Source organism: Agrobacterium sp. 22-221-1 (genome assembly GCF_053522445.1).
This window is the reverse complement of the sequence record NZ_JBNWCL010000010.1, coordinates 57,672-172,474: the sequence shown is the minus strand read 5'-3', so window position 1 is coordinate 172,474 and position 114,803 is coordinate 57,672. Positions and strand designations below refer to the sequence as shown.

Here is a 114,803-nt window from a genome sequence, read left to right as displayed (position 1 = left end):
ACCTTTCCGGCGCCACCCGCTGGCTGGAACGGCGTGCTGCGGCGGTTCCGCACGTCAAGGCATTCTTCGATCCGAGGACATGGAGTGTGCAATATGTCGTGTCCGATCCCTCGACCGGGCGCTGCGCCATTATCGACCCGGTCTATGATTTCGATGAGAAATCCGGCGCAACCGGAACGATGAATGCCGACGCCATTCTGGACTATGTGGAGAGCCAGGGCCTGTCGGTGGAATGGATTCTCGATACCCATCCGCATGCCGACCATTTTTCCGCCGCCCACTATCTGAAGCAGAAGACCGGCGCGCAGACGGCGATCGGCGCGAAAGTCACCGGCGTACAGAAGCTCTGGCAGGAAAAATACAACTGGCCGGATCTCAAAACCGACGGCTCGCAATGGGACCGACTGTTCGAGGCGAGCGACAGGTTCAATATCGGCTCCCTTGAAGCGCGCGTGCTGTTTTCGCCCGGCCACACGCTCGCCTCCGTGACCTATGTGGTAGGTGATGCCGCCTTTGTGCACGATACGCTTTTCATGCCCGATTCCGGCACCGCGCGCGCCGATTTCCCCGGCGGCAGCGCCACAGAACTCTGGGCGTCGATCCAGGACATTCTCGCCCTTCCCGACGAAACACGGCTTTTCACCGGTCATGACTATCAGCCCGGCGGCCGCGCGCCTAAATGGGAAAGCACGGTCGGCGAACAGAAACGCAGCAATCCGCATCTTGCCGGCATGACGGAGGAGGGCTTCATCCGCCTCAGAGAAGCGCGCGATCGCACATTGCCAATGCCGAAGCTCATTCTTCACGCCTTGCAGGTCAATATTCGCGGCGGCCGCCTGCCGGAGCCGGAAGCGAATGGCAAACGTTACCTGAAATTCCCGCTCGACGTGCTGGAGGGCAGCATATGGTAAAGGAAAACGCGCTGGAAAAGCCCCGGCATATTGCAGAAATCCCTCTCCCCGCCATGGAAGAGCGGGCTGTCGAGGTCGCGCTGCTTCTTAAAACGCTTGCCCATCCCGCGCGGCTGATGCTCGCCTGCACGCTGGCGCAGGGGGAGTTTTCCGTTGGTGAGCTGGAGGTGAAGCTGGATATTCGCCAGCCGACGCTTTCCCAGCAGCTGGGCGTCCTGCGGGAAGCCGGTGTGGTCGAAACCCGGCGCGACGCCAAGCAAATCTTCTACCAACTGAGCGAAGCGAAAGCGGCGCAACTGATCGCGGCCCTTTACACCATATTCTGCGCGCCGGAGGAGGAGATCCCGTGAGCCCCTATTGGCCCTCTCTTTTTGGCGGCATGCTGCTCGGTCTTGCCAGCATTCTGCTGTTTCTTTTCAACGGCCGCATTGCCGGCATCAGCGGGATAATGGGCAAAATGCTCGGCAGGGAGCGGCGTCTTGCCGATCTCGCCTTCGTCGCCGGCTTGCTGGCCGGGCCATATATCCATGCCGCCGCATTCGGCCGGCTGCCTGCCGTCACCATAGTTTCACCATGGCCGCTCATCCTCATTGCCGGCCTGCTGGTGGGTTTTGGCACGCGCATGGGCTCCGGCTGCACATCCGGCCATGGCATCATGGGTCTGGCGCGATTTTCCCGGCGCTCCATCGCCGCGACCGCCACCTTCCTGATCACCGGTATTTGCGCCGCGACGATAGTGGGAGCCCTGTCATGAAAAATCCAGCCGTGGCGCGTATTGTCCTGGCATTGGCCACAGGAGCGCTGTTCGGCTTCGGCCTCTCGCTCTCCGGCATGGTCGATCCGGCCCGTGTTTCCGGCTTTCTCGATGTGGCGAGCGGCCATTGGGACCCGAGCCTGATGTTCGTTCTCGGCGGCGCGGTGATGGTCGCCGTGCCGGGTGTGCTGCTCAGCCGACGTCTCGCCAAACCGGTCCTCGCAGAGGATTTCAGCCTTACGGCAAAAACCCGTATCGACCGGCCGCTCATAACAGGCTCGGCCATTTTCGGCGTCGGTTGGGGGCTTGCCGGTTTCTGCCCCGGCCCGGCACTATCGGCTCTCGCCCTCGGGCTGATGCCGGTCGTTCTTTTCGTCAGCGCCATGATTGCCGGCATGCTGGTCCACGACCGCCTCTACGCAAAGCAGCCATAACGCAAACGCTCGTTCAGCGCGCGGGGAACGGGCCGTCGCGCGGGGCTGGAACGCTCCCGCGCGACGGCGTGTGATTAGAGGTCGATCAGGCTTTTGCCCGTCATTTCCGGCGGCAGCGGCACATTCATCAGTTGCAGCAGCGTGGGCGCGACATCGGCGAGAATGCCGTCATGCAGCTTCCCACCTTCCGGGCCACCGAAAAGGATCACCGGCACCGGATTGGTGGTGTGCGCCGTGTGCGGGCCACCGGTCACCGGGTCGACCATGGTTTCGCAATTGCCATGATCGGCAATGACAAGCATCGCGCCACCCACTTTTTCGAGGGCGGCAACGACCGCACCAAGCCCACGATCCACGGCTTCACAGGCCTTGATTGCGGCCTGCAGATCGCCGGTATGACCGACCATATCGGGGTTGGCGTAATTGGTGACGATCAGATCGTAACCTTTGCCTATCGCCTCGACGAATTTTTCCGTCACTTCGGGCGCGCTCATCTCCGGCTGCAGATCGTAGGTCGCAACCTTCGGGGATTTCGGCATGAAGCGGTCTTCGCCGACTTCCGGCTCTTCCTTGCCGCCATTCAGGAAGAAGGTGACATGCGGATATTTTTCCGTCTCGGCAAGGCGGAACTGCGTAAGCCCCTGCTTCGCCACCCATTCGCCCAGCGTATTGACGATATCGCGCTTGGGATAGGCCGTGGTCATGAAATCATTGTGCCGGGTGGAATATTCCACCATGCCGAGCAGCGCCGAAAGGACGGGCTTTTCGCGCGAAAAACCGTCGAAATCATCCGCCCCTATGGCGAGCAGGATTTCACGGGCACGGTCGGCGCGAAAATTCAGGCAGAACAGGCCGTCGCCGGCCTTGAAACCCTCATAACCATCGATCACCGTCGGCAGGATGAATTCGTCGGTGACATTGTTTTTGTAGCTCTGGGCAACGGCGCTCACCGCATCCCGCGCATGTTCGCCTTTCGCCAGAACCATGGCGTCATAGGCTTTCTCGACGCGCTCCCAGCGATTGTCGCGATCCATCGCATAATAGCGGCCGATCACCGTGCCGATGCTTGCCCCCTGCGGCAGGCTTGCCACCAGCGCCGCCACGAATTCTTCAGCCGATTGCGGCGCGACATCGCGGCCGTCGGTGATGGCATGTACCACCACCTTCAGGCCGTGGCTGATCATCAGCCTCACCGCCGCCTGGCCGTGGAGGATATGACCATGGACGCCGCCATCGGAAACGACGCACATCAGATGCGCCACACCGCCCGCGGCCTTCACCGTGGCGGCGAAATCAAGCATCGCCGCATTGCGGAAAAAGCTGCCATCCTCGATCGCCAGATCGATCTGGCCGAGATCCATGGCGACGATGCGGCCGGCGCCGATATTGGTGTGGCCGACTTCCGAATTGCCCATCTGCCCGGTGGGCAGGCCGACATTCGGGCCGAAGGTGGTGAGCCTCGCATTCGGGCAGGTGGCGAAAAGCCGGTCCATGGTGGGCGTATTCGCCAGCACCGGCGCATTGCTGGATGTGTCCTCGTTCAGCCCCCAGCCATCGAGAATAGTCAGGACAACGGGTTTGGGAGTGCGCATGGGAGGACCTTCTTCATTCGGTTGCCGGCGGAGGGCGGACCGCCGGGCACCGGAGCGCCCTCTTCCGCCACTATGATCATGATGAGAAAACATGCTTCTCGTTCTTCTCTTCTATACCCGAAGATGACGAACGCAAGCCTATACCGACAGCGAAACAGTTCCGTGAAGGTTGAAAACGCGGGCTACGAAATGCGGTCATGACACGCATACGCCCTCATTCCTGTGCTCGTCACAGGAATCCAGCCGACGCGCGTCTGCGCGGTGGAGAGAGTCCTTTCAGCCCAAAGACTTGGGCTGGCTGGATCCCTGCGACGAGCACAGGGATGAGGGAGCACGGATCGCCTTCACTCGATGAAAATAAGCGCGGGCTTCTCCAGCAATGCCTTGACGGCCTGGATGAAGACCGCCGCATCCCACCCATCGACAACCCGGTGATCGAAGCTGGAGGAAAGATTCATCATCTTGCGCGGCACAAACCGCGTCCCATCCCACACCGGACGCGTCACGATCTTGTTGACGCCGATGATCGCCACCTCCGGATGATTGATGATGGGTGTCGAGACCACACCGCCCAAGGCTCCCAGCGAACTGATGGTGATGGTGGAGCCCATCAGTTCTTCACGATGCGCCGTGCCGGTGCGGGCGGCTTCGGCGACGCGAGCGACTTCGTCCGCGCATTCCCAAAGACCGAGCGTTTCCGTGTGGCGCACGACCGGAACGGTGAGGCCCGACGGCGTCTGCGTGGCGATGCCGATATGAACCGCTTCATAGTGGCTGACGACCCCTTTGTCGTCGTCAAAGGTGGCATTCATGCCGGGATGATCGGCAACGGCTTTCACCAGCGCGCGCATCAAGAACGGCAGGATCGTCAACTTCGGTTGCCCGGAACGGCGGTTGCCGTTCATGGTCGCGCGCAAATCCTCCAGATCGGTCACGTCGACTTCCTCGACATAGGTGATGTGGGGAATGCGGGAGGCGGAAAGCACCATCTTCTCGGCAATCTTGCGCCTGAGCCCGGTCACCTTCACTTCCTCGACAGCGCTATCGTGGGGCGCTATCGGCTCGGGGCGTTCCGGCCGTGCCCGCACGGTTAAAAACCCGTCGAGATCGGCATGGGTGATATGCCCGTCCGGCCCCGTTCCCTTGACCTTGGTGAGATCGATATCGAGATCGTCGGCGCGCTGGCGAACGGCGGGAGACGCCAGCGGTTTATGATGCGGTTCGGCGGCGGGCGCCGGCGGCGCCTCCTCGGCTTCTCGCGCCGTCGGCTGGGCTTCAACGGGTGGCGGCGTGTCCGTCATGTCGGCAGGCGCTTCCGTCATCTGGGTCGGTGCTTCCGCTTCCGGCACGCTGCCATTGGGAGCGGCGGCCGCGACATCGGTTTCGATGCGCAGGAGCGGCGCCTTCACCGGCACGGTATTTCCGACCGTCACGGCGAGCCATGTGACGACGCCCGCCACCGGGGATGGGATTTCCACCGTCGCCTTGTCGGTCATCACCGCGGCCAGCACCATGTCCTCATGGACGAAATCGCCCGGTTTGACGTTCCATTCCACCAGCTCGGCTTCCGCCACACCTTCACCGACATCGGGCATCGTGAGAACAAATTCCGCCATAATCAGGCCTCCATGACTTCGACAAGGGCGCGCCCGACACGGGCCGGACCCGGAAAATAGTCCCACTCCTGCGCATGGGGATAAGGCGTATCCCAGCCCGCAACGCGGACGACGGGGGCCTCAAGGTGATAAAAACAATGTTCCTGCACCAGCGACACGACTTCGGCCCCGAAGCCGGAGGTCAACGTCGCCTCATGCACCATGACGCAGCGGCCGGTCTTGGAGACGGACTTCACAATGGTATCTAGATCGAGCGGCAGCAGGCTGCGTAGATCGATGATCTCGGCATCCACACCCGTCTCTTCCGCCGCCGCCAGCGCCACATGCACCATGGTGCCATAAGCGATGACGGTGACAGCGTTTCCGGGCCGGCGTATCTCCGCCTTGCCGATGGGAATGGTGTAGTGCCCTTCCGGCACTTCCCCCATCTCGTGCTTGGACCAGGGCGTTACCGGCCGGTCATGGTGCCCGTCGAAAGGGCCGTTATAAAGCCGCTTCGGCTCCAGAAACATCACCGGGTCGGGGTCTTCGATGGATGCGATCAGCAGACCCTTGGCGTCATAGGGATTGGAAGGGACGACCACCTTCAGCCCGCAGACATGGGTGAAAAGCGCTTCCGGGCTCTGGCTGTGCGTCTGCCCGCCAAAAATGCCCCCGCCGGTCGGCATTCTGAGAACGATGGGGCAGGTGAAATCGCCATTGGAGCGATAGCGGATACGCGCCGCCTCCTGGGTGATCTGGTCATAGGCGGGATACATGTAATCGGCGAACTGGATTTCGACGCAGGGGCGAAGGCCATAAGCCGCCATGCCGATGGCCGTGCCGACAATGCCGGACTCGCTGATCGGCGCATCGAAACAGCGGGTCTTGCCGTATTTTCCCTGCAGCCCCTGCGTGGCGCGGAAGACGCCGCCGAAATAGCCCACATCCTCACCGAACACCACCACGTCGTCGCTGCGCTCCATGGACACATCCATGGCGCTGCGGACGGCTTCGATCATCGTCATTCTTGCCATGGTCACCACCCTGCCTTCTGGCGCTGGCGGGCGAGATGCGGCGGCATCTCGGCGTAGACGCCTTCGAAAATATCCTTTTTCGGCGGTTTGCCGCCCTCATGCAGCGTGCCGTGGCTTTCCGCCTCACGCTGCGCCTCAAGCACCTCATCGGCAATTTCCGCCTCCGTCTGCCGGTGCCGTTCCTCCGACCAGACGCCGCGCAGGATGAGGTGTTTTTTGAGCCTCAGAACCGGATCGCCCAGCGGCCATGCCTCGGACTCCGTCTTGGGGCGGTAAGCGCTCGGATCGTCGGAGGTGGAATGGGCGCCGACACGATAGGTCACATATTCGATCAGCGTCGGGCCGAGATTACGGCGCGCCCGTTCCACCGCCCAGCGCGCCACGGCATAAACGGCGAGATAATCATTGCCGTCGACCCGCAGTGCGGGAATGCCGAAGCCCAGCCCGCGCGCCGCAAAGGTGCCGGAGCCGCCGCGCGCAATGCCCTGAAAGGTGGAAATCGCCCATTGGTTATTGACGATATTGAGAACCACCGGAGCCTTGTAGGTGGAGGCAAAGACCATCGCCGAGTGAAAATCCGACTCCGCCGTCGAGCCGTCGCCGATCCATGCTGCGGCTATCTTCGTATCGCCCTTGATGGCCGACGCCATCGCCCAGCCGACCGCCTGCACATATTGCGTGGCGAGATTGCCGGAGACGGTGAAGAAACCATGCTCCTTCGAGGAATAAAGCACCGGCAACTGCCGCCCATGCAGCGGATCCAGTTCGTTGGAATAGATCTGGTTCATCATGGTGACGAGCGGATAATCATCGGCGATCAGCAGCCCGGCCTGCCGATAGGTCGGGAAATTCATGTCGCCTTTGGAAAGCGCTTTGCGGAAGGCGCAGCTCACCGCCTCTTCGCCCAGATGCTGCATGTAGAAGGAGGTCTTGCCCTGCCGCTGCGCCATCAGCATGCGTGCATCGAAAGCCCGAAGCCGCATCATGTTTTTGAGGCCTACCAGTAAGTCTTCATCCGAAAGCAGCCCGGCCCAGGGTCCGACGGCCTCGCCCTGGTGGTTGAGGACGCGGATGATCGAATAGGCGAGATCGCGCATGCTTTCCGGCGCGGCGTCAACCTCCGGGCGCGGCACGGAACCGGCCTTGGGTATTTTCACATTGGAGAAATCCGGCTCCCCGCCGGGCCGCACCGCAGGTTCGGGAACATGCAGGCTGAGACGTGGCGTTTCGGTTATATCCATTCTACTCCTCCCGTCGCGGTCTCCTCCAGACCGCGAAACAACTCTCAAAGGTTCCGCGCGATCACCATCCGCTGGACATCGCTGGTCCCCTCGTAAATCTGGCAGATGCGCACATCGCGATAGATCCGCTCCACCGGATAATCCGCCATGTAGCCGTAACCGCCGTGAATCTGGATGGCGTCCGAGCAGACACGCTCGGCCATTTCGGACGCGAAGAGTTTTGCCATCGAGGCCTCCGAAAGACAGGGCTCGCCCGCTTCCTTCAGCGCCGCCGCATGCAGCACCAGCTGCCGCGCCGCCTCAATGCGCGTCGCCATGTCCGCGAGGCGAAACGCCACCGCCTGATGCTCCACGATTGCCTGCCCGAAGGCCTTGCGCTCGCGGGCATAATCCCGCGCCGCCTCGAAAGCCGCCTGCGCCATGCCGACGGCCTGCGCGGCGATGCCGATGCGTCCGCCTTCCAGATTGGCGAGCGCGATGCGATAACCCTGCCCCTCTTCGCCCAGCCGCATTTCTGCCGGGACCGCCATGTCGGTGAAAGCGATCTGGCAGGTATCGGACGAATGCAGGCCGAGTTTTTCCTCGACCCTTATGACCTCGTAACCCGGCGTATCGGTCGGCACGATGAACGCGCTGATGCCCTTCTTGCCCGCCGCCGCATCGGTAACGGCAAAAACGATGACGACATCACCATTTTTGCCTGATGTGATGAATTGCTTTGCGCCGTCGAGAATGTATCGGTCGCCATCGCGCCGGGCGCGGGTCTTGAGGTTGGAGGCATCGGAACCTGCCTGCGGTTCGGTCAGCGCAAAACCACCGATCCATTCGCCGGAGGCCAGTTTCGGCAGGAAACGCTGCTTCTGGTCTTCGGTCCCGAATTTCAGGATCGGCACGCAGCCGACCGAATTATGCACGCTCATGATGGTGGAACAGGCGCCGTCACCGGCAGCGATTTCCTCCAGCGCAAGGGCATAGGCCACGGCACCGGTTTCCGACCCACCATAGTCCTCGGAGACAAGCATACCGAGGAAGCCGAGCGCGCCCATTTCTTTCAGCTCGTCTTTCGGGAAACGGCTTTCCCGGTCACGTGAAGCAGCCCCAGGGGCAAGCCGCTCGCGGGCGAAATCGCGGGCCATGTCCCTGATCTGCTGCTGGGCTTCGTTCAGGATCATCGCCGCCTCCCCTTAATATCGCTCTATGCCGAGCGCGGTTGCTTCACCGCCACCGATGCAGACGGCGGCCACGCCGCGTTTCAGCCCGTGGCGCTGCAGGGCCGCCAGCAAGGTGACGACGATCCTCGCGCCGGAAGCGCCGATCGGATGGCCGAGCGCACAGGCGCCGCCATGCACATTCACCTTGTCATGCGGCAGATCGAGATCGCGCATCGCCGCCATCGCCACCACGGCAAAGGCCTCGTTGATTTCGAAGAGATCGACATCCTTCGCCGCCCAGCCGGTTTTTCCGAACAGCTTTTTCATCGCGCCGATGGGAGCCGTTGGATATCCGGCGGGCGCATCCGCATGGGAGGCCTGACCGATAATGGTCGCCAGCGGTGAAAGGCCCCGCCTTTCCGCTTCGGAGCGACGCATGAGAACGAGAGCGGCAGCACCATCGGAAATCGAACTGGAATTTGCCGCCGTCACCGTTCCGCCATCGCGGAAGGCGGGTTTCAGCTGCGGGATTTTTTCCGGCTTCGCCTTGCCCGGCTGCTCGTCCACGGCAACATCACCGAGAGGCGCGATCTCCGCTTCGAAAGCCCCCTCAGCGATGGCACGACGGGCGCGCTCCAACGAGGTCAGCGCATAATCATCCTGCATGGCGCGGGTGAACTGGTAGGCTTCAGCACAATCTTCCGCGAAAGTGCCCATCAGCCGCCCCTTGTCATAAGCGTCTTCGAGACCATCCAGAAACATGTGGTCGGTGAGTTTGCCGTGGCCGAGACGATAGCCGTTGCGGGCGCGGTCCAGGAGATAGGGCGCATTGCTCATGCTTTCCATGCCGCCCGCAAGCACGATGGAAGAGCTTCCCGCCGCAATCTGGTCATGCCCCAGCATGATCGCTTTCATGCCCGAGCCGCACATCTTGTTGATGGTCGTCGCGCCAATCGAATTGGGAATGCCGGCGGCAATGGCCGCCTGTCGGGCCGGGGCCTGCCCCTGCCCGGCCGTAAGCACGCAGCCCATCAGCACATCGTCAATATCAGAAGGTGGTACCGCAGCCCGTTCGACGGCCGCGCGGATCGCCGCCGCACCGAGATCGGGCGCGGCCACCGATTTGAATTCGCCCTGGAACCCACCCATAGCAGTACGGGCGGCCCCGACGATCACGACAGGGTCATGCACAGCCAAATTCACCTCCCTTGGCCATTCTCCCGCTTGAGAAAACAACCGTCATCGCGATCTCCTCCAGATCTCGACTGACATGAACGCTATCACCAACTCGAATTCATTTCAAAGCTATTTTGATTGACAGTTTTTTGATTGGCGATATCTTTGATCCAATAAATAGTCATATCATAGAGCAAATGATCCATGATTGAGCTCGACAGTTTCGACCGGAAGATTCTGCATGTGCTCGGCGATGACGGGCGGGTGAGCTGGCGTGATCTGGCAGCGCGGATAGGTCTTTCCTTCACGCCGACGCTGCGGCGCGTGCGCAAGCTGGAAGAGGAAGGCATCATTCGTGGTTATACCGCCGTGTTCGATGAGAACCGGCTGCTCGGCAATATGGGTGTCTTCATCTCGGTCACGCTGGAGCGGCAGATCAAGGAAGCACTGACGACCTTCGAACACCATGTCGCTTCCATTCCGGAAGTCGTCGGCGGTTATCAGACCAGCGGCAGCTCGGATTATCTGATCCACGCCATGGTGCGGGATTTGCCGCATTATCAGGAACTTCTGGATTTCCTGACCACGGTTCCCGGCGTGTCGCGCATCCAGTCCAATTTCGCCATCAAGACATTCGTGCGCCGTTCGGCCGCCTTCACCGGGGGTGACGCGCCGTAAATCAAGGGTTGCCGGCGCGGAGGAGGTGCCGGCTGCTGACAAAAGGGACGGTGGCAAAGGCCGTCCGGAGGAGGAGACGCGATGAGTTTGAACCTCGCCGCCATTTTCGATGCCGATCTCGGCCCGGAAATCGCAGCATTACGCGACAGCGCAAGCGCATTCGCAGACGATAAAATCGCGCCGCTGGCGGCGGAGATCGACCGCGACGACCGTTTTCCACGCAAGCTCTGGCCAGAAATGGGCCAGCTCGGTCTGCACGGCATCACGGTTTCGGAGGAGTTCGGCGGTGCCGACATGGGCTATCTTGCCCATTGCGTCGCGATGGAAGAGATAAGCCGGGCTTCCGCTTCTATCGGCCTTTCCTATGGCGCCCATTCCAACCTCTGCATCAACCAGATTCACCGCTGGGGAACGCAAGAGCAGAAGCACAGATATCTGCCGAAACTCGTCTCCGGCGAACATGTCGGCTCGCTCGCCATGAGCGAAACGGAGGCCGGTTCGGATGTCGTGTCGATGCGGCTGAAGGCGGAGCGCAGGGGCGACCGCTACGTGCTGAACGGCGCGAAAATGTGGATCACCAATGGCCATGAGGCCGATACGCTGGTGGTCTACGCCAAGACGGATATGTCGGCCGGCCCGCGCGGCATCACCGCCTTCCTGATCGAAAAAGGCTTCAAGGGGTTTCGCCCGGCCCAGAAACTCGACAAGCTCGGCATGCGCGGCTCCCCCACCTCGGAACTGGTGTTCGAGGATTGCAAGGTGCCGGAAGAGAACATTCTCGGACGCCTCAATGACGGCGTGACGGTGCTGATGAGCGGGCTGGATTACGAGCGCGCCGTGCTGGCTGCCGGCCCGGTCGGCATCATGCAGGCAGCCATCGACCTGGTACTGCCCTATGCCCGCGAGCGCAAGCAATTCGGCAAGCCGATCGGCGAATTCCAGCTGGTGCAGGGCAAGCTTGCCGATATCTATTCGGCCATGAATGCATCGCGCGCCTATGTCTATGCCGTTGCCCGCGCCTGTGACAACGGCCGCATCACGAGGCAAGATGCGGCGGGCGCGATCCTCTTCGCCGCCGAACGGGCGACGCAGGTGGCGCTGGATGCAATCCAGCTTCTCGGCGGCTCCGGTTATGTCAATGAAAGCCCGGCCGGACGGCTGCTGCGCGACGCCAAGCTTTATGAGATCGGCGCGGGCACCAGCGAAATCCGCCGGATGCTGATCGGCCGCGAACTGGTCAAGGGCAACGGGTGAGGACACGCGATGAAGCTAGCATCCAGTCTGAACCGCGACCCCACCTTCGCTGCCAATGTCGACTTCATGTCCGGTCTGGTGGATGACCTGCGGCAGCACGTCGAAAAAATCTCGAAAGGCGGCGGCGACAAGGCCCGTGAACGACATCTTTCCCGCGGCAAATTGCTGGCGCGCGACCGGATCGAAGCCCTTCTCGATCCCGGCAGCCCGTTCCTGGAGTTTTCGCAATTTGCAGCCTACGAGGTCTATGACGAACCCGTTCCCGCTGCCGGCATCGTCACCGGCATCGGCCGCGTCTCGGGCCGCGAATGTGTGATCGTCGCCAATGATGCGACGGTGAAAGGCGGCACCTATTATCCGCTGACGGTGAAGAAACATCTGCGCGCGCAGGAAATCGCCACGGAGAACCGCCTGCCCTGCATCTATCTGGTGGATTCCGGCGGCGCGAACCTGCCCAATCAGGACGAGGTGTTTCCCGACCGCGATCATTTCGGCCGCATCTTCTATAATCAGGCCAATATGTCGGCGGAAGGCATCGCCCAGATCGCCGTGGTGATGGGCAGTTGTACGGCAGGCGGGGCCTATGTGCCCGCCATGAGCGACCAGACCGTCATCGTCAAAAATCAGGGCACGATCTTTCTCGGCGGCCCGCCGCTGGTGAAGGCCGCGACCGGCGAAGTGGTGAGTGCGGAAGAGCTGGGCGGCGCGGATGTGCATTCGCGACAATCCGGCGTCACCGATCATTATGCCCGCGACGACCGCCACGCGCTGGCGCTGACCCGGCGGATCGTTTCCACCCTCAACCGCCGCAAACAGGTGGAACTGGATATTCGCGAGCCGACGGAGCCGTTTTATCCGGCTGAAGAGCTTTATGGCATCATTCCCGCCGATACGCGAAAACCTTTCGAGGTGCGGGAGATCATCGCGCGTCTGGTGGATGGCTCGGAATTCGATGAGTTCAAGGCGCTTTACGGCACCACGCTGGTCTGCGGTTTTGCCCATATCCATGGCTATCCAGTTGGCATCGTCGCTAATAACGGCATTCTGTTTTCGGAATCGGCGCTGAAGGGCGCGCATTTCATCGAACTCTGCTGCCAGCGCGGCATTCCGCTGGTCTTTCTCCAGAACATCACCGGCTTCATGGTCGGCAAGGCCTATGAGGCGGGGGGCATCGCCAAGGACGGCGCCAAGCTCGTTACCGCCGTCGCATCGGCTAAAGTGCCGAAATTCACCGTCATCATCGGTGGCTCCTTCGGGGCCGGCAATTACGGCATGTGCGGCCGCGCCTATTCGCCGCGCTTTTTGTGGATGTGGCCCAATGCCCGCATTTCCGTGATGGGCGGAGAACAGGCGGCGTCCGTCTTGGCGCAAATCCGCCGCGACGGCATCGAGGCCGATGGCCGCCACTGGTCGAAGGAAGGCGAAGAGGCGTTCAAGCAGCCGATCCGGGAAAAATACGAGCGGGAGGGACATCCCTATTATGCCAGCGCCCGACTTTGGGACGATGGTATCATCGACCCGAAGGATACCCGTTTTGTGCTCGGTCTCGGCTTGTCCGCCGCGCTCAATGCACCGATTGAACCCACCCGTTTCGGCATATTCAGGATGTGAGGCGACCATGTTCTCGAAAATACTGATCGCCAACAGGGGCGAAATCGCCTGCCGCATCATCCGCACCGCCGCCAAGATGGGTATCCGCACCGTCGCCGCTTATTCGCACGCCGACCGTGACGCCATGCATGTGGCGCTTGCCGACGAGGCCATCGCCATTGGCGCAGCACCCGCACGGGCCTCCTATCTCGACGGCGAAAAAATCATCGCCGCCGCAAAATCCTGCGGCGCGCAAGCCATTCATCCGGGTTACGGTTTCCTTTCGGAAAACGCCGGTTTCGCCGAAGCCTGCGCCGCCGCCGGGCTCGTTTTCATTGGCCCGCCTGCAGCGGCAATCCGCGCCATGGGTGGGAAAAGCGAGGCGAAGGCGCTGATGGCAAAAGCCGGCGTTCCGGTCGTTCCCGGCTATCACGGTGACGAACAATCGGAAAAACGACTGGCAAGCGAGGCGGACAAGATCGGTTATCCGGTGCTGCTCAAGGCCTCAGCCGGCGGCGGCGGCAAGGGCATGCGTATCGTCCGGCAAAAGCGCGACTTCGCAGCGGAGCTTGCGGGCGCAAAACGCGAAGCGCTGGCCGCTTTCGGCAACGACCGCATGCTGATCGAAAAATATCTCGAGCGGCCGCGCCATGTGGAAGTGCAGGTCTTTGCCGATGGCCACGGCAATTGTGTTTCGCTTTTCGAGCGCGATTGCTCGATTCAGCGCCGGCACCAGAAGGTCATAGAGGAAGCCCCTGCCCCCGGCCTGCCCGATGCGCTTCGGCAGCGCATGTATGAAGCGGCGGTCGCCGCCGCCCGCGCCATCGATTATCGCGGCGCGGGAACGGTGGAATTCCTGCTCGACCCTTCCGGCGACTTCTATTTCATGGAAATGAATACGAGGCTTCAGGTCGAACATCCGGTGACGGAATATATTACCGGCCTCGATCTGGTCGAGTGGCAGATCCGCGTCGCAAACGGAGAGGCCCTGCCGGAAGACTGGGCCAATCTCAGCATAAACGGCCACGCCATCGAGGCGCGGATTTATGCCGAAGACCCGGCGCATGATTTCCTGCCGTCGATCGGCACGGTCAGCCATCTGGTTTTTCCCGATCAGGGCCCTCATGTCAGGATCGACAGCGGCATCCGCGCCGGCGACGCCATCACCGTGCATTACGATCCGATGATCGCCAAGCTGATCGTCTGGGACCGTGATCGCCCCTCGGCGGTGCGGCGTCTGCGGTTGGCACTCGAAAATCTGGCGATCTGCGGCGTCACCAGCAATGCCGCCTTTCTGACGCGGCTTGCGGGACTGGCGGCCTTTGCGAACGCCGATCTCGACACCGGTTTCATCGCCCGTAACGAAGCGGCGCTGTTTGCTCCGCCAGCAACGGACGGGAACGAGATAGCAATGGCCGCGCTTGGCCTGCTGCTTGCGCGGCAGAAAAACGGAAAGCCAGGTTCACAGGCCGATCCCCATAGCCCATGGAACACGACGGCCGCCTTTCGCCTCAACGCGCCGGCAAGGGAAACGCTGTATTTCGTGTTTGACAACCAGCCGCTTGGCGTCGGCGTCATGCATGAGGCGGATGGTTTTTCGCTGGAGATCGACGGACGGGCGATCAGCGCCCATGGCATCCTCTCGGATGACGGTAAATTCCGTGCGACCGTGGAAGGCAGGAAAAGGCAGGGTTATTTCTTTGCTGAGGATGGCCGGTACGCGCTTTTTCTGGATGGCGAACATTATCGCGTCAGCCAGCCGGATCCCGTCGATATCGCGGATTCCGCTACCCATACCGGCGGTCTGGAAGCACCCATGCCCGGCGTCATCCGCGCCTTGCTGAGCAGCAACGGTGCTGCGGTTGAGGCCGGCGAAGCGCTTGTGGTGATGGAGGCGATGAAAATGGAGCACACGATCCGCGCGCCGGCGAAAGGCACCGTCACGGCCATCAATTGCATTGAGGGCGATATGGTCGCGGCCGGTGCGGTTCTGGTGGATTTCGAGCCGGAGGGCGGCTGAGATGAGCTGGCCCCGAACCGTCAAAATCGTCGAAGTGGGCGCGCGTGACGGCTTGCAGAACGAAAGCACCGAGGTTCCAGCCGCTATCAAGATCGAGCTGATCGAACGGCTGGCCGCAGCCGGCTTGGCGGCGGTGGAAGCGGGCGCTTTCGTCTCACCCAAAAAAGTACCGCAAATGGCGGGTTCGAAAGAGGTGTTCCAGGGCCTCGAACGGCGACCCGGCACCGCCTATCCGGCGCTCGTTCCCAATATGAAAGGTTTCGAGGCCGCCCTTGAAGCCGGCGTGACGGAAATCGCCGTTTTCGTCTCCGCATCCGAAGGTTTCAGCCAGCACAATATTGGCTGCTCGCGCGCCGAAAGCCTTGAGCGCCTGCGCGATGTCGCATCAGCCGCGGCCGGCCGGAACACCCTCATGCGCGGCTACGTCTCCTGCATAGCCGGCTGCCCCTATGACGGTACGGTTGCACCCGATGACGTGGCGGCGATGGCCGAAGCGCTCATCGCTCTGGGCTGTTACGAAATCTCGCTCGGCGATACGATCGGCGTCGGCACGGCGGACCAGATTCGCAATATCATCAAGCGGGTGTCTGCCCGCATCCCGCGTGAAAAACTCGCCATGCATTTCCATGATACCTATGGGCAGGGCGTCGCCAATGTTCTGGCCTCGCTGGATGAAGGTATTTCCGTCTTCGACAGTTCGGTGGCCGGGCTGGGCGGCTGCCCCTTTGCGCCGGGCGCCAGCGGCAACGTCGCCACCGAAGACGTCGTTTATCTGCTGCAAGGGCTTGGCATTAAAACCGGTATCGACCTGATGGCGGTGGCGAAAACCGGAGACTGGATCAGCCGGTATCTCGGCAGACCGAATGCGGCCCGCGCCGGCAAGGCGCTGCTTGCGGCAAGACAGGAGGGTGACGCGCATGGCAGATGAGTTGCTGAGCGAAAGACGCAAGGACGTTCTCTGGCTGACGCTTAACCGGCCGGAGGTGCACAATGCCCTGAATGCCGCGATGACGGACGCCCTGACGACAGCCATCCGCGCGGCATCTGGCAACCACGCCCTGCGCGCCGTGGTGATAACGGCCGCGGGAGACCGCAGCTTCTGCTCCGGGGCCGATCTGAAGGAAAGCGCCGGCGGCATGTTCCTCTCGCGGGATGGAACCAACCCTATTGCCGATGTGATGCGCGCCATCGAGGGCTGCGACAGGCCCGTCATCGCCCGCATCAACGGCCGGGTTCTGGCCGGCGGGCTTGGCCTCGTCGCCGCCTGCGATCTCGCCTATGCCGCCGACCATGCCGAATTCGGCCTGCCGGAAGTCCGTGTCGGGCTTTTCCCGGCCATGGTGGCGGCGAAGCTTCTGGCGAAGATACCCCTGAGCCAGCTTCAGGAAATGGCCTATCTTGGGGCCGCGATCAACGCCGCTGATGCGGAGCGCCGTGGCCTCGTCAATCGGGCTGTCCCGTCGGACGAACTCGATGGCGTGGTGGAAGATGTTCTCGCCCGGTTGCGGCAGAATGCGCCGGGCGCCATCGCGGCCGGAAAAGCGGCGTTGCTGAAGATGCGCGATATGCCCTCCAGCGAGCGGCTCGCCTTTGCCGAAAACGTCATCGCCACGATCAGCGGCAGCAACGAGGCGCGGGAGGGGCGATTGGCCTTTGCCGAAAAAAGGAAACCGCTCTGGGTAGAGTGATTACCGCCATCTGTCCGAGCACCGGTTTTCTTAAAAGTCGTCATAGGGTTAATCGATATAATCCCGATGCGTCCGTTGACCCCGTTCGGCAAATCGAGTTCTATCCAGCACCTTTCGCCGGGCGGCGAATGGGGAAGCCGGAGGAGACCCATGCAGCTTGTAAAAACCGTCGCCGAATTGCGGGATGCCACCGCTGCTTTTCGCCGTGCGGGTAAAACCATCGGCTTCGTGCCGACCATGGGCTTTCTCCATATCGGCCATCTGACTCTCGTTGCCCAATCCAAGGCGGAAAACGACGTGACGGTGGTTTCGATCTTCGTCAACCCGCTGCAATTCGGCGCGAATGAGGATCTGGCCCGTTACCCCCGCGATCTCGCCCGCGACAGCACATTGCTGGAAGAGGCGGGCATCGACATTCTTTTCGCACCGGAAGTCTCCGAGATGTATCCGCGCCCGATGCAGACCGTGGTGGATGTGCCCGAACTGGGCAGCCAGTTGGAAGGCGCGGTGCGGCCGGGGCATTTCGCCGGTGTTGCGACTGTCGTGACCAAGCTTTTTAACCTCGTCCAGCCGGGCGCCGCCTATTTCGGCGAGAAGGATTATCAGCAGGTGACGCTGATACGCCGCATGGTCGAGGATCTTGCCCAGCCGGTCAGGGTTGTTCCCGTCGCCACCGTGCGCGAGGCGGATGGGCTGGCCTGCTCCTCGCGGAATGTCTATCTAAACCCCGCAGAGCGCGCCGCCGCGGTGATCGTGCCGCAGGCACTCGATGAGGCGGAACGGCTTTATGGCGAGGGCTTCGACGACCCCGCTGCATTCGAAGCCGCGATAGAAAAATTCATCGCCGCCGAGCCGCTGGCTTCACCGGAAGTCGTCGCGGTACGCGATCCCGATACGCTCGCTCCCGTTGCTTCATTGCAGGCGGGACCGGTGCTGGTGGCGCTGTTCGTCAGGCTCGGCAGCACGAGGCTCCTCGACAACCGCGTCATCGGGCGCGACAGGATCAATCAACGGGAGGCTGCCGAATGAGCGCCCATGGAAAACACAAGCGGCTGACGACGGCCTCCATCCGGCAGATGAAAGGCGAGGCGCGCATCGTCTGCCTGACCGCCTATACCACGCAGATTGCCCGCCTGCTCGATCCGCATTGCGATCTGCTCCTGGTCGGAGATTCCCTCGGTATGGTGCTTTACGGCATGGACACGACGGTCGGCGTCACGCTGGATATGATGATCGCCCATGGCCGCGCCGTCATGCGCGGCGTCGAACATGCCTGCGTCATCGTCGATCTTCCCTTCGGAACCTATCAGGAATCCAAGGAACAGGCGTTCCGCAATGCCGTGCGGCTGATGCAGGAAACCGGCTGCGACGGCGTGAAGCTGGAAGGCGGCGAGGAAATGGCGGAGACCATCGCCTTTCTGGCGGCGCGCGGCATTCCGGTGTTCGGCCATGTCGGGCTGATGCCGCAGCTGGTGCACACCGCCGGCGGCTTTCGCTCGCTCGGACATTCGGATGCGGAAACGCAGAAGATCTGGCGCGATGCGATTGCGGTGGATCAGGCGGGCGCCTTCGCCATCGTCGTGGAAGGCACCGTTGAGCCGCTTGCCCGCGAACTGACCGAAAAACTCGCCGCACCCACGGTTGGCATCGGCGCATCGCCGGCCTGCGACGGGCAGGTGCTCGTTTCCGACGACATGCTCGGCCTTTTCACCGATTTCAAACCGAAATTCGTCAAACGTTTCGCCGATCTGGGCCCAGCGGTCTCGGAAGCAGCGGCCGCCTATGCCGATGAAGTTCGCTCGGGAGCGTTTCCCGGGCCGGAACATACTTTTCAGGTGCGCCGGCAATCGCCTTCGGGGAAGTAACACTATTTCCGTCATGCCGGACTCGATCCGGCATCCAGCCACGGCGCGTCTGCGCCGTGAAAGACTCTTGCGCGATCAAGGACTTGATCGCACTGGACCCCGGATCAAGTCCGGGGTGACGGGTGTGGGGGACGTCCCCCAAAAAAAACGACGCCCCTATACAATCCCGCCGCTGCCGCCAACCGAAGCCGGGCGCTTCGCCGCGACCTGCTTGCGATAGCCGCTCGCACGATAAGTCGCGACCGGATCGATAGCGCCGCCCGCCAATTGCCGCGCCTGGGCAAGAATCGGTTCGACATCGGTGCGATAGGCCCGCTTCAGCATATCGGAAGCCATCAGCGCATCATTGTCCTGCTGGTAGCCGTCGAGAGCCGCGCGATCCACCAGCAGCGCCTGCGCATAGGCGCGGCGGATTTCGTTGGCGCTGGAGATCAGGCTTTCGATCGGGTCCGTCACATTGTGCGACTGGTCGATCATATGGGCGGGATGGAAACCCTTCACGCCGCGATGTTCGGCATCCACCAGCTCGTTGAAAACGAGGAACAGGCGGTAAGGCTCGATCGAGCCGGCATCCAGATCGTCATCGCCATATTTGCTGTCGTTGAAGTGGAAACCGCCGAGCTTGCCGAACTGGATGAGCCGGGCGACGATCATCTCGATATTGGTGTTCGGCGCATGGTGGCCGAGATCGACGAGGCAGAAGGCCTTTTCGCCGAGCGTATTGGCGATGAGATAATTGGTGCCCCAGTCCTGCACGACGGTCGAATAGAAGGCCGGCTCATACATCTTGTGTTCGGAGAAGATGCGCCAGTCATCCGGCAACGCCTTGTAGATATCGGCCATGGCGGCAAGATAACGCTCGAAACTTCTGGTGAAATTGCTCTGGCCGGGAAAGTTCGAACCATCGCCCACCCACACCGTCAGCGCCTTCGAGCCGATGGCATTGCCGATCTCGATACATTCGATGTTGTGCTCGACCGCCTGCCGGCGCGTGGCGGCGTCCGTGTGGCTGAGCGAACCGTATTTGTAGGAATGGCTCTGGCCCGGCGCATCCGAAAACGTGTTGGAATTCATGGCGTCGAAGCCGAGACCCAACCCGTCAGCATGGGCCTTCAGTCGCTTCGGGTCTTCCTTGTCCCACGGAATATGCAGCGAGACATTCGGTGTGGCGCGCGTCAGCTGGTTGATGACGGCGCAATCATCCAGCTTGTCGAAAATGCCGCGCGGCTCGCCCGTGCCGGGAAAGCGGGCAAAGCGGGTGCCGCCGGTGCCTACGCCCCAGGAGGGCACGGCAACGAAAAATTCCGCGACCTTGGCCGTAACGGCCTCGATATCGATATTGCGGCGCGCAAGCTGGTTGCCCAGCGCCTGATAATCGTCCTTCAGCGCAGTAGCACGCTTGTCGTTTTCCGCCGCGATGACATCGGCAGCGATTTTCGTCTCGGTCATCTCTTCCTCCCGGGCAATGAACATAACAGGTGCTTCGACCCGCGACGCCACCACCCCGTCATTCCGGCCTTGAGCCGGAATCCAGCCAGCCCAAGTCTTTGGGCTGAGAAGACTCTCTCGCCGCGCAGACGCGCGGCTGCTGGATTCCGGCTCAAGGCCGGAATGACGGAGGTGGGACTTTCGCCGCTTCTCAAAGCATCGTGTCTTTTTATATGTCGGTATCCACCGACACCCTACCGTGTAAAACTCTGCGCATTGCCGGCATCGACATTGATGATGTTGCCGGTCGACTTGGCGGAGGCGTCGGACGCCAGGAAGTAGATCGCCTCGGCGATATCTTCCGGGAAGACATTGAGCTTCAACATCGAGCGCTTGCGGTAATGTTCCTCGAGATCGGTCACTTCGATCTTGGATGAGGCCGCGCGCTGCTCGCGCCACTCGCCGCTCCAGATTTTCGAACCGCGCAGCACGGCATCGGGATTGACGGTATTGACGCGAATGCCCGCTTCCGCCCCTTCGAGGGCGAGGCAACGGGCCAGATGAATTTCCGCAGCCTTCGCCGTGCAATAGGCGGAGGCATTGGGCGAGGAAGCGAGACCGTTTTTCGAGGCGACGAACACCACGTTGCCGCCGAGATTCTGACGCCGCAGCAGCCGGAAAGCCTCCCGCGAAACGAGGAAATAGCCGGTGGCGAGAATGTCGATATTCTTGTTCCACATGGCAAGCGTCGTGTCTTCCACCGGCGCGGAGGAAGCGATGCCGGCATTGGAGACGAGGATATCCACACCGCCGAATTCCACGCTCGCTTCCGCGAAGGCCGCAATGACGGCATCCTCTTTCGTCACATCCAATTTCACGCTGCGCACCGCGTCAGCGCTGTAACGCTTGACGAAATCGCTCTTGGCGGCTTCCAGCGCCGCCTCGTCAATATCCGCCAGAACCACGCAGGCGCCCTCACCCGCCAGCCTTTCCGCCGTCGCCCGGCCGATACCGCCAGCACCGCCGGTGACGAATGCCACCCGACCGGCAAGGCTCTTCGGCTTCGGCATGCGCTGAAGCTTTGCTTCTTCCAGCAGCCAATATTCGATATCGAAGGCTTCCTGTTCGGGAAGGCCCTGATATTCGGACACGGTGGAAGCACCGCGCATGACGTTGATGGCGTTGACGTAAAATTCGCCGGCGATGCGGGCAGTGGCCTTGTCCTTGGCGAAGGACAACATGCCAACGCCGGGGATCAGGAAAATCACCGGATTCGGATCGCGCATCTTCGGTGAATTGTCGTGGCGGCACGCCTCATAATAGCGGGTGTAGTCGGCCCGATAAACCTCCAGCGCCTTGTCGAGGCCGGCCGTCAGCGCATCCACATCGGGATTGGCCGTATCGAGATCGAGGATCAGCGGACGGATTTTCGTGCGCAGGAAGTGATCCGGGCAGGATGTGCCGAGCGCGCCGAGCGGCTTCAGGTCTTTCGAGTTGACGAATTCGAGCACCGCGTCCTGATCGTCGAAATGGCCGAGCTTGCGTTCCTCACGGCCGATGCGGCCACGGATTTCCGGCATCAACCGGGCGGCGATGGCGCGGCGTTCGGCAAGGGGCAGGCTCTTCGCCACCGCGCCGCCAAAAATCGTCTTGCCTTCGGTCTTGGCCGCAAACCATTCGATGGCCTTGTTGATGATGGCAAGCGTCAGCTCGTAACACGCCTTGGCGTCATTATCCCATGTGAAAAGACCATGGCTTTCCAGCACGACGCCCTTGGCCTTGGGGTTGGCCTTGACGAAAGCTTCGAGATCGAGACCGAGCTGGAAACCGGGGCGACGCCAGGGCAGCCAGCCAATATCGTCACCGAATATCTGCTGCGTCAGCTCTTTCGAATTCTTCGAAGCGGCAATGGCGATGATCGCGTCCGGATGCATATGGTCGACATGATCGTAAGGCACGAAACCGTGCAGCGGCGTATCGATGGAAGCCGCGCGCGGATTGAGGTTGAAGGTGCAATACGGCAGGAAGCCGACCATGCGGTCCTCATCCGCAACGCCCTTGTAAATGCCCTTCAGCGCTTCCAGCTTGTCGAGATAGAGCGTTGCAAAACCATCGAGCTTGATGGTGCCGACATCGCCGCCAGAGCCTTTCACCCACATGACTCGGACCTTCTCGCCCGTCAGCGGATCGGTCTCAAGCACCTTTGCGGATGTATTGCCGCCGCCATAGTTGGTGATGCGCTTATCGGCACCGAGCAGATTGGAGCGATAAAGCAGCTTGCCCGGCTCATCGAGCGTTTCGGCATAGGCATCGTCCCAACGGCTTTCGAGAAGGCGGGGTTTTCCCGTCATGTCTTCCTCCCAATATCTGTCTGCATTCGCGGAGCCGATACCGGCCCGCCTCCTTTGATGGCAGATATCGCGCATCCAAAAGCACAATGTCAATCAAAAACGATCATAAATTTTCATGTTGCAGCGCGATATTGATTAATTTGATCGTTCTTGATTGACAACGCAAAGAGATTGCGAATAATCACAATCAGGAGGACCCCATGCACGAACGCGAACGCCATCGCATCATCTTGAGCGCCACGCAGGAAAAAGCTGTCGTGACGGTGCAGGATATTGCGGAACTGACTGATGCGTCGGAAGCGACGATCCGCCGGGATATCGCGTCCCTGCACGTTCAGGGCAAATTGCGCCGCGTACGCGGCGGGGCGGAAGCGGTGCATCCGCCGCAGCTCGGCAATCTGGCCGCCCGGCCGTTCCGGGTGTCCGAATCGGTCAACATCGACAAGAAACGCGCAATTGCACGCAAGGCGGTCGATCTCTGCAACGATGGCGACGCAATCATCCTGAATGGTGGCACGACGACATTCCAGATGGTGCATTACATGGCGGCGCGACGTCTGCAGGTCATGACCAATTCTTTCGCCATCGCCGAGCATCTGGTCAAGCATTCCAAATGCAATGTCAGCGTGCCGGGCGGCGCGATCTATCGCGACCAGAGCCTTATCCTGTCGCCTTTCGAGAACGATGCGATCCGCAATTTTTATGCGCGGCGGATTTTTCTCGGTGCGCAGGGCGTGGGCGCGCTCGGCATCATGGAATCCGACGCGCTGGTTATCCAGAGCGAGCAGAAGCTGATGCGGCAGGCGGAAGAGCTGATCGTGATGGTCGATTCTTCGAAATTCAGAAAGCGATCCAGTCTCATTTTATGCCCGCTCGAAAATGTCTCGACCATCATCACCGATGACGGGATTTCCGATGAGGCGGCGAGGATGGTGGAAGACGCCGGCGTGGAATTGCTGGTCGTCGGCGCGGTGAGGGATGGCAAGACAGCCGCCCCACCGGATGAAGAGGATTCTTCTTCGGTCGCCTGAGGAGCACCGGAGAGAGGAAAAAGGTTCAAAACGGGAGGAAAAGGGACATGAAACTTACACGCAGAACATTGACGAGCGTTCTGGCGCTCAGCGCAGCGCTCTCCGTCGCGGGACTGGGCAGCGTTGCCCAGGCCGCCGATGTGAAGATCGCACTTGTGGTCAAATCGCTCGGCAACGGCTTTTTCGAAGCCGCCAACAAGGGCGCGCAGGAGGCCGCAAAGGACCTCGGCGGCGTCGAGATCATCTATACCGGCCCGACCAGCACCACGGCGGAAGGCCAGATCGAAGTCATCAATTCGCTGATCGCGCAGGGCGTCGATGCCATCGCCATTTCCGCCAATGACCCGGATGCCGTGGTTCCGGCGCTGAAAAAGGCGGCCCAGCGCGGCATCAAGGTCATCTCCTGGGATTCCGGTGTTGCGCCGGAAGGCCGCATACTCCAGCTCAACCCTTCGTCCAACGCGCTGATCGGCAAGATGTGCCTGCAGCTCGCCGCATCGCATCTGGAAGGCGGCAAGGGCGATTTCGCCATTCTTTCGGCCACCACCACCTCCACGAACCAGAATATCTGGATCGACGAGATGAAAAAGCAGCTGAAGGATTTCCCCGGCCTCAACCTTGTCACCACGGTTTACGGTGACGATCTGGCCGACAAGAGCTACCGCGAAGCGCAGGGCCTGCTTTCCTCGCAGCCGAATGTGAAGGTTATCGTCGCGCCGACAACGGTTGGCGTTCTCGCCGCCTCGCAGGCGGTGAAGGATGCGGGCAAGATCGGTCAGGTCTATGTGACCGGCCTTGGCCTGCCGTCTGAAATGGCCGGCGCCATCAAGTCGGGCGCCACCAAGGAATTCGCCATCTGGAACCCGATCGACCTCGGTTACTCCGCCACCCAGATCGCCTATCGCCTGGTGAAGGGCGAAACCGATGGCAAGCCGGGCTCGGAAATCGAAGCCGGCCGCATGGGCAAGATCATGGTTGGCGAAAACAGCGAAGCGGCGATGGCCGATCCGTTCATCTATGACGCGAAGAATATCGATCAGTTCTCGAAGATTTTCTGATCTTGAGAAGTGACGGCAGTGTGCGGAGGGCACCCCCCTCTGCCCTGCCGGGCATCTCCCCCTCAAGGGGGAGATCAGCCAGATTATAACACTCGCTCACTCTCAACTTTAGTGATGGCCTCAACGGTGCCGCATATCGATCTCCCCCCTTGAGGGGGAGATGCCCGGCAGGGCAGAGGGGGGTGCCCTTCACCGCTTCAATCAAACTGACCGGTAAGACGGATGATGCGTATCGAAACGAAAATTTTAGATGTCGTCGAGGCTTCAAATTCAACGCCCATTCTGGAAATGCGCGGCATCAGCCAGATATTCCCCGGCGTCAAAGCGCTGGATGGCGTCGATATCGCGCTTTATCCCGGCAAGGTCACCGCGCTGATCGGCGAGAACGGTGCTGGTAAATCCACGCTCGTCAAAATCCTCACCGGCATTTACCGCCCCAACGAGGGCGAAATCCTTCTCGATGGTCAGCCCGTCCATTTTCACAGCGCACAGGACGCCATCGACGCCGGCGTGACCGCCATTCATCAGGAAACCGTGCTGTTCGACGAGCTTTCCGTCGGTGAAAACATCTTCCTCGGCCATGCGCCGAAGGGTCGTTTCGGTCTGATCGACTGGAAGACCATCAACACGCGCGCCAGAACACTGCTGGAACAGCTCGAAAGCACCATTGATCCGACGATCCGGCTGAAGGACCTGTCCATCGCCCAGCGCCATCTCGTCGCCATCGCCCGCGCGCTTTCGGTCGAGGCGCGCATCGTCATCATGGACGAACCGACGGCCGCCCTTTCCCGCAAGGAAATCGATGATCTCTTTCGCATCGTCGAAAACCTCAAGCGGCAGGGCAAGGCGATCCTCTTCATCAGCCACAAGTTCGACGAGGTCTATGAGATCGCCGAGAACTATGCCGTGTTCCGCGACGGCAGGATGGTTGGAGCGGGCAATCTTGCCGCCACGCCGCAGGACGAAATCGTGCGGCTTATGGTCGGCCGTGACGTGACGAACGCCTTTCCCAAGCAGGCCGTGACCCTTGGTGCGACGGTTCTTTCGGTGCGCAATTATTCTCATCAGACGGAATTCCGCGATATTTCGCTCGAACTGCGCAAGGGCGAGATTCTCGGCCTTTACGGGCTGATCGGCGCCGGCCGCTCCGAACTCTGCCAGTCGCTGTTCGGCATTACCCGGCCGGCTTCAGGGCAGGTATCGCTGGAAGGCCAGCCGCTTTCCATCCGCTCGCCGGAAGACGCGATCCGCGCCGGCATCGTTTATGTGCCGGAGGAGCGCGGCCGCCACGGGCTAGCGCTCGACATGCCGATCTACCAGAACATGTCGCTGCCATCGCTCACGCGCACCTCACGCAAGGGCTTTCTGGCCGCCGCCAATGAATTCGCGCTGGCGCGCAAATATGCCTCGCGGCTCGATCTGCGCGCGGCCGCCCTTTCGGTGCCGGTCGGCACGCTTTCAGGCGGCAACCAGCAGAAGGTGGTGATCGGCAAGTGGCTCGCCACCCAGCCCAAGGTCATCATTCTCGATGAACCCACCAAGGGCATCGATATCGGCTCCAAGGCCGCCGTGCATGGCTTCATCAGCGAGCTTGCCGCCGAAGGGCTTTCCATCATCATGATTTCATCCGAACTTCCCGAAATCCTCGGCATGTCCGACCGCGCCATCGTCATGCGCGAAGGCCTGATGGCGGGCCAGTTCGAACGCGCCGATTTTTCTCCGGAAAAGCTGGTGCGCGCCGCCACCGGCAATGCCTGAGAGGGGCAACCACATGCAACGTCTACTTAAAAATCGCGAATGGCTGCTGGCGGGCATCATCATCGTCATGATCGCCGGTTTTGCGCTGCGCGCGCCCGGTTTCAGCCGGCCCGCAAATCTCGTCAATATCTTCAACGATACCTCCATCCTCATCATTCTGGCGTTAGGCCAGATGGCGGTCATTCTCACCAAATCCATCGATCTGTCGGTCGCGGCCAATCTCGCCTTCACCGGCATGGCGGTGGCGATGACCAATGCCGCCTTTCCGGGAATTCCCCTGCCGCTTCTCATCGCCATGGCGGTCGGCATCGGCGCATTTCTCGGCTCGCTCAACGGCGTGCTGGTCTGGTGGCTCGGCATTCCGCCCATCGTCGTCACGCTCGGCACGCTCACCATCTATCGCGGCATGGCCTTCGTGCTGTCCGGCGGCGGCTGGGTGAATGCGCACCAGCTTTCCCCCACCTTCCTCAACGTGCCGCGCACCATGATCCTCGGCATGCCCGTACTTTCATGGGTGGGGATTCTCATCATCGCCGGTGCGTGGCTGGTGCTCAGCCGCACCTCCTTCGGGCGCTCCGCCTATGCGTCGGGCGGTAATCCGAGTGCCGCCGTCTATGCGGGCATCGATGTCGGCCGCACGCGCTTCTTCGCCTTCGTGCTGTCAGGCGCGCTCGCCGGTCTCGCCAGCTATCTCTGGGTATCGCGTTATGCGGTTGCGTATGTCGATATCGCCGCCGGTTTCGAACTGGACAGCGTGGCGGCGAATGTGATCGGTGGCATCTCGATTGCCGGCGGCATCGGCTCGGTGGCGGGTGCGGTGCTCGGCGCGTTGTTCCTCGGCGTCATCAAGAACGCCCTGCCCGTCATCGGCATTTCGCCCTTCGCGCAGATGGCAATTTCCGGCGTGGTGATCGTGCTCGCCGTCGTCTTCAACGCCCGCGCCGAAGCGCGAAAAGGCCGTATCATCCTGCGTGACCGCGCAGCAAGCGATCAGGCCAGGGAGGCCGCAGCATGAGCACGACGCCTCAACCAGCGCAGAATCCGCGCATCATTCCAGACAAGCTCGGCACGCCGATACGCCGCATCATGGCCAGTTGGGAAGTGCTGCTGCTTGGCGTTGCGATCCTCATCTTCATCGCCAATTCGCTGGCCTCGCCCTATTTCCTCAATGCCTGGAACCTGTCGGACGCGACCTTCAACTTCACGGAAAAGGCGATCATCGCCTTCGCCATGGCGCTGCTGATCATCGCCGGTGAAATCGATCTTTCCGTCGCCGCCATCATCGCGCTCGCCTCCACCGCCATGGGTGCGGCAGTGCAGATGGGCGTCGGCACACCCGGCCTCGTCGCCATCGGCATCGGCACCGGGCTTTTGTGCGGAGCTTTCAACGGCTTTCTGGTCGCGGGGCTGAAGCTGCCGTCCATCGTCGTCACCATCGGAACGATGAGCCTGTTTCGCGGCATTTCCTACATGGTGCTGGGTGATCAGGCCTATGGCAAATATCCCGCCGATTTTGCCTATTTCGGTCAGGGTTACGTTTTCTGGGTGATTTCTTTCGAATTCGTGCTGTTCATCGCCATGGCGATCCTCTTCGCCATTCTGCTGCACGCCACCAATTTCGGCCGGCAGGTCTATGTGATCGGCAACAACCCCTTCGCCGCCCGTTTCTCCGGCATACCCGTCGAGCGGGTGAAGTTCATCCTGTTCCTGCTCACCGGCCTGATGAGCGGCATCGCCGCCGTCTGCCTCACATCGCGGCTCGGCTCCACCCGCCCGTCTATCGCTCAAGGGTGGGAGCTTGAGGTGGTGACAATGGTGGTGCTGGGCGGCGTCTCCATTCTCGGCGGCTCCGGCACCATCGCAGGCGTCGTCATTGCCGCTTTCGTCATGGGCCTCGTCACCTTCGGGCTCGGTCTTCTGAATGTGCCGGGCATCGTCATGTCGATCTTTGTCGGTCTGCTGCTCATCGTAACCATCGCCATCCCCATCGTTGTCCGTCGCCTTCGCGCCATGAGAAGTTAAGCCATGCCGGAACTTGAAAAACACGCCTTCAAGATGAAACTCTTTGCCGGAAAAGAGGCCGAATATAAAAAGCGACATGACGAGATATGGCCCGAACTGGTGGCGCTGCTGCGCGACGCGGGTGTGAGCGATTACTCCATCCATCTCGACCCGGAAACTAACATCCTGTTCGGCGTGTTGACGCGCCCGAAGAACCACGGCATGGCGGCTTTGCCCGAACATCCCGTGATGAAGAAATGGTGGGCGCATATGGCTGATATCATGGAGAGCAATCCCGATAATTCACCCGTTGTAAAAGACCTGGTGACGGTGTTCCATCTGCCATGAGCGACATCATCAGACCGAGCCGGGTCGCGGTTATCGATATCGGCAAGACCAATGCCAAAGTAGTCGTCATCGACACCGGCAGCGGAGAGGAAATTGCCGGCGAGAAGCGGACGAACCCCGTTCTCCGCGATGGCCCCTACCCACATTACGATGTGGAGATGCTTTGGCGCTTCATTCTTGCCGCTCTTCAGCGTTTCGGCCAGAAGCCCGGTTTCGATGCGATTTCGATCACCACCCATGGCGCTTCTGCAGCGCTTCTAGATGCGAACGGCGATCTCGCCATGCCGGTGCTCGATTATGAACACGGCTATCCCGCCGCCATTGAAGAAGCCTATCGCGGCATCAGGCCCGATTTTGCCGAGACCGGCTCGCCACAGCTTCCCGTCGGGCTGAACCTTGGCGCGCAAATCCATTTCCAGAAAGCGGCCTTTCCGGACGATTTCTCCAGAGTGCGCAGCATCGTCACCTATGCGCAATATTGGGCGGGACGGCTGACGGGTATTCAGGCCACGGAAACGACCTCGCTCGGCTGCCATACGGATCTCTGGAATCCACGCCGGAGAAGTTTCTCCTCGCTCGTCGCGCGTCTCGGTATCGAACATTTGATGGCACCGGTCCGCTCCGCTTTCGATGTGCTGGGAACAATTCGCCCGTCGCTGGTGCTGGAAACCGGTCTTTCGCCGCATATGCCGGTCTATTGTGGCATCCACGATTCCAACGCATCGCTCCTGCCGCATCTTCTGCGCCGCGACGGAGATTTTTCGGTCGTCTCCACCGGCACCTGGGTGGTGAATTTCGCCATCGGCGGCGCGGCGGGCGCGCTCGACCCCACCCGGGACACACTCCTGAATGTCGATGCTTTCGGCCGTCCCGTTCCCTCGTCCCGCTTCATGGGCGGCAGGGAGTACGAAATGCTGGCGCAGCAATTCGGGACAGTGGAAGACGAAGCGATAGACGCGGCTCTCGGCAGCGTGGTTGCCAGGGGCACGATGCTGCTGCCGAGCGTCGTCAGCGGCTCCGGCCCATTTCCGGACAAGGCGGCGCGCTGGATCGGCGAAGCCACGGCCACGGCCGCGGAACGGCACGCAGCGGCGTCGCTTTATCTCGCCCTGATGACGGAATGCAGCCTCTCGCTCATCGGGCGGAAAGGTCCGATCCTTGTGGAAGGCCCCTTCGCCAGCAACACCCTTTATCTGAAGGCGCTGGCCGGCTTTGCAGAGACCGAAGTAACGGCGGTCGAAGGGTCGACGGGCACCAGCGCCGGTGCGGCCCTGCTCACCGGCATCAAGCCGCTTGCCGGTCGCGAGCGCCATTTCACGCCGCACGATATTCCCGGCCTCGCCTCTTACCGCAATGCCTGGCGAGGCCACATGGCCTGATGCGAAAAGCAAAATGCGGCCGAACGCTCGGCCGCATTGCGATTTTGCAGAAGAATCAGCCCTTGATGAAGGCCAGAAGATCGGCGTTCAGCACATCGGCGTTGACGGTGAGCATACCGTGCGAGAAGCCGGGATAGGTCTTCAGCGTGCCGTTTTTCAACAGCTTCACCGATTTCAGCGCGGAGTCGGCAATCGGCACGATCTGGTCGTCTTCGCCGTGCAGCACCAGTGTAGGAACGCTGATATTCTTCAGGTCTTCGGTCTGGTCGGTTTCCGAGAAGGCCTTGATACCGTCATAATGGGCCTTTGCGCCGCCCATCATGCCCTGACGCCACCAGTTCTGGATAACGCCTTCATGAACGGTCGCGCCATCGCGGTTGAAGCCATAGAACGGGCCGGCCGGCACATCGCGGAAGAACTGTGCGCGGTTTGCGGCGAGCGACGAGCGGAAGCCGTCAAAAACCTCCATCGGCAGGCCTTCCGGATTGGCCTCGGTCTTGAGCATCAGCGGCGGCACGGCGGAAACAAGAACCGCCTTGGCGACACGGCCGGCGGGTTCGCCATGTTTTGCGACATAACGGGCGACTTCGCCGCCACCGGTGGAGTGGCCGATATGGACGGCGTTCTTCAGATCGAGGGCCTCAACGACGGCAAAGGCGTCGGCGGCGTAGTGATCCATGTCATGACCGTCGGCGACCTGGGCGGAACGGCCGTGGCCACGGCGGTCATGGGCGACGACGCGAAAACCCTTGGAAACGAAGAACAGCATCTGCGCATCCCAGTCATCGGACGAGAGCGGCCAGCCATGGTGGAACATGATAGGCTGGGCATCCTTCGGGCCCCAGTCCTTGTAGAATATTTCGGTTCCGTCTGTCGTCTTAACAAAGCCCATGATCGTTACTCCTTCGGTTGCGTTGGCATCTGCGGCACAGCCTGTTGTGCGCCGGTTTGATGGAGGGATGATGACGCAGGATAACGGTTGCAACAATTGCAACAATAATTGGGAATGAATTGCTGTTTATGAAATTATCTTCTCGACCCGCATACCATTCCGGCACACGTGTCGACCCGCTCCGCGCCCTCATGCAAGGGTGAGAACGGGGATCACCGGCGGAGGGTTCCGTGAATTCGGTGCGGCCTCAGTCTACCTCGGGATCGTATTCCCTCGGGCTCTCGTCCTTGGAGAACAGGACACATGGCCCGCGTGAACCGCGCGGATCATAGGCATATCCCTTGGCGGTCAGCGCCTGCATGATATCGCGAACCCCGGCGAGACCGTAAAGATGGTCGTGCAGTTCCACGAATATCCGCTCCACGCCGGTCAGATCGGCCCTGCCGAGCAGATCGCGTTCCGCACCCTCGATATCCATCACGAGCGCGGTAATGCCCCGGCTGGCGATAAATTCATCGATATTGGCGGAAGAAATTTCGATGCGTTTTTCATAAGGCCCCTGATTTTCGTCCATGGACGACATCCAGAGATCCCTGCGGACGTAAAAAGGATAGGAGCTCGGCTCATCGGCGGTGAGAAGCCCCTGCGAAAACACGACATTGCCGCGGCAATTGGCCTTGATCACCCGCTCTGCCAGCGCGGCGGTGGAGGGGTTGGCCTCGAAAGCCCAGACGGAAACATCCTCGATGCCGGCAATGATCGAGGTGATGATCCCGATACCGGAGCCAAGCTCCAGTACGCGATCGCCGGGCTTGATGGCTTTCAGGACGCTGCGGGCCTCTTTCGCCTCATAGCTGCCGTCGGTCAGCGCCTGCCAGATGACCGGCGACACCTCATCGGAAGAGAGGGGAAGGGCAACTCCATGCACGTCCAGTATTTCCATGTCTCAAGCCTTTTCGCAAAACCCGGCCGCTTTGTCGCAATGATCCCATATCGACCGGGAATGCTCTACAGCATCGTTGCGGCAACCGGTATCGGTTTTCGCAAGCAACGCCATGACGTGGTAAAAATTCAAGATACGGTCGGCGCCAAAACAGGCGCGTCTCAGACGGAACTCCAGGCCACAAGCTCCTTGGCCGGCAACGGTCTGCTGATCAGATATCCCTGAACCTGATCGCAGCCCAGACGCCTGACGCATTCATATTGCTCTTCCGTCTCGATACCTTCCGCAATCGTCGTCATCCGCAGACTGCGGCCGACGCCGACCACGAATTCAACGATCGCCAGCGCGTCGCGGTCGCTGGTGATATCGCGCAGGAACGAGCGGTCGATCTTGATCTTGTCGAAGGGCACGCCGCGCAAATTGGCGAGCGATGAATAACCTGTCCCGAAATCATCCATGGCGATCTGGATGCCGACGGCCTTCAGCCGCGACAACGTGTTGATCGTCTGGTCGCTCTTGTTGAGCAGGATCGATTCGGTGATTTCAAGCTCGAGCCGGCTGGGTTCCAGCCCGCTTTTCTCAAGCGCGCCCATGACGTTCTGGATGAGACTGGTGCTGTGGAACTGAACCGGCGACAGATTGACCGCCACCTTCATGTCCTCGTCCCAGCCCATCGCCTCGCGGCAAGCGGTCTCCATCACCCATTTTCCGAGCGAATGGATGAGGCCGGTTCTTTCCGCCACGGGAATGAACACGCTGGGCGGCACATCGCCCCGCACCGGATGTTTCCAGCGCAGCAACGCCTCGAAGCCGCAAAGCTTGCGTGTCTGCGTCGCCACCTGCGGCTGGTAATAGACTTCCATCTCGTCGTTCTGCAACGCGGTCTGCAGGTCGGCCTCGAAGGACTTTTTCTCGGTCAGCTGCTTCTGCATGCGGACCTTGAAAACGCTCGCCCGGCCGGGGCCGATGGCTTTCGCCTCATAAAGCGCCAGATCCGCGCGCTTGAACAATTCATCCGCATCGACGGCGCCATGCGATATGGCGATGCCGATGCAGGTGCCGATTTTGACCTCCTGCTCGCCCAGCTGGTAGGTGCGGCTGATCTGGTCGATGAGCTTGGTGGCAAGGCGGCGAGCGGCATCCTCGTTCAGATCGTCGGAGACGACGGCAAATTCGTCGCCGCCCAGACGGCAGACCATGTCGTAATCGCCGCCGATGCCAGAAAGGCGCTGCGCCACGGCCTGAAGCAGCGCATCGCCGGCATCGTGGCCGAGCGTGTCGTTGACGTCCTTGAACCCGTCGAGATCGAGCAGGAGGATGGCTGTCGTTCCCGTCCCGCCGAAGGATCGGCGCAACCTCTCGATCAGTTCCTGCCGAAACAGCGCGCGGTTCGGCAGTCCCGTCAGCGCGTCATGATAGGCGTCGTGTTCGAGCCGAACATTCTTCGCCTGCAATTCCAGCGTTGCGGCACGCAGATCGTCCGTCAGGCCGCGCATGCTTTTCTGCGCACGGTTCAGGAGATCGTTCTGGCGAAGCAGCAATATGACAAGCGCGATACCGCACAGGATCAGGCCGCCCGCCAGCGCGGTATAAACGATATGCAGCTTGCGCACATCCTCATGGGCCGTATCGATCAGATTGACGTCATAAGCGACGGAAGACGAGGCAAGCGTCGTCATCGGCGCGTCGAGGGCGCTCATCGTCGCCAGCAAATCCGGAACCTCGGCCGGATTGAGGTTGTTCACCTGCTGCTCGAGACGGGCCAGAACGGCATCGAGGCGGGTTACGAGATCCCGCCACTGCTGTTTTTCATTGATGAAGGCCCCGAGATTGCCCTGCTTCAAAAGCTCAAGGCGGCTCAGCATGATGTCCAGGCGCAGTTGCAGCTCATCCCGGTCGATCTTGCCGGGATTGAGCGCGAACACGGCCAGCTTGTTCTGGAGGCGCAGATATTCGGCTACGGTCTGGCTGACGGCCCAGGAGTCATTGTAGCGGGCGAATTTCTGCAGAGCGGTCTGCCGCTCGGCAATGACGAAAGCGATATAGCCCGTTGCCAGGACGAAGCAACAGATGATCACCGCCACAAGTTTTCGCAAACGGCACCTTTATTCCACTATCAGTTTGGCAACTTGCCATGCGGACCGCGAATAATAGGTCTGCTTCTGCAGCTCCGGATCGCTGTCATAGGGATAGATGACGAACAACGGGCCTTTTTCGCGAACTGTCATGTAATTGCCATCCAGCTTGATCGCCAGAATAACGTTAAATTTCTTAAAATCTTCAATCGGTATCGTGCTGACATAATCGTTGAGAGCGACTGCCGTGACGCTGGTGCCCTTTGCGCCGACGACATCCATCAATTTTGCCAGCGAAACACCATCGAAACGGACGCGGCCATCATGCCAGGGCGTCGTCGTCTCCACCGTCACCATGCCGAGCGCTTCCAGCATGTCACGATCAAATACCGCGGCACCCTCGCCATTCGTATTGGCGATGTTTCCGGATATGGTTAATATCGGTTTTCCTTGCGGTTTGGCAATTTCGCCGGCTTCGGCACAGGAAAGCCACGCGAGCGACAAGAACGCACTGAGAAGTACCCGGGCGAAACTCATACTTTTTCTCCATCGATAACGTTCAGGTCGAGGGTTTTCACCAACCTTTGAAGGTCAAGGGAACCGACGCTAGCAATATATATCAGGAATGGATGTTATATCCTCAGTGAGATTTTATCCGTATTTTCTCTAGGTTTTGAGTAAACCCTTTGGATAAGTTTTCCGTCTTATTGTATTTTTTCAGGCCACGCGTCCCATTATGACACAAGCGACAAGCTCCGGAGACCCCTCCCGATAATTCGTCAGGTGCGACAAAGGCCGAATTGTGGCGAGAGCCTTTCCGTCGTCGCGCAGCTTCATCTGATTCGCCTGAGGCAGCCGGATAAGCAACGCCCCGTCCGCGTGCCAGATTGAAATGACGAATGGCAAATTCTGCGTCACGGAAAAATCATGGCGATTGCCGGAGCGCACGGTTGAAACATACCGCCCGGGCCTTAATATAAAGGCTGTCGTTTCCGTTTCCGACAATTCCAGAAGCCCCCGTCGGAAATATCCAGACACATGTTCCGCGCAGCGAAAGCCGCGATGCCGGATATCGTCCGGCCAGGAAAATTCTGTTCACGTCTCCGGGCCGGACGGCATTTCGCCGTATCGGCCGCATCATGAAGGTAGCCCCTATGCACACCTATCCCGACATCAAACTTCTCATTGATGGCGAATGGCGAGACGCCGTTTCCGGCAAGACGATCGCCGTGTCCGATCCGGCAACCGACGAGATCATCGGCGCGATTGCGCATGCCGAGAAGGAAGACCTCGATCTGGCGCTTGCCGCCGCCGAGCGCGGTTTCAAGGTGTGGCGCGACACCTCGCCCTTCGAGCGCTCGAAGATCATGCGCAGGGCGGCCGATCTCCTGCGCGAGCGCAAGGACAAGATCGCCTACATCATGACCCGCGAACAGGGCAAGCCGCTGGCGCAATCGGGCACCGAGGTCATGGGCGCCGCCGACACCATCGACTGGTTCGCGGAAGAAGCACGCCGCACCTATGGGCAGGTCATTCCGGCGCGCGCAACCGGCGTTTCGCAGCTTGCCATCAAGCTGCCGGTCGGTCCCGTCGCGGCGTTTACACCGTGGAACTTCCCGATCAACCAGATCGTCCGCAAGCTTTCCGCAGCGCTTGCCACCGGCTGCTCCATCATCGTCAAGGCGCCGGAGGAAACACCCGCATCGCCGGCCGAACTGATCCGCGCCTTCGTGGATGCGGGCGTGCCGGCGGGCGTCATCGGCCTCGTTTACGGCGTTCCATCCGAGATTTCGGAATATCTGATCCCGCATCCGGTTATCCGCAAGATTTCCTTCACCGGCTCCACTCCCATCGGCAAACATCTGGCCGCACTTGCCGGCAAGCACATGAAGCGCGCCACGATGGAGCTCGGCGGCCATGCGCCGGTGATGATCTTTAACGACGCCGATATCGACAAGGCAATCGAAGTCACCTCGCTTGCCAAGTTCCGCAATGCCGGCCAGGTCTGTGTCGCCCCCACCCGCTTCCTCGTGCAGGACGGCGTGGCCGACCGTTTCCTTGAAGGGTTCGTGGAAGCGACGAAGGCCATCAAGGTCGGCAACGGGCTGGAAGACGGCGTCATCATGGGGCCGCTCGCCAATGAGCGCCGCATTCCGGCGCTGGAAGGCCTCATCAACGACGCCGTTTCCCATGGCGCGGAATTGAAGACCGGCGGCCGCCGCATCGGCAACAAGGGCAATTTCTTCGAGCCGACGGTTCTCGCCAATGTGCCGACCACCGCCAAAATCATGAATGACGAACCCTTCGGCCCGGTCGCCATCATCAACCGCTTCTCGAGTTTCGATGACGCCATCACCGAGGCGAACCGCCTGCCCTTCGGCCTTGCATCCTATGCCTTCACCGGCTCGGTCAAAACCGCCCACGCGCTCGGCCAACAGGTCGAGGCCGGCATGCTGACCATCAACCACAACGGCCTTGCGCTTCCGGAAGTCCCCTTCGGCGGCATCAAGGATTCCGGTTATGGCACGGAAGGCGGCTCGGAAGCGGTTCAGGCCTATCTGGAGACCAAATTCGTCAGCCAGATGAGCTGAGTGTTCCGAAATTTCTTCTCCCCGCCGGGGAGAAGATGCCCGAAGGGCAGATGAGGGGGCGAGCTCTCCGCATATCGCTACGCTCGCCCCTCATCCCGCTGCCGCGACCTTCTCCCCCTCGGGGAGAAGGCGAAAGTCGCGCTCGCTCGATCCATTCTCACCTCCGATCGTTGCTCAGCCTTCTTGCGTATAGCCTCCTTCTGTCCTAAAAGAACAAAAAGTGAACCTTGAGGGGCGACATGAGCGACGCGGCGGCACCGGCACTGAAGGAAATCTTCAACCGCGAGAAACTGCGGCATATCGCCGATGAGACCAAGGCCGTTCATCCGCCATTTGACGTTTCCGCCTTCATGGCGCTCGCCACCGAAAACCTTGAAGCGCTGGGCATTATGCAGCGCATGCGGCAGGTGGCGACGAGCCTGCATGCGACACTTCCCGGCGACTATACCCGCAACATCGAAATCCTGACCGCCGCAGCGCCGGGCATCGGCAACGGTTTCGCCTCCATTTCGCTTCCGGAATATGTGGCGCTCTACGGCCTCGATGATTTCGATCTTTCCATGGAAGCGCTGCATTATTTCACCCGCTTCGGCTCCTCTGAATTTGCCATCCGTCATTTTTTGCAAAAGGACTTAGGCGCCACCCTCGCCGTGATGGAAACATGGTCGCGACACGAGAACGAACATGTGCGGCGGCTGGCGAGCGAAGGCTGCCGGCCCCGCCTGCCATGGTCGTTCCAGCTCAAACCTCTCATCGACGATCCCTCACCGGTGACAGCAATCCTCGACACGATGAAAGCCGACGAGGCGCTTTATGTGCGCAAATCCGTCGCCAATCATCTGAACGACATCACCAAGGACAATCCCGCTTTCGTGCTGGCGCTGATCGATACATGGCCGAAGGACAATCCGCACACACGCTGGATCACGCGGCAGGCCCTGCGCACATTGATCAAGAAGGGCGATGCCGCGGCACTTGCCCATCTTGGCGCACATGAGGAAGCGGAAATTTCCCTTGCGGCATTTCAGGTTACGCCGGACAAAGTCGCACTCGGCAATCCGGTGCGGATTTCAGCCTCCTTCACCTCGACGGCGAAACGGCCGCAGAAACTGGTGATCGACTACGCCGTGCATTACGTGAAGAAGAGCGGCGACGCCTCCGCGAAAGTCTTCAAGTGGAGAGAGATCGAACTTCAGCCCGGCGAGACATGCGCGCTGTCGATCAGCCGCGCCATACGTGATTTCACGACCCGCAAACACTATCCCGGCCTTCACAGGGTCGACCTGACGATCAACGGCAAGCTTGTGGCAGAAAGCGCCTTCGAGCTTCTGGGCTGATAGCGGCTCACGCCGCCGGGAAAATCTTCGCCCGGCGGATGATGACGGAACCGCGGTCTCCGGCGGCGACATCGTTTTCCGGCGGCACGTCGAATTCCAGAAGGTCGCCGCCATCGGTGCTGGCGATCACCCGGCGCTCGCCCGCGCGGTCGAGAACCCGCGCCACCGAGGCCGGAATGCCCTCATGCAGATCTTCCCACTCCAGATCGCCGGGGCGGGCATAGATGTCCACCGCGCCATCGCCTTGAGCGTAGGAGAAAGGCAGCTCGTTGTCGCCGACATAGACCTTGCCGCCGCGCGCCACGCCGGACACCCGGTTGGCATCGCCCAGAAAGCGCATGACGAAGGCGCTGTTCGGCTGGCGGCAGACCTCCTTCGGTGTGCCCTGCTGTACGATCTCGCCCTGATTGAGAATGACCACGCGGTCGGCAAGATCAAGCGCCTCTTCCTGGTCATGCGTCACGAAAATCGTGGTGATGCCGAGCGAATCGTGAATCTCGCGCAGCCAGCGGCGCAGGTCGCGGCGCACATTGGCGTCCAGCGCCCCGAAGGGCTCATCGAGCAGAAGCACCTTTGGATCGACCGAAAGCGCACGCGCCAGCGCCACGCGCTGCCGTTGGCCACCGGAGATCTGCGCCGGAAAACGGTCGCCCAGGCCATCGAGCTTCACCAGCCGCAGAAGCTCTTCGACGCGGGCATCGATTGCCGCCTTGTCCCGCTTCACCTTCGAAACCTTCATGCCGAAAGCGATGTTTTGATGCAGGGTCATATGCGGAAAGAGCGCGTAATGCTGGAACACGAAACCGACGCCGCGGTCCCGCACCGGAATATTGGTAGCATCCTCTTCGCCGAAAAAGATACGGCCGCCATCGCTATATTCGAGACCGGCAACCATGCGCAAAATCGTGGTCTTGCCGGAACCTGAGGGACCGAGCAGCGCCAGCAGCTCGCCGCTTTCGATATCCAGCGAAACATCGCGCACGGCGCGGAAGGTATCGAAGGTCTTCACCACATTTTCGAGGCGGATTTTCATGGGAATCAGGTCTCCGTGGCGATGGCAGCATCGCCGTTGGTCTTCTTGGCCCCGCGTCCGGCGCCGCGCCGTTCCAGCGCCACCTTGGCGATGATGGTGACGACGGCGAGGGTGGCGAGGATCGAGGCCGAGGCAAAAGCGCCGGCCGTCTGGTAATCGTGGTAAAGCAGCTCGATATGCAGCGGCAGCGTATTGGTCTGGCCGCGAATATTGCCCGATACGACCGATACCGCGCCGAATTCACCCATCACGCGGGCGTTGCACAGCACGACGCCGTAAAGCAGCGCCCATTTGATATTCGGCAAGGTGACCGAAAAGAAGGTGCGCCAGCCGGAGGCGCCAAGCGAGGTCGCCGCCTCCTCCAGATCGCAGCCCTGCGCCTGCATCAGCGGGATAAGTTCCCTCGCCACGAAAGGCGCGGTGACGAACATCGAGGCGATGACGATGCCGGGCAGCGCAAAAAGTATCTTGATGTCATGCGCATCGAGGAACGGGCCGAAAAGCCCCTGCAGGCCGTAAACGAAGAGATAGGCGACACCGGCGACGATGGGCGAGATGGAGAAGGGTATCTCGATCAGCACCAGCAGGAAGCGCCGGCCCGGGAAATCGAACTTGGTGATCGCCCATGCGGCCGCAACACCGAAGGCCGTATTGACCGGCACGGCGATCAGCGCCGTCAGCACCGTCAGCATGATGGCGTGGCGGGTATCGGGATGGGTGATGGTGGCCGTATAGGCCTTCCAGCCTTGCGAAAAGGCCTCGACGCCGATGATGATAAGCGGCGCGAGGACCAACAGGGCGCCGATGACCAGCACGAAAGAAATCAGGCAGCGGCGAACGAGAGGCGCGTCGCCGACGCGTGGCGGTTTGCGATGTGACGAAACGGCGCTCATCTCTCAGCCCCTCACCGTATAACGAAGCGCACGCGCCTGCAGATAATTGGTCACCGCCAGCATCACGAAGGCGGTGATGAGCAGCACGGAGGCGATGGCGGCCGCCGCCTGATAATCATATTCCTCCAGCCGGATGAAGATCAGCAGCGCCGTGATTTCCGTCGAAAACGGCTGGTTACCGGCGATGAAGATGATCGCCCCGAATTCGCCGAGGCTGCGGGCGAAGGACAGCGACAGACCGGCGAGCAACGCTGGCGTCAACAGCGGCAGGATGATCTTGCGGAAAATTTCGAGATCGGAACCGCCGAGCGATTGTGCCGCTTCCTCAAGTGCCGGATCGAGGTCTTCCAGCACCGGCTGCACCGTGCGCACGATGAAGGGCAGGCTGGTAAAGGCCATCGCCACCATGATGCCGAGCGGCGTGTAAGCCACCTTGATGCCGAATTGCGAAAGCACCGAGCCGAACCAGCCATTGCCCGCAAACAGTGTCGTCAGCGCAATGCCGGCAACGGCGGTCGGAAGCGCAAAAGGCAGATCGACGATGGCGTCGACGATGCGCCAGCCGGGAAAACGGTAACGCGTCAGCACCCAGGCGAGCGCCAGCCCGAAGATGACGTTGAACAGCGTGGCGGCGAGCGCGCAGAGCACGGTAACACGATAACTGGCCACGGCGCGCGGCGAGGAGATGATCGACCAATATTCGGCAGGGCCGAGGCTTGCCGCCTTGAACACCAGCGCCGAGAGCGGCAGAAGCACGATGATGGCAACGTAAGTCAGGGTAACGCCAAGGGACAATTTCAGCCCCGGCAGAACATTCCGCTTCAAACCCCGCCCCCCATTCATCAAAAAGCGACCCGGCGGTTTCCCGCCGGGTCTTTTACCTATTGCGTATCGCTGTGATTAACGGCTGCCGTAAAGCGTATCAAGCGTCGCGCCGGATGCAAAATGCTCTTTCTGGATTTTGTCCCAGCCGCCGAAGACATCATCGACGTTGACGAGGCGAATGGCCGGGAACTTGTCCTTGAATTCGCCGACGACCTTTTCATTGTGGACGCGGTGGCCGAATTCGGCGGCGATGCGCTGGCCTTCCTCGGTATAGAGGAAGTCGAGATAGCTCTTCGCCAGATCGCGCGAGCCGCGCTTGTCGACGACCTTGTCCACCACGGCCACCGGGAATTCGGCCAGCAGGCTGACGGAGGGCACGACGCCTTCCACCTTGTCTGCGCCATATTGCTTGGCGATGCCGCGCGTCTCGGCTTCGAAGGTGATCAGCACGTCGCCGATTTCACGCTCAACGAAGGTGGTGGTGGCGGCGCGGCCTCCGGTGTCGAACACCGGCGTATTGTCGAAGATTTTCTTGACGAATGCCTGAACCTTCGCGTCGTCGCCGTTGAACTTCTCCTTGGCGTAAGCCGTGGCGGCGAGATAGGTGTAACGGGCGTTACCCGAGGTCTTCGGATTTGGGAAAACGATCTTCACATCGTCGCGGGCAAGATCGTCCCAGTCCTTGATACCCTTGGGATTGCCGGCGCGCACGAGGAAGGACGGGAAGGAATAGAAGGGCGATGCGTCGTTCGCAAAATCCTTCTTCCAGTCGGCGGAAACGAAGCCCTGCTTCACCAGAAAATCGACATCGGTGACCTGATTGAAGGTGACGACATCGGCTTCCAGACCCTCGACGATGGCGCGCGCCTGCTTGGAAGTGCCGGCATGCGACTGGTCGACGGTGACGCCCGGATGCAGCTTGATGAACGCCTCGTTCTCGGCCGCGAAAACTTCGCGGGCGACATCGTAGGATGCGTTGAGAATGGTAGTCGGAGACTGCGCCTGCGCCGCACCTGCAAAAAGAGCGGCAATGGCAGTACCGATAATGAGAAGACGTTTCATGAATACCCCCGGCAATTCGAATGGTGCTCAACATAGCGGGCGGCGGCAACGCCCGCGAGAAACAGCCATGCTTTCCGGGCGCGCGGATTGGAAATTTCACCCAAAGAATATCGGCTCCAAAGGCGATGATTTCATATACGACAAGAAGCCGGATTTCTTTTGCGCCGACCTAAAGACGATGATCGGGAAACAGATTGCCGGAATGCGCGGCAAAATAAGGCGCAATGTCCTCCTCCCTCACCTCCTCCAGCCGTGCCGGTTGCCAGCGGGGATTGCGGTCCTTGTCGACCAGCGCCGCACGCACGCCTTCGTAAAAATCATGCTGCCGCAATATTTCCCTACCGGCGGCAAATTCCCGCTCCAGGCATTCGATGAGGCTCGCGCTTTCCCGGCCGAGGCGTAGCAGCTTCAGGGTCAGTTTCAGACTGGTGGGAGAGCGTTTTTGCAGAACCTCGAGGGTCTCGCGCGAAAACGCATCCTGGCGCGCCGAAAGCGCGGCGAAAATCTCCTCGACCGTGTCGAAACGGAATGTCGCGTCGATGATATCCCGATTTATGGATAAAACGTCTTCACCGGCCTCGACGGCGTGTGCCGCAATCACCATCTCGATGCTGTCTATATCCGCAGCTTGCGACAGGTCTTGGACCAACCCGTCGAGACGGTCCGAAGGAACAAGATAATCGGCAAAACCGGCATAAATGGCATTGGCAGCGGTAACGGCGTTGCCCGTCAACCCCAGCCAGATGCCGCATTCGCCCGGCGCCCGTGGCAAAAGCCAGGAGCCGCCGACATCCGGGAAGTAACCGATGCCGGTTTCCGGCATGGCGAGTTTTGTGCGTTCCGTGACGATGCGGTGGCTGCCATGGGCTGAAATGCCGACACCGCCGCCCATGACGATGCCGTCCATCAGCGCGATGTAGGGTTTGCCGAAGCGGGCAATGCGATAGTTGAGCGGAAATTCTTCCCGCCAGAAATCAAGCACCTGCGGGTCGCCCGCCTTGCCGAGATCGTGAATGATGCGGACATCGCCCCCGGCGCAAAGCCCCCTGTCGCCTTCTCCGGTCAGCACCACACAGGAAATATCGGCATCCTCTTCGAAACGCTGAAGCGCCTGAAACAGGTCGCGCACCATCGGCAAGGTCAGGCTGTTGATGGCCTTCGGGCGGTTGAGGCGAATGATGCCTGCCCCTCCCCGTTTTTCGACGATGACCTGCGCATCCGCTTCCGTTCTCTGTTCCAAGACCGCCTCCTCCGCTGCCCATTCATCCGGCCATCTTGGCGGCCCTGGCGCGATCACGCAACGTTGATCTTGTTCTGCGGGAACGTCTTTCGCTCAAACCGCTTTAACGGGCAGAAAATGCCAGAAATCCGTTTTCGCAATGCAGCATGTTTGCTTGACGCCCGGAAAATCATGGCATGTAATGGGTTCTGGAAATGCCGGCATTGATTCCTGTCGAGCGTGTGCCGGACCAAAGCGGAATGTCGCCTTCTCATAGGCGCTGTAAACAGCAACGGGAGACGAGCATGCAGGTTTCGGAACACGAATGGATCAGTAAACGGGCATATACACTCTGGGAAAAGGAAGGCCACCCCCATGGGCGCGACGCGCACCATTGGGAACAGGCTAAGCATGAATTTTCGCTGCTGAAGACATCGGAAGCGACGAAACCCGCAACGCGCAAGAAGGCCGCTCCCAAGGCCGCTGCTGCAGAAGCCGCACCGGATGCGCAAGCCCCGGCAAAACCCAAAGCCCGTGCCCGCAAGGCTGCCGCCGCGAAATAACGGCTCGTAAAGCCAAGCTGAAGCCATAAATGAAAAAGCCCGACAATCATGCCGGGCTTTGTCTGTTTAGCGCGGGTCACAACCCGGATCGCCGATCCGGCAGCCATCGCGGAAATTTTCCGAAGCAGGCGCACGGCGCGGGTCATCCCATTGGCGACGCTCTGGGCGACGCTGGCCTTCATCCTGGTTCTGCTGGCCATCGCGATTGCGGTCGCGGTTTTCATCTTCGAAGCGGCGGCGGTCGTCGTCGCGACGCGGCCTGTCCTGATTTCTGTCACCCTGGTTCCAGTCGCCGTAACGACGTTCCCAGCGCCCGTCATTCGGGCCACCACCCTGGCGGGGGTCACGCCACTCGTCACGCGGACGCGGGCGATCCCAGTCAGCGCGGGGCGGCGGAGGCGCGGCGTTCCAGTAACCGCCGGACGGCGGCGGACGGCGCCAGCGGTCGCGCTCGCGGTAAAAGTCGCGGTCGCGATAATAGCGGTCCCAATAACGGCCGACTTCGAAGGTGATCACCGGCACGCCGAGATCGCGGTAATAACGCGGTTCGACATAGACCCGGTTCTGCCGGTAGGTCGTGGCGATATAACGCCCGGCCACCCAGCCGCGACCGCCCACGAAGGAAACATCGCACCACGGCGTATCGGAAAGGCAGCCGTGCACGGTGAGCGGCGCGCCATTCGGGATAACCACGACGGCCGGATAAGCCGTGCTCGGGCCGGAGCGCATATTCACATTCGCGGTGGCGAAACCCCGCGTCGCAGCTTCGGCAAGTGCCGGTGCGGCGAGCATGGCCACCAGCGCAATTGCGCCAAACAGTTTTTTCTTCACTTCTTTCTCCTCAAGCAAAGGCCCGCTTTGCCCTTGTCGGCATCCACCATGTTCGATGGACGAGTATGCGTTCCACATACTGCCACGACCGGAAAATACGCGGTTCTGCATGAACGCAGCATGAAACAAATGAGGCATCCAATCAGTTCCACCTGCGGCAATCAGCGCCCGATAAATCGCCGCCGGAATGGACCGCCGGTCTTGACTTCGGGGGGCAATCATCCGACTTCAATGCAACAGCAATATGGAGCAGAACCATGAGCGAAACCGCACAGACGACCGTCGACCAGAGCGAAGTGGATCGCTTCTCCGCGATGGCTGCGGAGTGGTGGAGCCCGACCGGCAAGTTCCGCCCGCTGCACAAGTTCAATCCGGTGCGGCTCGAATATATCCGCAACCGCATCTGCGAAAATTTCGGCCGCGACCCGAAGGCGCACCGCCCGCTGGAAGGGCTGCGCATATTGGATATCGGCTGCGGCGGCGGCCTTCTCTCCGAACCCGTTGCACGCATGGGTGCGGATGTGGTGGGCGCCGATCCCTCGGAAAAGAATATCGGCATCGCCTCCACCCATGCCCGCGAAAGCGGGGTCAGCATCGACTACCGCGCCGTGACTGCCGAGCAGTTGCAGGAAGCCGGCGAAACCTTCGACGTCATCCTTAACATGGAGGTGGTCGAGCATGTGGCCAATGTCGATCTCTTCGTCACCACCTGCGCGAAAATGGTGCGCCCCGGCGGCCTGATGTTCGCCGCCACCATCAACCGCACGCTCAAAGCCCGGGCACTGGCGATTTTCGCCGCCGAAAACGTGCTGCGCTGGCTGCCGCGCGGCACGCACCAATATGAAAAGCTCGTTCGCCCGGAAGAGCTCGAGCGGCCGCTGGTGGCGAGCGGCATGGATATCATCCACCGCACCGGCGTCTTCTACAACGTGTTGCAGGATCGCTGGAATCTTTCGCCGGATATGGACGTCAACTACATGATGCTGGCGAAGCGGCCGGCGCAGGGCTAAACCCCGGACGCTATTTGCGTGAGGTCGTCCTAAAGAAGTTCAGTTGACGTCGTCGGGCAGCACCGGCAGCGGCGCGATCTCGATACCCTCGTCCAGCAATGCCTTGGCGTCCTGCGCCGAGGCATTGCCGATGATGCCGCGCTCATCCGCTTCGCCATAGTGGATCTTGCGGGCTTCTTCCGGAAATTTATCGCCGACATCTTCCGCATTGGCGCGGATATTGGCAACGGCCTCGCGGATTTTCGCAAGCGCCTCTTTTCGGGCGGTATCCATGGCCAGCGTCTGGCGTTCGTCTTTCTTGCGGGCGGTGGAAACGGAAGGAGCCATCAACAGCTTGGAGACCTGCACGGAATTGCAGACCGGACAGGACAGGAAACCGCGCTGCAACTGACCGTCGAAATCGTCGCTGCCGGCAAACCAGCCTTCGAACTCATGGCCCTTTTCACAGGCCAGCGCATAACGGATCACGCCGCTTCACCTCCGGCAGGTTTCAGGGGAGTAACCGTGTCCAGACCGAACTCGCGGGCATTGCGCAGATTGGGAATCTTGCCACGCGCAGCGGCAACGAGTGACGTGTCGATGTCGGCGAAGATGATTTCCTCTCCGGCGCCGCCGGCAACGGCCAGAACCTTGCCCCATGGGTCGATGATGATGGAATGGCCAAAGGTCTCCCGCCCGTCCTCATGCACGCCGGCCTGCGCGGCGGCGATGACGAAAGCGCCGTTTTCGATGGCGCGGGCACGCAGCAGGATTTCCCAATGCGCCTCCCCCGTCTGTCGGGTGAAAGCCGCCGGAACGGTCAGAACCTCCGCACCTGCCAGCGCTTCCGCGCGGAAAAGCTGCGGAAAACGGACGTCGTAGCAGATTGCGAAGCCGAATTTCCCCAACGGAAGTTCGGCGATACGCGCCACTTCGCCGGGTTGATAGGCAGCGCTTTCGCGCCAGCTTTCACCATTGTCGAGATCGACATCGAACATATGGATTTTGTCGTAGCTGCAGATGCGCGAACCATCCGGCGCGAAGAGAAAACCGCGATTGGCGATCTTGCCATCCGGGCGGGCAATGGCCGTGGAGCCGACATGGACATGAATGCCGAGTTCGCGAGCAAGACGCGCGGCCGTCGCAACGATGATATCGCCATCGTCATCACGCAGTTGCGCACGCAGCGCCTGCCTGTCCTTCTGGATTGCGCCCGTCATTTCCGGGGTCTGCACATAAACGGCGCCCTCGGCCGCAGCCGCACGCACCAGCCGTTCCATATCGGCGGCGTTTCTTGCCGGATCGACGCCGGAGCGCATCTGAATGGCGGCAGCCTTGAAACTCATCACATCCTCCATACCCGCAAGATCGCGGCCGATCAGGCGGCCAGCAGCGCGTCCAGTTTACCGGCGCGCTCCAGCGCGTGCAGATCGTCGCAGCCGCCCACATGCTGGCCGTTGATGAAGATCTGCGGGAACGTCGTTCCGCCGGATTTCTCGATCATTTCCTGCCGGTATTCCGGTGTCGTCGTGGCGTTATATTCGGCATAATCCACGCCCTTGCTGTCCAGCAGCGCCTTGGCGCGCGCGCAATAACCACAAAAATCCCGCGTATAGATCGTCACCGGTGCCATGTTTTCAAAGCCCTCGCAAACGTGCGGTAAAACGCACGATAAAGTCATGTCATTCAGGTTTCATATAGGCCCGGAAATGGCCATTGCAAAGGTCAAAACCGTCACATCCGCGGCACCGGCCCTGCGCAGGGCGCGGCTCGCCGCACCCACCGTCGCGCCGGTGGTATAGACGTCGTCCACCAGCACCACGCGCCTGCCATGGACATCGGTTTCCCGGCCGGGTGCGAGCGCGAAAGCACCGCGCACATTGTCCCGCCGGGCAAGCGCGGAAAGCCCCACCTGCCGCTCTGTCGGCTTCACGCGCAGTAGCGTGCCGGCAAGCAAGGGCTTGCCGGACGCCCTGGCCAGATGCCGCGCCAGCTCGGCGGATTGATTGAAGCGGCGCCGCAGGAAGCGGTTGCGATGCAATGGAACGGGCACGATGCAATCGCAGGCATCCACAGTTCCGTCACTTGCCCTCAGCATCCACAGCGCCATCAGGCGGGCGAGATCGGTCCGATCCTGATATTTCAGCCGGTGCACCAGCTTGCGGGCGGTTCCCTCATGGCTTGCGACGGCGCGCAGCCGGTCAAAAGGCGGCGGTTCGGCAATCGCCTGCGCGCTCACGAACCCGTCTCCGTGATCCCGCGCGAAGGGAATGCCCAGAACCTCGCAAAAAGGGCGGTCGATAAAGGCCACATCCCGCCAGCAATCCGCGCATAAGGCGCCCTCGCCGCCGGTCATGCGGGTGCAGCCCGCGCAGGTTGGCGGGTAGACCATACGGAAGACCGCACGCCACATGTCTCCCGCCGCCGCCGGCACGGCCGCAGACTTTGACAGCAAACCCGAAAACAGACTTTCACCAGCACCCATGAGGTTGACTTTACCGCCGAACGGGTGCCTTTGCGAGAGCGATAGTTCCCTCCCGACACCGGGAAAACGATGCCCCAGGCGGCATGAGACCAACGATACGGCCCGCCGATCCCGAAGGCGTTTGAGGCCGAGCAGGCAAGACGATGGATATTCTCTTTGACCAGGCCCTGATCGAACAAAACCGTCGCCGGGCGTGGAACCGGCGCGACGACAAGGCCCTGTTTCTTCTCGATATGGCGGCCGAAGAGCTGGCCGACAGGCTTGCCATCGTCGAGCGCCAGTTCGAGACCGCAATCGAACTTCACGGCGGCACCGGCGTCACCGCCCGGCGCCTGGCGGAAACCGGCAAGGTGGATACCATTCGCCGTATCGAAACCGAGAGCTGTTTTGCGACGGATGCGAATATTCCCGAAGCCGCTTCCATGGAGCATCTGCCGCTCGAGGAGGCCTCCGCCAACCTCATCGTTTCACCGCTTGCCCTGCATCTGACCAACGATACGCCCGGCGCGCTGATCCAGATCCGCCGGGCATTGAAACCGGACGGCCTGTTTCTCGGCGCCATTCCCGGCAACGGCACCCTGCAGGAACTGCGCGACGTGCTGCTGACCGCCGAGGCGGAGCTGACCGGAGGCGCCAGCCCGCGTGTCATTCCCTTCGCCGATGTACGCGATGTCGGTGCGCTTTTGCAGCGCGCCGGCTTTGCGCTCCCCGTGACCGATGCGGAAAGCTACACCGTGCGTTACGATTCGATTTTCCCGCTGATGCGCGACCTGCGCGCCATGGGCATGGCCAATCCGCTGGCAAGCCGCAGCAGAAAACCGCTCAACCGCGCCTTTTTCCTGCGCGCGGCGGAGCTTTACGCCGAGCGATACTCCGACCCTGACGGGCGGATAAGGGCGACATTTTCCATCATCTATGTATCAGGCTGGGCGCCGCATGAAAGCCAGCAGAAGCCGCTGAAACCCGGCTCCGCCAAGGTGCGGCTTGCCGACGCCTTAAAGACAACCGAGGTGAAGCTGTCCTGAGCGATCAGCCAAAAGGCTTCAACTCGACCAAAGTGTCTACGATGAACTGAAACACGGCATTGATATTGCTGCTGATGCTGCCTGCGCCAGCGATGAGGGCGGCGGAAATCAGCCCGACAATCAAGCCGTATTCAACCGCTGTGGCACCGTCTTCGCTTTTGCAAAAATTGATAAAAAAATGCAGCACAGGATATTCCCCATCCGCCATCCGGTGCGTTGCGACAACCGGCATCTGCCCTGTTGAAATCAACTCTATCCTAGGTCGGCGATGTGAGGAATCCGTTACCTTTGATGGTAAACGATCAGCAACCGCTCTCGTTGCTATAACCCGTGACCACGCAGGGCATTTCCGGCATCGGCTGGGTGATGCTGCGACGGATGGAATAGGTCTTGCCCACATCGGTCTTCTTGATGGAGCCGGTGCTGATCATGTCGTAATTATCGGGAAACTGCGCCACCCGCGTGGAGGATTTTCCGGCAAGCATGGGAGTGACGATGAGCGTGAGCGCGATAACCGCCGTGCCGAAAAGCAGCGCCACATTGAGCACGCCGGTGCGACGGGATTTGTCGGAATACAAGTGACGACCTTCCACCGTCTTCCAGAAATCCTCGTTCATGACCAACCTCGTCTCGCGCAGTTTACCGCTTCTTTAGCTTAACAATCTGCCAGAGGGTGCTGAACGATCTCTTAACACAGCCCCGTTTTGGCACGGCAAAGCGCTGCAAACGGGGCATTTTCACGAAGCTGTGACGGGATAATACGCGAGGACCTCGGGGGGGCTTCCCGATTTTATAGCAGATCCTGCAGGAAGGGGATGAGCGGCTCATCGGCCGGCGGCATGGGGTAATCGCGCAGGGCCTGCGGCTTCACCCATTTAATCGCCTGCCCTTCCCGGCCATGCGCAATGCCCTCATAACGGCGGCACACGTAAAGCGGCATCAGGAGGTGAAAGGTCTCATAGGTGTGGCTGGCAAATGTCAGCGGTGCGAGGCAGGCGACCTTGGTTTTGATGCCCAGCTCCTCGTCCAGTTCGCGGACAAGGGTTTCCTCCGGCGTCTCGCCATGCTCCACCTTGCCGCCGGGAAATTCCCACAGGCCCGCAAGCGACTTGCCTTCGGGACGCTGCGCCAGAAGGATGCGGCCATCCTGATCGAGAAGGGCGCAGGCGGCGACCAGCAGGATTTTTTTGCCTGCCTCACTCATTCGCCGGTTCCCTTGCGCCAGTAGCGATAACGATAGGCCTCGGAGAAGCCGAATTTTTGATAAAGGGCGATCGCCGGCGCATTGGTGGAAACCACCTGCAGCCAGGCGGTTTTTGCGCCGCTGATTCTCGCCCAGCGCAGTGCCGACGACAAAATCTGCGTGCCGAGGCCCTTTTTACGCTGTGACTTTTCGACATCGAGGGAGATGATGCCGGCAAGGTCGTTATCCTGCACGCAAATCACGGTCGCGAGCGGGTTGCCTTCCACTTCCTCATTGATGAAGAGGCCGAGCGCCGGCTTGATGGAGCTGACGATTTCCGCAATCGCCGGACGGAGCGCCGGGTCGCTATCGCTGACCTTGATACTCGCCTCGACAAAACGGCCGATATCGTGGCTCGGCAGGCTGACCAGCGTTTCGGGCAGCTCCATGCCGGAGAGATCGGCCGTCATGACCATCACCTCTTCGAACACGGACCAGCCGTCATTCGCCAGAAAATCCCTGAGCTGCGGCGGCATCAGCGTCGTTTCGCGCACCACCAGCGGTCGGCCGAAATCTTCGAAACGCTTGCGCGCCTTTTCCAGCCGCACCGCGCTGTTTCCGTAATCGGACGGATCGAGCGGCACCACGCAATTGATGCGCTTGGAGGGGTGCGAGCCCGTCAGGCGGATTTGCCAGCTGCCGTCATAAATCACCGACGAGGCAGGCCATGCCCGGAAGCTGACGGCTTCCAGACGGCGAACCAGCGGCAGATTGACGGCTTTATTGTCCTGCATTCTCTTCGGCTCCAACGGTCAGCTCCGATAGTCGCCGTTGATCGCAACATATTCTTTCGTCAGGTCACAGGTCCAGACGGTGGCAGTGCCCTGACCGAGACCGATATCCACCTTCACCGGAATGTCTTCGAGACGCATCACCGCGCTGGTTTCCGCCTCCGAATAATCCGGGTCGCGCTCGCCGTTGACGGCCACGCGCACGCCGCCGAACCAGATGGCGAGGCGGTCGCGGTCGGCCATTTCGCCGGACTTGCCGACAGCCATGACGACGCGACCCCAATTGGCGTCTTCGCCGGCAACCGCGGTCTTCACCAGCGGCGAATTGGCGATCGAAAGGGCAATCTTCTTGGCGGCGGCATCGTTTTCCGCGCCCGTTACGGTGACTTCCACCATCTTGCGCGCGCCTTCGCCGTCACGAACCACCTGCAGGGCGAGGTCCTTGAGGAGATCGTTCAGCGCGGTGCGGAAGCCGGCAAGGCGCTCGTCATCGGCGCTCGTTACCTTCACCTGGCCGTCTTCAGCGGCAGCACCTGTCGCAAACAGCATCAACGTATCGGAGGTGGAAGTGTCGCTATCGACCGTCACGGAATTGAATGTCGGGCCAACACCGGCAGACAGCAGCGACTGCAAGGCGGCGGGCTCGATATCCGCATCCGTCACCACGAAAGAGAGCATCGTTGCCATGTCGGGCGCAATCATGCCAGCACCCTTGGAAATGCCGTTGATCGTCACGATCACGCCGCCGATCTCGGCGGTGCGGGTCGAAACCTTGGGATAGGTGTCGGTCGTCATGATCGCCTTGGCGGCTTCCTGCCAGAAATCGGCTTCCGCCCTGACATTCATGTCGCCGAGAACGCCGGCAAATTTCGAGGCATCCAGCGGCTCACCGATCACACCTGTCGATGCCAGGAACACCTCGCCCTCGGAGCAGCCAACGGCAGCGGCGGCGGATTTCGCCGTCAGTTCGGTCGCCACCTTGCCCTTGACACCGGTAAAGGCGTTGGCGTTGCCGGAATTGACCACCACGGCACGCGCTGCGCCGCCGCCGAGATTGGCGCGGCAGAAATCGACCGGGGCGGAAGGGCATTTCGATTTGGTGAAGACACCGGCGACGCTTGCCGGCTTGTCGAACACCATCAGCAGAACGTCGGTGCGGTTCTTGTACTTGATGCCGGCGGCGGCCGTCGCCATGCGAACACCGCGGAGCGCAGGCATGTCGGGATAGGATTTCGGAGCGAGCGGGGAAACGGCAACGGACATGGGAAGCGCCTGAAATTCTGGAAAAGGGGTCTGGAATGCCTGAGATGAAACGGGGCGGCCCATAGCCGCCCCGTAACATTTGTTTTTACTGCTGCGGCTGAGCCTGCTGTTCCTTCGTGGCTTCGTCGTAGCCCTTCTTCAGCGTCTCATCCATGATTTCGATCTTCTGGTCGGCCTTTGCCTTCTCGATGAGGGCAACGTACTTGTCACGCATGACAAGCTGACGAACCTGCGGCTCGACCTGCTCGAAAGCCGGCGGCGGCGCGATGCGCTTGTCTTCCAGCTTGATGACGTGGAAGCCGAACTGGGTCTTCACCGGAGCCTTGGTATAGGCGCCCTTTTCGAGGCCGAAAGCGGCTTCTTCGAATTCCGGCACCATGCGGCCCTTGCCGAACCAGCCGAGATCGCCGCCGTCATCCTTGTTGGAATCGGTCGACTTTTCCTTGGCGAGCGCGGCGAAATCCTTGCCCGAATCAAGCTGCTTGATGATGTCCTTGGCTTCGTCCTCGCTGGCGACGAGAATATGCGCGGCCTTGATTTCCTCTTCCTGCGGCAGGGCTGCGACTTCCTTGTCGTAGCGGGCCTTTACTTCGTCAGCGGTAACGGCATCGACCACGTGCTTGCGGAAATAGGCGTTGTGCAGCTCACGGTCCTGGATGAATTCCATGCGCTTCTTGAAATCTTCAGTCTTTTCCAGACCTTCGGCGCTGGCGTTCTTCACCAGAAGCTTGACGTCGATCGCGCCGGAAAGGGCTGCAACCTTCTTCTGCTCATCGGGAAGCTGCGCGAGCTGCGGGTCGAGGTTGCTCATGGCGAGGTCGAGTTCGGACTGGTGGATTTCCAGATCGCCGACCTTGGCGACAACCTTGTCTTCCTGTGCGAAAGCCGGAAGCTGGAGGCCGAGCGTGGCCACAATCACCGCAGCCGCAATTTTATTATAGCGCAACATTTTGAACCTTTCGGGGACAATGCCGGCTCCAGACATGGTTTCCGGCTCTGAAAAAACTTCCAAACACCGGATTGTGGCCATTCTGTAACGGGCAGAACCGTTGACATCATTTGCCCCCCCTCTTATCTGTCACGCAACCTCGCGTCCAGATACGTTGAAGGGCGAAGTCCGTCATTTATGCTGAAATCGGCGTGACGGAGAAAAGCGCCCGGCAAAACGGAATTTCAGAAAGGGCCAGTAAGATGGTCAGTCTCGGCGGAATAGCCCGCAAGTTGTTCGGTTCGGCAAATGACCGCCGCGTCCGCTCCTATAAAAGCAAGATCGCAGCCATCAATGCGCTGGAAGAAGCCACCAAGGCGCTCTCCAATGAGGCGCTGGCGGCCAAGACCGCCGAGTTCCGCCAGCAGCTTGCCGATGGCAAGACGCTGGACGACCTGCTGATCCCGGCTTTCGCCGTCGCCCGTGAAGCGTCGCGCCGCGTTCTCCATATGCGCCCCTTCGACGTGCAGCTGACCGGCGGCATGATTCTGCATGGCGGCGCCATCGCCGAAATGAAGACCGGTGAAGGCAAGACCCTGGTGGCGACGCTTGCGGTCTACCTCAACGCCCTTGCCGGCAAGGGCGTGCATGTCGTCACCGTCAACGACTATCTCGCCAAGCGCGACGCGGCTACGATGAGCAGGCTCTATGGCTTCCTCGGCCTGACGACCGGCGTGATCGTTCACGGGCTGGACGACGACCAGCGCCGCGAGGCCTATGCCTGCGACATCACCTACGCGACGAATAACGAACTTGGCTTCGACTATCTGCGCGACAACATGAAATATGACCGCGCCCAGATGGTTCAGCGCGGCCACAACTACGCGATCGTCGACGAAGTCGACTCGATCCTGGTCGACGAGGCGCGCACGCCGCTCATCATTTCCGGCCCGCTGGACGACCGTTCCGACCTTTACAACACCATCGACGCCTTCATTCCGCTGTTGACGCCGGAAGATTACGAAATCGATGAAAAGCAGCGCTCGGCCAACTTCTCCGAAGACGGCACCGAAAAGCTCGAGAACCTGCTGCGGCAGGCGGGCCTCCTGAAGGGCGAATCGCTTTACGACGTCGAAAACGTCGCCATCGTCCATCACATCAACAATGCGCTGAAGGCCCACAAGCTCTTCACCCGCGACAAGGACTATATCGTCCGTAACGACGAAATCGTCATCATCGACGAGTTCACCGGCCGCATGATGCCGGGCCGCCGTTATTCCGAAGGTCAGCATCAGGCTCTCGAAGCCAAGGAAAAGGTGCAGATCCAGCCGGAAAACCAGACGCTTTCCTCCGTCACCTTCCAGAATTATTTCCGCATGTACGAAAAGCTGGCCGGCATGACCGGTACGGCTGCGACGGAAGCGGAAGAATTCGGCAACATCTACGGCCTCGACGTCATCGAAGTGCCGACCAACCTGCCGATCCAGCGTATCGACGAGGACGACGAGGTTTACCGCACCGGCGAGGAGAAGTTCCAGGCGATCATCACCGAGATCAAGGCGGCACATGAACGCGGCCAGCCGGTTCTGGTAGGCACGACCTCCATCGAAAAATCCGAGCTTCTGGCGCATCTCCTGCGTCAGTCCGGCTTCTCCGATTTCCAGGTCCTGAACGCCCGTTACCACGAGCAGGAAGCCTATATCGTTTCGCAGGCCGGCGTTCCGGGTGCGGTTACCATCGCCACCAACATGGCCGGCCGCGGCACCGACATCCAGCTCGGCGGCAACATCGACATGCGGCTTGAGCGCGAGCTCGAAGGCATGGAGCCGGGTCCCGAGCTTGATGCGAAGGAAGAGGCAATCCGCGCCGAGATCAAGGTTCTGAAGGAAAAGGCGCTCGCCGCCGGCGGTCTTTACGTCATCGCTACCGAACGCCACGAAAGCCGACGCATCGACAACCAGCTGCGCGGCCGTTCCGGTCGTCAGGGCGACCCGGGCCGTTCGAAATTCTACCTCTCGCTTCAGGATGACCTGATGCGCATCTTCGGTTCCGAGCGCATGGACTCGATGCTGCAGAAGCTCGGCCTGAAGGAAGGCGAGGCAATCGTCCATCCGTGGATCAACAAGGCGCTGGAACGCGCCCAGAAGAAGGTCGAAGCCCGCAACTTCGAGACCCGCAAGAACCTTCTGAAATATGACGACGTGCTGAACGATCAGCGCAAGGTGATCTTCGAGCAGCGTCTCGAGCTGATGGAAGCCGACAATATCGGCGAAACCGCAGCCGATATGCGCCATGAAGTGATCGAAACGCTCGTCACCAAGCATATTCCGGAAAATGCCTATGCCGAACAGTGGGATATTGCAGGCCTGAAGGCCGGCATCGCCCAGTTCCTCAACCTCGACCTGCCGGTGGAGGAATGGGCCAAGGAAGAAGGCATCGCCGAGGACGATATTCTTCAGCGCGTCACCGAGGCCGCCGACAAATACGCCGCCGAGCGCGCGGAACGTTTCGGCCCCGAGATCATGACCTATGTGGAACGCTCGGTCATTCTCCAGACGATCGACCATCTGTGGCGCGAACATATCGTCAACCTCGACCATCTCCGCTCGGTCGTCGGTTTCCGCGGTTATGCCCAGCGCGACCCGCTGCAGGAATACAAGGCGGAAGCCTTCGAACTGTTCCAGGCGCTGCTCGCCAATCTGCGCGAGGCCGTTACCGCCCAGCTGATGCGCGTGGAACTGGTGCAGCAGGAACCGCAGCAGCCGGAACTGCCGGAAATGACGGCGCATCATCTCGACCCCAATACGGGCGAAGACGAAATGGCGCAGGGCCAGCAGGCCGCACCCGCCGCCTTCGTGCCGGCCGAGGATCGCGATCCGGAAAACCCCGCCACCTGGGGTCGCATCGGCCGCAACGAAATGTGCCCCTGCGGCTCCGGCAAGAAATACAAGCACTGCCACGGCGTTTACGAACAGGCCTGAGGCAGTTCCTGACAGACAAACGAAATCGCCCGCACCTTCGGTTGCGGGCGATTTTCGTTACACCTCTCGATCGCTGTTGACGGATATCGGCAATTTCCAATATGGGAGCCGGATCGTCTTCCGGAAAACGCTTTCATGTCCCCTCGCGACTTTGCCGCCTATGTTTTTCTCGCACTCGCGTGGGGAATGTCCTTCCTGCTGCTTTTGCACGTCGTCGAGGCCTTCGGCTGGATCGGTGCGGTCACGCTCCGCTCGCTGGTCACCGCCATTACCCTGTTTCTGATCGCGATTGCGGCGCGCCGAAAGCTTGCATTTTCCGCGAGCTGGCGCGCCTTCGCAGTCGTCGGCGCAACAACGGTCGCGGGACAGTTGATCGGCCTCTCCTATGCGACGCCGCTGGTCGGCACCGCCATGGCCGCCATTCTGGTGGCCACCATCCCGCTTTTTTCCATGCTCATCGCGCAGGTCTGGGGTATCGAGCGCCTGACGCGTCAGGGCATTGCCGGTCTCGTCATCGGTCTTGCCGGCATCGTCCTGCTTGTCGGCTTTCCCGCCGTTCCCGTTACAACCGGTTTCATCATCGGCTGCGCCGCCGCTGTCGCCGCGTGCATCTGCGCGGCCTATGGCAGCAATTTTGCCAGCCGCCACCTGAAGGGCGTGGGTTCCTGGGAAATCACCATAGGCTCATTCCTGACAGGCGGCCTGATGACCCTGCCGCTTCTCTTCGCGGTCCCATTGCCGAGAACACCGAATCTCATCGATTACGGTTATCTTCTGGTACAGGCGGTTGTCATGAGCGGCCTCACCTACATCACCTATTTCAAGCTTGTCTCCTCGATCGGCGCAACCAGGGCGATCAGCGTGGAATTCGCCGTGACCGTCGTGGCGGTCCTCGTCGGCGCGCTGGTGCTGGATGAGCCGCTTTCGCTTCCCCAGCTTTTCGGCGCCGGCATCATCATTCTGGGCTGTGCGCTGGTCCTCGATCTCATGCCCGGAAAAAAGGCTCCGCCCACACCGTCCGGAGCGTGAAGGGTTTATTAGCGTTTTCCACCAATAGTCGTGCTGGTCATTGCTGATCACACGGGATCGCGCTTGCGGCGCGAGGGAAAAATGCAACCGGGCAAATCTGACTACGAGCATTACTGGGACCCGCTAAGGGCGCTCCTCATGCTGCTTGGCATTCCCTATCACGCCTCCCTCCTCTACAGCCATGCCCTGCCATGGGACATCAAGGATTTCGACACCAGCACGCTTCTGAGCGCGCTGGGTGCTGCGCTCTCCACCTTCCGCATGCCGGCATTCTTTCTGGTGGCCGGCTATTTCTCCACCATGGTCATCGGCAAGAAGGGCAAGATGCGCTGGCTGAGGCAGCGTTTCCTGCGCCTCGTCGTGCCCTTCATCGTCGCCATTCTTCTGCTCGGGCCGTTGCAGCTTTTCCTGCTGCAACTGGCCGGCGTCGCCAAAGGCACTATCCCGGCCGACCGGCTGCTTGAGAGCCCGCCCGGCCTGCTGCGCCCGAGCGAACAGTGGATCATGCATCTATGGTTCCTGCCGGCCCTTGTCTTCTATTCGATCCTGCTTGCCGGCCTGCTGTTTCTCGCGGAACGTCCGCCAGTGGCATATATCAGAGACTGGTTAGGCAGCCTGCGGCAGCGGCATACCACCCTGTTTTTCGCGGCACTCTGCACCCTGCCTGTTTTGTGGGAATTGATGATCTACGGATCCGGCCTGCTTGCGGCAAAAAGCGGAAGCGGCCTCTTTCTTCTCTATGAACGCGCTTCCGATCCCTATGCGCGTTACCTGCCATTCTTCCTCATCGGCGCGCTGCTGCACCGTGACCGCGCCCTCTTTCACCGCTTTCGCCAGACGGGCCTTCTCACAGGCGTCATCGCGGCGGGCACCATCGCGACGGCGGTGACCCTGCGCCTGCAATATCCCTTTTCGAATTCGGCCCTGCTGGTGCTGGTGTCGGCAATTGCGGCGGTGGCGGCAAGCCGTCTGTTGATAGACCTCGCCTGCCGTTATTTCGACAGGCCGAACCGGCTTGCCAGACGCATGACGGATGCGTCCTTCACCATCTACCTGTTTCACCATCCGCTGATCTACGCCTTCGGAACGCTGTTCATCCTCATTGCGCTGCCGCCGATCGTGGAATTTACCATCATCGTTGCGGCCACCACGGCGGCGGCCTATATGCTGCATCAGGCGATACGCCTCAGCCCGCTCGCCCTTTTCCTGTTCAACGGCATTCGCAAGCCACGCGTGGCGGACGATATTGGCACACAGGCCGGCGCGTCCCAAACCCTTCGTTAAGGATGAAGCGCGTATGATCGGCTCGCCTATTCAACTGGAAATGATGGCGTGTGGATCATGGCTATCCTCAACACGGCGGAAAAAGCCTTACCCGCAGGCCTGCGCGCGAAGCTTTCGCCGCTGGTAGCGAAAGTTGCCGTTGTTCTTTCCGGCGGGGATGAGGTCTCCCGCGCGCAGCGCATGGCGCTGGTTGCGTTTGCGGTGCGTATCGTCAGCGCCGGTATCGCCTTCATTTCCCAGATCATTCTTGCCCGCCTGATGGGCGAATTCGAATATGGTCTGTTCGCCTTTGTCTGGGTTCTGGTGATCCTGTTCGGCAATCTTTCCTGTCTCGGTTTTCACACCACCGTCATCCGCTTTTTACCCGGCTATCGTCTGGAAGATGCCCATGACAAGATCATGGGGCTGACCTCGACGGCGCGGGTCTTCGCCATGCTTTCGGCCAGCGCGCTTGCGATTTTCGGTTTCGTTTTCCTGTATTTCTTCGGCGAGAGCATCGCCTCCTATTATCTCATTCCCGTTTCGCTGGCGCTTTTCACCCTGCCGATGGTGGCGCTGGGCGATGTGCTGAACGGCACCGCGCGCGCCAATGGCTGGGCGGTCTCCGCACTCAGCCCCACCTATATCGTTCGCCCGGTGCTGATCCTGCTGTTCATGCTGGTGGCAATCGGTCTCGGCGCGGAAAAAACCGCAACGACGGCCATGCTGACGGCCCTTCTTGCCACCTATGTCACCACGCTTTTCCATTTCGCCTTCATGGATCGCCGGCTCAATCGGCATTTCCGCAGCACGGCCCGCAGGGTGCATTTCCGCCACTGGATAAGGTTCGCCTTCCCGATGTTCCTGATCGACGGCATCGGTTTTTTGATGACCAATTCCGATGTGGTGATCGTCGGGCTTTATCTGCCGCCGGATCAGGTGGGCATCTATTTTGCCGCGGCAAAGACCATCGTGCTGATGCAATTCGTGTTTTTCTCGGTGCAGGCGGCCGCCGCCCCGCGCCTGGCCGCCCTCATGTCGGCCAATGACCGGCAGGGGCTCGCCGGTTTCGCCAGCCAGGCCGCGCGCTGGGCCTTCTGGCCGTCGCTCGCCGTCGGCAGCGTGGTGCTTCTGGCCGGCCCGTTCCTGCTGTCGCTGTTCGGTCCCGGCTTCGTTCAGGGTTATGAGCTGATGTTCTTCCTTTTTGCCGGTTTCCTCGCCAAGGCGCTGATCGGCCCGGGGGAAACATTGCTGAACATGGCCGGCAAACAAAAATTGTGCGTCGTCCTTTATATTATTATCTTCGGTTGCAACATTGCACTCAACATGGCGCTCATTCCGGTCTATGGTCTGGCAGGGGCCGCGGCAGCGGTGGCGATAGCCATGTGCATAGAAGCTGTGCTATTGCATATTGCCATTCGCCGCACACTCGGGATCGTCCTTTTTGCCTTCAACGATCCCCGGGCGGGTCAAAACACTGGGAAGGCGGTGTAACGATAAGCATGTCCAGCGATCCAAAGAATCCGGATTTTCAGGACCCGCGCATCGCGGCACTGATGGCGTCTGCGGAGCGTGACCGCCCCGTGGCCGACAGCAGCCGACGCGTGGGCCGCGATGGCCGGGAATTCTGCATCTATCCGGGTCAGCTCGGTTATGACATGCAGGAAGAACTCGACTTTCTGTCCAACCGCGTCATGGAGGCGAATGTCTTCTTCACCGGAAGGCTTCTCGCGCCCGCCATGCCGCGCATCGAGGACAAGTCCGTGCGCTTCGCCCTCATTCGCGATGAGAATGGCGCCAGAAGCCGCATGCGCTTCCTGATGCCCTTCACCGTGGAAAAGCCGGGCTTTTCCATCGGTCCCTCCATCATTCGCGTCTGGGCCAATCCATTCGGGCCGCTCGGCACGCCGCTGGTCGACACCGAAGGCGCTGCCGAAACCCTCGACAATCTTTTCGATGCGCTTTCCGACAGCAACATGCGTCTGCCGAATGTTCTGGTTCTGCCGGATGTTCGGCTGGAAGGGCCGTTTGCCCGCATGTTCAAAGCCATCGCGCTCAGCCGCAACCTGCCGGTGACGACGACGGGCAATTATTACCGGCCGATGCTGGAAAGCCTTCTGGATGGCAAGGCCTATCTGCGAAACGCCCTTGCGCCGCACCATTTGCGCGAAATGAACAGGCAGTGGCGTCAGCTCGAAAAACTTGGGCCCCTCTCCTATACCGTTACCCGCCAGCCAGCGGACGTACGTTACCGCATGGAGGAGTTTCTGGCGCTGGAGGCGAGCGGCTGGAAAGGCCGCAAGCGCACCGCGCTGGTCAACGACCGTTATCGCGCCGCCTTCGCCCGCGAGGCGATCACCAATCTGGCCGAAGCGGATGCGGTGCGTATCCATACCATCGATCTCAATGGCAGCGCCATCGCCTCCATGGTCGTTTTCATCACGGCGGGCGAGGCCTATACGTGGAAGACCGCTTTCGACGAGAGCTATGCGCAATTTTCTCCCGGCAAGCTGCTGGTGCAGAAATTGACCGACTGGCATCTGGATGACGCCAATATTCTGCGCAGCGACAGCTGCGCCGTGCCCGATCATCCGATCATGAGCCGCTTCTGGCAGGAGCGTCAGGAAATGGGCACGCTGGTCGTCGGGCTTGCCCAGAACAGCGACCGGGACGTGCGGCAGGTTTCCACGCAGGTGGACATGTACCGCAACACCCGCAACCTCGCCCGCAGCCTGCGGCAGAAGATCCTGTCCTTCGGACGCAAGGGCAATTGATCCGAAGGGCGCCGGTGGCGCCCTTCGAAGTTTCCGACACGGACAAAGCCTGCTTCAGCGCGAGGCCGTCCGGATCATCTTGCACAATTGCGTCAGCGCCGCATCGTATCCGCCGCCCAGAATATCGACACAACGGCGGGCGAGCTTGATCTGCTCGGTCCGCGACATATCGTTATAGGCTTGCAGGGCATTGCGCATCGCGCCGGGAGATACCGTGCCCGACCCGCCAGGATTGGTGGTGCTGCCGCCGGGATTTCCGGGCGTGCCGGTCGAACCGGAGCCGCCGATACCGACGCCGACGCCGAGACCGACACCGCTCGAGCCGCCCACATTGGCTCCGACATTGGCATTGATGCCGTCCGAACCGCCAACGGAAGCGTTCACGCCCGCATTGACGCCACTGGAACCGCCGACGGATGCATTGACATCCGCATTGACCCCATTGCTGCCGCCAACCGATGCGTTGACATCCGCACCCAGCCCGCCGCCGCTCCGACCGCCGACATCCGCACTGGCGTTAACGCCACTGCTGCCGCCAACGGAGGCATCGACCCCGAGCCCGCCGCTGCCATTGTCGCCAACACTGGCGTTAACCCCATTCTCGCCACCGATCCCGATATCCAGCGCATGGGCGTTGATCGGCAGGATCAGGCAGGCGGACAGTAATAAATTGCGAGAAAAAGCCCTCATAATTTCCTCCCTATGAGTTTGGCCATTCCCGCCCCGCGTGGAAACTCCACGTTGACATCATAATTCAATTAGTAATTGCGTATATTCTAATTTATTAGAGGTGCCTAATATTACCCTAATGCCGCAACTGCAGGTGTCGCGATCCGGCACAGCCGCACTCCGCAATATTTTGATCGGTGGACCGGCAAAGACGGAAAACCGCGCGCGCAAACACGCGCAATTCAAAAGGATTAGTCAGCTTTGGGGTTGCACGCATGGCCTTGACCATGATAGACGCCGTGGCATTACCACCGTTGCCCCAATGGCGGAATTGGTAGACGCGCCGCACTCAAAAAGAGGTTTGCCTACCCTATCCACAGAAATTTCTCCGCCAATTTACGTCATATTTTCAGTGGCTTACTAATAAGGCCCGAAATCGCCTGATGAACGCGAAATGCGGCTAGGTGTAGGATAGGAGCGGAACGGGAGCGGAAAGACGGCGTTGTTTGACGGCAGGCGGCAACGTAACTTGAACTGGTGCGACCCTTCACGATCAGCAAAGCTCTTGCCGCCTAGAAAGTCGCTATTGACCCTACCTTCGCCTGCCTCCCTTGAATGCCGTCAGAGCCTTTGTCGCAAATGTCTCGGGGGGACGATATTCTATCCTGATGTCAAATTCGTTGGCGGCACATTTCAGTTCCGCGAACTACTGGAATCGGAAGGTCTTCGCCGGCTTGCCGAAGGCCTTTCTCCGGCCTGGATCAACGATATGCTGCAGGCGCATGCCGATATCATCGAGCTTGTCAGAGGGTTCGGGCAGTCCTCGGATTTCGTTGCGCCGGTTCGCGAACTCGAGGAACGCTTTCATGGCAGCTTCGTGGCCGCTCTCGACAACGAGCAAATCACCGCCAATTATCAACGTGTTAGTCAGAAGATGTATCTTCTCAGACTCCTCAACCCCGACGCCGTCAACACCGTCAACACGATACGGACAACGGAAGAACATGTGGACGTCGTCGTGGCGCTGAAAGATAGGAACGTGGATCGCGCCATCGAGGCGCTGCACCGCCATTTGAAGAATGTCCCCCACCGTCCTCTTACCCGCTGACCTAACAGAACTGATGTAGGCATTTGAAAAGCCGGATTATCCTCCTGCGGGCGAAAACAAACTGTTGAGGCACTCCAACAGGCGCGCTGCTTTCTCGAAGCGAATGCTGCTGTTGCCGCGGCGACAGCTCATTGTCGCGTGTTTTTTCCGTTACCTGACGCGCCGGCCCTTGTCGTCGAAGACGAAGCTACGCCCGGGGGGATAGGCAATCCTTATCCGGTCACCGTTGGTGGGCTGCAGGTCGCCCTGGCTTTCAATGGTAATGCTCTGCCCTCCCGCCAATCGACAGTAGATGTAGCAGGTGCCGCCAAGATACTCGGTGAACTCCACCACGGCTGGAATCCCGTTTTCCGCATCTTCCGAGATCATTATGTGTTCGGGCCGGATGCCGACAGTGACAGGGGCCTGTTCCGCGAGACCGGCATGAAGTGACGGCAACGGCAGAAATGCCTCGCCGATGCGAATGCCGCCTTGCCCACATTGCCCTTCCAGCAGGTTCATGCGGGGCGAGCCGATGAATCCGGCCACGAACGTATTGGCCGGGTCCTCGTACACCTGCCGCGGCGTACCGACCTGCTCGATCCGGCCGTCCCGCAGGATGACGATGCGGTCGGCAAGCGTCATGGCTTCCGTCTGGTCATGCGTCACATAGATCATCGTGTTGCCCAGGCTCCGGTGTAGCCGGGCAACCTCGATCCGCATCGAGACGCGCAGTTCCGCGTCCAGATTGGAGAGGGGTTCGTCGAATAGAAAGACGTCAGGCTTGCGCACAATGGCCCTGCCGATCGCCACGCGCTGCCGCTGTCCCCCCGAAAGCTGGCCTGGCCGCCGGTCCAGAAGATGCTCGATCTTGAGAATTGCGGAAGCGTGAGCGACGCGAGCCTGTATTTCCGCTGCATCCGTTCGCGACATCTTCAAACCGAACGCGAGGTTGTCGCGAACGGTCATGTGCGGATAGAGCGCATAGGACTGGAAAACCATGGCGATGCCGCGGTCCGAAGGATCGAGATCCGTGACGTCCCGCCCCTTGATGGAGATTTCACCGTCGGTGACCTCCTCCAGTCCCGCGATCATGCGTAGCAGCGTAGACTTCCCGCATCCGGACGGACCGACAAAGACGACGAACTCGCCCTCTTCGATCGTCAGGTCGACGCCGTGAATGACAGCAAGGCTGCCGTAGCTCTTGCGCACATCTGCCAGCCTCAGGCTTTTGCTGCATGCTTGGTTCGTCATTGTAGGAGTCCTATTTCGCCGTCTGCAGCCAGACGAGCATGCTGCCTGGAGCGCGGTTGTCCCAGAGATGGTAAGGTACGAGGCGTAGCGAGGCCGGTTTGCGCCCGGCCGCGGCCGTACGATAGAGTGCATCGCCCCATGCAGAAGCATCTTCCTGCTCGACGGCGAGATCGATAGCGACCGCCCCGTCGAGGTTCGTCAGCACCTCGGTATTCTCCCCCGGCAGGCTGGACGGCACGACGAAGGTGTTCAGGTCGCCGCCATTGTCGACTTCCTCCGCGCAATAGACCAACGGCCCGCGCATCAGCGCAACGCGGCCGGCATCCTGCCTGACCTTGGGATTGGCGTATTGCGGCCTCAGCAAAAGCGGCAGGAATAGCGCCACCCTGTCGCCCTCGACCCATTCGCGCTCTATGCGGGCATAGCCATCGACGGTGACGGTCGGAAGATCCAGCATGTGCCCATTGATGCTGAGTGTCGCCCCATCGGCCCATGCCGGGATGCGCAGTGAGAGCGCAAAGCGCGCGGGCGCGGCGAGCGCGACGTTGAAGGCGATGCTTCCCTCCCAGGGATAATTGGTGGCCTGCTTCAGCGTAAGATCTGCGCCGTTGGCGAGCGTGCAGTGCAAGGTGCTTTCGCCATAGAGATGCACGGCGACCTCATCATCGGCTACCGCGTACATATAGGAGCCGACCGAGGCCAGGAGGCGCGCGATATTCGGGGGGCAGCAGGGGCAATGATGCCACTTCCAGCGATGATGCCCGCCAAGAGACTCCAACGGATTCTCGTAGAAGAATGTCTTGCCGTCGATGGACAAACCCGACATGGCGCCGTTGTAGAGCGCCTGCTCCATGATATCCGCATAACGCCGGTTCGGGCCGCGTCCAAGCATCCGGCTCGCCCAGAAAATAAGCCCGACCGAGGCGCAGGTCTCCGCATAGGCCGTGTCATTCGGCAAGTCGTAGTAGTCGGTGAAACCTTCGTTGGCCGCGGCCGGACCGATCCCGCCCGTGATGTACATCTGCTTGGCGGTGAGGTCGTCCCAAAGCGCGTCTAGCGCCGTGCTCAGCGTGTCGTCGTTATATTCGGTGGCGATGTCAGCCATACCGGAATAGAGATACATGGCGCGCACCGCGTGCCCAACGACTTTCCGCTGCTCGCGCACCGGCACATGGGATTGGTTGTATTCATAGGTTCCAAAGATGAAGTTCTTCGGATCGCGTTCGTCTCTGCGCGCCTCGATGTCAAAGTAATGCGGCCGGGTGCCGCGCTCGTCGATGAAGAACTTCGAGAGGTCGAGATATTTGCTTTCTCCCGTGACGCGGGCAAGCTTGACCAGGGCGAGTTCGATTTCCTCGTGGCCGCAATAGCCGGCGATCTGGCCCTCGCCGCGACCGAACACAGCAATCATGTGGTCGGCATAACGGCACATGATGTCGAGCAGCTTTCGCTTTCCCGTCGCTTGGAAATAGGCGACAGCCGCCTCCATCAGATGGCCCGCGCAATACAGTTCATGCGTATCGCGTAGGTTCGTCCATTCCCGGCCGGGAACTATACGCTGATACCACGAATTGAGATAGCCGTCCGGCCGTTGAAGCTTTTCGTAAAGATCGATGATGGCATCGACCCGTGCCTCAAGCTCGGGATTGGGCTTGCGATAAAGCGAATAGGCGGCGGTCTCGATCGACTTGCCGAAATCGCTGTCCCAGAACATCTGTGTCGATACCCGAGCCTTGCTCTCGGTGGCCGGCATGGTTGGGCTCATGCTGTGATAGGGAATGACGACACCGGGGCTCGGCTGGTTGATATCGATCTGACGAAGCGTGCCGGCCGCGATGCAGCGATCCAGAAGCGTGGCGGCGGTGGATTGACATATTGCGTCCTGTTTCTGGCCAAACAGGCCTCCCACCTCGACATCCGGGACGGCGACAGGGCGGAACTGGCGAGTTTTGGGGGTATTGCTCATGGGCTTACTCTCTTTCATTTCACAGCCCCGGCCATCAGGCCGCGCATGTAGTAGCGTTGCAGGAGGAGGAAGACGAAAAGGCAGGGCACGACCATGACGGTGACGCCAGCCTGAACCGCTCCCCAGTTGATCGCGCCGAGCCGCCCGGCACGGACTGCCGTCATCAGGACCGGCAGCGTATAGTTCTCGTTGCTCGAGAGCAGTACGAGCGCTGCCAGGAACTCGTTCCATGCATTGAGGAAGGCAAAGATGGACACCGTCGCGATGCCGGGCATGACCAGCGGCATCAGAACGCGCAACAGCAGCTTCAAATCCCGTGCTCCATCAATACGTGCAGCCTCTTCGATTTCCTTGGGCACTGCATCGAAGGCGTTGCGCATCATGAAGACAGAAAAGGGCAGTTGCAGCGTCACGTAGATCAGCATCAGACCGAACAGCGAATTGGTGAGGCCGAGCTTCGCCAGAATGATGAAGAGCGGAGTGAGGATCGACTGGAACGGGATCATCAGCGTGGCGATGATCAGCACGAAGAGCGCGTTCTTCAACGGGAAGCGGTAGCGCGAGAAGCCGTAGCCGGCAAGTACGCTGACCACCACAGTCAGGACGACAGTGCCCAGCGACACGACAAGCGAATTGACTGTATGCTGCCAAACGCCGGAGCCAAACCCGTCAAGCGTCCGGTACGCATCGATGCTGATGCCGTTGATCGGCCACGGCGGTAGCGGCGGCTGTCCGTTTTCGCTGTTCGATCGGAACGAGGCGAGGAAGCTGACAAGGAACGGCGCAAGGAAGAAGAACGCCGTTCCGATACCGACGCCGTGATAGGCGATGCGGCTCAAGAACACCTTGCGGGCGCGGATATTCCGACGGGTCTTCATGGCCGGTCGTCTCCCACTTTGAGCAGCCGGAGTTGTGCGACGCTGATGGCGACAAGAATGGCCAGAAGCGCGATGGATAGCGCTGCGCCATAGCCGAGATTGAAGGATACGAAGGACTGGTTGAAGATGTAGTAGACCACTGAAATCATCCGGTTCTGCGGCCCGCCAGACGTCATGATGTAGAACTGGTCGAAGGCGAGGATCGAGCCGGTGATCGACAGGATCAGGGCTAGCGCCAGTGTGCGGCGCATCAGCGGAAGCGTCAGGTGGCGGAAGCGCTGCCAGCGGCGCGCACCGTCGATGCGCGCGGCCTCCGTCAGTTCGGCCGGGATCGCCTGAAGTCCGGTCAGAAGAATGATCATGGTGAAGCCCGCAACCTTCCAGACCACCATGACGATGATGGTAAGGAAGGCCATGTCAAAAGTCGCAAGCAGGTTCACCTGGCTAGACGTTAGGCCGAGCGCTTGGAGCAACGGCGCAAAAAGCCCGCTGTCGACATTGGCGAGCCACACCCATAGCAGCGACGCCGAGGCAAGACCGACGACGACAGGCAGGAAAATGATGGTGCGATAGATTGAAACGAACCGTCTCTGCTTCTCCACGAAGAAGGCGAGAGGAAAGGCGATTGCGAAAATGGCGATCGTGACCACCACCGTATAGTGGGCCGTGAAGCCGAGGGCGGTGAAGAAACGCGCATCCGTCAACATGCGGGCGTAGTTTCCGAGCCCGATCCAGCGGGGTGCGCCGAGCAGCGGCCAGCGGTGCAAGCTCATCCAGAGCGTGAACAGCACGGGGATCACAAAGAACACCGTGACCAGGGCCATAGCCGGCGCGATGTAGATGAGGCCCGACAGACCTGATCTGCTTCGTTTGCGCAGCGCACGAGGCGGCCGGGATGGGACGTGGGGCGTCGTCATGGTACGTTCGCTTTCGATTGGCTGGAGCAAGGAGGAGCCTTTCGGCTCCTCCCGCGGTTTGGGCGGGAGAGTGGTCCGTTCCGCTCGGCGCCGCTTATTGTGCCGCGTCGATGATCGATTGCATGTCCGACTGCGCGTCGGCGAATGCGCCGTCGACGTCATCACCGTAGATCGCGGCGTTAATGAAAGTCGCCCACGGACCGTTCGCCGAATTGATGAGATCGTTGAACTGCAGCGTATAGGGCGTCTTGGCGACCGAGACCGCCTTCATAGCGACGCCGAGGCGGGGATCGAGGCCGGCAAGCACCTCGTCGGCAATATCCGAACGCGTCGGCAGGCTGCCGAACCTGGCCATGATCTTCTGGCCCTCGACGGAATAGATGTACTCCAGGAAGGCCTTTACGTTATCGATCCGTCTGGTGCCCTTGGTCGCGACGAAATTATCGCCGCCGGCGAAGGAGGAGGGATTGCCATCGACACTCGGAATCAGAGTCACTCCGAAATCGATCTCGGGATGCTGCGTGACCAGCGTCCCGATCGCGAAGGCGCCAAGACTCTGCTGGCCGATCTTGCCATTGGTGATCGACAGGAAATTGACGCCATTGTCGCTCGCAGAACCCGCCGGAACCGTGTCCTTGGCGATCAGGTTCCGATAGAAGTCGATTGCCTTGCGCATCTGAGGCGTGTCGAGGGTCGCCGTCTTGCCGTCTGCCGACAGGATGTCGGCGCCTGCACCCCATACGAGCGGCGTGAAGGTGAAGATCATGCATCCGCCGCAGCCGCCACCGGAGAAGTAGAAGCCGTAGGTGTCGCCGCCCAGCGCACGGATTTTCTCCGCATTGGCGGTGATCTCTTCCCAGGTTGCCGGCGCCTTTTCCGGATCCAGTCCGGCCTTCCTATAGAGTTCCTTGTTCCAGGCGAAGATCGAGGTCTCCACCGACAGCGGCAAACCATAGATCCTGCCCTTATAGGTGCCGAGCTTAACATGAGCCGGCGAGAGCGAATTGAAATAGGGCAGCGACTTCGCCCAGTCCGTCATGTCCTCGAGCTGATCAGCCGCGGCAAAGGCCGGCGTGTAGATTAAGTCGAGGGAGAGCGCGTCAGGCGCTTGTCCGCCCGCAATTGCGGTGGCGTATTTCTGAACCAGTTCGGCAAAAGGCACTTCGGTCAGTTCGACCCTGTCGCCACCCTTGGCATTGTACGCCTTGACTACCTCCTTGAAGGAATCGCCGATGCCCGACCGAACCCACATAGAGACAGTTTCCGCTGACGCGGACGACAGCATCGCAGCCGAAAACAGACATGTCGCGGCCAATAATTTCCTGAGCATGACTTTCCTCCATATCGTAGAGCGTCGTCGACGCATCCGTCTCCTCACTTCAATCAGGCGGCCTGCCTCCACAGGATTGCCTCACAACAAGCCGGCATGGCAGTTTGCGTAGGCCCGGCTCGATATACTTACCTTCGGCGAGCGCCAGCACGGTCCGGCCCGCTTCCTTGCCCAGTTCTTTCAGGTTCATGTCCACCGAGGTCAGCGGCGGGCGCGCCTGTGCAGCCAGGATCTCCCAGTTGTCGAAACCGACGACAGAGACATCATCCGGCACACGGACGCACCGCTCGCGCAGCGCGTCTATTACACCGCGCGCGATCTGGTCGTTGCCGCAGAAGATGCCGTCAGGTTTTTCGCCGGCCCGCGACCACAGGCGGCCGACGGCCTCATGCCCCCAGCTTTCCGCCCAAATGCCGCTGAGCACCTCCGCCCCCTCACCCGCGCGTGCCCGAAAGGCGCAGGCGCGCTCGCGGACCGAAGCGAAGCTTTCCGGCCCGCTGACATGCACCAGCCGTCGCCGGCCGAGACCGAGAAGCCAATCGGTGGCAAGACCCGCCCCATGCCCATCATCCGACGTTAGGGTCACGCTCTCCGGCGCGCCTTCGGTGAACGCGTAAACCACCGGAACAGGAAGCCCGGTAAGATCGACTGGAAGCGACCGGTCGATGCGTTTTCCCGTGGCGATGATGCCGTCAACCTGCTTGTCCAGCATTGCGTCGACATGGATCTTTCCCAGGGCTGGATCATCCTCGATCGCACAGAGGAAAACCGAGACGCCCTGATCCACCAACGCTTCGGACACGCCCGCCATCACGGGCAGCGTGAATCGGCCATAGGTGTCATTCGTCAGGAGGCCGATGGTGAAGGAGCGGTTGAAGAGCAGGCCCCGCGCCAGTGCATTGGGGCGGAAACCGATGCTCTCCGCCACCTGCTTTATCCGATCACGCGTCTCAGCCGCCATCCGACCATTGTCATTCAGCGCCTTGGAGACGGTGGAAACACTGACGCCGGCGGCGCGAGCAACATCGTGGATCGTGATACGTCCTGCTCTGGTGCGTTGGTTGCTCAGTTCCACCTCCTATTCGACAGGAGATGAGAAAACCTTTGCGCAACGCAAATGTCAATATGAGAAAACCTTTTCTCAAGGAAAATCGATGACGACACCAAGTTTGAAAAAGTTCGCCCGTCGGAGTAGCGACAGTCGATGTCACGATAGAACAGCGTATCGATCGGCGTGGCGGTCAAGTAGATCCAACACCGCGTCCCTCCCCTGGTGGCGTACTGCCTTCACCCACGCCACCGCCAGCGGCAGCGTTTTCAACGGGCGACCGTCAAGCGATCTCAAGGGAATGTAACGGACGCCGGAAACAGTAAGCTTAGAGGTCCAGCGCGGCACCACCGCGCATCCTATGCCGGCGGCGACCAGGTTGATGATTGTCTGTTTCTCATCGGCCACCTGGGCGATACGCGGATGAATCCCGGCCTGTGCGAAGATGTCGAGTGTCAGGTCGTAGCTGTGGGGCCGGGACCGGCGCTCCGGAACGATGAGCGGCTCGTCCAGCAGATCCGCAACCGTGACTTCCGGCAGGTCCGCCAACATGTGGCTTTCCGGCACGGCCACCACGGGCGTTTCCTTCAGGAGCAACCTCACGCCGAGATTGCGGCTCATCCCTTCCCTCGGTCGAATGAAGATGAGGTCCAGGCGGCCGGCCAGCAGCTTGGGAATAAGCCGGATTGATTTGTCCTCGACAAGTTGGGTGACAAGGTCCGGCTTTTCCTCTCTGAGATCATGAAGCACTTGGGGAACAAGGCCGGCCGCCGCGCTGTCTATGGCGCCAATCCGGAGGACAGTGCTTGGTCGATGCCTTTCGGCCCTGAACCGCTGCTCCAGCTCGTCAAGGCGGCCGAGGATGGGACGCACTTCTTCCAGAAGAACGATGCCGTCCTCGGTCAGCGAAACATTTCGCGTGGTTCTCTCCAGCAAAGGTGCCCCCAGCGCCTCTTCCAGCAGTTTGACGTGCCTGCCCAAAGATGCGGGCAAAAGGCCCACCTTTTGCGCTGCCCGTCCAAAATGCAGTTCTTCCGCGACCGCCACGAAACATCTCAGTTGCTCAAGCTCCACCCTGATCTCCATTATTTCATTTCTTTATATAATCATATGAAGATGTGATCCGATGCAAGCCCCAGCTATTGTTTTTTAATGACGCAGGAGGCGTCAGGATTTTTGGGAGGAGCTCGCTATGACCAGCGAACTGGAAACGCGCGTCTTGCGCAAGATTACGTGGCGCATCGTGCCATTCATAATGGTCCTGTATCTCATCGCCTTCATTGATCGCGTGAATATCGGTTTCGCATCGCTGACGATGAACCAGGACCTCGGGTTTTCATCGACCGTCTTCGGCGTCGGCGCCGGCATCTTTTTCCTCGGCTATTTCCTGTTTGAAGTTCCGTCGAACCTGATCCTGAACAAGGTTGGCGCGCGCATCTGGATCGCCCGGGTGATGATCACCTGGGGCATCGTTTCGGGCGCCATGGCGCTTGTGCAGGGTACGACAAGCTTCTACACGCTTCGTTTTCTTCTGGGCGTTGCTGAAGCAGGTTTCTTCCCGGGCATTATCCTTTATCTGAGCTACTGGTTCCCGGCGCGCAGGCGTGCCGCCGTCACGGCGATGTTCATGGCAGCCGCTCCGCTTGCCACAGCGATAGGCTCACCCATTTCCGGTGCGTTACTGGAAATGCATGGCATATGGGGCCTCGCGGGCTGGCAGTGGATGTTCATCATCGAAGCTATCCCGGCTCTGATCCTTGGCGTTGTCGTTTTGTTCTATCTGACTGATCGCCCGGAAAAAGCCAGCTGGCTTTCCGTCGACGAGCGCGCCTGGTTGGTGAAGACTATGGACCAGGAGCAGGCTGGCAAGCCCAAGGCGAGCCACAGCATCTGGGCAGGCCTGGCAGACCTGCGGGTACTGGCACTGTCGCTGGTGTACTTTGGCACATCCGCTGGCCTATACACGCTGGGCATCTGGGCACCGCAAATCATCAAGGGATTTGGACTTTCCTCGTTCCAGGTCGGTCTCATCAATGCCATTCCGGCTGTTTTCGCGGTCATCGGCATGATCCTTTGGGCTCGCCACTCCGACAAGACCGGCGAGCGCACCTGGCATGTTGTCGGCGCCTGCCTACTCGCTGCTGCCGGACTGGCTCTGGCGACCGGCGCAACGACCGTCTTCGCGGTGTTGGCTGCCCTGACGCTCGTTAATATCGGTATCAGCGCCTCCAAACCACCGCTTTGGAGCATGCCGACCCTTTTCCTGTCGGGACCGGCCGCTGCTGCAGGCATTGCGACGATCAACTCGATCGGCAACCTCGGAGGTTTCGTCGGCCCGTCCATGATCGGCTGGATCAAGGATACGACCGGAAGCTTTGCCGGTGGTCTCTATTTCGTCGCCGCATTGCTTATCGTTTCGGCTGTCGTCACCCTGCTACTTTCCCGCGGCGCCTCGCGTCAGGCCGGGCAAACGGCTTCCATCCAACACTGATACGATAATTGGAGAGACATCATGCGTGAATACAAGATAGCTGCCATTCCTGCGGATGGCATTGGGCCGGAAGTGATTGCGGCGGGACTTCAGGTTCTCGAAGCGCTGGAAAAGCGTAGCGGCGACTTCAAGATCCACTCGGAAACCTTCGACTGGGGGTCCGACTACTACAAGAAACACGGCGTGATGATGCCGGCGGACGGGCTGGAAACGCTCAAGAAATTTGATGCGATCTATTTCGGCGCCGTGGGTGCGCCGGATGTGCCTGACCACATCACGTTGTGGGGCCTGCGTCTGCCGATCTGCCAGGGGTTCGACCAGTATGCGAATGTGCGCCCCACCAAGATCCTGCCGGGCATCACGCCACCGTTGCGCAATTGCGGCCCGGGCGATCTCGATTGGGTTATCGTGCGCGAAAACTCGGAGGGTGAATATTCCGGTCATGGCGGGCGTGCACACAAGGGCCTGCCGGAGGAAGTCGGCACCGAAGTGGCGATCTTTACCCGCGTCGGTGTCTCCCGCATCATGCGCTACGCGTTCAAGCTGGCTCAATCCCGCCCGCGCAAGCTGCTCACCGTCGTCACCAAGTCGAATGCGCAGCGCCACGGTATGGTCATGTGGGACGAAATCGCCGCGGAAGTATCGAAGGAATTCCCCGACGTCACCTGGGACAAGATGCTGGTGGACGCCATGACGGTTCGCATGACGCTGAACCCGAAGAGCCTCGACACGATCGTTGCCACCAACCTCCATGCCGACATTCTCTCCGATCTGGCCGGTGCGCTGGCAGGCTCGCTCGGCGTGGCTCCCACCGGCAACATCGATCCGGAACGCCGCTTCCCGTCAATGTTCGAACCGATCCACGGATCTGCTTTCGACATTACCGGCAAGGGCATCGCCAATCCAATCGCCACCTTCTGGACGGCAGCCCAGATGCTTGAACATCTCGGCGAAAAGGAAGCCGCAGCGCGACTGATGGCGGCCGTCGAGCGCGTCACCGAGGCCGGCATCCTGACGCCGGACGTCGGCGGCACAGCCAATACGCAGCACGTCACAGACGCCGTCTGCGAGGCAATCGCAGGGTCCAATATTCTGGTTGCCGCAGAATGATGTGGAACGATGCGTCCGCCTGCGATGTGCTGCGTCGAATCTTTGACGCAGCGGTTGCGAGCGCCGATCCAGCCAAGGTGGTCGCATCCCACCTGCCGGAACGGCCGAAGGGCCGCTGCGTCGTGATCGGCGCCGGCAAGGCCTCGGCCGCAATGGCCGCGGCTCTCGATACCGCCTGGAGCGATGTGGATCTCGCCGGGATCGTCGTAACCCGTTACGGCCACGCCGTACCTGCCGGGCGTATCGAAATCATCGAAGCATCTCATCCCGTTCCTGATAAAATGAGCGTCGAGGCAGCAACCCGCATCATGGCGGCAGTAGGCAATCTGGGACCCGACGATCTGGTGATCGCACTGATTTCAGGTGGCGGATCTTCACTTCTCGTTTCCCCTGCCGGACGCATGACGCTCGACGACAAGAAAGCTGTCAACAGGGCGCTCTTGGCAAGTGGTGCCACGATCTCCGAAATGAACACCGTGCGCAGACAGCTTTCTGGGATCAAGGGTGGCCGCCTTGCACAGGCCGCCCACCCCGCCCGTGTCGTCACACTGGTTGTCTCCGATGTACCGGGTGACGACCCATCGGAAATCGCTTCCGGCCCGACGGTCGCAAACCCGACAACCGTGGATGACGCCAGGGAAATTGTGAGCCGATATCGGCTGAAACTTCCTGAGACAGCCGTCGAGGTCCTGGCTAATGGCGGTGCAGCGGCAGGTCAGGACCCAAATGCAGAGGTCAGGATGATCGCCTCTCCGGGCATGGCGCTTGTTGCCGCTGCACAAACCGCTCGCTCTTACGGACTGAAGCCCCTGATCCTCGGCGATGCGCTACAGGGGGAAGCAAGAGAAGTTGGAACCGTATTTGCCGGGATGGCGCTATCGGCAAAGCAGAATGGCAATCCGATTTCCGGTCCGGCAGTCATCCTGTCCGGCGGTGAAACCTCTGTCTCGCTTCCGCCTGACGCCACAGGTCGCGGCGGGCGCAACACCGAGTTCCTGCTCAGTCTCGCCATTGGCCTGAATGGAGCAGACGGCATCTGGGCGATCGCGGGTGATACAGATGGCATAGACGGTGTTGAAGATGCCACCGGAGCCATCGTTACGCCGTCAACCTTGTCCCGCTTGCGCCAAGCCGGCATCACACCGCGCGCGGCCCTTTCGGGCCACGATAGCTACACCGCGTTCAAGGCGATCGACGACCTCGTGGTCACCGGGCCGACCCTTACCAATGTCAACGACATTCGTGCCATCCTGATTGGATAGAAACACCATGTTCATTCGCAGCAATCGCAGGGCCAAGATCGTCGCAACGGTCGGGCCCGCCTCCAACTCGCCCGAAATTCTGAAGGCGCTTTTCAATGCAGGCGTCGATACCTTCCGGCTCAACTTCAGCCACGGAAACCGCGACGATCATGCCGCTGTCTATCGCTATATCCGGGCGATGGAGAAGGAATTAGACACGGCGATCGGCATCCTGCAGGATCTCCAGGGACCGAAGATCCGTATTGGGGTCCTGGGGGATGGGCGTCTCGACCTCCAGAAGGGCGCTGCCATCCGCTTCGTCTGCAGCACAGAGCCCGGCAAGGGCCTGATGGATATCCCGCTCCCCCATCGCGAGATTTTTGCAGCCGTCAAGCCGGGCGATGATCTGCTGATCGATGACGGCCGGGTGCGGGTACGCACCGTGAGCATCGATGACGAGCATCTCGATGCAGAGGTCATTGTCGGCGGCCCGATTTCCAACCGCAAGGGTGTCAATGTCCCCGGCGCGGTACTCGACATATCGCCGCTGACCACGAAGGACCGAAAAGACCTCGAGTTCGGCCTTGAGCTTGGGGTCGACTGGGTCGCGCTTTCATTTGTCCAGAAAGCGCGTGACATGATCGAGGCACGTTCGCTCGTCAGCAATCGCGCCGGGCTCGTCGCCAAGATCGAGAAGCCATCTGCGCTGGACGAGATCGACGATATCGTCGCACTTTCAGATGCGATTATGGTTGCACGCGGCGATCTGGGCGTCGAAATCCCGCCCGAAGACGTCCCCAGCAAGCAGAAGGAGATTATCCGCGCATGCCGGATGGCGGCAAAGCCGGTGATCGTCGCAACGCAGATGCTGGATTCCATGGTTTCGGCGCCGACCCCGACACGGGCAGAGGCTTCGGATGTCGCCGGCGCAATATACGACGGCGCGGACGCAGTGATGCTGTCGGCAGAATCTGCCACCGGTTCCTATCCGATCGAAACTGTAGAGATGATGGGCCGCATCATAGAAAAGACCGAGAAGCACAAGCTCTACCGTCCGATTATGGAAGCAACCGAGCCGGAGATCGTACAGTCGCCGCCGCATGCGGTAGCGGCCGCAGCAGCAAACGTGGCTGTGGCAGTCAAGGCGCCTGTAATCGTTGCCTATACCGCAAGCGGAACGACCGCAGCAAGAATATCGCGGGCGCGCCCTGCTTTGCCAATCATGGCGCTGACGCCTTCTGAACAGGTGGCTCGGCAACTCAGCCTCTTTTGGGGTGTCGTCGGCTTGCGTTCGCAAGATATCGTCACTTACGAACAATCTATCCAGCGGGCTGAGCAGGCAGCAATCGATACAGACCTTGCCAGAGCGAATGACCAGATCGTCGTTGTGACCGGCTTTCCTTTCTCTCAATCTGGCAGCACCAACAACCTTCGCGTTGCTCAAATCGGCAAATGCTAGAGGTTTCGCAGGTTTAGCTTTGCGATCAAGGGGACAAGAGCGTTGTGAGCGTGCTGGCGATGTGATCGTGCGGCCCTGCTTGCGGCTTCTGCGTCCCCTTTGTCAATCGCCTGGATTATCTCCCAGTGCTCATCTGAAGAGTGGATAGGAAGGGGACGTAAATTGAGAGTGAACATTCGGGCGCGGTGCAGTTGATCCGCAACCGTGCCGGCCATACGCATGAGACGTCGGTTGCCGCTCCTGGCAACCAACTCCTCATGAAATCGCTCGTCGGCTGCCGCCCACGCCTCCAGATCGTTCTCAGCTAGCGCCCCGACCATTGAGACGGTCGCTGATTGCAATATCTGCACGACAGGGGTACGTTCTTCCATCTGTAATTGTGCGAGGCGTGCTGCTGCCGCTCCCTCCAGAGCAATAATCACTTCATAGATTTCCTCGATGTCAGCAGGCGATAGCGCACAGATGATTATACCCTTTTTGGGAAGGATACGAACCAGCCCGTCTTCCTGAAGCCGTGCCATGGCCTCATGGACCGGGGTTCTGCTCATTCCCAATTGACGGGCAATCTCGATCTCAGCCGCCTGATAACCGGGAGGAAAGACATTCGACCGAATTGCCTCCTTGATCGCACTATAGGCAGCGGTCACCCGACCAGAACCTGCCGTATCAATGCTACTGTCCGGGGCGTCCTGAGGCATATCTCGCGGCACCACGCCGGCGACATCGTTTGCTGTAATCATAATGAACCTTCAATTGTTCAGCATCCTTTATAGTGACGATCCAGCCAATTGACAAACGCGGATACTTCGATACATTCCAACTTGCATGCAAGTAAGCATGGAACAGAGTGTGGAGGCACTCTGGCGCGCACTTGAGGAGGAAGTCGCGATGAAGAAAATGCTTGTGGCGCTCACGGGCGCCCTTCTGGCAACGTCGAGCGTTCTGGCCCACGCCCAGGAAAATTATCCACAGAAGCCGATTACCATCATGGTCCCCGCTGCGGCAGGCGGCCCCAGCGACACGGTCGCCCGACTTGTCGCTCAATCCATGTCGAAATCTCTTGGACAGCAGGTTCTCGTGGAAAATATGGGCGGAGCCGGCGGCTCACTCGGAGCGGCGACCGTGGCGCAGGCAGATCCAGACGGATATCGCCTGCTGCTCTACCACATCGGCGTCGCGACTTTCGCGGCTCTCTATCCTAAGCTGACATACAAGCCGATTGAAGATTTCTCGAGCATCGGGCTGATCACCGAAGTGCCGATGACGATCGTCGGCAGGAAAAATTTCGAGCCAAAGACATTTGCCGAACTCGTAGCCTACGTGAAGAAGAGTGGCCCTCAGGTGACGTTCGGAACGGCAGGAACCGGCGCGGTTTCCGATCTATGTGGACGTCTTATTCAGGACGCGCTCGGCACCAAGATCACGCTTGTCCCCTACAAGGGCATGGGACCGGCAATGACCGATCTCATCGGCGGACGCATAGATCTGGCATGCGACCAGACGACCAATACGGTGCAACAGATAAAGGCAAACGAAGTTCATGCCTATGCCGTGACGACAAAGGCGCGGATAGACGTACTGCCCGATGTCCCCACGGTTGCCGAAGGCGGCATCCAGGATTTCGAACTGAGCGCCTGGCATGCACTTTGGGCACCGAAGAATACGCCCGAGCCTATTCGCAACAAGCTGGCCGAGGCGCTTCGGGGCGCCCTCAAGGATCCCGTAGTCATCGAACGGTTCGCAAGTCTCGGAACCTCGCCGGTTTCGCCGGATCTCGCAACGCCTGCGGCCCTCGATCAAAAGTTCGAGGCCGAAGTAGAGCGCCTTACGAAGCTGATCAGCGAGACGGGAAAATAAGGCATCCCGCTGGCGGATCCCTGCAAGGGATCGGCGGAACGAACGTTCCGGGCGACCATTTGCCGTGTCCTTTTGGACACGGCTTGCTCTCAATCGATGTTTCGAGGTTTCTTATGCGTGAATACAAGATAGCTGCCATTCCTGCGGATGGCATTGGGCCGGAAGTGATTGCGGCGGGACTTCAGGTTCTCGAAGCGCTGGAAAAGCGTAGCGGCGACTTCAAGATCCACTCGGAAACCTTCGACTGGGGGTCCGACTACTACAAGAAACACGGCGTGATGATGCCGGCGGACGGGCTGGAAACGCTCAAGAAATTTGATGCGATCTATTTCGGCGCCGTGGGTGCGCCGGATGTGCCTGACCACATCACGTTGTGGGGCCTGCGTCTGCCGATCTGCCAGGGGTTCGACCAGTATGCGAATGTGCGCCCCACCAAGATCCTGCCGGGCATCACGCCACCGTTGCGCAATTGCGGCCCGGGCGATCTCGATTGGGTTATCGTGCGCGAAAACTCGGAGGGTGAATATTCCGGTCATGGCGGGCGTGCACACAAGGGCCTGCCGGAGGAAGTCGGCACCGAAGTGGCGATCTTTACCCGCGTCGGTGTCTCCCGCATCATGCGCTACGCGTTCAAGCTGGCTCAATCCCGCCCGCGCAAGCTGCTCACCGTCGTCACCAAGTCGAATGCGCAGCGCCACGGTATGGTCATGTGGGACGAAATCGCCGCGGAAGTATCGAAGGAATTCCCCGACGTCACCTGGGACAAGATGCTGGTGGACGCCATGACGGTTCGCATGACGCTGAACCCGAAGAGCCTCGACACGATCGTTGCCACCAACCTCCATGCCGACATTCTCTCCGATCTGGCCGGTGCGCTGGCAGGCTCGCTCGGCGTGGCTCCCACCGGCAACATCGATCCGGAACGCCGCTTCCCGTCAATGTTCGAACCGATCCACGGATCTGCTTTCGACATTACCGGCAAGGGCATCGCCAATCCAATCGCCACCTTCTGGACGGCAGCCCAGATGCTTGAACATCTCGGCGAAAAGGAAGCCGCAGCGCGACTGATGGCGGCCGTCGAGCGCGTCACCGAGGCCGGCATCCTGACGCCGGACGTCGGCGGCACAGCCAATACGCAGCACGTCACAGACGCCGTCTGCGAGGCAATCGCAGGGTCCAACATTCTCTGACAGTTCATGTCGAGGTTCGGGAGAGAAAAAATGGAAGACTCGTCGGTCAGGTACAGCCGCCACAACGGGATTGCGGGCGGTATATTCATCGCGATCGCGGCCCTCTTCATCGTGCAGGGTTCGAAATACGACTTCGGAAGCGCGCTGCAGATGGGCCCGGGCTTTTTCCCGATCGTGCTGGCCGTGACACTTTTCATATTTGGATCGCTGATCCTGATCGATGGATTGCGCAAGCCGCCGGAGCCAGTCGATGGCGCCGTGCCCTGGCGCGGACTGATCCTCGTGTGCTTGGCGCTTGCGGTCTTTGGCGCCGGGGCTCGTTCGCTCGGGCTCATCCCGGTCGTTTTCCTCTGTACCTTCATGACGGCCCTTGCCTCGCGGAAGAACGCGCCTCTGTCCGCCCTGGTCAGCGCGCTCGCCATGGCAGTCCTGTGCTACGTGATCTTCAAGATCGGTCTTGCCGTATCGCTGCCGACCTTCGGTCCGGCTCTCGGCTTCTGAGGTGGCTTCGATGATGGATCTGTTTTCCAATCTCGCGCTTGGGTTTGAAACGGCGCTGACGCCTGTCAATATCGTCTGGTGCTTTGTCGGCGTGCTGCTTGGCACACTGGTTGGTGTGTTGCCCGGCATAGGGCCGACTGCGACGATTGCCATGCTGCTGCCGATAACCTTTACGTTCTCGCCCGTGACATCGCTCATCATGTTATCCGGCATTTATTATGGCGCTCAGTACGGCGGATCAACGACGGCGATCCTCATTAATCTGCCGGGGGAAAGTTCCTCGGCGGTGACCGCCATCGACGGTTATCAGATGGCAAGGAAAGGACGGGCGGGTCAGGCTTTGGCCACGGCAGCCCTTGGGTCTTTTTTCGCGGGATGCGTGGCAACCATGCTCCTGGCGATTGCAGCGCCGCCTCTTGCCGCGGTCGCGCTTGAATTCGGCGCACCGGAATATTTCGCGCTGATCGTTCTCGGCCTTCTGGTATCGATCTCGCTTGCGCATGGCTCCGTCCTGAAGGCGCTCGGCATGATCATCGTCGGCCTGTTGCTGGGCACCGTTGGGCAGGACATCTACACCGGCGAAGAGCGCTTCACCTTCGGATATCTGGAGCTGTCGCAAGGCATCAACTTCGTCTCCATCGCTGTTGGCGTGTTCGGCGTCGCGGAAATCTTCCGCAATCTGCAGCACGAGCATACGCGTGAAGTAGGTGTAAAAAGAGTGACTAACCTGTGGCTTAGCAAGCAGGATTTCCGCCGGATCGTGGGTCCGGTCTTGAGAGGCACTGCGCTCGGATCGATCCTGGGCGTCCTTCCCGGCGGCGGACATGTGCTCGCCTCGTTCGCGAGCTATTCTGCGGAAAAGAATCTCTCCAAGACGCCGGAAGAGTTCGGTCACGGCGCAATCGAAGGCGTGGCCGGTCCAGAAAGCGCCAACAACGCCGCCGCCCAGACATCTTTCATCCCGCTACTCACTCTCGGCATCCCAGCACATCCGGTCATGGCCCTGATTGTGGGAGCTTTCATATTGCAGGGGATCACGCCCGGTCCTGATGTGATCAACAGTCAGCCCGCACTGTTCTGGGGCATCATCGCGTCCATGTGGGTCGGCAACCTCCTGCTCGTCATCCTCAATCTCCCACTCATCGGGCTATGGGTGAAGATGCTGACGATTCCCTATCGGATGCTATTTCCAGCGATCGTCGTCTTTGCTTCGATCGGCTGCTACTCAATCAACAACAATCCGTTCGATGTCTACGCCATCATCGCCTCCGGCGTTCTCGGATATGTTCTCATCCGCGTTGGCTGCGAACCGGCGCCGCTCCTGCTCGGCTTCGTTCTTGGGCCGCTGCTTGAGGAACATTTGCGCCGGGCCATGATCATCTCGCGCGGTGATCCGACGGTATTTGTCACAAACCCCATTGCCGCCTCCCTTCTTGGGATCGGGCTGCTGTGCGTAATTGCCGCCTTGCTGCCATCCATCCGTTCGAAGCGCGATCAGGTATTCGTTGAGGACGATTGAGCAGACGGTTCGAAAGCCGACTTAAAAACGAATGCAACCAATCATGTGCATTCCGCCACGTCTTTTTCTTTACAACACTCACGTCGCATATTGGACCGTCGGACACGCGGCCTGCCAGGAGATCTTCGGGCTGGAGAACGTCAATTCGAACCGGGGCGCTACCCCGGTGGCAAAGTCATTCTCTCATGACTTTCGAACTCGACCTTCGCCACCGCCGTGGAGGGCGGGTGCTTTAAATGGGCACCTTTGTAGCGCGGCTGAAATGAAATAGGGCAGAACGGCTTTCTTGATCAAGGACGTGGTTGATCTTCAGCCGGAAGCCATTCTTCTCAGACACGGTTATAACGATCATGCTGCAAGGCCGCCTCCTAGCCGTCAAGACCATGACGAGTACGTTGGCCACCAAGGAAAAAAAGCGGCGTTATGTTCTCAGGACGCCCACGATCTTGAACCCGTTGAACTCAATTTTTACAGACAACGGACAATCAACTCTTTGGCCAAAACATGACTTGGGTGCGGTTTGCGGTAGGGCCGAATAGAGCTTGTCACGAGCACCACCATTACCAACTATATCGAACTGTCACAGGTAAGCAGAACACTGAACGACGCGGGCGTTCTTGATCGAATTTCCGCCAGGGACACATCTTGTGCCAACTCGATCAAGCACATTCCCGTCGTACCCTTTCGATCGATTTTGAAGACGCCGAGATCCGTGATAATGAGATCGGCGACCCCACGACCCGTAAGCGGCAAGGTACATTCTCCAACGAGTTTCGGTTCGCCACCGGCTTGATGTTCCATCAATACGATCACGCGCTTGGCGCCGGCAACGAGATCCATCGCGCCACCCATGCCCTTCACCATCTTTCCCGGAATCATCCAATTGGCAAGATCGCCTCTTTCGGACACTTGCATTGCGCCAAGGATAGAAAGATCGATATGACCGCCCCGGATCATTGCGAAGCTCTCGGCCGACGAAAAGTAACTGGTGTTGGGTGCCTCTGTGATGGTTTGTTTGCCGGCATTGATCAAATCGGCATCTTCTTCTCCATCGATGGGAAACGGCCCCATCCCAAGCATCCCGTTCTCGCTCTGGAGCGTCACTTCCATTCCTTGCGGTATGAAGTTTGCCACGAGCGTGGGTATACCGATTCCCAAATTCACGTAAAAGCCGTCTTTCAGTTCACGCGCGGCTCGCGCAGCCATCTGTTCCCGGGTCCACGCCATGTCAGGCAAGCTCCTTGTGCGGTTTGGGCCGAACCGTCCGTTGTTCGATCCGCTTTTCAGGATTCGACACCTGCAGAACCTTCTGTACAAAGATGCCAGGTGTATGGACGCCATCGGGATCAATGGTCCCCGCGGGGACAAGGTGCTCAACCTGGGCTATGGTCACTTTGGCCGCGGTCGCCATCACGGGATTGAAATTTCTTGCAGTTTTTCGATAGACAAGGTTACCTTCAGTGTCCCCTTTGAACGCATGGATAATAGCGAGATCTGCGACTAGGCTGGTTTCTAAAATGTACTCGGCGTCGCCGAACATTCGCGTTTCCTTGCTGTCAGCAACGACCGTCCCAACGCCAGTCTTCGTGTAGAACCCAGGGATCCCAGCACCGCCTGCCCGAATTCGTTCAGCCAATGTTCCCTGGGGGTTGAATTCCAGTTCGAGTGCGCCTGACAGGAACTGTGCGGCAAACAGCTTGTTCTCCCCGACATAGGAAGAGATCATTTTTCGGATTTGACGGCTTTCTAGCAGGATGCCGAGTCCGAAATTGTCGATGCCGGCATTGTTCGAGATAACTGTGAGGTCCTTCACGCCCGATTGACGGATTGCCTCGATAAGGACCGTGGGAATACCGCAGACACCGAAGCCGCCGGCCATGATTGTCATTCCATCGAACAATGTATCGGCCAGAGCTTCCTGTGGATTTACAACGACTTTTTTCATCTCCCTCTCCGGATCTGGGTGGCACCTTTGCGAACGAGCCAATGTCAATAGCAGCGTGGCTCGGGCCTGGCTCAGCGACGCCTCAGTCGCCAAGCCGTCCCGGTCGGTCGGCAAATAGTCCGATAGCTGCGCGATGTGGGCCGGCCGCCGGCCGAGCAAACACGTGGAATGCAGTTTGGTTCAATTAGAATGGATAGCCTTGCTTCGGATCCTCGATGGTGATCCACCGAAGATCGGTGAACTCTGAGATCGCTGCTTTGCCACCGAACCGTCCCCACCCTGATTCCTTGACGCCCCCGAAAGGCATCTGCGGCTCATCGGCAACTGTCGGCCCGTTAATATGGCAAATGCCGGACTTGATGCGCGCCGCGATTCTCAAACCGGCCGTGACATCGCTCGTATAGAGCGAAGCGGCAAGTCCATACTCAGTGTCGTTTGCGATTGCGACAGCTTCCTCCGCATCCTTCACGCGGATGATCGGTTTGACGGGTCCAAAGGACTCCTCGCCGTATATTCGCATTGCCGGTGTGACATGATCGAGGACTGTTGCTTCGACCACGGCACCATTCCGCCTGCCCCCGGCGATGATTTTGGCGCCCTTGTCCAAGGCGTCTGCAATAATTGCGTCCATCTTCAACGCAGCCTCAAGACTCACCAACGCCCCTAAAACATTCGGGCCATTGGGGTCATCCGCAGGCAGTTTATCGGCTTTCTCAGCGAGCGCCTTCGTGAACTGGTCAGCAATGGTTTCAACGACGATTATGCGCTCCGTCGACATGCATATCTGGCCCATGTTCATAAAAGCTCCGAACACCGCACCATTGACCGCAGCCTCAACATCCGCATCGTCAAGCACGATGAATGGGGCTTTGCCACCAAGTTCCAACAAGCAAGGCTTGAGCTCCTCCGCGCACAGCTTTGCGATGATCCGGCCGACGCGGGTCGAACCGGTGAAATTTACTCTCTTCACCTCCGGCGCCCGGACAAGCGCTTCGACGATCCGGGCTGCATCCTCCGGAGTATTCGTTATGACATTCACGACGCCTGAAGGAATTCCTGCGTCATTCAGCACCTCGCCGATCATCCGATGGGTTCGGGGGCACATTTCGGATGCTTTAAGCACCACGGTGTTGCCGCAGGCCAAAGGTGTGGCGATTGCGCGCGTACCAAGAATGACCGGAGCATTCCAGGGAGCGATGCCAACACAAACCCCAACTGCTTGGCGGACAGCCATTGCCATGCTGCCGGGTTTCTCGCTGGGGATGATTTCCCCGGCAATCTGGGTCGTCATTGATGCCGCCTCTCGCAGCATCTTCGCAGCAACGGAGACGTTGAAGGCGCCCCAAGGGCCGGTCGCACCTGTTTCCTCCGTCGTAGACGCGATGAAATCGCCGGAGCGCTGCTCCATAAGGTCTGCGGCCTTAAGAAGGAGCTTTCGCCGCTCATGCGGACCTTTTGCCGACCAAGCAGGGAAAGCCTCGTGCGCGGCGCGCACCGCGGCGACCGCGTCTTCCGGCGAGCCGGCTGCTACAACTGAAGCGACCTCGTTATTATAAGGGTTAAGCCTCTGGAACGTCTTGTTTCGTGACGCGAGCACGCTCCTTCCGGAAATCAAAAGATCTACGTCCATGTCGTTTCTCCTCATTCGGCGACAAAGTGGTTTTCGATAACGCCGAGGCCGCTGACTTCCACTCGCACGACGTCCCCCGGCTTCATGAACGTTTCTGTCGCAATTCCTACGTTCGACGGCGTTCCGGTTGCGATGATATCGCCCGGTTCGAGGGTCATCACGGTTGAGAGATAGGCGATTTGATCCCAGATGTTATAGATCATGTCGCCAGTCGAGGTCCGCTGGCGCTCTTCACCATTGAGGGAGAGCGTAAGGGTCAAATCGTGAGGATCAACGATCTCGTCGTCGGTGGTGATCCACGGGCCAATTGGACCGTGCGTGTCGAAGCTCTTGCCGAGTGTATAGGTGGGCGAGCGGAACTGCCAGTCACGCGCCGTGACGTCGTTCGCGACGAAATAGCCAGCAATAACGGACCGGGCGTCCTCCCGCCTGACATGCCGGCATTTTCTTCCGATGACAAAACCCAGTTCAGCCTCGTAATCGACCTTTTCGGAGACGTTTGGGATCACAATGTCGTCGAAGGGCCCATTGATGCAGGTGACCTGCTTATTGAACCAGAGCTGCGACTTTGGGGTCGCGATCCCCGCGGCGGCAGCCTCCTCGGCATGAGCCTTGTAATTCATCCCGATGGCCAGGAATTTGCGGGGATCATCGATCGGCGCAAGCAAACGCACTTCGGACAGTAGGAAACAGGGCGCGTTCACGGACTGAACGGCGGGTCGCAGTTCGTGCAACCTTTCGATCAAGAGCTTCATGGAGCCATTCAGGGCAGGCGCGATATTTGTGAGATCGAAGACGTAGTCGCCTTCGACCCTCCCAAGTCTGGTTTTTCCTTCGACCGCAAATCTGGCAAGTTTCATATCTTTTTCCTGTTCATTCTGTCGCCGGTTCGACCGGTCGGATGCTGTTTACGGATACACCGATGCCAGGTCCCGAAAAGGCGACCATTTCGGTCCTGACAACTTCGAGACATGGGAGGTCTGCAATGGTGTTGACGATGTGGAAGGTCGTCGGGAGTTGCTCGAACGTGGCGCGATGCCAGTTGAAGCTGCCATTGGCCCTCCACCGTTTGAAGTCGTAGCCCTCGAAACTGATGGCATCGGGACGGCCTTCGCCTGGCCGCGGCGCCGGCGTGGTGACATAGGCGACGTCGGCGCCGCCCCCCTTCTGCGGGTTCGTGCGGGGCACATATTTATAGTACATGGCCGCGCCACCGCCCGAACCGGGCAGGCTCGGTGGTGCATCGTCCTCGACCATATCGGTGAGCGCGATATCGAAGAACTTGAAGCCGAACCAGGACGTCTCGCAAGAAGCCGTACCTTTTTCGCGCTCCCAGGCAATTTCGGGCATGTCGCAAAAGAGTTTCGGGAAACCCATCTCGTCGCGGCCGGTCAGGATCGCCTCGGGTTGGCCCTCCCAGATCACCGGGCAAAAGGAGCCCTCAAGCGTCTCGGTCTTTCCGCGGTAGGTCACCGGAAAGTCAAGCGACAGAATGCCGTAACCTCGACCGGCGAGCCAGTAGAGGTTCTTGAACCAGGCACAGGAAACGCTGAGCAATGGCTCGCCTCGCAAACTCATGCCGGGCGGCAGAAGAGCTTTCAGCTTCTCGGCATCGGTGCGGTAGGTGATTGCCATCCATTCCGCATTCATCGTGCCGGTGTCTTCCAGTGACCACATGCCACCGCCGGGCCTTTGGCGCGGACCAACCGCCGGTCCGAAGACGACGGGCATTCGGTAACGATGGTCGGGATGAGGTGTAAAACTCATGAATTCATCTCCTTGAAAGTGTTTGAGCAGCAGATCGTCACGTCGTGCTGGCCTGTCGGACCGGACGCGCGAACTGATTGGCCCGCGCAAATAGCGTCACCGTCACGCAGGCGACCATGACCGCCGTCAGGCCGATGGCGTGGTAGCCGATGACGTCCGACAGGACGCCGCCCAAGAGCGGTGCGATGGCCGAGCCCGACATCGTCATCGCCGGCGTCGCGGCCGCGGCCCGCGAGGAGGGATCAGCCTGCGCTAGGAAGCCAAACAGGAATGTATGCGTGAAGATCATGACCGCAGCGAAGAAGAGCGACGGCAGCGCATAGAGCAGGAAATCACTCGAGCCGGTAATGAGGACGGAAAGGAGAGCCTGTAGGATCGCCCCCGCGATGCCAACCTTCAGCGGCGCTAGCCGCTCCTGGAGTACGGCTGCGACCAAGGCGGGGAACATGTTGACGACCCCGATCGAGAGGAGGATCATCTGAACCGCGTCCTCACCATAGCCCCTCACCACGCCGATCCTTTCCACATAGGAAAAAGTCAGCGCCTGCACGAAGTTCATCAGCATCACCCCAAAGGTAACCAGCCAGACGATCGCGGGAATGCGACCGGTCACATGGTCATGCGTATCCGTCTCTGCCTGCTGCCTGGGAAAGAAAGCCAATGTGACGAGCGCTACCGCTCCCATGATCGCGGCGAGAATCACAAAGAACATGGCAGGACCACTTGAGGCGACAACCGCAGGTGCCGTCCCGAGAAACACCAGCGCGAACACACCAAAGCCGGCCGAGCCGAGAGCGAACATCCGCAAAGGATTAGCCGTCCGACCCATGGTCCCATGCGTCGTCGACAGCGCGGTTCCCGTGGCCATGCCGGCAAGCGCATGCGCGACGAGGAAGCTACCGAAAGTCGGCGGAAGCTGCGACATCGCAAAAAGGCAGATGGCGCTGGCGCCATAGCCGACTGGTGCCAACACATGGCCGGGTACTTTGTGAAACACACGCGCCACCACAAGGCTGGCAAGCACGACGCCGAACAGGAATGCGGTGACCAAACCACCGGCCTGCGTGTTTCCGAACCCGAAACCGGCTGAGAGAGTGCCCACCCAGACAGGCAGAGCGGCAAGATCGATCATCCCGGCGATGTGACCAAATACCAGTGCGACGGTGGCGCTATACGACTTCGTTGAGAACATGCGTTCTTCCCCCCATCGTACCTTCAAAGACCTCAAGCAATGCATCGATCTCATCAGTATTGGCAGCGGAGCCGAAGGCGTAAAAATCCGGCCGGGCGAGATAGGCGACGGCATCACGGCTTTCAAGCCAATGCGATAGCCGCCCGTTGATGTCGCGCCAGCCGGCTTGGCCAAGCACGACTTGTCGAATGCCGAGTCTCCCCAATCGCGCTTCATCGACCGCAACGCGCGTTACCAGCACGAAATTCCGGCCAATCAGATCGTCAAGGCGAACGGGACTACCGTCCCGCACCAGATCATCATGTGGGAGAAATTCACCGGCGGCGCCGATCGGCTTGCCGTCAGCGTCTCGGGCTATGATTCCATCAGACAACGGCGGGAAAACCGGCGGTGGCGGCAGGTTTCCGGCAAAAAAGGCCTCATCCCTGCGGCGCGCCGCTTCCAGATCGGGCACGCAGATCACCTGTCCCATCGCCATGGAGATTCTGATGACCGCGTCCACATGCGGAGAACGCTCAGCCTCGTAACTGTCGAGCAGGTTTTCTGGGGCGGAGCCGTCGAGAACCCGGTTGAGCTTCCAACCGAGATTCCACACATCGCGCAGCCCAGCGCACATGCCCTGCCCCATAAATGGTGGCATGAGATGGGCGGCATCACCGGCAATCAGCATCCGGCCCTTCCGCCAACCGCGGGCAAGAAGCGAGCGGAAGCGATAGTTCGCGCTACGGATGAGCTCACCGTCTTGTGGCGAGAGCCACGGGGACAAAAGTTCCCACACCTTTTCGGCGCCGCACATTTGCGCGGGAGTTTCATCGGCGCGCAACATGAATTCCCAGCGTCTGTTGCGCACGCCACTGGGCACGATCGTCGTTGGTCGCGCCGGGTTGCACCACTGGGCAGCGGCGGGGATTGAGAGCTTGTCCAGATCGTTTGGCCGGACATCGACGACCAGCCACGCTTCGTCGAAGCCATGATCCATGACCGGTGCATCCATCAGCCGACGGACAAAGCTGTTGGCTCCGTCGCAGCCGACCAGATAACGTCCGGTGAGCGATCTTGTTTCTGAATGATCGATGGTCAGGCTTTGCGCGTCGAAGCGGGCCAGCTCAACCTTAATGTGATCACCTATGTCACGGGCTGCGACGGCTTCCATGCCGAGACAATAGGAGATCCCGTCGCGACGGCGGAGATCCTCATGAAGGATCTGCTCAAGTTCCGGCTGATTGAAGGTATATCCGGTTGAGCCGCCGGAAATAGATTCCCGGGTCTCGTCGATGTCGATCAGGACTTTCCAATCGGCATTGTACCAGACGTAATGACCCATCCCTCGGGAAATGGTGGCGACCTCGCTGGATATGCCGAGAGCATGGAACATACGCTTTATCTCGTGGTCGTATCCAATCGCCCGCGGCAGCGGATAGGCCTCCGGCCAGCGTTCCACCACCGCCACCGTGTGCCCATCGTCGATAAGCTGCCGGGCAAGCACCTTTCCCGCAGGTCCATAACCGACAATGATTACATCGTATTCTGTCATGAATTTTCCTCCCTTCGACCGGCCGTGACCGCCCGGCGACTGCTCCGGATGCCGGACGATCAGAAGTCTGGATCGAATGCGATGCCTGGCCGCAGGAAGCCCGGTGTGGGAGGCGTGCCCCACAGATTGAGCCAGCGGCCGGCCAGACCTTCGGAAATGTCCCAGGTGCGTGGCTCGTAGGTTGCGTCATTATCGATGCGGTCCAGCTCAATCGAATTTTCGACCAGGCAGCCATGCGGGTCGGCGTAGTAGGTGAAGATGTTGCCGCCGGCGCCGTGCCGCCCCGGGCCCCAGACCAGTGCCCTGTCCTTAAGGGTGAGATTGTCGGCGATTGCCGCCAGGTCCTCGAGCGAGTGGAGATCGAAGGCGTAATGGTGAAGACCGCTCTCCCCCGGCCCCATGGCTATGGTGTGGTGAAACCCGTCCTCGGCTCGGTACCAACGCAGGCCATCTTCCCCGGTCTGGTCCGACAGCTTCATGCCAAGCACCTTCTCGCAAAACTCGCCAAAGGCCTGGGTATCCGGCGCAAATGAGTTGATATGTTCGATGCGGCGGGGCCGCGCTCCGGGCGTCGAGTAATTGTAGCGGCGTGGCTGATTGCGGGCGATCGGCGTGTGGACCTCAAAGATCGTGCCTCCCGGCGCGACGAGGCGCACGGCCTTGTCGTAATGTTTGCCGAGCGGCCTGTCGCCGAGCACGGTGAGGCCATCGGACAGTGCTCTCCGCTTGACCTCGTCGACCGCGTCGGCGCTCACGGCCTCCAGCCCGCAGGCCACTGCCTTGCCGTCCCCTTTGACGTAGGTCACTTCGTGGTGGCGGTCGTTGCTAGAGAGATAAACCCTGTCACCTTCCTGCTCGGTGATGCGAAGACCGACAACGTCACAAAGGTCCTTCGCAGCGCCGACAGGATCGGGCGAAGAGATGACCACATGTCCCATCTGTCGAATTAGGTATGTCATTCCGGTTCCTTCTCTTGAATGAATGAATTTTTTCCCGTGGTGCTTCTTCGCGTTCGAGTCCGCAAAACAACCCTCCCCCGCACCCTGTTATGCGGAGACCACAACCTTGTCGGCGATGTTCGGAACACGCCGGTTCGGCTTGCATGTAGCCGGGTCGCGAGCCTCGCGGCTCGCCGCTCGAAATTGTGTCGGGCCTCAGGTCGCCGTGTTCAGTACCTTTCTGACGGAGGGACGCTCGCCGATGCGCTTCAAATACGCGACGATTGCCGGCCAGGCCGAGAGATCGAGTTCGGCTCTCTTCGCCCAGCCCAGCACCACAAACGCGTAGGCGTCGGCGATCGTGAACGCTTCCCCGGCCAGATACGGGCTACTGGCGAGACGAGTGTCGATGACACCGAAAACCCGGGGCAGGAAGGTCGCTTTCGTCAAGTCGCGATATTCCACCGGCGTGTTGGGCCGATTGAGCGGCGAGAAGGTCTTGTGCAACTCGGTTGCGATGTAGTTCGTCCATTCGAGCACACGATAGCGGTTGAAATCGCCCGGTGGCGGCAAAAGCCCGGAAGCCGGTGCCTGGTCGGCGACATACTGCATGATCACCGCGCCTTCGGTAAGGACCTCGCCGCTGTTGAGAACGAGCGCCGGAACCTGTCCTTTGGGATTGACGTCCAGATAGCTCATTCCGTCCCGAAGGTTCTTAGTCTGCAGATCGACGTCCACGAGATCGACCGGAATGGCTACCTCCTCCAGAACGATCCGTGATGCGGTCGAGCAGGCTCCGGGGACTTGGTAAAGCTTCATATGTTGGTACTCCCAATCGAGGTTGTTGTGCGTGGTTCAATGCTTGGGGGGGCAATCTTGTTCACACTGCTCCAGTGCTCGGAAAGCCTATCGCCACGAACGCGGAAGGCATCGAAAATGAAATAATCGTAGGTTTTGCCGCTGCCGTCCGGTTCCGGTTGAGGCAAAAAGGCAGCGACAACAACCATGTCTCCTTCGGCGACGACGAATGCCGGAGGAATAAGCATCTCGGCGGGCTCTGGCACCGGCCCATTCGGGAAAATCGCCCTCACGAAACCTTCGAGCCCAGACAGACCGCTAGGTATATGGTCGCAGTGCTGGCGGTAGTCCTCAGTCACGAAGTCCTTCACAGCATCAGGGTTCTGACCATCGAAGACCCGACGATAGAATTCCCGAACCAGATGCTTGTTGCGTTCCAGCTGTTCTTTGTTTTCATGTTCCATGACATTGTCCTTTGTGGTCCGTAACGACGTCCTCACGGCCGGCGCAACGGGGAGAGTCCGAGGCCGCCGCTGATGTCGAAGGCAAGGGTGGCATAGAAGACAAAGCCGTCTTTCTGTCGGCCGGAGGAATAATCTGCGAGCACAGACGTGTTGGGGTTGACGATATAGGCGGCTCCGAGATCAAGAACACCGTGCTCGAAGAGTCCAACGCTTCCATGGACGTCGAACATGAACGTATCCCGCGGCTGCTTCTCGTCGATGCCGGAAAAGAACAGCCGCGCATTCCTCTCGTATTCCGCGCGCTTTTCGCTGAGCCCGATGTAATGGATCGACGCGCCAATCGTGGCGACGGGATTTTCTGCCCAGAAGCCCGAATATTCGATCCCCGCATAGGCCTCCCAAGGATAGGCCTGACCATCGCCGAAGGTGTGAAACAATCCGCCATACAGGGCGATGTTCTCAGGAACGGGCCCAGCGCCCGGTGCGCTCCAGACGACTTTACGGACCTGTCCGTAGACGCCGGTCGTGCCTTCGTGTTCAACGATGGTGGGTGCCGGCCCGAAGGTCGGGTTGCCCCAGCCAGAATTGTAGAGAGCATCCTCATAACGCGTCGAGCGATAGTAGGCGCCAACCTCAAATTTCAATGGGTTCGGATTATCGAAAAACGACTCCTTGTGCGTGAGGTTCGCGATCGCAATTACGCCCGCGGCATCACCCTTGCCCCAGTCCCAGCCATTTCCCTCCTGCCAGTTGTCTGGATTGTCCTCAACGATCCCGAAGCCGACCGCGGTATGGGGGGTGAAATGATAGGCTGCGCGTGCACCCCAAACGGAAAGCGCTTCCCCCGGCATATTGAGAGTTGTTGCCAGTGTCGAATTCAGACATCCGAGTCCCCCGCAAAAGCCCCGTGTCATAAAGTCTTGCCCGAGTCCCATTCTGCCTGCCTCGAGCTGAAGCCGGTCATCGAGGAAATCGGCTTCGACAGTCAGGCGCGTCAGATCAGTCCGTGAATCCACAACGGGCACTGGAAAAAATGCGTTCGACAGATCGAATAGATAATTGTCAGTGTTGTACGATGGGTAGTTGATTGTCTCGACCCATTTGATCCTCAGGTCAGGCGTCAGGTTACCCGTGGCCCCGAAGACGAACATTCCATAATTTGCTGAGGATCCTCCCTCGAAGCCAAAGGATGGTGCGTTCTGGTAGATGTTCACATAATCGAGGTGAATATCGATTCCACTGTCGTGGAGCCATTTGCCGGCGTCCGACAATGGTCCGACGAATACGGGTTCCTGGGCGCTGCCGATCGGATTAACTGGCGGGACCGCGATGGCAAGACCATCGTCGTCTGCACAAGCAACAGCTGCAGTCATAAGAACAATCGAGGCGGCATAACCAAGTCGAATGCGCATTCTCCCCTCCCACATGTCGATAAATTCTCTCATCGGCCTGCTCCCCCGGCACGATCTCCCTCAATGCTCATCGGCCTGGGCGGCGAAGCCAGTAGCACCGCGAGCGCGCCAACGACGCAAAGGCCGATAATGATGTTGAACATCAGCGCATAAGATCCGGTCCGGTCAAAAATCGCTCCGGCGCCAGCCGCTCCCGATGCCGCGCATAACGTGGAAACCGGCATCATCGAACCGAACATCGACGGGAAGGATTCTCGCCCGAAGTAGTTTCCCAGAAGTGCCATGATGCAGACCTGCGAAGCGCCGTAACCGATCCCCGCAGGCACGGCGTAAAGCAGTATCCCAGCAAAGCCCTCCGGATGGCTCAGCAGAAAGAAGCCAAGGGTGACGAGCGCCATGCTGGCTGCAGCGATGATTGCCGGTGACATGCGGTCCCCCAGAAAACCAGCCGTCATATTGCCGATGAAGGAGGCGACGATCGTGATGGCCATGGCCATAGCCGCGTCCGCCGACGAATAGCCGATGTCCTGGAGATGGACCACGCCGTGCGCCATCAGGAAAACCCAAGCCACGCCGGCGACGCTCATGTACGCGAGGATGAGCCAGTATGCTCTGCTTCTGACCGCGTCTTTCAAGGTCCAGTGGATCTGGCTCTTGAAAACAGCGGTTTCCCCCCTCGTCTCAACGATCGTCGGGTTCTCAGCTACAAGCCGCTCAACATCGCGCTCGATCAAGGCGAACCGGGCGGTAAGGAAGGCGACGGCGGCGAGGCCTGCGATCACCCACCAGCCGAGGCGCCAGTTATTGTCCGAAACCGCCAGAAGGCGGTCAAGGGCCGGCGGCGACAGAAACCCGCCAAACTCGATGGCCGAAAGCACGACCGAAACTGCCAGGGCACGACGAACGTGAAACCACCGCGCAATTGCCGCCTGAGCAGGCAACATCCCCGCAACGCACACGCCGGTCCCGACCACCACTCCGAACGCGATGACGTACTGCCAGCCGGTATTGACGACCGCCGCCATAGCGACGGAACCGACAAGCAGGACGGAACAGCCGAACGTGACCGTGCGCTGATACCCAAATTTTTGCATCAAGATCGCCACGACCGGACCCTGGAAGCCCATCATCATGACGAAGACACCGAATCCCAAACCGAAGATTGAACGATCGAGATCGAGATCTGCGATCATCTGGGCATTGATGACGGAGATGCCGGCGCTAGGCACCGCCACCACCAAGAGCACTACCAGCCAAAGCGCGCCGAGAACCCTCCAGGCGTCCGCGCTGTATTCAAATCCGCGCGCCGCCGCCGGCCTGCCGACCGCGTGCGCTCTCACTCCCTGTTCCAAACTCACTCCTCCCGAGTTGCTGCTTGCGCGGCCTCCTACCGCACAAGCGCTGAATTTATGCGGCCGATGCGGGTGGCGACCGGTCTGGCAGACCGCCCGCGAACATCGGGAATGGTTCAATCCCCATAACCTGCCTCCCGAAAATTTCTGCTGTCGGGTCGAGACGAACGGCACCATGCAGCAGAGCGACGCGCACATCCCGAGCAAATCGCTGCACTGGATTGTTCTCGCTCGCGGTCGCCGACCCGATACTGATTTGAAGCATGCTGAGGACGGCATCGAGGGAGTTCGTCGCGTAGACGGACTCCATCATCATTGCCTGCTCCTGGCCGTTGGTGATTTCGATGCCTTCGAGTGCGTGGCGATCGAGAATGTCAGCGCTGCGGTGGGCAACCGCCTCCGCCATCTTGATCATGGCGTAGGCCTTGGCCGCGCAGACCTGCGTCGAGGCCATTTCCGCAACTTTTGCATAAGGCAAATTGAAGGGTTGCTGCTTCTTGGCCATCTCGACGTAGCACTCGAATGCGCCCCGGGCCATCCCAAGCACAATCGCCATGTGAGTGAGGTTGGTGAGAAGCATGAGACCGCGCGCATCGAATTTGCTGGCGAGGCCGCTGTAGCGGCGGCGCGTTTCGTCCATCCTTATCGGGAAATCACCCATGTCCATGAAGCGTCGATCGGGAACGAATTGCTCTTCTTCTACCGTGAGACTGTTCGATGAGGTCGCTTTCATTCCCATCACATGCCAGTTGTCGACGATCTCTACCTGATCAGCTTGAAGGATGGCCATTGCACGGCTCATTTCCCCCGGGGCACGCTCGTAATCAACGCCAACTGCAATCCATTTTGCATGCTTGCAGCCGCTGCCGAAGTGCCATGATCCACTGAGCATCCAGCCCCCGTCGACGCGGCGGGCAGAGCCAACCTTGGTCGCGAAGATTGAGGCTCCCGCGGCAAGCGGTCCGACCCAATTCTGCCCTTCGTCGAAGATCTCGCGGACCGCATCGTCCGGAAAGGAGATAATATTGCGCAGGCCACCCGCCACGAACACCATCCAGCCCGCGGCACCATCGCCGCGACCGATTTCGCTGACAATCTCGACCACATCACGCGCTCCGAGTGCATAACCCCCGAAATTCGTCGGTAGCGTGAGACGAAATGCCCCGATATCGTTAAGCGCTTGAAGGCTTTCGCGGCTCAAGGCGCCTAGCTTCTCACCCTCCAACGCATTCTTGCGCAACAGGGGAACGAGTTTAGCGGCTTTTTCCCGAACGCCGCGTCCGATCTCACTGGAGTAAGGCGATTCAAGCAGGTTCGTGGCCGACTCCTTAAACAGCTTCAAGTTCATGTCCACTCTATAATTCCTTGTTTCTTGGTGCTGATGCCGCCCTGTGTTCACCGGGCGGCAAAGGGTACGCATGAATGAAAGTCTCGGCGAAACCACGCCACCGGCGCGCTGACTTCATCATTGGTCGAGGTGGCAAGAATCCTGCCGATCAGGAGTTGGTGATCTCCGCTAATATGCGTACTGTCCAAGGAGCACTCGATGGACGCATCGAACCCAGGAAGGATCGGAACTCCGTAGTGAGATAGTGTGCAGACCAACCCTTTGAATTTGTCATGCCCGTCGGATGCAAACCGGAGGGCGAGCTCGCGGTTGGACTCAGAAACGATGTGAGCAGCAAATTTCCTCGAGTGCAAAATCGCCTGAAGCGTCTTTGACTTTTGCGCGAGGCCGAAGACGACCAAAGGTGGATCAAATGATAGCGAACTGAAGGAGCTGACAGTCGCGCCCATGAGTTGATCTTCGGCAATACTTGTGACGATCACCACTCCGGACGGGAGACGACCAAAGACGTCCTTCAACTCGTTCCGGCTCGGGTACGCTTGTACCTGTGGCGAACAAGGAAGTGGCGGCGCAGCACTAACAGCATTAAATTTCATCGATACCTCCCATATCATTTAGAGGTATCTTAGATCTAAAATATATTGTGTCAAGGGTCCTGGATGATTAGTGATGAACGCGGCTACGCGTGGACCCCTTTGCGCATCATGCCTGGCTTTGGTAAGTAGTGGCTAAGCCCATGGGATTGGATTTCAACATGTTAGACAGCAGCGACCGCCTTGTATCTCAGACCCAAAAGGTGTTCGATGAACTCGTTCGACAGTGGGAGATTGATTTTCCCGGTGAAGACAGCTCTCCGATAGCGATAGCAATGAGAATACGGCACCTTTATCAGTTGGATCAGGAATCTCTTCAGGCAATTCTCACGCCTTTTGGTCTCGGAGTGGGTGATATCGATGTCCTGACCCACCTTGCTCAACGTCCAGAGGGTCGCCCGATTCGACCGAGTGATCTTGCTGAGCTCTGCATGGTGACGACAGGCGCCATCACGGGGCGGTTAACGAAACTGGAGCAGCGAAAGTACCTTAAGCGGGTACCGCATCCTTCAGACAAGCGAACGATCTACGTTGAAATCACGAAGGCAGGTCGGGAGCTTTTGAGCAGGACGAGAGAAGAAGTTGCAAGGTCATCTCATCTGCTCCAGGGCATTCGTGTTCTCGACATCTCAGAGCGGCGCGATCTGGTTGCAACCTTGACAAAGTTGATTTCTCTTCTGCCTTCTTGACCAGACACCGCCTTTTGTCGGGACGCCCGGCTCAAAAGATCGGCGCGTTCTTCCATACCGTGCCGACCATCGCCTGATTGTAACCGTCCGCGTAAACAGCGCGCATATAGTCGGTATTGAAGGGATCGAGCATTGAATAGGGGATCTGTTTGTCGATCCATGCGATCCTCAATCCACTGCCGGTTCTTTGGCTATGGTTATAGAGGGCAAGCAAAGCCTGTTTGGTCTGAGATTTAACCATCGTTGCGTAGGACCGTCCGGCCACCGAGATCGTCGAATTCTTCGTCTCGGCGAACTCCGGCATAAGGGCGTTGTTCACGATCACGTAGATGTCTGGATTGCGCTTGTTAAGCGGCGCCTGTCTGCCCGGCGAGGCGAGCACAGCGTCGGGCAAGCCAAAGAACTGCATCGATGAGCCGCCGTCGGAATGCAGCTCCTCGATCTGCCTGGACCCGGATTTGGACTTGATTGTCACCGCTGGAAAGACGCCCGGTATGCTTGCGGAGGCGATCAGGACATCCCGAAAAAGCCCGAGCGCATCTGGCCGGCCGCTGTTTGCAATAGCGCCCATGTTCCAAACCACACCGCGCTGCGAATCGAGATTGGTCGTAAGAACGAACAGCCGTCGTCCCCGGCGGTGCTCCGCTGCAATCTCTTGCAGGATATCGCTCGTTATGTAGTCGGAGACCATCTGCCGCAAGCGCTCCCCCTTGAGGATGCTCGTTCCCAAAAGGCCGGTACCCATCCACCTCATATCCACGAGCTCTCTCGCCTGGCCACCAGTGTAAAGATCGGTGAGCGCCTTGTCGTATGCGGGACCGAGGAATGCATAAGGTGCTATCAGCGCACCTGTACTGACACCTGTGACAACATCGAATACTGGCCGTGTATGTTGATTGCTCCAGGCGGACAGAACGCCAACCGTAAATGCTCCTCCAGAACCTCCACCCGAAACGCAAAGAACGTTGAGGTTCTTGCCGGTCGTGCGGGGCAACCATTGTGTCTCGTCTCCAATGCTGCCCTCGGGAGCATCGGCATAAGCACGAATGTTATCGAAACCATCGACTTCGGCAACCGCCGCTTCGCTGGCCGAATAGACAGCCCGGGTTGTCGTCACGCAGCCGTACACTGGCATGCAGATAGTGATGACAAGGATAAAGGGAAGCACGCTGGTCCGTGGCTTGCTCATTCTTCGCGTAACTGAACGGGAAAGCGAGCCATCAACGCGTGCCAACTCGGCCAAAGCTGACAGCGTCAAACGCTTAAATGCAAACCATCTGAAGGCGAAACGTGGATCCATTCGGCATCCTTGCTGAAAACTACGATAGCACTCAATGATCCGTCCCGATGTATTCGGAATAGAAAACGCCGCTGCTTCCAGATCGGTCAGAGTGTCGATCCATCTCCTTTGATGGCGACAAAATTGTGGTCTCTGACGGTGGCGATCCGATCCAATTTGAGCGGTTCGAAGCAATGATCGTGCCTGGCCTAACGCAATTCATGCTCTTATCTCCCAGCGGGTTAGCCAGATTCTGCAGGCACAGGCTATGCCCTTTCCCTCTGCTTGCCGCGGAACGGCCGCTTGAGGAGGTCAAGGAAGTCGTCGACGAAGGTGAAGATGACCGGGATAACGAGCAGGCTAAGGAATGTGGAGGTCAGCAGCCCACCGATCACGACGATCGCCATGGGTTGGCGGAAGCTCGCATCGCCGCCAGTGAGGCTGAGTGCAACGGGCAGCATGCCGCATCCCATGGCGATGGTGGTCATGATGATGGGCCGCGCCCGCTTGTGACACGCGTCGACCAGGGCGTCGAACCGGGCCATGCCGCCGCGTCGTGCCATAATGGCGTATTCGACCAGCAGGATGGAGTTCTTCGTCACGACGCCCATCAGCATGAGCAGTCCGATCACCGCCGGCATGGAGAAACTCGTACCGGTGACGATGAGCGGCAGAAGTGCCCCACCGAGCGACAATGGCAATGCCATGAGGATGGTGAGGGGTTGCAGGAAATCGTGGAAGAGCAGCACCAGCACGGCGTAGATGCAGAACACACCAATCGCCATGGCAATGCCGAAGCTTTCAAACAATTCGGAACTGCGCTGCAGTTCGCCCTGTTCGACAAGGTGGACGCCCTGTGGAAGGTTCTTCAGCGCAGGCAGTTCCTGGGCTTCACGGTTGACGTCACCAAGGATCCGGCCGTTGAGTTCGACCGAGAGCGTGACGTTGCGCGATCGATCGATGCGATTGATCTCCGACGGGCTGCCGCCGATGCCAATCGCGGCGATGGAACCGAGATCTACGCTGTCGTTCGCGCCGCTGACGCGGAGATTGGCGATGTCGTCTAGCGTCGTTCGGTTGTCGGGATCGAGCCGCACGCGGATCGATACCTGCCGCTGTGGCAGATTGAGCTTTGCCATCGCCGAGGAGTAGTCGCCGTTGGTCGCCACGCGGACCGCCTCGGAAATCGTTTCCGACGTTACGCCAAGTGCTGCCGCTCGCGTGAAATCGGGGACGATCTGGATCTCCGGGGCCTGGAGTGAGGCACTGGAGGTAACGGCGCCGATGCCCTTAAGCGTGCGCAACTGCTCCTCCAGCGCGTTGCCTGCCTGATCGAGGGCATTGGAGTCGTCACTGGCAAGCGTGATCTCAAGCGTCGTTCCATTGCCGCCCGTTCCGACTTCCACCCTCACACCGGGCAACGCCGCGAGCGCCTGACGGATGTCATTTTCGATCTCGGACTGCTTGCGGTCACGATCGCCGATCGGTGTCAAATCAACGACAAGGGTTGCCGAGGTGACGTCATTTGTTGTTGAGGACTCCAGGCCGCCCCCCGAGGAGGCGCTGCCGACGGCTGCGAACACGTGGGTCACATCCGACAGTTTTGCGATGATGTCCGCGGCCTGGCGCGTCACAGCGTCTGTCTGCTCGATGGTGCTCCCCGGTTGCAGTGTGAGCGTTACCTTCGTCTGTGCGTCGTCGGAGGCCGGCAGGAATCCCGATTTGAGAAGAGGGATTGCCGATAATGAAAGTCCGAGGAAGACGCAGACACCGAGAACCGTGAGTTTCCGGTGGCGGAGGCAGGCTTTCATGACGGCCATATAGGTGCGCATGATGCGTCCGTCCTTCTTGTCAATCGGATGCGCCTTCATCATGTAGGCGGCCATCATTGGTGTCAGCAGGCGCGCGACTAGCAGCGAAGCCAGCACCGCGACGGCTGCGGTGACACCGAACTGGCGGAAGATGAGGCCGGGAATACCGCTCATGAAGGCGGTCGGCAGGAACACGGCGACGAGCGTAAAGGTCGTGGCGATGACAGCAAGGCCGATCTCGTCGGCGGCCTCCAGCGCCGCGTCCATCGGCGATTTTCCCATGTTGAGGTGGCGCGCGATGTTCTCGACTTCCACGATGGCGTCATCGACGAGGATGCCGACCACCAGGGAAAGGGCGAGAAGCGTCACGGTGTTCAGGCTGAAATCCGCGAAATACATCGCCAGAAAAGTCGGGATAACCGACAGGGGCAGCGCCACCGCGGACAAGAAGGTTGCTCGCCAGTCGCGCAGGAACAGCCAGACCACGACGACGGCGAGAATCGCGCCTTCGTAGAGCATGTGCATGGAGCCATCGTAGTTCTCGATGATCGGCCCGACCGTGCTGTAGGCCCCAACGATCTCCACATCGGGATTGGCGGCCGCGAACGTCTTCATCGCGGCCTGGATGCCGGCTGCGACGCCCGTGTCCGAAAAGCCGTTCGAGCGCTTGACCTGCACGCCGATCACCGGCTGCCCATCGAGATAGGCAAGCGACGAGCGGTCGGAGAAGCTGTCCGTCACGGTGCCAATTTCATCGAGACGCACCAATTCGCCGTTCGGCAGCGGGATCGCAAGGGCCTCAAGCTCCTCCACCGAGGCGACGGCGCCGAGAGTCCTTATCGTCTGCCTGCTACCACCGATCTCGCCGCGTCCGCCCGAACTGTCCGCCTGAACGGATTTGAGACGGGACGAAACCGTCGCGGCAGTAATTCCCAGCGATCCCATGATCTGAGGGTTCAAATCGACATGCACTTCGCGGTCGATCCCGCCAACTCGGCTTACCTCGCCCACACCGGATACGGAAAGCAGGGCCTTTGTCATGTCGTTGTCGACAAACCAGGAAAGTTCCGTCTCGTTGAGCCGGGTCGAGCTGACGGCGTAGGTGAGCAGCGGTGAACTTTGCACTGTGACCTTGGTGACGCTCGGCGACTCCATGTCGGCCGGCAGATCCGTCGTGCTGTCGACTGCGTTACGGACCTCGTTGAGGGCTTCCTCGCTGTCTTTTTCCAGTTCGAAGGAGACGCTGATCGACACGGACCCGTCCGTGATTGTCGTGGTGATATGGTCGAGCAGGCTAAGCGAGGCGAGATTGTCCTCGATCTTGCGGGCGACCTCGGTCTCCAGTTGCGTTGGAGCCGCGCCCTCAAGCGTCGCGGTAATCTTCACCGTTGGCAAGTCCATGTCTGGAAAGTTCTGGACGGCGAGCCGCTCGAAGGCAAGTAGACCGCCGACGGTCAGCAGAACGAAAAGCAGAATGGATGGAACGGGATTGCGGATCGACCATGCGGAGAAGTTCATTGTGCTTCTCCTTCAACCCGTACCAGCGCTTTATCCGAGAGGAAGGCGCCACCGGATTTCACGACTGAGGTTGATCGATCGATGCCGGACAGGACCTCCACCTCGCCACCATTGCGGCGTCCGGTCTCGACACGCACGCGAAAGGCGCGCCGATCCTTATCGACCGTAAAGACGTAGTTGATGCCGTCGCGGAATACGAGCGCCGTCTCAGGCACCGTGAGGGCACTCGTCGACTGCAGCTCGATCTGTCCGGTGACATAGATGCCGACAGGAGGATGATCTTCCGGTGGCAGCGTGACATAAATGATCGCGCGGCCCGTATCGGTGCTGACCGTCGGTCCGACCAGCCTTACCTTCCCCTCGATGCGCCTGCCGCCAGGGCCGGCAATCGCTGCAGCAAGGCCCTCCTTGATGTGAGGGTAATATCGGGCTGAGACCTCGGCTTGCCATTCCACGCGTTGCTGACGGACCAGCCGGAACAGCTCTGTTCCTGAGGAGACCACTGCGCCAAGCTGCGCGGAGCGGGAGGTGATCAGCCCGTCATCGATCGCGACGATCTTGGTCTGACTGACCTTGATCTTCTGGCTGTCCAGCGCGGCTTCGGCGGACTTGAGGCTCGCCTCGGCGGTCTGCTCGGCGATCAGGTATTCGGTGACCTTCTCGTCCGAAAGCGCGCCGCTGCCACGCACCTGCCGCGCGCGGTCGGCATTCGCCTTCGCTTTGGCGAGGTCTGCCTTGGCGGTCTCGACCGACGCCTCCTCTTTGCGCAAATCCGCAAGTACGGTTTCGTCCGCTAGCTGAACAAGCGGCTGACCCTTCGCGACCACCGAGCCGACATCGACGAGAACATCGGTGATGCGAAGCCCACTGATTTCCGATGCGATGATCGCCTCGTGCCATGGCTTGAGCCAGCCGCTCGCTGGCACGGTCTCGGCCCACTGGCGCTCAGACGGCTTCACGACGGCTACGGTGAGGGCCGCAGCTTCTTCTTGCTGCGCGAGTGAAGATTGACCGGAAAATGCAAGGCTTGCCCCCGCGAAGAGAGCAACAAAAAACGGGGCTGTTCGCATCAGAGAGAATTTCCTTGTGATTTCGTCTGGCGCTGTGCCGAGGTAACGCGATCGGCGTTCCAGCCTCCACCGAGCGCCTTGTAGAGGGCAATCCAGTAGCGCACCGCATCGCGCCGGATTTCGATGAGCGAAATCTCTGCCGATTGCGCAGAGCGCCGGGCTTCCTCCCGGTCGAGCAGGCTGACACCACCCGCCCGCCAGTTGGCATCAACCGAATTGAAATAGGTCCTGTAGTTGCGGGCCGCGCTGCCAGCGTCACCGATCCGTCTACGGGTGCTGTCGACCCGAACAAGCGCAGTCTCGATCTCGGCGACCGCGCTCAGCACGCCCGACTTGTAGTTGGCGACCGCCGTATCGTAATCGGCGATAGCGCTTGTGACGGCGGCGCGACGCGATCCACCGTCGAGAAGCGGAATCGTCAGCGCCGGACCGAAGGACCAGGGCAGCGATTCGCCCGTCAGGGTCGAACTGCTGATCGTGAGCGAGCCATCAAGACTTAGGCTCGGATAAAGATCGGCCTTCGCCGCCCCGACATCGGCGATGGAAGCGGCAAGCTCCAGTTCGAGCGCGCCGATGTCCGGACGCTGTCGCAACGCTTCTGCCGGCACGGCCGCGAGCTTGAAGTTCTTCGGCGTCGGAATGTCTGCCTTGCCCTCCGCCAGCAGTTGCCGGACCCGTGCCTCGTCAGTGCCGGTGACCTGGGCGAGCGATTTCACCAGTACCGCGCATTCGGCCTGTTGCGCCGTCAGCGTCGATGAGGATGAAGCAGCACTTGCCCGTGCTAATGCAAGGTCGGCGGTGGAGGTGAAGCCCGATGTCGCGGCGGTCTCCGTCGCCCGTATCGTTTCGCGCTGTGAGGCGAGTTCGACGCTGTAGGCGTTCTCGAGCTGCCGGCAGGCCCGGTACTGTACATAATAGTCGGCGACCTCGGCGGCGAGTGATACCCGGGCGTCGTGCCAGTTGGCGATCTGCTCTTGGACCCGGAGTTGAGCCGCTTCGCTCTTTTGCCGCGTCTTGCCGAACAGGTCGATCTCCCAGGAGGCATCAAGGCCGCCGCTCGATGTCGTCGAAGCGGCGACGCGGTTGGTGGCGTCGCCATCGGTGGCAGACCGCGCGACGGAGGCCGAGCCGTCCAAACCCGGAAACAGGCTCGACCGTGCGGAAGCCAGCGTCGCGCGCGCCTTGTCGATGTCGGCGGCGGCCGAGGCAAGGCTCGGATTCTCCTCCTGGGCGTAGCCAATGAGAGAAGTCAGCGACGGATCGTTGAAGGTTGACCACCACGACACGAGGCTGGATGTCTTGCCGCCATGCGGCACGGTCGCATGCCAGATACTTGCGATCTTGACGTCGGCTGGTTGAAGCTCCGCGAATGTCGCGCAACCGGACAGGAGCAGGCAGAGCGTGACCGCCAAAGGCGGATTGGATCTTTTTCTGAATGCAATTTTCATTGACCTGCCCGGACTAGCGAAGAATTTGCCTGTCCGTAGCGGATCTAACGTCAAGTGCGGTCAAGCCGGTGTTAAGATAGGTAAAATTCACTGTCCGACAGGGATTGTCCTGTATGGCTGCCCTCTGAACGAATGATAGGCTTCCGAATGGCAAAGGTTCTTCTTATCGACGACGACGACGATCTCACGACACTCCTCAAGGAGTATCTCTCCGAGGAAGGCTTCGAGGTCACGACCGCGCAGGACGGGCGCGCCGCGATCGTTCAGGCTGCATCAGGCACCGTCGACATCATCGTCCTCGACATCATGATGCCGCATATGAACGGCATCGATGTCCTGCAGCGCATCAGACGATCGAGTCCGGTGCCCGTCCTGATGCTGACGGCCAAGGGCGATGACGTCGACCGGATCGCCGGGCTCAATCTCGGGGCCGACGATTATGTACCAAAGCCGTGCTCACCCGGCGAGCTCGCGGCAAGGCTGAAGGCCATATTGCGCCGGGCCGGCTCCTCTGGCTCCGGCATCTCGCAAGAAGTGCTCCGGGCTGGCGAATTGGCCATGCATCCGGGAAACAGGACGGCGGAATGGCGTGGAAAGCGTCTGGAACTGACAGGCACTGAGTTTACCCTGCTCGAGGTGCTTGCCCGTAATGCCGGTCAGCTCGTCTCCAAGCAGGAAATATCGAAGCACGCCTTCGGACGCCCCCTGACGCCGTTTGACCGGCGGATCGACGTTCACCTGAGCAGCGTCCGCCAGAAGCTCGGCACCAGGGATGACGGCCAATCCTGGATACAATCGGTGCGGGGACAGGGCTATCAACTCCTGCAAGACCGATGATGCGTGGCCTGTTCTGGAAGTTCTTCACCATCACATGGTTGATGATGGCTGCATCAATCGCAGGTTTGTTTGCAATCAGCGCTCTGCTCGATGTCGGCCCGCTCTCTCAGGACATCGCCCGCCAGCAGCGGGTTTTCGCGCTTGACGTAGCGCAACAGTTGCTGGCGCTAGAAGGGGAGGAAGCTGCCAAATCGTTCGCGCGAGCCGCAAGGGCGGTGCCCCAGCCGGTCGACCTTTCCATATCCGACATCGGTCCGACGACTGCTTGCCCGGATGTCGGTACAACGAACATGCGCAACGTCGTTGTAGGTGACGCTTGCTACCGCGCGACGACCATCGCGCAGGAACCGGGGGTTATCGCGGAGACCTGGCCGAAGCTGGTGCCCTGGGCATCGGCCCTGATCGCAAGCGCGATCTCCGCCTTCTGGCTCGCTCGCTATCTCATTCGTCCTGTCGCCCATCTCCGTCACGGCCTGAGCGCCCTCGCTCATGGCCGGTTCGACGTCCGCATCGGTGACAAAATGGACGGTCGGAAGGACGAGGTAACGGCTCTGGCTCATGACTTCGATGCCAGTGCCGCGCGCCTGCAGGAACTTCAGGAGGTCCAACAGCGCCTGTTTCACGACGTGTCCCATGAACTGCGCTCGCCGCTGTCCCGCCTTCAGGCGGCCATTGGGGTGCTGCGGCAGAATCCGTCGAAGCTTGAGATAATGATGGACCGCATGGACCGTGAGATCGAGCGCATCGACGGGCTGGTTGGCGAGATCCTCACCCTCGCGCGATTGACCGCTGGCTCCGGTAGCAACGTCGTTCAAACTCTCGATCTGATGGATCTGCTGAACGGGATCATCGAAGACGCGGCTTTTGAGGGACAGGCGCGTGGGATTACTGTGTCCCATGACGGCTCCGCCACCTTCATCGCCGAGGTCAACGGGGAGCTGATCTATCGCGCCTTCGAGAATGTCATCCGCAACGCCCTGAAATATTCCCCCGACAACTCTCGCGTTTCCATTCGTTCGGAGATTATTCATGGAGCCCTTCGCGTGACGGTCACGGATGAAGGGCCAGGTGTGCCTGCGCCTCAAGTCGACTGGATATTCCAGCCGTTTGCGCGCGGAAGCGACACGGCTGCGCCAAACGGCTTTGGCCTGGGCCTCGCCATCACAAAGCACGCGGTCGAGCAGCATGGCGGCCGCGTTTCGGCATCGACAGCGGCCGGTGGCGGCCTGGCAGTGATGCTGGAGATTCCCAAGCCGGCCGCTCAAAAATTGGAACGGCGGTGAGATTGAAGCAAGGATGGAGACAGTCCGATCACGAAGTGGCCAGGCGATATCCAGCCACGTCATGATCCTGATATCGGTCTGGTGAGCTCGCTCGATGTTTATCGCGCGATAAGCTGATGAATCTTCCTGCACTGCGCGCTTAAGAATTGGCAGGGTTCAGCTGCGGACGGTCCGCTTGCTAGCGGATCCGTACGAGCGGACAAAAATCGCAGGTGTCGCTGAAACCGATCTCACTTCGTCGGCTGAGATCGTGCGGTGAGCTAATTTGCATCCGGATCGAAGACAGCCGACGAACGACCCGTTCGGACGTTCCGCGGGAAGGCTCTCGATCAGCGTGCGACCGTGCGCGATACCGGCCTTGTACCACACAAGAAGATGGCCCGCGCTTGGTCCCGATGCAACGAACTCGCGCCGTAGAATCGCCTGGCCCGTTCCAAGACGTTGCTGCTGATCGTGACATGGGTGAACATGCTTCTCTCCTATTCGCACTGGGTTCGTCGCCTCGGTATTATTTGCTGGCACCTCGAAGATCGGCTTCCGTGATGCCGATGCCTTGAAGAATCTTGCTGCGAAGGTAGGCATCCCGCGTGGGGTAGACCGTCGAAGTCCGCATTTCCGCCTGCCCCTCGTGGAAGCGCATGAACTGGCCGCCGGATTGAGCGGCCACCTGTCCCCAATGTGGAACATCATAGCCGTTCGGATCCCCTGTCTTGATGAAATTCGCAAGATAAGTCACCGCGATATCGCGCATTGAGAGGTCAGGATCGGTCCAGGGTAGCTGATTGTGGTTGTCCGGACGGAGGGAACCATTGAAGTACCAGTTGTCACCAGCGTGCCAGGCACGGCGAAAACCCTGATCCTTGCCTGGCGGCCAATGATCCCAATAATAGAGGTAGACATTGGCTTTGCTATGCGTCTTGGCAAACTCGGCTCCCACCCGAACATACTCGAACATAAAATCGTTGAGCATGCGTAGCGACAGACGATAGGCTTCCACCGGATCGTCCGTGGCATAGAGCGGGAAGACGTCTTCATCCACGTTCCCAGCCTGATGCGGGCGGATCGCCGTAAGCATCGCATGGTGCTGTTCCTCCTCGGTCATCTTCAAGTCGTTCGGCCGCAGGCTGGTGTATTCGTCGGCCGTCTGCCCGATCATGATGTCGAGCTCGTCGAAATCACCCGGCTGCAGCAAGTTCACCGAATCTTTGGTGAAGACGTAGTCGTCGATCGTATAGAACTGATTCGTTGCGACGGCGCCGGCCATGGCGCCGTAGAGTGTTTCCTTTCCTCCCTGCCATTTTTCGAGCCAGGTCTTCGTATCGATAGCGCGCAGATCCGCAAGCGTCATCTCCTTATCGAACAGCTTATTGATCGCCTCCTGGTTCTGCTTGGACTTCTTGGCGAAATCCACCACCTTTCCTGGCAGGAAGCCGGTGAAGCTGGACTGGATGAACGCTCGTTTGAAGAGCCCTTTCGCCAACGGCGTCCGAAGCAGCGCAACAGTATTTTCGCCGCCAGCCGATTGTCCGCCGATCGTAACCGTGGCCGGATCGCCACCAAAGGCCTTGATATTGTTCCGGATCCAATGGAGTGCATCGACAAGGTCGAGAACGCCGAAGTTGCCCTTTGGCCCATCCGGATTTTCTGTTGCCATTTCCGGCAGCGCCAGCCAGGCCGGCGCTCCGAGGCGATACTGAACTGAAACGACAACGACACCTTTCGCGGCCAACTCCGCGGCATAAAGATCCTTCATTGCACTCGAGCCCAGCCGGTTCGCACCGCCATGGATCAGCATGTAGACCGGCAGCCTTTCCTCAGTACTTTCGGCCGGTGTCCATATGGCAAGGTTCAGTCCATTGTCGCTGACGGGCGCGTCACTAAGCTCGTTGGGGTCCTGAAGCATCTGATTGCCCCACTTGTCTGCCAACAGGGTTCCCTCCCAGCCTTTCACAGGTGGTGCAGGTTTCCAGCGATTTTCCCCGCCGACATCACCGGCGAAAGGAATGCCCAGAAACTGCATCACACCTGACGTGTCGCTTGGAACACCTTGCACCTTGCCACCCGTAATCACGGCTTCCGTCAGGGGTATCGCCTGCGCAAATTCGGTAAAACCCTGCGCCCAAACGAAAGCAGCGGCCAGAAGGCCGATCGCGCCGCTTACACGCCATCTGCGCTTGGAATTCGTCTTCATGGTACTTTCCTCCCAGATTAGATCACGCGGCCGATCGGCATTCTGAATCCTAGCGGAAAGATTTTCCGTAAAGAGACGATCCAGAAACCGGTGGGCCTAGTGACATTTGATAGATTGAGGCTGCCCTCTGTAAGGTTTACGCAAGCAATTCAGATAAAACTGCGGGTCCGCAACAAGCTTCAAGAGGCGTATCGCCCTGCTTCAATTGCTCGATGGCGACATGTAACATCCAGTTGTCGCCGGGAGGCGCGGAAATCGTTACCGCCGAGCCGGCAATCTGCGCGCCGGCATATATCGGGCGCATGTAGCTCGCCAGCATCACCTTGCGGCCCTGTGCCTCGTGGACCGTGGCAACACCGGCCTCCCTCAGCCTGTCGATGACGGACTGTTCGGTCCGCGCAACCGTCTGCACAACAATTCCCATGTCAGTGTCCTTTTCTCTTAACCGGCGGAGTACCATGCGTGTGGAACGTCTCGATTGTCTTCAGCCCCCAGGCCTGTCCCTTTTTCCGTTCGCTCTCGGTCCAGACGACGGTCTCCCAGTCCGGCGCCAGGATAAGGCGCGCTCCCGAATTAGCGAGCTCCACGCGATTGCCGGACGGCTCCCAGACATAGAGGAAGAAGGTGCCCTGGATGGCGTGCTTGTGTGGGCCGGTCTCAATGTGCACGTCGTTTTCGAGGAAGATATCGGCCGCGCGCAGAATGTCCTCTCGCGTATCGGTGGCGTAGGTAACATGGTGGAGCCGCCCCTCACCCCCACCATGCTCTTCCGTGCAGGCAAGATCGTAGGTCTTATTGTTGTTCGTGAACCAGCAGCCCCCAAGACGCCCGTTGTCGAGCCGGATCATCTCGGTGACGCGCGAGCCAAGGCAGGTGTCCATGAAGGCACGGAACTCCGTGACGTCCCCGGCCAGAAGATTGAGGTGGTCGAGCCTGCGGGGGTGAGCGCCGCGCCCATGGAACCGCTGCGCGAGGTTCTTGAGCTTCGGCCTTTCCTTCGCTGGCGCCTCGTAGCGCACCGTGTCCCAGTAAATCTCGAAGAGATGCCCGAAGGGGTCTTCGAAACGGAACGCCTTGCCATGGCCGAGGTCGCCCGCCACCCAACCGATCACCTTGTACTTGCTTTCCTCGATCGCCTTCACCCGCCGCGTCAGTGCCTCTTGCGAAGCCGCGCGATAGGCGATGTGCCCGACGCCTGTCGAGTGATGGCGAGTGAGTTTCAGCGTGTGGAACTCATAGTCATCCCAGGCGCGCAGATAGGCCGAGTTTTCGTCCTGGCCAGAAATCGTCAGGCCGTAGACCCGCACGAAGAAATCCAGGCTTTCTTCGAACCTGTCGGTATACATTTCCACATGCGCCAGATGGGCAATATCGAACGAGCGCTCCATTTCCACCTCCTCCCGACAAGCCCTAGAGCTCGTCGACCGTCCGCGGGAACACGGACTGGAAACCCTCTGCATACTTGGCAGCGCGGCCGCCGGATTGACCGCCGGAATTGCGCTGGAAGTGGTTGGCGCGGTTCTGGGCAACGCGGGTGTAGAACTCCCAAAGATGCTCCTGGCCTTCCATGCACTCGATGGCGGCGCGCTTCTTGTCCCAGACTTCGGTGATGTCGAGGAAGACGTCCGGCTTCCAGCCCATCTGCTCGGTCTGGTGCGGCTCGAACAGATAAAGCTGCGGCGCGCCCAGCACCTTCTGTCCGGGGTTGTGGCCCCAGGCCTGGGCGATCATGCGCGCTTCCAGCGCCACCTGCGTCGCATACATGTGATCGGTATTATAGGGGTCGTAATGCGAGTGGCTGAGCATGAATGCCGGCTGCACGTCGCGGATGACATCGACCAGCTTGTATTTGTCCTCGTCCGTCAGGCGCAGCGGGTAGTCACCGAGATCGAAGGAGATGAGGTTGTGCACGCCGAGCGCCTTCGCCGCCTTTTCCGACTCCGCGCGGCGAGCCGCCTTGACCTTTTCGAGCGTCATGCCGGGTTCCTTCCAGAGCTTAGCGGACTCGCCCCGCTCACCGAAGGAAAGGCAGACAACCGTGACCTCGTAGCCCTTCTGAGCATGCACGGCGATCGCGCCGCCGCAACGCCAGACGAAGTCTGCAGCATGGGCGCTGATGACGAGAGCAGCTTTTCGAACTAACAACTTCTTTCTCCTATTTACTGACCCGCTTCCGCACAAAATTTCAGTGGGAGGCTTTCACAGACGAGAGTGTACGGAACTGTTCCATTTAAGGAACAACAACGTCTGGGTGGCCTGACCTGTCGAGCGCGGTGCGCACGAAGCCAGCCACCTTCTTTTCATCAACAAACGCTTTTACGAACGCCGCTGCCAGAGGTCTGCTCGCGCTGACGCCCACTGCCTGGGGAATCGCCATGAACGGTTCTGCCATCACTTCGTATCCGGGCTGATCGCCGGCAACTTTCTGCATGGCCTGCCTGACTCCGGCTAGACCGTCGAGTTCGCCCGCCTCCAGCGCATCACGCGCTTCCGGGAAGCTGTCGAACCGAATCAGCTCGCCGGCTCCACCGTTTCGAGACAGAAAGAGTTCGTAGGCACTGCCCTTGACTGCGCCGATCTTCAATCGAAGCCGTACGATGTCGGGCAAACTTGATACGTCGAGCCCGCAGCGCACCAGGAAAGCACCTTCGATCAGGACATAGGGCTCGCTATAGGCAATCCGCTCAGCACGCTCGGGATCGATAGCCAGGAAACAGACATCCCACTCCCCAGTGTCGGCGCTGCCGGACACCGCCCCGGCCTTTTCGTAGTGCCGGAAGCGGATCGGCAGCGAGAGTCTTTCAGCCAGAGCCCTCGCAACGTCCACCGAAACTCCGCTTGGCGTGTCGTCAGTTTGTCCGCGACTGACAAGCACGACATTGCCGTGGTTGAGGGCGCATACCAGTATGCCAGATGGCGCGATCTCGTTGCGGATCGTCTCGATATCGAACTCGGTCACGGTTTTCCTCCTCCCTGCCGACCTAGTCTTCATTGGCCTCTTGAGACTAGATGGACTTCATCCAGTCGTCCTCGGTGGGGAACTGTGTCACCATCAGTTCCAGGCCGTCCTCGCCGGCCAGAATAGTCGGTGCCGGATCGTCGAACCGCACGAAGATCAAAGAGAACGGCTCGTAGATCTCGCCCTGATAGACAAGGCTGCCGTTGAGCACGATCAGGTACTGGCCACCGCCCTCGCTCGGTTCGGGCGTCTGCACACTCATGTTCGGCCCGAGGCGGAAGACGTTGCAATTCATGCCATCATCGCCGGGTTGTTCTTCGATGATGGTGTCAACAGTCAGCTCGGTGCGATTGCGGAGAACGGGTTCGATCGACAGCGCGACCGGATCGGACGTGCGATGGCGGCGTTTGGTCGGCTTCAGCTTTTCGCGAACATTCGGCGTCGTCAGGTAGACGAGGCCCGCATCCGTCTTGCTGCGCAAGGTCAGGTAGGAGAGACCCTGTTCGCTGGCGATCAACGGACCATAGCCGGTGTGGTGATCCGCGTAATGCACGGTGACAAGCCGTACCTCGTCACGGCCGATCGTGCCGCTTCCGGCTATGAAGACCTGGAACTGATCGACGATATGAAAATGCGAGTCGAGCTTCTGATGGGCGTTCAGGTCAAGCCGGAAAGCCTGCGGGTCCGGAGCGGCAATATCGGAATTCTTGCCGAACATGTTGATCTTCCAGGACTGACCGCGACGAAAGCGCGTCGGTTCCTTTTCCGTATAGGATGCGGCCTGCATTTAAATGATCCTCCTCAGGATGAGATACCGGCGTGACGTCAATGATGATGCGGCGGCGGAAAGTCGACGTCTAGCGCTGCCGCCAGGGCATCGCGGTCCATGCCGATCATCTCGTGCAATTTGCCGAACTGCTGTGCGGCGTTGATCGTCTGTACCGCGATCAGGTGGCCATCCTTGAAGCCGAGCACGGAAAACGCGCCGCTGGCGGGTGCCTTCAGCACGGCTTCCATATCGGTACCATGCACGTCGCCGGACATCTGGATCTGGATGGCGGCCTGATGCGACCAGTAGCGCGGCAGACGCTTCGGTGGGGGCGCCGTCCCGGCAATCACCGCAGCGACGGTCTTTGCCTGATCCTGGCCGGGATTGACGGCTTCGTTTCGCACATGGCGACCCTGCGCGGGATCGTACCATGCGGCGCAATCGCCGACGGCGTAGACGGCGGGGTGCGATGTCCGGCCTTCTTCGGAAACGAGAATGCCGTTATCAACCTTCAGCCCTGCCTCGCGCGCCAGTGCGTCATGCGGCACCGCGCCGATTGCCACAACGACAAGATCAGCCTCGATTGCCTCACCGTCGTTCAATGTCACGATATCCGTATTGCGTTCTCGGTCTCGATTGACCGCCGTCACCACAGCCCCGAACCGCACCTCGAGACCCTTGGCCTGGTGGCGGTCGAGCACGTAGCTCGCGATCGACTTGCTGACGGTGCGTTCCATCAGCCGCGCGCCCGCCTCGATAACCGTGGTACGCAGCCCCTTCTGCACCGCCATGGCAGCGATTTCCACACCGATCAATCCGCCGCCGATGATGGCGACCGACGCGGCATGTGCAAGGCGGCTTTTCAGTTCGGTGAAATCCTCGTATGTCCGCAGATAGCGAGCATCCCCCTCAGGATCGATCGCGGCAGAGAGGCGGCGCGGTTCCGCCCCGCAGGCGAGGATCAGTCGCTCGTACGGGTAGCGCGCACCGCCCTCGCACAGCGCGTAACGCTGGTCCAGATCGAGGCTGACAATACGAACACCTTGTATAAGGTCGATACGGTTCGACTTATAGAAACTCTCCGGCCTCAGCAGGGTCGGAGAGTAGTCCTCTTTGGAGAGCGCCTCCTTTGAAAGAGGAGGACGGTGGTACGGCAGTATGGTTTCCTGAGTTACCAGCGCGACTGGATTGTCGTAACCTGCGCTACGCAGGGCTGCCGCCGTCGCGACACCCGAATGGGAAGCACCGAGGATCAGAACACCAGACATGACAGGCTCAACGAGTTAATCGCGCTCATCCGACGACAACCATATCGAATTCGCTCTTGCGGGCGCCGCATTCAGGACAGACCCAGTCATCGGGCACGTCTTCCCAGCGGGTGCCTGCCGGCACGCCCCCATCGGGATCACCAACCGACTCGTCGTAGACATAGGCGCAAAGCACGCATTGCCATACTTTAAAATCGGGCCGCTCAGTGGCTTCTGCAGAGAGCAAGGTTTTCTCCTCCAAGAAAAAATGCATCTCGGCAAATCTACAATGTCATCTTGGTTATCACTAGATGATCTGCCATACTAACAGACATGCCGAATTGGCATATCAGATGATCGAGGAGAAAATATGGACATTCGGCAACTGGGATATTTCGTCCGTGTGGCGGAACTGGGCAGTTTTAGTCGGGCCTCGGCATTTTTACACGTGGCCCAACCCGCACTCAGCCGACAGGTTCAAAACCTTGAAACAGAGCTTAAGGAACGTTTGCTCATCCGGAACGGACGAGGCGTTGAGTTGACGGAAGCAGGTGAGCGGCTGCTCGACAATGCTCGTGGAATTCTCAGACAAATTGAGCGCACCTACGAGGACATCGAAAATTCCCGCACCGGGAAGTCCGGCAAGGTAGCGATCGGTTTGCCCGCTACTATCTCCACCGGCATCGCAACAGCGCTGATCCGCAAACTGAGAGAAGAGCTTTCCGACGCGCAGGTCATGCTGGTCCACGGTCGGTCCAATCAATTGCAGGAATGGATCCTATCCGGGCGACTGGATATGGCGATCATGTATGATGCCCCCTCCTCGCCTATGTTAGAGATCCACAAGCTTGTGGACGAGAATCTTCATCTTATCGGCCGCGAAGGCGCTTTCGAGGA

Annotated in this window: 104 protein-coding genes and 1 pseudogene (2 of these 105 cut by a window edge); 42 read left to right on the top strand and 63 right to left on the bottom strand. The window is 60.0% G+C overall.

All coding sequences use genetic code 11. The features are described 5' to 3' along the window. The 4 genes in view from blh to ACQZ5N_RS16880 are tightly spaced (each overlapping or abutting the next) and all read left to right on the top strand, a layout consistent with a single transcriptional unit that may run on beyond the window. Positions 1–911, top strand: the 3' portion of a protein-coding gene (blh, locus tag ACQZ5N_RS16895) for a bifunctional sulfur transferase/dioxygenase Blh (RefSeq protein WP_448733565.1). It extends 385 nt beyond the left edge of the window; only the last 911 of its 1,296 coding nucleotides appear in the window; its start codon lies off the left edge, out of view; it ends in the stop codon at positions 909–911. Further along, positions 905–1,261, top strand: a complete 357-nt coding sequence (bigR, locus tag ACQZ5N_RS16890; protein WP_448733564.1) for a sulfite-sensing transcriptional repressor BigR — start codon at positions 905–907, stop codon at positions 1,259–1,261. Before blh ends, bigR begins: the two co-directional genes overlap by 7 nt. Beyond that, the gene (locus ACQZ5N_RS16885; RefSeq protein ID WP_448733563.1) at positions 1,258–1,665 is read left to right on the top strand and encodes a YeeE/YedE family protein; all 408 of its coding nucleotides are present in this window, start codon (positions 1,258–1,260) and stop codon (positions 1,663–1,665) included. Before bigR ends, ACQZ5N_RS16885 begins: the two co-directional genes overlap by 4 nt. After that, positions 1,662–2,099, top strand: coding sequence for a DUF6691 family protein (locus ACQZ5N_RS16880; RefSeq protein WP_448733562.1), 438 nt, complete (start codon positions 1,662–1,664; stop codon positions 2,097–2,099). The genes ACQZ5N_RS16885 and ACQZ5N_RS16880 overlap by 4 nt, the downstream gene beginning before the upstream one ends. Positions 2,100–2,173: 74 nt before the next feature. Here the strand turns inward: ACQZ5N_RS16880 and gpmI are convergent, their stop codons facing one another. The 6 genes from gpmI to ACQZ5N_RS16850 form a co-directional block, all read right to left on the bottom strand. Beyond that, the gene (gene gpmI / locus ACQZ5N_RS16875) at positions 2,174–3,691 is read right to left on the bottom strand and encodes a 2,3-bisphosphoglycerate-independent phosphoglycerate mutase (protein WP_448733561.1); all 1,518 of its coding nucleotides are present in this window, start codon (positions 3,689–3,691) and stop codon (positions 2,174–2,176) included. Positions 3,692–4,035: 344 nt separating this feature from the next. Continuing rightward, positions 4,036–5,307: a dihydrolipoamide acetyltransferase family protein gene (locus ACQZ5N_RS16870; RefSeq protein ID WP_448733560.1), complete on the bottom strand. Its 1,272-nt coding sequence runs from the start codon at positions 5,305–5,307 to the stop codon at positions 4,036–4,038. Positions 5,308–5,309: 2 nt separating this feature from the next. Next, complete coding sequence (locus tag ACQZ5N_RS16865; RefSeq protein ID WP_059753514.1) at positions 5,310–6,323, bottom strand: alpha-ketoacid dehydrogenase subunit beta; 1,014 nt, start codon at positions 6,321–6,323, stop codon at positions 5,310–5,312. A gap of 2 nt (positions 6,324–6,325) precedes the next feature. Then, the gene (locus ACQZ5N_RS16860; RefSeq protein WP_059753516.1) at positions 6,326–7,564 is read right to left on the bottom strand and encodes a 3-methyl-2-oxobutanoate dehydrogenase (2-methylpropanoyl-transferring) subunit alpha; all 1,239 of its coding nucleotides are present in this window, start codon (positions 7,562–7,564) and stop codon (positions 6,326–6,328) included. A gap of 44 nt (positions 7,565–7,608) precedes the next feature. Beyond that, complete coding sequence (locus ACQZ5N_RS16855) at positions 7,609–8,736, bottom strand: acyl-CoA dehydrogenase family protein (protein WP_448733559.1); 1,128 nt, start codon at positions 8,734–8,736, stop codon at positions 7,609–7,611. 12 nt (positions 8,737–8,748) lie between these two features. Beyond that, positions 8,749–9,912, bottom strand: coding sequence for an acetyl-CoA C-acyltransferase (locus ACQZ5N_RS16850; RefSeq protein ID WP_448733558.1), 1,164 nt, complete (start codon positions 9,910–9,912; stop codon positions 8,749–8,751). A 183-nt stretch (positions 9,913–10,095) separates the two neighbouring features. Between ACQZ5N_RS16850 and ACQZ5N_RS16845 the strand changes: the two genes are divergently transcribed. The 8 genes from ACQZ5N_RS16845 to panB all read left to right on the top strand — a co-directional run bounded on the left by ACQZ5N_RS16845 (position 10,096) and on the right by panB (position 18,986). After that, positions 10,096–10,569 carry an Lrp/AsnC family transcriptional regulator gene (locus tag ACQZ5N_RS16845; protein ID WP_035221263.1) on the top strand — a complete coding sequence of 158 codons (474 nt, stop codon included), beginning with the start codon at positions 10,096–10,098 and terminating at the stop codon, positions 10,567–10,569. Between the two features lie 81 nt (positions 10,570–10,650). Continuing rightward, entirely contained in the window at positions 10,651–11,823 is a 1,173-nt protein-coding gene (locus ACQZ5N_RS16840; RefSeq protein ID WP_448733557.1) for an isovaleryl-CoA dehydrogenase, read from the top strand. Between the two features lie 9 nt (positions 11,824–11,832). After that, positions 11,833–13,434, top strand: a complete 1,602-nt coding sequence (locus tag ACQZ5N_RS16835) for a carboxyl transferase domain-containing protein (protein WP_448733556.1) — start codon at positions 11,833–11,835, stop codon at positions 13,432–13,434. Between the two features lie 7 nt (positions 13,435–13,441). Continuing rightward, positions 13,442–15,433 carry an acetyl-CoA carboxylase biotin carboxylase subunit gene (locus ACQZ5N_RS16830; protein WP_448733555.1) on the top strand — a complete coding sequence of 664 codons (1,992 nt, stop codon included), beginning with the start codon at positions 13,442–13,444 and terminating at the stop codon, positions 15,431–15,433. Between the two features lies 1 nt (position 15,434). Continuing rightward, positions 15,435–16,361 (top strand): hydroxymethylglutaryl-CoA lyase, encoded by a 927-nt coding sequence (locus ACQZ5N_RS16825; RefSeq protein ID WP_448733554.1) that lies wholly within the window; start codon positions 15,435–15,437, stop codon positions 16,359–16,361. After that, positions 16,351–17,121 (top strand): enoyl-CoA hydratase-related protein, encoded by a 771-nt coding sequence (locus ACQZ5N_RS16820; RefSeq protein ID WP_448733553.1) that lies wholly within the window; start codon positions 16,351–16,353, stop codon positions 17,119–17,121. Before ACQZ5N_RS16825 ends, ACQZ5N_RS16820 begins: the two co-directional genes overlap by 11 nt. Positions 17,122–17,271: 150 nt before the next feature. Beyond that, on the top strand, positions 17,272–18,150 hold the full coding sequence (gene panC, locus ACQZ5N_RS16815; protein WP_448733552.1) for a pantoate--beta-alanine ligase: 879 nt from the start codon (positions 17,272–17,274) through the stop codon (positions 18,148–18,150). Next, positions 18,147–18,986 carry a 3-methyl-2-oxobutanoate hydroxymethyltransferase gene (panB, locus tag ACQZ5N_RS16810; protein WP_448733551.1) on the top strand — a complete coding sequence of 280 codons (840 nt, stop codon included), beginning with the start codon at positions 18,147–18,149 and terminating at the stop codon, positions 18,984–18,986. The genes panC and panB overlap by 4 nt, the downstream gene beginning before the upstream one ends. Before the next feature lie 156 nt (positions 18,987–19,142). Here panB and rhaI read toward each other — a convergent pair whose 3' ends face one another. Next, complete coding sequence (rhaI, locus tag ACQZ5N_RS16805; RefSeq protein ID WP_448733550.1) at positions 19,143–20,435, bottom strand: L-rhamnose catabolism isomerase; 1,293 nt, start codon at positions 20,433–20,435, stop codon at positions 19,143–19,145. 233 nt (positions 20,436–20,668) lie between these two features. Then, positions 20,669–22,765 carry a bifunctional rhamnulose-1-phosphate aldolase/short-chain dehydrogenase gene (locus ACQZ5N_RS16800; protein WP_448733549.1) on the bottom strand — a complete coding sequence of 699 codons (2,097 nt, stop codon included), beginning with the start codon at positions 22,763–22,765 and terminating at the stop codon, positions 20,669–20,671. Between the two features lie 200 nt (positions 22,766–22,965). Between ACQZ5N_RS16800 and ACQZ5N_RS16795 the strand changes: the two genes are divergently transcribed. From ACQZ5N_RS16795 to ACQZ5N_RS16765, 7 genes are all read left to right on the top strand, one after another. Continuing rightward, positions 22,966–23,796 (top strand): DeoR/GlpR family DNA-binding transcription regulator, encoded by an 831-nt coding sequence (locus ACQZ5N_RS16795; protein WP_003522575.1) that lies wholly within the window; start codon positions 22,966–22,968, stop codon positions 23,794–23,796. A gap of 47 nt (positions 23,797–23,843) precedes the next feature. Beyond that, the gene (gene rhaS / locus ACQZ5N_RS16790) at positions 23,844–24,854 is read left to right on the top strand and encodes a rhamnose ABC transporter substrate-binding protein (protein ID WP_448733548.1); all 1,011 of its coding nucleotides are present in this window, start codon (positions 23,844–23,846) and stop codon (positions 24,852–24,854) included. A gap of 222 nt (positions 24,855–25,076) precedes the next feature. Continuing rightward, positions 25,077–26,612, top strand: a complete 1,536-nt coding sequence (locus tag ACQZ5N_RS16785) for a sugar ABC transporter ATP-binding protein (protein ID WP_433822145.1) — start codon at positions 25,077–25,079, stop codon at positions 26,610–26,612. Positions 26,613–26,625: 13 nt separating this feature from the next. Next, the gene (locus ACQZ5N_RS16780) at positions 26,626–27,627 is read left to right on the top strand and encodes an ABC transporter permease (RefSeq protein ID WP_448733547.1); all 1,002 of its coding nucleotides are present in this window, start codon (positions 26,626–26,628) and stop codon (positions 27,625–27,627) included. Continuing rightward, positions 27,624–28,634 carry an ABC transporter permease gene (locus ACQZ5N_RS16775; RefSeq protein WP_080857388.1) on the top strand — a complete coding sequence of 337 codons (1,011 nt, stop codon included), beginning with the start codon at positions 27,624–27,626 and terminating at the stop codon, positions 28,632–28,634. The genes ACQZ5N_RS16780 and ACQZ5N_RS16775 overlap by 4 nt, the downstream gene beginning before the upstream one ends. Positions 28,635–28,637: 3 nt before the next feature. Continuing rightward, a complete protein-coding gene (gene rhaM / locus ACQZ5N_RS16770) occupies positions 28,638–28,961 on the top strand; it encodes an L-rhamnose mutarotase (protein WP_448733546.1) in 324 nt (107 codons plus the stop codon). Next, positions 28,958–30,340, top strand: a complete 1,383-nt coding sequence (locus ACQZ5N_RS16765; RefSeq protein WP_448733545.1) for an FGGY-family carbohydrate kinase — start codon at positions 28,958–28,960, stop codon at positions 30,338–30,340. The genes rhaM and ACQZ5N_RS16765 overlap by 4 nt, the downstream gene beginning before the upstream one ends. Before the next feature lie 55 nt (positions 30,341–30,395). Here ACQZ5N_RS16765 and ACQZ5N_RS16760 read toward each other — a convergent pair whose 3' ends face one another. From ACQZ5N_RS16760 to ACQZ5N_RS16745, 4 genes are all read right to left on the bottom strand, one after another. Continuing rightward, positions 30,396–31,232: an alpha/beta fold hydrolase gene (locus ACQZ5N_RS16760; protein ID WP_003522568.1), complete on the bottom strand. Its 837-nt coding sequence runs from the start codon at positions 31,230–31,232 to the stop codon at positions 30,396–30,398. 247 nt (positions 31,233–31,479) lie between these two features. Beyond that, a complete protein-coding gene (locus tag ACQZ5N_RS16755) occupies positions 31,480–32,175 on the bottom strand; it encodes an FkbM family methyltransferase (RefSeq protein ID WP_003522567.1) in 696 nt (231 codons plus the stop codon). 161 nt (positions 32,176–32,336) lie between these two features. Beyond that, complete coding sequence (locus ACQZ5N_RS16750; protein WP_035262519.1) at positions 32,337–34,271, bottom strand: putative bifunctional diguanylate cyclase/phosphodiesterase; 1,935 nt, start codon at positions 34,269–34,271, stop codon at positions 32,337–32,339. A 9-nt stretch (positions 34,272–34,280) separates the two neighbouring features. Beyond that, positions 34,281–34,787 carry a putative pterin-binding protein gene (locus ACQZ5N_RS16745; RefSeq protein ID WP_003522565.1) on the bottom strand — a complete coding sequence of 169 codons (507 nt, stop codon included), beginning with the start codon at positions 34,785–34,787 and terminating at the stop codon, positions 34,281–34,283. 617 nt (positions 34,788–35,404) lie between these two features. Here ACQZ5N_RS16745 and ACQZ5N_RS16740 point away from each other — a divergent pair. Together ACQZ5N_RS16740 and ACQZ5N_RS16735 are read left to right on the top strand one after the other, a co-directional pair. After that, positions 35,405–36,841, top strand: coding sequence for an NAD-dependent succinate-semialdehyde dehydrogenase (locus ACQZ5N_RS16740; RefSeq protein ID WP_269829648.1), 1,437 nt, complete (start codon positions 35,405–35,407; stop codon positions 36,839–36,841). Between the two features lie 239 nt (positions 36,842–37,080). After that, positions 37,081–38,178, top strand: coding sequence for a DNA alkylation repair protein (locus ACQZ5N_RS16735; protein ID WP_448733544.1), 1,098 nt, complete (start codon positions 37,081–37,083; stop codon positions 38,176–38,178). A 7-nt stretch (positions 38,179–38,185) separates the two neighbouring features. Here ACQZ5N_RS16735 and ACQZ5N_RS16730 read toward each other — a convergent pair whose 3' ends face one another. The 5 genes from ACQZ5N_RS16730 to ACQZ5N_RS16710 form a co-directional block, all read right to left on the bottom strand. Then, entirely contained in the window at positions 38,186–39,211 is a 1,026-nt protein-coding gene (locus ACQZ5N_RS16730) for a sulfate/molybdate ABC transporter ATP-binding protein (RefSeq protein ID WP_448733543.1), read from the bottom strand. A gap of 5 nt (positions 39,212–39,216) precedes the next feature. Continuing rightward, a complete protein-coding gene (cysW, locus tag ACQZ5N_RS16725; RefSeq protein ID WP_448733542.1) occupies positions 39,217–40,104 on the bottom strand; it encodes a sulfate ABC transporter permease subunit CysW in 888 nt (295 codons plus the stop codon). A gap of 3 nt (positions 40,105–40,107) precedes the next feature. Beyond that, entirely contained in the window at positions 40,108–40,947 is an 840-nt protein-coding gene (gene cysT / locus ACQZ5N_RS16720) for a sulfate ABC transporter permease subunit CysT (protein WP_078053429.1), read from the bottom strand. Between the two features lie 57 nt (positions 40,948–41,004). After that, on the bottom strand, positions 41,005–41,991 hold the full coding sequence (gene cysP, locus ACQZ5N_RS16715; protein WP_035264351.1) for a thiosulfate ABC transporter substrate-binding protein CysP: 987 nt from the start codon (positions 41,989–41,991) through the stop codon (positions 41,005–41,007). Positions 41,992–42,160: 169 nt separating this feature from the next. Continuing rightward, positions 42,161–43,231, bottom strand: a complete 1,071-nt coding sequence (locus ACQZ5N_RS16710; protein ID WP_448733541.1) for an enoyl-CoA hydratase/isomerase family protein — start codon at positions 43,229–43,231, stop codon at positions 42,161–42,163. Positions 43,232–43,515: 284 nt separating this feature from the next. Here ACQZ5N_RS16710 and ACQZ5N_RS16705 point away from each other — a divergent pair, with 284 nt between their 5' ends. After that, positions 43,516–43,773, top strand: a complete 258-nt coding sequence (locus tag ACQZ5N_RS16705) for a DUF2934 domain-containing protein (RefSeq protein WP_078053427.1) — start codon at positions 43,516–43,518, stop codon at positions 43,771–43,773. Positions 43,774–43,839: 66 nt separating this feature from the next. On the opposite strand, the gene ACQZ5N_RS16700 is transcribed toward ACQZ5N_RS16705, so the two are convergent. Beyond that, positions 43,840–44,604: an SH3 domain-containing protein gene (locus tag ACQZ5N_RS16700; protein ID WP_031233675.1), complete on the bottom strand. Its 765-nt coding sequence runs from the start codon at positions 44,602–44,604 to the stop codon at positions 43,840–43,842. A gap of 257 nt (positions 44,605–44,861) precedes the next feature. Here ACQZ5N_RS16700 and ubiG point away from each other — a divergent pair, with 257 nt between their 5' ends. Beyond that, positions 44,862–45,614, top strand: coding sequence for a bifunctional 2-polyprenyl-6-hydroxyphenol methylase/3-demethylubiquinol 3-O-methyltransferase UbiG (ubiG, locus tag ACQZ5N_RS16695; RefSeq protein ID WP_448733540.1), 753 nt, complete (start codon positions 44,862–44,864; stop codon positions 45,612–45,614). Between the two features lie 39 nt (positions 45,615–45,653). On the opposite strand, the gene ACQZ5N_RS16690 is transcribed toward ubiG, so the two are convergent. Genes ACQZ5N_RS16690 through ACQZ5N_RS16675 form a run of 4 tightly spaced genes read right to left on the bottom strand, consistent with a single transcriptional unit; the run spans position 45,654 to position 48,078 of the window. After that, entirely contained in the window at positions 45,654–46,082 is a 429-nt protein-coding gene (locus ACQZ5N_RS16690; protein WP_448733539.1) for a DUF1178 family protein, read from the bottom strand. Then, positions 46,079–46,939, bottom strand: coding sequence for a carbon-nitrogen hydrolase family protein (locus tag ACQZ5N_RS16685; protein ID WP_448733538.1), 861 nt, complete (start codon positions 46,937–46,939; stop codon positions 46,079–46,081). Before ACQZ5N_RS16685 ends, ACQZ5N_RS16690 begins: the two co-directional genes overlap by 4 nt. A 32-nt stretch (positions 46,940–46,971) precedes the next feature. After that, on the bottom strand, positions 46,972–47,226 hold the full coding sequence (grxC, locus tag ACQZ5N_RS16680) for a glutaredoxin 3 (RefSeq protein ID WP_003522552.1): 255 nt from the start codon (positions 47,224–47,226) through the stop codon (positions 46,972–46,974). 60 nt (positions 47,227–47,286) lie between these two features. Beyond that, positions 47,287–48,078: a ComF family protein gene (locus tag ACQZ5N_RS16675; RefSeq protein ID WP_020809607.1), complete on the bottom strand. Its 792-nt coding sequence runs from the start codon at positions 48,076–48,078 to the stop codon at positions 47,287–47,289. A gap of 143 nt (positions 48,079–48,221) precedes the next feature. Here ACQZ5N_RS16675 and ACQZ5N_RS16670 point away from each other — a divergent pair, with 143 nt between their 5' ends. Further along, a complete protein-coding gene (locus tag ACQZ5N_RS16670) occupies positions 48,222–49,103 on the top strand; it encodes a methyltransferase domain-containing protein (protein WP_448733537.1) in 882 nt (293 codons plus the stop codon). 4 nt (positions 49,104–49,107) lie between these two features. Here ACQZ5N_RS16670 and ACQZ5N_RS16665 read toward each other — a convergent pair whose 3' ends face one another. From ACQZ5N_RS16665 to ACQZ5N_RS16640, 6 genes are all read right to left on the bottom strand, one after another. Continuing rightward, positions 49,108–49,335, bottom strand: coding sequence for a Flp family type IVb pilin (locus tag ACQZ5N_RS16665; protein WP_448733536.1), 228 nt, complete (start codon positions 49,333–49,335; stop codon positions 49,108–49,110). Positions 49,336–49,405: 70 nt separating this feature from the next. Continuing rightward, positions 49,406–49,720, bottom strand: a complete 315-nt coding sequence (locus tag ACQZ5N_RS16660; protein WP_448733535.1) for a hypothetical protein — start codon at positions 49,718–49,720, stop codon at positions 49,406–49,408. A 173-nt stretch (positions 49,721–49,893) separates the two neighbouring features. After that, positions 49,894–50,307, bottom strand: a complete 414-nt coding sequence (gene mutT, locus ACQZ5N_RS16655; RefSeq protein ID WP_003522547.1) for an 8-oxo-dGTP diphosphatase MutT — start codon at positions 50,305–50,307, stop codon at positions 49,894–49,896. Further along, positions 50,304–51,080 carry a GNAT family N-acetyltransferase gene (locus ACQZ5N_RS16650; RefSeq protein WP_448733534.1) on the bottom strand — a complete coding sequence of 259 codons (777 nt, stop codon included), beginning with the start codon at positions 51,078–51,080 and terminating at the stop codon, positions 50,304–50,306. The genes mutT and ACQZ5N_RS16650 overlap by 4 nt, the downstream gene beginning before the upstream one ends. A gap of 18 nt (positions 51,081–51,098) precedes the next feature. Beyond that, positions 51,099–52,340 carry a bifunctional glutamate N-acetyltransferase/amino-acid acetyltransferase ArgJ gene (gene argJ, locus ACQZ5N_RS16645; RefSeq protein ID WP_448733533.1) on the bottom strand — a complete coding sequence of 414 codons (1,242 nt, stop codon included), beginning with the start codon at positions 52,338–52,340 and terminating at the stop codon, positions 51,099–51,101. 85 nt (positions 52,341–52,425) lie between these two features. Beyond that, positions 52,426–53,289 carry a peptidylprolyl isomerase gene (locus ACQZ5N_RS16640; RefSeq protein WP_035237262.1) on the bottom strand — a complete coding sequence of 288 codons (864 nt, stop codon included), beginning with the start codon at positions 53,287–53,289 and terminating at the stop codon, positions 52,426–52,428. A 242-nt stretch (positions 53,290–53,531) separates the two neighbouring features. On the opposite strand from ACQZ5N_RS16640, the gene secA reads away from it, so the two are divergent. The 5 genes from secA to ACQZ5N_RS16615 all read left to right on the top strand — a co-directional run bounded on the left by secA (position 53,532) and on the right by ACQZ5N_RS16615 (position 61,315). Next, positions 53,532–56,249 (top strand): preprotein translocase subunit SecA, encoded by a 2,718-nt coding sequence (secA, locus tag ACQZ5N_RS16635; protein ID WP_448733532.1) that lies wholly within the window; start codon positions 53,532–53,534, stop codon positions 56,247–56,249. Positions 56,250–56,384: 135 nt separating this feature from the next. Continuing rightward, the gene (locus ACQZ5N_RS16630) at positions 56,385–57,278 is read left to right on the top strand and encodes a DMT family transporter (RefSeq protein WP_448733531.1); all 894 of its coding nucleotides are present in this window, start codon (positions 56,385–56,387) and stop codon (positions 57,276–57,278) included. A gap of 81 nt (positions 57,279–57,359) precedes the next feature. Beyond that, positions 57,360–58,562: a glucans biosynthesis protein MdoC gene (gene mdoC, locus ACQZ5N_RS16625; protein WP_448733530.1), complete on the top strand. Its 1,203-nt coding sequence runs from the start codon at positions 57,360–57,362 to the stop codon at positions 58,560–58,562. A gap of 57 nt (positions 58,563–58,619) precedes the next feature. Then, positions 58,620–60,035 carry a Wzx-type polysaccharide biosynthesis protein UppV gene (uppV, locus tag ACQZ5N_RS16620; protein WP_448733529.1) on the top strand — a complete coding sequence of 472 codons (1,416 nt, stop codon included), beginning with the start codon at positions 58,620–58,622 and terminating at the stop codon, positions 60,033–60,035. A gap of 8 nt (positions 60,036–60,043) precedes the next feature. Beyond that, positions 60,044–61,315 carry a GNAT family N-acetyltransferase gene (locus ACQZ5N_RS16615; protein ID WP_059753593.1) on the top strand — a complete coding sequence of 424 codons (1,272 nt, stop codon included), beginning with the start codon at positions 60,044–60,046 and terminating at the stop codon, positions 61,313–61,315. A 54-nt stretch (positions 61,316–61,369) separates the two neighbouring features. On the opposite strand, the gene uppQ is transcribed toward ACQZ5N_RS16615, so the two are convergent. Continuing rightward, a complete protein-coding gene (uppQ, locus tag ACQZ5N_RS16610; RefSeq protein ID WP_080819305.1) occupies positions 61,370–62,005 on the bottom strand; it encodes a polysaccharide biosynthesis GNAT family N-acetyltransferase UppQ in 636 nt (211 codons plus the stop codon). A 481-nt stretch (positions 62,006–62,486) separates the two neighbouring features. Here uppQ and ACQZ5N_RS16605 point away from each other — a divergent pair, with 481 nt between their 5' ends. Beyond that, the gene (locus tag ACQZ5N_RS16605) at positions 62,487–63,092 is read left to right on the top strand and encodes an FCD domain-containing protein (protein WP_448733528.1); all 606 of its coding nucleotides are present in this window, start codon (positions 62,487–62,489) and stop codon (positions 63,090–63,092) included. 150 nt (positions 63,093–63,242) lie between these two features. On the opposite strand, the gene ACQZ5N_RS16600 is transcribed toward ACQZ5N_RS16605, so the two are convergent. From ACQZ5N_RS16600 to ACQZ5N_RS16570, 7 genes are all read right to left on the bottom strand, one after another. Beyond that, positions 63,243–64,325, bottom strand: a complete 1,083-nt coding sequence (locus ACQZ5N_RS16600; protein ID WP_448733527.1) for an ABC transporter ATP-binding protein — start codon at positions 64,323–64,325, stop codon at positions 63,243–63,245. A gap of 10 nt (positions 64,326–64,335) precedes the next feature. Then, the gene (locus ACQZ5N_RS16595) at positions 64,336–66,291 is read right to left on the bottom strand and encodes a glycoside hydrolase family 127 protein (protein ID WP_448733526.1); all 1,956 of its coding nucleotides are present in this window, start codon (positions 66,289–66,291) and stop codon (positions 64,336–64,338) included. Positions 66,292–66,305: 14 nt separating this feature from the next. Then, the gene (locus tag ACQZ5N_RS16590) at positions 66,306–67,169 is read right to left on the bottom strand and encodes a carbohydrate ABC transporter permease (RefSeq protein ID WP_448733525.1); all 864 of its coding nucleotides are present in this window, start codon (positions 67,167–67,169) and stop codon (positions 66,306–66,308) included. After that, on the bottom strand, positions 67,166–68,086 hold the full coding sequence (locus ACQZ5N_RS16585) for a carbohydrate ABC transporter permease (protein WP_448733524.1): 921 nt from the start codon (positions 68,084–68,086) through the stop codon (positions 67,166–67,168). The genes ACQZ5N_RS16590 and ACQZ5N_RS16585 overlap by 4 nt, the downstream gene beginning before the upstream one ends. A 94-nt stretch (positions 68,087–68,180) precedes the next feature. After that, positions 68,181–69,416, bottom strand: coding sequence for an ABC transporter substrate-binding protein (locus ACQZ5N_RS16580; RefSeq protein WP_448733523.1), 1,236 nt, complete (start codon positions 69,414–69,416; stop codon positions 68,181–68,183). Positions 69,417–69,465: 49 nt separating this feature from the next. Further along, on the bottom strand, positions 69,466–70,485 hold the full coding sequence (locus ACQZ5N_RS16575; RefSeq protein WP_448733576.1) for a LacI family DNA-binding transcriptional regulator: 1,020 nt from the start codon (positions 70,483–70,485) through the stop codon (positions 69,466–69,468). 138 nt (positions 70,486–70,623) lie between these two features. Next, positions 70,624–71,538 (bottom strand): LysR substrate-binding domain-containing protein, encoded by a 915-nt coding sequence (locus ACQZ5N_RS16570; RefSeq protein WP_448733575.1) that lies wholly within the window; start codon positions 71,536–71,538, stop codon positions 70,624–70,626. Positions 71,539–71,656: 118 nt separating this feature from the next. On the opposite strand from ACQZ5N_RS16570, the gene ACQZ5N_RS16565 reads away from it, so the two are divergent. The 4 genes from ACQZ5N_RS16565 to pyk are packed head-to-tail and all read left to right on the top strand — an operon-like array spanning position 71,657 to position 76,765. Further along, the gene (locus ACQZ5N_RS16565; RefSeq protein WP_448733522.1) at positions 71,657–72,955 is read left to right on the top strand and encodes an MFS transporter; all 1,299 of its coding nucleotides are present in this window, start codon (positions 71,657–71,659) and stop codon (positions 72,953–72,955) included. A gap of 21 nt (positions 72,956–72,976) precedes the next feature. Continuing rightward, positions 72,977–74,065: a tartrate dehydrogenase gene (locus ACQZ5N_RS16560; RefSeq protein ID WP_448733521.1), complete on the top strand. Its 1,089-nt coding sequence runs from the start codon at positions 72,977–72,979 to the stop codon at positions 74,063–74,065. Further along, complete coding sequence (locus ACQZ5N_RS16555) at positions 74,062–75,327, top strand: glycerate kinase type-2 family protein (RefSeq protein WP_448733520.1); 1,266 nt, start codon at positions 74,062–74,064, stop codon at positions 75,325–75,327. The genes ACQZ5N_RS16560 and ACQZ5N_RS16555 overlap by 4 nt, the downstream gene beginning before the upstream one ends. A 7-nt stretch (positions 75,328–75,334) precedes the next feature. Next, positions 75,335–76,765: a pyruvate kinase gene (gene pyk / locus ACQZ5N_RS16550; RefSeq protein ID WP_448733519.1), complete on the top strand. Its 1,431-nt coding sequence runs from the start codon at positions 75,335–75,337 to the stop codon at positions 76,763–76,765. Here pyk and ACQZ5N_RS16545 read toward each other — a convergent pair. Beyond that, the gene (locus ACQZ5N_RS16545; RefSeq protein ID WP_448733518.1) at positions 76,762–77,505 is read right to left on the bottom strand and encodes a GntR family transcriptional regulator; all 744 of its coding nucleotides are present in this window, start codon (positions 77,503–77,505) and stop codon (positions 76,762–76,764) included. The genes pyk and ACQZ5N_RS16545 overlap by 4 nt on opposite strands. A 148-nt stretch (positions 77,506–77,653) precedes the next feature. Here ACQZ5N_RS16545 and ACQZ5N_RS16540 point away from each other — a divergent pair, with 148 nt between their 5' ends. The 4 genes from ACQZ5N_RS16540 to ACQZ5N_RS16525 all read left to right on the top strand — a co-directional run bounded on the left by ACQZ5N_RS16540 (position 77,654) and on the right by ACQZ5N_RS16525 (position 81,832). Next, positions 77,654–78,622, top strand: a complete 969-nt coding sequence (locus tag ACQZ5N_RS16540) for a tripartite tricarboxylate transporter substrate binding protein BugD (RefSeq protein ID WP_448733517.1) — start codon at positions 77,654–77,656, stop codon at positions 78,620–78,622. A gap of 113 nt (positions 78,623–78,735) precedes the next feature. Further along, positions 78,736–79,812 (top strand): tartrate dehydrogenase, encoded by a 1,077-nt coding sequence (locus ACQZ5N_RS16535; protein ID WP_448733516.1) that lies wholly within the window; start codon positions 78,736–78,738, stop codon positions 79,810–79,812. A gap of 30 nt (positions 79,813–79,842) precedes the next feature. Then, entirely contained in the window at positions 79,843–80,313 is a 471-nt protein-coding gene (locus tag ACQZ5N_RS16530; RefSeq protein WP_448733515.1) for a tripartite tricarboxylate transporter TctB family protein, read from the top strand. A gap of 13 nt (positions 80,314–80,326) precedes the next feature. Further along, complete coding sequence (locus tag ACQZ5N_RS16525) at positions 80,327–81,832, top strand: tripartite tricarboxylate transporter permease (protein ID WP_448733574.1); 1,506 nt, start codon at positions 80,327–80,329, stop codon at positions 81,830–81,832. Between the two features lie 567 nt (positions 81,833–82,399). On the opposite strand, the gene ACQZ5N_RS16520 is transcribed toward ACQZ5N_RS16525, so the two are convergent. From ACQZ5N_RS16520 to ACQZ5N_RS16455, 14 genes are all read right to left on the bottom strand, one after another. Further along, positions 82,400–83,059, bottom strand: coding sequence for a CoA transferase subunit B (locus ACQZ5N_RS16520; RefSeq protein ID WP_448733514.1), 660 nt, complete (start codon positions 83,057–83,059; stop codon positions 82,400–82,402). Position 83,060: 1 nt separating this feature from the next. After that, a complete protein-coding gene (locus tag ACQZ5N_RS16515; protein WP_448733513.1) occupies positions 83,061–83,777 on the bottom strand; it encodes a CoA transferase subunit A in 717 nt (238 codons plus the stop codon). 184 nt (positions 83,778–83,961) lie between these two features. Continuing rightward, positions 83,962–85,407 (bottom strand): aldehyde dehydrogenase, encoded by a 1,446-nt coding sequence (locus tag ACQZ5N_RS16510; RefSeq protein ID WP_448733512.1) that lies wholly within the window; start codon positions 85,405–85,407, stop codon positions 83,962–83,964. 11 nt (positions 85,408–85,418) lie between these two features. Further along, complete coding sequence (locus tag ACQZ5N_RS16505) at positions 85,419–86,267, bottom strand: fumarylacetoacetate hydrolase family protein (protein ID WP_448733511.1); 849 nt, start codon at positions 86,265–86,267, stop codon at positions 85,419–85,421. Positions 86,268–86,280: 13 nt separating this feature from the next. Then, positions 86,281–87,174, bottom strand: coding sequence for an acetoacetate decarboxylase family protein (locus ACQZ5N_RS16500; protein WP_448733510.1), 894 nt, complete (start codon positions 87,172–87,174; stop codon positions 86,281–86,283). 37 nt (positions 87,175–87,211) lie between these two features. Further along, a complete protein-coding gene (locus tag ACQZ5N_RS16495) occupies positions 87,212–88,366 on the bottom strand; it encodes an MFS transporter (RefSeq protein WP_448733509.1) in 1,155 nt (384 codons plus the stop codon). After that, on the bottom strand, positions 88,344–89,900 hold the full coding sequence (locus ACQZ5N_RS16490) for a bifunctional 3-(3-hydroxy-phenyl)propionate/3-hydroxycinnamic acid hydroxylase (protein WP_448733508.1): 1,557 nt from the start codon (positions 89,898–89,900) through the stop codon (positions 88,344–88,346). Before ACQZ5N_RS16490 ends, ACQZ5N_RS16495 begins: the two co-directional genes overlap by 23 nt. A gap of 59 nt (positions 89,901–89,959) precedes the next feature. Beyond that, positions 89,960–90,859, bottom strand: a complete 900-nt coding sequence (locus ACQZ5N_RS16485) for a VOC family protein (protein ID WP_448733507.1) — start codon at positions 90,857–90,859, stop codon at positions 89,960–89,962. A gap of 195 nt (positions 90,860–91,054) precedes the next feature. Next, entirely contained in the window at positions 91,055–91,657 is a 603-nt protein-coding gene (gstA, locus tag ACQZ5N_RS16480) for a glutathione transferase GstA (protein ID WP_448733506.1), read from the bottom strand. Next, positions 91,654–92,100 carry a nuclear transport factor 2 family protein gene (locus ACQZ5N_RS16475; RefSeq protein WP_448733505.1) on the bottom strand — a complete coding sequence of 149 codons (447 nt, stop codon included), beginning with the start codon at positions 92,098–92,100 and terminating at the stop codon, positions 91,654–91,656. Before ACQZ5N_RS16475 ends, gstA begins: the two co-directional genes overlap by 4 nt. 32 nt (positions 92,101–92,132) lie before the next feature. Continuing rightward, positions 92,133–93,545 (bottom strand): carbohydrate porin, encoded by a 1,413-nt coding sequence (locus ACQZ5N_RS16470; protein WP_448733504.1) that lies wholly within the window; start codon positions 93,543–93,545, stop codon positions 92,133–92,135. Beyond that, positions 93,542–94,864 (bottom strand): MFS transporter, encoded by a 1,323-nt coding sequence (locus ACQZ5N_RS16465; protein WP_448733503.1) that lies wholly within the window; start codon positions 94,862–94,864, stop codon positions 93,542–93,544. The genes ACQZ5N_RS16470 and ACQZ5N_RS16465 overlap by 4 nt, the downstream gene beginning before the upstream one ends. A gap of 55 nt (positions 94,865–94,919) precedes the next feature. After that, a complete protein-coding gene (locus tag ACQZ5N_RS16460; RefSeq protein ID WP_448733502.1) occupies positions 94,920–96,212 on the bottom strand; it encodes an acyl-CoA dehydrogenase family protein in 1,293 nt (430 codons plus the stop codon). Positions 96,213–96,259: 47 nt separating this feature from the next. Further along, on the bottom strand, positions 96,260–96,808 hold the full coding sequence (locus ACQZ5N_RS16455) for a flavin reductase family protein (protein WP_448733501.1): 549 nt from the start codon (positions 96,806–96,808) through the stop codon (positions 96,260–96,262). Between the two features lie 158 nt (positions 96,809–96,966). Here ACQZ5N_RS16455 and ACQZ5N_RS16450 point away from each other — a divergent pair, with 158 nt between their 5' ends. Further along, entirely contained in the window at positions 96,967–97,494 is a 528-nt protein-coding gene (locus ACQZ5N_RS16450) for a MarR family winged helix-turn-helix transcriptional regulator (RefSeq protein WP_448733500.1), read from the top strand. A 31-nt stretch (positions 97,495–97,525) separates the two neighbouring features. Here the strand turns inward: ACQZ5N_RS16450 and ACQZ5N_RS16445 are convergent, their stop codons facing one another. The 4 genes from ACQZ5N_RS16445 to ACQZ5N_RS16430 all read right to left on the bottom strand — a co-directional run bounded on the left by ACQZ5N_RS16445 (position 97,526) and on the right by ACQZ5N_RS16430 (position 104,620). Next, complete coding sequence (locus ACQZ5N_RS16445) at positions 97,526–98,794, bottom strand: patatin-like phospholipase family protein (RefSeq protein ID WP_448733499.1); 1,269 nt, start codon at positions 98,792–98,794, stop codon at positions 97,526–97,528. 245 nt (positions 98,795–99,039) lie between these two features. Continuing rightward, on the bottom strand, positions 99,040–102,102 hold the full coding sequence (locus ACQZ5N_RS16440; RefSeq protein ID WP_448733498.1) for an efflux RND transporter permease subunit: 3,063 nt from the start codon (positions 102,100–102,102) through the stop codon (positions 99,040–99,042). After that, positions 102,099–103,172: an efflux RND transporter periplasmic adaptor subunit gene (locus ACQZ5N_RS16435; protein ID WP_448733497.1), complete on the bottom strand. Its 1,074-nt coding sequence runs from the start codon at positions 103,170–103,172 to the stop codon at positions 102,099–102,101. Before ACQZ5N_RS16435 ends, ACQZ5N_RS16440 begins: the two co-directional genes overlap by 4 nt. Beyond that, positions 103,172–104,620 carry an efflux transporter outer membrane subunit gene (locus ACQZ5N_RS16430; RefSeq protein WP_448733496.1) on the bottom strand — a complete coding sequence of 483 codons (1,449 nt, stop codon included), beginning with the start codon at positions 104,618–104,620 and terminating at the stop codon, positions 103,172–103,174. Before ACQZ5N_RS16430 ends, ACQZ5N_RS16435 begins: the two co-directional genes overlap by 1 nt. A 147-nt stretch (positions 104,621–104,767) precedes the next feature. On the opposite strand from ACQZ5N_RS16430, the gene ACQZ5N_RS16425 reads away from it, so the two are divergent. Continuing rightward, positions 104,768–105,457 carry a response regulator gene (locus ACQZ5N_RS16425; protein WP_448733495.1) on the top strand — a complete coding sequence of 230 codons (690 nt, stop codon included), beginning with the start codon at positions 104,768–104,770 and terminating at the stop codon, positions 105,455–105,457. Further along, complete coding sequence (locus tag ACQZ5N_RS16420; RefSeq protein WP_448733573.1) at positions 105,457–106,740, top strand: HAMP domain-containing sensor histidine kinase; 1,284 nt, start codon at positions 105,457–105,459, stop codon at positions 106,738–106,740. Before ACQZ5N_RS16425 ends, ACQZ5N_RS16420 begins: the two co-directional genes overlap by 1 nt. Before the next feature lie 508 nt (positions 106,741–107,248). On the opposite strand, the gene ACQZ5N_RS16415 is transcribed toward ACQZ5N_RS16420, so the two are convergent. The 8 genes and pseudogenes from ACQZ5N_RS16415 to ACQZ5N_RS16380 form a co-directional block, all read right to left on the bottom strand. After that, positions 107,249–108,931 carry a carboxylesterase family protein gene (locus ACQZ5N_RS16415; RefSeq protein ID WP_448733494.1) on the bottom strand — a complete coding sequence of 561 codons (1,683 nt, stop codon included), beginning with the start codon at positions 108,929–108,931 and terminating at the stop codon, positions 107,249–107,251. A gap of 190 nt (positions 108,932–109,121) precedes the next feature. Next, positions 109,122–109,355, bottom strand: a pseudogene (locus ACQZ5N_RS16410) (RraA family protein); the annotation flags it as partial. 1 nt (position 109,356) lies between these two features. Then, positions 109,357–110,319, bottom strand: coding sequence for a VOC family protein (locus tag ACQZ5N_RS16405; protein ID WP_448733493.1), 963 nt, complete (start codon positions 110,317–110,319; stop codon positions 109,357–109,359). A gap of 22 nt (positions 110,320–110,341) precedes the next feature. After that, positions 110,342–111,076, bottom strand: coding sequence for a PIG-L deacetylase family protein (locus ACQZ5N_RS16400; protein ID WP_448733492.1), 735 nt, complete (start codon positions 111,074–111,076; stop codon positions 110,342–110,344). Positions 111,077–111,161: 85 nt separating this feature from the next. Then, on the bottom strand, positions 111,162–111,890 hold the full coding sequence (locus ACQZ5N_RS16395; protein WP_448733491.1) for a transporter substrate-binding domain-containing protein: 729 nt from the start codon (positions 111,888–111,890) through the stop codon (positions 111,162–111,164). Positions 111,891–111,936: 46 nt separating this feature from the next. Further along, a complete protein-coding gene (locus ACQZ5N_RS16390) occupies positions 111,937–112,677 on the bottom strand; it encodes a hypothetical protein (protein ID WP_448733490.1) in 741 nt (246 codons plus the stop codon). A gap of 38 nt (positions 112,678–112,715) precedes the next feature. After that, entirely contained in the window at positions 112,716–113,927 is a 1,212-nt protein-coding gene (locus tag ACQZ5N_RS16385; protein WP_448733489.1) for an NAD(P)/FAD-dependent oxidoreductase, read from the bottom strand. A 25-nt stretch (positions 113,928–113,952) separates the two neighbouring features. Continuing rightward, entirely contained in the window at positions 113,953–114,153 is a 201-nt protein-coding gene (locus tag ACQZ5N_RS16380; protein ID WP_236760055.1) for a rubredoxin, read from the bottom strand. Positions 114,154–114,276: 123 nt separating this feature from the next. Here ACQZ5N_RS16380 and ACQZ5N_RS16375 point away from each other — a divergent pair, with 123 nt between their 5' ends. Beyond that, positions 114,277–114,803, top strand: the 5' portion of a protein-coding gene (locus ACQZ5N_RS16375; protein WP_149622401.1) for a LysR family transcriptional regulator. It continues 385 nt past the right edge of the window; the window shows 527 of its 912 coding nt (coding positions 1–527); it begins with the start codon at positions 114,277–114,279; its stop codon lies beyond the right edge, outside the window.

Coding starts and splice junctions, on each gene's coding strand:
- ACQZ5N_RS16425 (WP_448733495.1), top strand. CDS start 104,768: ATGGCAAAGGTTCTTCTTATCGACGACGACGACGATCTCACGACACTC.
- ACQZ5N_RS16560 (WP_448733521.1), top strand. CDS start 72,977: ATGCGTGAATACAAGATAGCTGCCATTCCTGCGGATGGCATTGGGCCG.
- ACQZ5N_RS16540 (WP_448733517.1), top strand. CDS start 77,654: ATGAAGAAAATGCTTGTGGCGCTCACGGGCGCCCTTCTGGCAACGTCG.
- ubiG (WP_448733540.1), top strand. CDS start 44,862: ATGAGCGAAACCGCACAGACGACCGTCGACCAGAGCGAAGTGGATCGC.
- panB (WP_448733551.1), top strand. CDS start 18,147: ATGAGCGCCCATGGAAAACACAAGCGGCTGACGACGGCCTCCATCCGG.
- ACQZ5N_RS16545 (WP_448733518.1), bottom strand. CDS start 77,505: ATGATTACAGCAAACGATGTCGCCGGCGTGGTGCCGCGAGATATGCCT.
- ACQZ5N_RS16385 (WP_448733489.1), bottom strand. CDS start 113,927: ATGTCTGGTGTTCTGATCCTCGGTGCTTCCCATTCGGGTGTCGCGACG.
- ACQZ5N_RS16675 (WP_020809607.1), bottom strand. CDS start 48,078: ATGGGTGCTGGTGAAAGTCTGTTTTCGGGTTTGCTGTCAAAGTCTGCG.
- ACQZ5N_RS16520 (WP_448733514.1), bottom strand. CDS start 83,059: ATGGCGTGGACCCGGGAACAGATGGCTGCGCGAGCCGCGCGTGAACTG.
- cysW (WP_448733542.1), bottom strand. CDS start 40,104: ATGAGCGCCGTTTCGTCACATCGCAAACCGCCACGCGTCGGCGACGCG.
- ACQZ5N_RS16640 (WP_035237262.1), bottom strand. CDS start 53,289: ATGTTGCGCTATAATAAAATTGCGGCTGCGGTGATTGTGGCCACGCTC.
- ACQZ5N_RS16660 (WP_448733535.1), bottom strand. CDS start 49,720: ATGAACGAGGATTTCTGGAAGACGGTGGAAGGTCGTCACTTGTATTCC.
- ACQZ5N_RS16485 (WP_448733507.1), bottom strand. CDS start 90,859: ATGACATACCTAATTCGACAGATGGGACATGTGGTCATCTCTTCGCCC.
- ACQZ5N_RS16535 (WP_448733516.1), top strand. CDS start 78,736: ATGCGTGAATACAAGATAGCTGCCATTCCTGCGGATGGCATTGGGCCG.
- ACQZ5N_RS16430 (WP_448733496.1), bottom strand. CDS start 104,620: ATGAAAATTGCATTCAGAAAAAGATCCAATCCGCCTTTGGCGGTCACG.
- ACQZ5N_RS16800 (WP_448733549.1), bottom strand. CDS start 22,765: ATGACGGGAAAACCCCGCCTTCTCGAAAGCCGTTGGGACGATGCCTAT.
- ACQZ5N_RS16665 (WP_448733536.1), bottom strand. CDS start 49,335: ATGCCGGTTGTCGCAACGCACCGGATGGCGGATGGGGAATATCCTGTG.
- cysP (WP_035264351.1), bottom strand. CDS start 41,991: ATGAAACGTCTTCTCATTATCGGTACTGCCATTGCCGCTCTTTTTGCA.
- ACQZ5N_RS16515 (WP_448733513.1), bottom strand. CDS start 83,777: ATGAAAAAAGTCGTTGTAAATCCACAGGAAGCTCTGGCCGATACATTG.
- ACQZ5N_RS16685 (WP_448733538.1), bottom strand. CDS start 46,939: ATGAGTTTCAAGGCTGCCGCCATTCAGATGCGCTCCGGCGTCGATCCG.
- ACQZ5N_RS16490 (WP_448733508.1), bottom strand. CDS start 89,900: ATGACAGAATACGATGTAATCATTGTCGGTTATGGACCTGCGGGAAAG.
- mutT (WP_003522547.1), bottom strand. CDS start 50,307: ATGAGTGAGGCAGGCAAAAAAATCCTGCTGGTCGCCGCCTGCGCCCTT.
- pyk (WP_448733519.1), top strand. CDS start 75,335: ATGTTCATTCGCAGCAATCGCAGGGCCAAGATCGTCGCAACGGTCGGG.
- ACQZ5N_RS16405 (WP_448733493.1), bottom strand. CDS start 110,319: ATGGAGCGCTCGTTCGATATTGCCCATCTGGCGCATGTGGAAATGTAT.
- ACQZ5N_RS16565 (WP_448733522.1), top strand. CDS start 71,657: ATGACCAGCGAACTGGAAACGCGCGTCTTGCGCAAGATTACGTGGCGC.
- ACQZ5N_RS16445 (WP_448733499.1), bottom strand. CDS start 98,794: ATGGATCCACGTTTCGCCTTCAGATGGTTTGCATTTAAGCGTTTGACG.
- secA (WP_448733532.1), top strand. CDS start 53,532: ATGGTCAGTCTCGGCGGAATAGCCCGCAAGTTGTTCGGTTCGGCAAAT.
- ACQZ5N_RS16855 (WP_448733559.1), bottom strand. CDS start 8,736: ATGATCCTGAACGAAGCCCAGCAGCAGATCAGGGACATGGCCCGCGAT.
- ACQZ5N_RS16500 (WP_448733510.1), bottom strand. CDS start 87,174: ATGAGTTTTACACCTCATCCCGACCATCGTTACCGAATGCCCGTCGTC.
- ACQZ5N_RS16870 (WP_448733560.1), bottom strand. CDS start 5,307: ATGGCGGAATTTGTTCTCACGATGCCCGATGTCGGTGAAGGTGTGGCG.
- ACQZ5N_RS16555 (WP_448733520.1), top strand. CDS start 74,062: ATGATGTGGAACGATGCGTCCGCCTGCGATGTGCTGCGTCGAATCTTT.
- ACQZ5N_RS16630 (WP_448733531.1), top strand. CDS start 56,385: ATGTCCCCTCGCGACTTTGCCGCCTATGTTTTTCTCGCACTCGCGTGG.
- ACQZ5N_RS16765 (WP_448733545.1), top strand. CDS start 28,958: ATGAGCGACATCATCAGACCGAGCCGGGTCGCGGTTATCGATATCGGC.
- ACQZ5N_RS16840 (WP_448733557.1), top strand. CDS start 10,651: ATGAGTTTGAACCTCGCCGCCATTTTCGATGCCGATCTCGGCCCGGAA.
- ACQZ5N_RS16580 (WP_448733523.1), bottom strand. CDS start 69,416: ATGCTCAGGAAATTATTGGCCGCGACATGTCTGTTTTCGGCTGCGATG.
- ACQZ5N_RS16525 (WP_448733574.1), top strand. CDS start 80,327: ATGGATCTGTTTTCCAATCTCGCGCTTGGGTTTGAAACGGCGCTGACG.
- ACQZ5N_RS16705 (WP_078053427.1), top strand. CDS start 43,516: ATGCAGGTTTCGGAACACGAATGGATCAGTAAACGGGCATATACACTC.
- ACQZ5N_RS16595 (WP_448733526.1), bottom strand. CDS start 66,291: ATGAGCAATACCCCCAAAACTCGCCAGTTCCGCCCTGTCGCCGTCCCG.
- ACQZ5N_RS16730 (WP_448733543.1), bottom strand. CDS start 39,211: ATGAAAATCCGCCTCGAAAATGTGGTGAAGACCTTCGATACCTTCCGC.
- ACQZ5N_RS16510 (WP_448733512.1), bottom strand. CDS start 85,407: ATGGACGTAGATCTTTTGATTTCCGGAAGGAGCGTGCTCGCGTCACGA.
- ACQZ5N_RS16755 (WP_003522567.1), bottom strand. CDS start 32,175: ATGGAAATACTGGACGTGCATGGAGTTGCCCTTCCCCTCTCTTCCGAT.
- ACQZ5N_RS16740 (WP_269829648.1), top strand. CDS start 35,405: ATGCACACCTATCCCGACATCAAACTTCTCATTGATGGCGAATGGCGA.
- grxC (WP_003522552.1), bottom strand. CDS start 47,226: ATGGCACCGGTGACGATCTATACGCGGGATTTTTGTGGTTATTGCGCG.
- gpmI (WP_448733561.1), bottom strand. CDS start 3,691: ATGCGCACTCCCAAACCCGTTGTCCTGACTATTCTCGATGGCTGGGGG.
- ACQZ5N_RS16530 (WP_448733515.1), top strand. CDS start 79,843: ATGGAAGACTCGTCGGTCAGGTACAGCCGCCACAACGGGATTGCGGGC.
- argJ (WP_448733533.1), bottom strand. CDS start 52,340: ATGTCCGTTGCCGTTTCCCCGCTCGCTCCGAAATCCTATCCCGACATG.
- rhaS (WP_448733548.1), top strand. CDS start 23,844: ATGAAACTTACACGCAGAACATTGACGAGCGTTCTGGCGCTCAGCGCA.
- ACQZ5N_RS16820 (WP_448733553.1), top strand. CDS start 16,351: ATGGCAGATGAGTTGCTGAGCGAAAGACGCAAGGACGTTCTCTGGCTG.
- ACQZ5N_RS16470 (WP_448733504.1), bottom strand. CDS start 93,545: ATGAGAGAATTTATCGACATGTGGGAGGGGAGAATGCGCATTCGACTT.
- ACQZ5N_RS16415 (WP_448733494.1), bottom strand. CDS start 108,931: ATGAAGACGAATTCCAAGCGCAGATGGCGTGTAAGCGGCGCGATCGGC.
- ACQZ5N_RS16440 (WP_448733498.1), bottom strand. CDS start 102,102: ATGAACTTCTCCGCATGGTCGATCCGCAATCCCGTTCCATCCATTCTG.
- ACQZ5N_RS16455 (WP_448733501.1), bottom strand. CDS start 96,808: ATGAAATTTAATGCTGTTAGTGCTGCGCCGCCACTTCCTTGTTCGCCA.
- ACQZ5N_RS16760 (WP_003522568.1), bottom strand. CDS start 31,232: ATGGGCTTTGTTAAGACGACAGACGGAACCGAAATATTCTACAAGGAC.
- ACQZ5N_RS16650 (WP_448733534.1), bottom strand. CDS start 51,080: ATGCAGGACAATAAAGCCGTCAATCTGCCGCTGGTTCGCCGTCTGGAA.
- ACQZ5N_RS16390 (WP_448733490.1), bottom strand. CDS start 112,677: ATGCAGGCCGCATCCTATACGGAAAAGGAACCGACGCGCTTTCGTCGC.
- ACQZ5N_RS16775 (WP_080857388.1), top strand. CDS start 27,624: ATGAGCACGACGCCTCAACCAGCGCAGAATCCGCGCATCATTCCAGAC.
- ACQZ5N_RS16615 (WP_059753593.1), top strand. CDS start 60,044: ATGTCCAGCGATCCAAAGAATCCGGATTTTCAGGACCCGCGCATCGCG.
- ACQZ5N_RS16865 (WP_059753514.1), bottom strand. CDS start 6,323: ATGGCAAGAATGACGATGATCGAAGCCGTCCGCAGCGCCATGGATGTG.
- cysT (WP_078053429.1), bottom strand. CDS start 40,947: ATGAATGGGGGGCGGGGTTTGAAGCGGAATGTTCTGCCGGGGCTGAAA.
- mdoC (WP_448733530.1), top strand. CDS start 57,360: ATGCAACCGGGCAAATCTGACTACGAGCATTACTGGGACCCGCTAAGG.
- ACQZ5N_RS16600 (WP_448733527.1), bottom strand. CDS start 64,325: ATGACGAACCAAGCATGCAGCAAAAGCCTGAGGCTGGCAGATGTGCGC.
- ACQZ5N_RS16670 (WP_448733537.1), top strand. CDS start 48,222: ATGGATATTCTCTTTGACCAGGCCCTGATCGAACAAAACCGTCGCCGG.
- ACQZ5N_RS16830 (WP_448733555.1), top strand. CDS start 13,442: ATGTTCTCGAAAATACTGATCGCCAACAGGGGCGAAATCGCCTGCCGC.
- ACQZ5N_RS16735 (WP_448733544.1), top strand. CDS start 37,081: ATGAGCGACGCGGCGGCACCGGCACTGAAGGAAATCTTCAACCGCGAG.
- panC (WP_448733552.1), top strand. CDS start 17,272: ATGCAGCTTGTAAAAACCGTCGCCGAATTGCGGGATGCCACCGCTGCT.
- ACQZ5N_RS16845 (WP_035221263.1), top strand. CDS start 10,096: ATGATTGAGCTCGACAGTTTCGACCGGAAGATTCTGCATGTGCTCGGC.
- ACQZ5N_RS16435 (WP_448733497.1), bottom strand. CDS start 103,172: ATGCGAACAGCCCCGTTTTTTGTTGCTCTCTTCGCGGGGGCAAGCCTT.
- ACQZ5N_RS16495 (WP_448733509.1), bottom strand. CDS start 88,366: ATGTTCTCAACGAAGTCGTATAGCGCCACCGTCGCACTGGTATTTGGT.
- ACQZ5N_RS16860 (WP_059753516.1), bottom strand. CDS start 7,564: ATGGATATAACCGAAACGCCACGTCTCAGCCTGCATGTTCCCGAACCT.
- ACQZ5N_RS16420 (WP_448733573.1), top strand. CDS start 105,457: ATGCGTGGCCTGTTCTGGAAGTTCTTCACCATCACATGGTTGATGATG.
- ACQZ5N_RS16835 (WP_448733556.1), top strand. CDS start 11,833: ATGAAGCTAGCATCCAGTCTGAACCGCGACCCCACCTTCGCTGCCAAT.
- uppV (WP_448733529.1), top strand. CDS start 58,620: ATGGCTATCCTCAACACGGCGGAAAAAGCCTTACCCGCAGGCCTGCGC.
- ACQZ5N_RS16795 (WP_003522575.1), top strand. CDS start 22,966: ATGCACGAACGCGAACGCCATCGCATCATCTTGAGCGCCACGCAGGAA.
- ACQZ5N_RS16785 (WP_433822145.1), top strand. CDS start 25,077: ATGATGCGTATCGAAACGAAAATTTTAGATGTCGTCGAGGCTTCAAAT.
- ACQZ5N_RS16780 (WP_448733547.1), top strand. CDS start 26,626: ATGCAACGTCTACTTAAAAATCGCGAATGGCTGCTGGCGGGCATCATC.
- rhaM (WP_448733546.1), top strand. CDS start 28,638: ATGCCGGAACTTGAAAAACACGCCTTCAAGATGAAACTCTTTGCCGGA.
- ACQZ5N_RS16450 (WP_448733500.1), top strand. CDS start 96,967: ATGTTAGACAGCAGCGACCGCCTTGTATCTCAGACCCAAAAGGTGTTC.
- ACQZ5N_RS16825 (WP_448733554.1), top strand. CDS start 15,435: ATGAGCTGGCCCCGAACCGTCAAAATCGTCGAAGTGGGCGCGCGTGAC.
- ACQZ5N_RS16475 (WP_448733505.1), bottom strand. CDS start 92,100: ATGGAACATGAAAACAAAGAACAGCTGGAACGCAACAAGCATCTGGTT.
- ACQZ5N_RS16880 (WP_448733562.1), top strand. CDS start 1,662: ATGAAAAATCCAGCCGTGGCGCGTATTGTCCTGGCATTGGCCACAGGA.
- ACQZ5N_RS16590 (WP_448733525.1), bottom strand. CDS start 67,169: ATGAAGACCCGTCGGAATATCCGCGCCCGCAAGGTGTTCTTGAGCCGC.
- bigR (WP_448733564.1), top strand. CDS start 905: ATGGTAAAGGAAAACGCGCTGGAAAAGCCCCGGCATATTGCAGAAATC.
- ACQZ5N_RS16505 (WP_448733511.1), bottom strand. CDS start 86,267: ATGAAACTTGCCAGATTTGCGGTCGAAGGAAAAACCAGACTTGGGAGG.
- ACQZ5N_RS16460 (WP_448733502.1), bottom strand. CDS start 96,212: ATGAACTTGAAGCTGTTTAAGGAGTCGGCCACGAACCTGCTTGAATCG.
- rhaI (WP_448733550.1), bottom strand. CDS start 20,435: ATGACCGAGACGAAAATCGCTGCCGATGTCATCGCGGCGGAAAACGAC.
- gstA (WP_448733506.1), bottom strand. CDS start 91,657: ATGAAGCTTTACCAAGTCCCCGGAGCCTGCTCGACCGCATCACGGATC.
- ACQZ5N_RS16745 (WP_003522565.1), bottom strand. CDS start 34,787: ATGAGTTTCGCCCGGGTACTTCTCAGTGCGTTCTTGTCGCTCGCGTGG.
- uppQ (WP_080819305.1), bottom strand. CDS start 62,005: ATGAGGGCTTTTTCTCGCAATTTATTACTGTCCGCCTGCCTGATCCTG.
- ACQZ5N_RS16585 (WP_448733524.1), bottom strand. CDS start 68,086: ATGACGACGCCCCACGTCCCATCCCGGCCGCCTCGTGCGCTGCGCAAA.